Consider the following 115,343-nt stretch of genomic DNA (forward strand, 5'->3'; position numbering starts at 1 on the left):
GCCGGGCGCAGAAGTCCAGCAGCCCGGCGTGCGGCAGGAGCCCGCCGTCGTCGGCGATGTGGTAGCGGATCAGCGGGATGCCGCCGTCGGCCGTGAGGACCAGCGTGCCCTCGTGCACCTCGAAGAAGCGGCTCGCCGGGTCGTACTGCACCAGCGTCGGCAGCCGCGCGTCGCCGAAGACCTCGCGGGCCAGCTCCGGGCGGCCGGCGAAGAACCGGCGGATGCCCGCCGACAGCGGGGTTTCGGTGCCGAGCACGCCCGCGTCGGCCGTGCCGTACAGCGACGCGATGTCGCGCACCGGGTCGGCGATCCCCGCGCGCCGGCCCACCAGCTCGCGCCACTGCTCGCTGAACACCTCGCCCGCCAGCACCAGCTTGATCGCGTACGCCGGCCAGTCGACGCCCGCGGCCAGGCCGGTGTCGACGACGTCCTTGACGAACGGCGGGTAGCCCAGCAGCACGACCTGGTCGAAGTGCGGCGCGAGCTCGGGCAGCACGCGCAGGATCTCGGCCTTGTTGTTGCCCGGCGCCACGACGGTGATCGGGCAGCCCTTGGCGGCGAGGTGCCGCACGCACGCCGTGGTGAACAGGCCGCCGACCCAGGTGCCGAGCGGGAAGCAGACGACGGCGAGGGTGCTGCGGCGGCCGGCGTCGAAGGCGTCCACCAGCACCTGCTCGAACCGGCGGGCGACGTGCAGTTCGTCTTCGAGGGCCCGCGGCCAGACGGTGGGGTGGCCGCTGGAGCCCGAGGAGACGGCGATCATGTCGAGCCCGGCGAAGGTGCCGCCGCGGCACAGCTCGGGCAGCGGGTACCGGCGGTGGTACCCGGCCTTGTCGACCAGGGGCAGCCGCGAGAAGCCGGCCATCGTCGTGACGGCCGACGGCTCGATCCCGTGTTCTCGCAGGAACTTCCGGTACGCGGGCACGGTTTCCGCGGTGCGGCGGAAGAGCGCGAGGACTTCGTTTCCGGCCGGCGGCTGCGCGGTCTCGAAGAAGGAGTCGAACGCCTGCCGCACGCGGGTCTGCCGACCGAGGTCCATGATCGGAGCATAGCGGCGGGCGCGTGTCATGATGGGCGCCGTGAGCACCTCCGCCCAGGAGCACCCCGCCGGCCCGCCGTTGACTCTCTACCTGGTCAAACGGCTCGAGCTGGTGATCAGGGCCCTGCTCGACGACGCCCTGCGGCCGCTCGGGCTCACCACGTTGCAGTACACGGCGCTGACGGTGCTCGAAGCCAGCGGCGCGCTTTCTTCGGCGCAGCTGGCGCGCCGGTCGTTCCTGCGGCCGCAGACCATGCACGAAATGGTGCTGACGCTGGAAAAGCGCGGCCTGATCGCGCGGACGCCGAAGGCGGACAACAAGCGCGTCCTGCTGGCCGGCCTCACCGACGCCGGCCGCTCGTTGCTCGGGGAGTGCGCGCCGGCGGTCGCGGAGCTGGAGAACGCGCTCCTGGCCGACATGAGCCCGGGCCAGCGCGCGACGTTCCGCGAGGGGCTCCAGCACGGCGTCACGGCCCTCGGCACGCTCTCCGGCCACCGCCGCGCTCAGGAAGCCTGATTTCGCCGGAGGTATCCCGAGCCGGACACCCGGTCCAACGATCTCACCCGACTGGAGTCTTCAGTCAGGCATGCTGATACGGAAACACTAGGCCGGACGGGTGGAAGCGGCGGACGGCCCGTTGCGGGGGTGTGACCTGCGGCGTTGAAGGGTACGTCCCAGGCCTGCTCTGACTGTGGAGGTTCGCCGACGTGATCCGGGCTCGCGAGTCTGTCGCCGCCCACCGGCTGCCGGCCACCCGCCGGCTGCTGGTACTGGCGGGGGCGGTGGCGGGCCTCTGGCTGGTGTCATGGCTGACGTCCGGCAGCGCGGAAGCGGCGACGGGGCCGGAGCGCGGCCTGCCGGACGCGATCGGCGTGGTGGTGGGGGCGGTGACGCCGGCCGAGCCGCACGGGGCGGGCGGGGGTGCGGAGGTGGTCCCGGCGCCGAAGAAGGCGGCGCGGGCCGAGGCGGGTGCCGGGGTGGCTCGTCGTGGGGTGCCGGTGACCGAGGCGGGTGCCGGGGTGGCCCGTCGCACGGTGCCGATCACCGAGGCGGGTGCCGGGGTGGCCCGTCGCACGGTGCCGATCACCGAGGTGGCGGCGAGCGCGGCTGAGCCAACTTCGAAGGTGGCCCGCGCGGCTGAGCCGGGTTCGAAGGTGGCCCGCGCGGCTTCGCCAGTCTCGCACCTTGCTCAGACCGAGCCGCAGACCCAAGCCACCCACCCCACCGCACCGCCCACCACGCCCGCGGCGAAGCCGGCCGCTGCCGTGGTCGTCCCGCTCGCCCGGCTGATCGGTGCTACCGAGCCCGTGACCCGCGCCGCCGGGGCCGTCGCCGGACCGGCAAGCGCGGCTGCTGCCGCCGCCGTCGAGCCGGTCGCCCACACCGTCGGGTCAGCCCTTTCACCGGCTGCCGCGGTCGTCGGGCCGGTGGTCGGCTCCGTGCGGCCCGTCACGCACGCCGTCGGGACCGCCCTCTCGCCCCTGACCGCGATCACCGCGCCCGTCTCGCACCTCGTCGTCCCCGTGGTCCGGCCGATCACCACCGCCGTGCAGGTCGTGCTCGGCCCCCTGGCCACCGTCGTCAAGCCCGTCACCGAGGCCGTCGCGCGGCCAGTGGCCGGGCTGCTCGGTCCGGTGGTCCGCCTCGTCGACCCGGTGGCCTCGGAGCTCCTGCGTCCCGCCGCCCCGGTCGTGGGCGATCTCCTCACCCCGGTCGACGACACCGCCGGACCGCCCATCGTCGCGCCCGTCACCGACGACCTCCGGCCACCCCCGGCCCGCCCCGTGATCTCGCCCGAGCCCGCCCCCAGGGCGACGGGCGCGCTACGACCCGTCCCGACCCAAACGGAGACCGGCAGCGCCACCACCGCCACCTCCGGCACCATCGCGGCCGGGCCGCACCGCAGCGCTGCTCACCGCCCCGCCTCGCAAGGCCACCGCACCGCCGCGCAGGCCCGCGGCCACCGACCCGGCCCGATCCCGGCCCACCCCGGCACCCCCGTGTCGCCCGATGTCGCGGCCGGTACCGGCTCCACGATCCCGGCCGCCTTCCTCGCCGCCGGGTACGCGCCCCACGGCTTCCGCGCGTCCCCCCGGACGCACGGGGTCTTCGTGCCGCTGTGGCGGCCCTGCGAACCGGGCACCGGTCCCGGCTAGCCCGTCCCGATCTTCCGCCCGTCGTGTGCTCCGCGGCGCGTTCCGCGCTGCCCGCGACCTGCAGGACCCGAACCGAAACCATGCGTGGAAGAGGGATTGAGATGGAAGCGAGCGTGTTCGACCTCGGGAAGGTGCGAAGAGACGCGGTGGTCACCGTCCGCCTGGACGCGATGGCCAACGTCAGGCTGCTGACGGCGGTCAACTTCCAGGCCTACCGGCGCCGGCAGTACTACCGGATGCACGGCGGGGTGGCCACCGCACCGATGTTCAAGATCCACATCCCGGCGAACGCCCACTGGTTCCTGGTGATCGACGTCGAGGGCCTCGAAGCCCGGCCCCTGCGCCCCCGGGTGAGCGTCGAACCGGAAGCGGCCGTCGCCGCTCGCGGGCGCGGCGAACCGCGGTGAGACCTCCCTTCGACGGCCCCGGAGCGCCGGGGCCGTCGAAGGGGTGAGGAGACCGCCGCCGGGTACCCGCGGCGCATGCAGACGTTCCTGCCGTGTGCCGACTTCGCCGCCAGCGCCCGTGCGCTCGACCGCCGCCGCCTGGGCAAACAGCGGGTCGAGGCACTGCAGGTGCTGCGCGCGCTCGTCGTCCCCGGCTACGGCTGGCGCCACCACCCGGCGGCGAAGATGTGGACGGGGTACGAGGAGGCGTTGACGCGCTACGGCCTCGAGGTCTGCGCCGTGTGGTGTGAGCTGGGCGCGGCCGACACGTGCGCGGTGAAGCTGGCCGACGAGTTCACCCGGTCGGTCGGCACGGCCGAGGTCCGGACGCAGGCGGAGCTCACCGCCGCCGGGGACGTGCCGCCGTGGCTGGGCGACGACGCGGTGCACCGCAGCCACCGGTCGGCGCTGGTGCGCAAGGACCCGGACCACTACGGGACGCGGTTCCCGGACGTGCCCCCGGACCTGCCGTACGTGTGGCCGCCGTCGGACCGCCCGCCCCGGACCGCCTGACCCGGCCACCGGTGGCGGTTCGCCCGGCCGCCGTTTGCGACACTGGCGCCCGTGTGCGCCGACTTCACCCGGATCCGCCGCTTCCTCGACGAGCGCGACCCGCCGACGCCGTGCCTGGTCGTCGACACCGACGTCGTGGCGGCGCGGGCGCGGGAGTTCGGCGCGGCGTTCCCCGGCGCGCTGATCCGGTACGCGGTCAAGGCCAACCCGGCGCCGCCGGTGCTCGACGCGCTGGTGGCGGCCGGGATCGGCTTCGACGTCGCCGGGCCTGCCGAGCTGCGGCTGTGCCTCGAGCGCGGCGCCGGCCCGGCGGACATCGCCTACGGCAACCCGATCAAGAAACCACGGGACGTCGCCTTCGCGTTCGAGCACGGCGTCCGGGAGTTCACTTCGGACTCCCCGGCCGACGTCGACCACCTGGGCCGGCACGCGCCGGGCTCGGCCGTCTCGATCCGCGTCGTGCTCGACGCGCCGGACTCGGCGACGCCGTTCGGCCGCAAGTTCGGCTGCGCCCCGGCCGAAGCGCTCGACCTGGTGCTGCGCGCGGCCGAGCGGGGACTGCGGCCGGGCATCGCCTTCCACGTCGGCTCGCAGCAGCCGGCCGTCGCGGCCTGGGAGATCGGCATCGCCACGGCGGCGAAGCTGTTCGACGAGGCCGCGGCGCAGGGCGTCGCGATGACGCGGCTCAACCTCGGCGGCGGCTTCGCGACCGCCCACCGCACCCCGGTCCCGCCCTTGAGCGCGTACGCGGCGAGGATCGCCTCGGCGCTGGCGGAAAACTTCCCGGCCGGCCGGCCGGAGCTGCTGCTCGAGCCCGGCCGGGTGCTCGTCGCGGACGCCGGCCTGCTGCGCACCGAGGTCGTGCTGGTCGCGCAGCGGGACGAGCGGCGCTGGGTGTACCTCGACATCGGCCGCTACAACGGGCTCGCCGAGGCCGAGAACGAAGCCATCGCCTACCGGTTCGAACCGGTGGGCACCCCCGACGGCCCGGACGGCCCGGTCGTGCTCGCCGGGCCCACCTGCGACGGCGACGACGTGCTCTACCAGCGCACGCCGTACGCGCTGCCGCTGGCGCTGCGGACCGGCGACCGGCTCGACCTGCCGGGCACCGGGGCCTACACGGCGAGCTACGCGTCGGTGGGGTTCAACGGGATCGAGCCGCTGCGCACGTACTGCCTCGGGCGGTGGGGCGATGCCTGACGTCGGCCGGTTCACCGGGCGGCACGTGCTCGCCGAGCTGCACGGCGTCGACCCGGGCCTGCTCGACGACCCGGTGCGCCTCGGCGAGCTGCTGCGGGCCGCGGTGACGGAGGCGGGCGCGACGGTCCTCGACGTCGTGGCGCAGCGGTTCGCGCCGCAGGGTGCCACGGTGATCGCGCTGCTGGCCGAGTCGCACGCGTCCGTCCACACCTACCCGGAGCACGGGTCCCTCTTCGCCGACGTGTTCACCTGCGGGGAACGCGCCGATCCCGAACACGCGCTGCGGTTGCTGGCGACGTCGCTGCACGCCGCTTCGGTCCACCTGTCGGTCCTGCACCGGGGAGAACGCTGATGCCCCTGATCCACGAGCCGGTCGGCGACGGCCTCACCCGCGTCTGGGAGGTCGGCGACGTGCTCTTCCACGAGCGAACGCCGTACCAGGAGGTGCTGATCGGCACGACCGCGCAGGGGGTTTCGCTGTTCTGCGACGGCGAGCGCCAGAGCACCGAAGCCAGCCAGCTCGTGTACCACGAAGCGCTGATGGTGCCCGCGCTCCTGCTGGCCGAGCGGGTGCGGCGGGTGCTCGTCATCGGGTCGAGCGAAGGGGTCGCGAGCGAGCTGGCGGTCGCGGCGGGTGCGTCGCTGGTCGACCACGTGGACATCGACGCCCAGGCCGTCCGCGCCTGCGCCGAGCACCTGCCCTACGGCTACACCCCGGCGGACCTGGCGCGGGCCGAGCGGGGCGAAGGGCCGGTCCGGGTGTCCTATGCGGACGGCTGGGCCTTCCTCGCCGAAGCCGAGCGCCGGGGCGAGACCTACGACGTGGTCGTGATCGACCTCCCGGACGAGAACACCGAAGCGGACGCCCAGCACAACCGCTTGTACGGCACGGATTTCCTCGCCCGCTGCGCGCGGGTGCTGGCGCCCGGCGGGGTGGTGACGTGCCAGGCGGGCTGCCCGACGCTGTGGCGCAACGAGACGCTGCGCGCGGCGTGGCGGCGCTTCGGCGAGGTGTTCGCGTCGGTGCTGTACTTCGGCTCCGACGAGCACGAGTGGGCCTTCCTGTCCGGCCGCGCGGACCCGGTCGAGGACCCGGGCGCGCTGGTGGCCCGGCGGTTCGCGGAGCGGGGGAGCACGGCGGCGACGCTGGACGCCGAAGCGCTCCTCGGCGGCCGCACCCCGCCCCATTCCCTCCGCCGGGCGGACCCGCGGTCTTGACCTTCGATTCCTCGAATATTCAGCCCCGGCAAAGGTGAATTGGCGGGAAATGGATTTCCCGCGTGACTGCACGGTGCGTGTTACTCCGTTCAGTGGCCGTCGAAAAGGTTGCGATCGCGCTACGATCCTCTCCGCGCGCGATCATCATCACCACCTAGGCACCGTGGCCCATTTGGAGGAGCGTCATGCTCGGTATGTCGGTCGTAGCCGCAATGATTCTGTCCGCTCTCGCCGCTCCCGTCGATTCTCCGGCGACGTCGGTTCCGGCCGAAAAGATCACGCTCGACATCAAGACGATCAACGGCTCGGGCTGCCCGGCCGGCACCGCGGCCGCCTCGGCCGACGTCGCGTCCGACAACACCTCGTTCACGGTGCACTACACGAACTTCACCGCGAAGGCCGGCGGTGGCGCGTCCGCGCTCGAAGGCCGGAAGAACTGCCAGATCAACGTGCTCGTCCACGTGCCGCAAGGGTTCACGTACGCGATCGCCCAGGTGCACTACCGCGGCTTCGCGCACATCGAGAGCGGGGCGAGCGCGATCGAGCAGGCCAACTACTACTTCACCGGGACGGCCCCGACCGCCCGGGTGCGGCACACCTTCACCGGCCCGTTCCACGGCGTGTGGCGGGCCACCGACACCACCGAGGTGGCCGAGCTGGTGTTCGCCCCGTGCGGGGAGAACCGCAACCTGAACATCAATGCGGAACTGCGCGCGGACGCGGGTTCCTCGTCCGGTGCCAGTTACATCGAAATGGATTCCGAACACGCGAGCGTGGACACGATTTACCAGTTCGCGTGGAAGACCTGCTGAATTCCGGCGGTCATTGTCACGGCAAACCCGCGCACCGGCACCCCGTCCGGTGAGCGGGTTTGCCGTGTGGCGGAAATCGGCGCAAATCCGTTGAACGCCGATCAGGCGGGCGGAGTCAGCTCCGGACCGGCGGGCGTTCGGCTTCGGGCACCAGGCGGCATCGTCGCTCGAACCGCTCCATCAGGACGGTAGCGATCAGGACGGCCACTGGGGTGCTCACCGCGATCCACATGGAGGAGAGCTACCCAGCGCCGCGCGAGCTCAATCGCCCGCGGACAGCCGGGTGATCAGGTCCAGCAGGCCGGCGCGGAAGGCGGCGTCGTCGCCGAGCCCGCCGAGCAGGGCGGGCTCGGCGCGCACGGCCTGCTCGTGCACGGCCCGCCCGCGCTCGGTCAGCCGGGTCAGCTGCCGCCGTCCGTCGGCCGGGTCCGCGGCCCGGCTGACGAACCCGGCCCTGGCCAGGCGGTCGAGCGTGCGGCTCATCGTCTGGTCGGTCACCTGGCAGCGCTGGGCCAGCGCCCGCTGGGGGAGCGGCCCCTCGCGCAGGGTGTGCAGCGCGATGAGACCCGCGTGGGTGAGTCCCATGCCGTCCAGGGTGGCCACCCAGCGCTGCTCCAGCAGCCGCGCGGCCACGGCCAGCAACCGGCCGGTGGGCCACGTGCTCAGGCCGGGTTCGGGGGTCGGGCTCACCGTCACTGTGCTCGCTATCACTCGAGGGTTCGTCGGGCTCGTCGTGCAGAATGTTCAGCTTGCTGAACAATTGGGCGGGTTCGCCCTCGAAAGGACTCTAGCGACCATGAACGACAACCCGCGCCGCCTCCGCTGGCTGGTCCCGGCCCTCCTGGTGATCGCCTGGCTCGGGCTGGGCGGGTTCGGCGGCCCGTTCGCCGGCAAGCTCGGCGAAGTCGCGAAGAACGACAACGCCGCCTTCCTGCCGCGCTCGGCCGAAGCCACCGAAGTCGCCGACGAGCAGAAGGCGTTCAGCCCGCGCCAGGTGCTGCCCGCGACGGTCGTCGCCGAGCGCCCGAGCGGCCTGACCGGCGAAGACCGGCGGTTCCTCGAGGCCAAGGCGCGGGAGCTGGGCGGCGTCCCCGGCGTGGTCGGCCCGCTCGGCGAGCCCCAGCCGGCACCCCGGGACGACCAGGCGGTGCAGCTGTCCGTGCCGGTCGCCGCCGACGGCAACCCCGCCGACGTCGTCAAGGAGGTCCGGGCCCGCCTCGGCGGCGCCCCCGCCGGGCTGACCGTGCTCGTCACCGGGCCGGCCGGGCAGGTCGCCGACCTGGTCACGGCGTTCGGCGGCATCGACGGCATCCTGCTGCTGGTCGCCGGCGGCGTGGTCGCGCTGATCCTCGTCGCGGTCTACCGCAGCCCGCTGCTGCCGTTCCTGGTGCTGCTCTCGGCGGTGTTCGCGCTCGGGCTCGCCAGCCTCGTCGTCTACCTGCTGGCGAAGCACGACGTCCTCGCGCTCAACGGCCAGAGCCAGGGCATCCTCTCGATCCTCGTCTTCGGCGCGGCGACCGACTACGCGCTCCTGCTGGTCGCGCGGTTCCGCGAGCAGCTGCGCGACACCCCGAGCCGCTTCGACGCGCTCCGGCTCGCCTGGCGCGCGACGCTCGAACCGATCGCGGCGTCGGCGGGCACGGTCGTGCTCGGCGTGCTGTGCCTGCTGTTCAGCGACCTCAACTCGAACAAGGGCCTCGGCCCGGTCGCGGCGATCGGCATCGGCGCGGCGCTGCTGGCGTCGACCACGTTCCTGCCGGCCGCGCTGGCGCTGTGCGGCCGCGGCGCGTTCTGGCCGTTCAAGCCCGCGCTGGGGTCGCCGCACCCCGAGACGTCCGGGCTCTGGGGCCGGGTCGCGCGCCTGGTCGGCCGCCGCCCGCGCACGGTCTGGGTGGTGACGGCGCTGGTGCTCGGGCTCGGCGTCGCGTTCGTGCCGCAGCTCAAGGCGTCCGGCACCGCGCAGTCGGACGTGTTCCTCACCGAGGTCGAATCCGGGCGGGGCCAGGAGATCCTCGGCAGGCACTTCCCCGGCGGCCTCGGCGCGCCCGCGGTCACGATCGCCGACGCCGGCGCCCTGCCCGCGGTCCTGCAGGCGTCCACAATGGACGGCGTGGCGCAGTCGTTCCCGGTGCCGGGCCCCGACGGCGGCCCCAAGGTGGTCGGCGGCCGCGTCCAGGTCCTCTCGGTGCTGACGGACCCGGCGGACTCCGAGGCGGCGGTCGCGACCGTCGGCAGGCTGCGCGACGCCGTGCACGCGGTCCCGGACGCGAACGCGAAGGTCGGTGGCCCGACGGCGATCCAGCTGGACACGCAGCAGACGTCGAAGCGCGACCGCGCGCTGATCATCCCGATCGTGCTCCTGGTGATCTTCCTGGTGCTGGCCCTGCTGCTGCGGTCGTTGCTGGCCCCGCTGCTGCTGATCGCCACGGTGGTGCTCTCGTTCGCGGCGACGATGGGCGTGTCCGCGCTGGTGTTCAACCACATCCTGGGCTTCCCGGGTGCGGACCCGGTGGTGCCGCTGTTCGGGTTCGTGTTCCTGGTGGCACTGGGGATCGACTACAACATCTTCCTGATGACGCGCGTGCGGGAGGAGGCCCTGACCCGCGGCACGCGCGAAGGGACGTTGCGCGGGCTGACGTTGACGGGCGGGGTGATCACGTCGGCCGGGGTGGTGCTGGCGGCGACGTTCTCGGCGCTGGCGGTGATCCCGATCCTGTTCCTGGCGCAGATCGCGTTCATCGTGGCGTTCGGCGTCCTGCTGGACACGTTCCTGGTGCGGTCGCTGCTGGTGCCGGCCCTGACCATCGACGTCGGGCGGCGCGTCTGGTGGCCGTCGCGGCAGGCGCGCCGGGAGGCGTGAGACGCGCCGACGGGCGACAGCCCCAAGCGCCCCAATGTGGCGTTGGTTGCGTCCAACGCACCCAATGTGGCGTTCGGTGCGTCTGACGCACCGAACGCCACATTGGGGCGCATCGGGCCGGACGCCGGACCACTTGCGGGAACCCCGCTACAGCATCGGCACCCGGGGCCGGTACTGCTCGAGCAAGCCCTCGTTCGCGGCGTCGCCGCCGGGGAGGTTCGAGCTCTGCCACAGGGGGATGTCGCCGGCCAGTGCCGTCAGGCGGACGAGCAGGAGGTTCCACAGGTAGGTCGAGCAGAGGGTCGACAGCGCCGCCGTGGTGCCGCTGGGGGTGGGGACCACCGCGTCGCCCGGGGGGATGGCCGTGTCCAGGACGGCGTCGGCCAGCTCGCCGAGCTTGGCGAAGGAGCGGGCCGGGGCGCTTTCCATGTGGGGCCGGGACGAGAACGCGACGACGTAGGCCTCCCGCTTCCTGAACTCGCCGGCGAGTTCGACCGGGAAGGCGTTGACGCCGGAGTTGGAGAAGATGATCCCGACGTCGCCGGGCCGGACCTGGGCCTGCGCGACCAGGGTGGCGGCCAGGCCGGGCACCCGCTCCAGCTGGGTGCTGGCCTGGGCGCCGTGCAGGGGCAGCAGGCCGGGGTGGAACAGCGGGCGCACGCAAGCCAGCCCGCCGGCGCGGTAGAACGTCTCCAGCACGGCGGCCAGGCTGTGGCCCGCGGCCGCGGTGTGCACCAGCCGGCCGGCGCGGACGACGTCGAGGAGCCGGCCGGCCACCGCGTCGAGGGTGGCGGCGTTGTGCTCTTCGATCAGGCGGAGGTGCTCGCGTGCCGCGGCGCCGAAGTCGGTGGTGAAGTCCACGGGTTCTCCTAGCTGGGTGACGGTGACCCCTATGGTCTAGACCATTCCGGGAGGGTTGGCTAGTCTTGCGTTCGTGACCGATCCCGTGTTCCTGATCACCGGCGCCTCCCGGGGCATCGGCGCCGCCACCGCCCGGCTCGCCGCCGAAGCCGGCTACCGCCTGGTCCTCGTCGCCCGCGACGAAAGCCGCCTGACCGGCCTCGCCGCGGACCTGGGCGGCCCCGGCCGGGTCTGGCCGGTCGCCTGCGACGTGACCGACTGGGCCCGGCTCGACGGGCTCGTCACCCGGGTGCGGGAGCGGTGGGGCCGCCTCGACGTGGTCTTCGCGAACGCGGGCACCAGCGTGGTGACGTCGTTCCTCGGCCACCGGGGCGCGCCACCGGACGAGTGGCGGGACATGGTCCTGGCCAACGTGTACGGGCCGGCGCTGACCGCCCGCGCCACCCTGCCCGCCCTGGTCGAATCCGGCGGCCACCTGGTGCTGACCGGCTCCGCGGCGGGTCGCGGGGTGCGGCCGGGCAACCTGTATTCGGCCACCAAGTGGGCCGTCACCGGTCTGGCCCAGTCGATCCGCGCCGAGTGCGTCGGCACCGGCGTCCGGGTCACCCTGGTCCAGCCCGGCCTGGTGGACACCGGCGGGATCCCGCCCGGACGGGCCGGTGACCCCAAGCTCGACCCGGCCGACATCGCCCGCGCGGTGCTCTACGCGGTCGGCCAGCCGGCCACGGTGGACGTGAACGAGATCCTGGTCCGCCCGGTGGGGCAGGACCCGTACCGCTGACCCGCGCCGCTCAGGAATCGAGCCGGGCGCGGGAATCCCGGGCTTCGCCGGTCAGGTACGCGGCCGTGCCGGTGCGGGCGAGCAGCCGCTCCAGGGCCGGCCGCCGGTTGTCCAGGTGCAGCCGGGCACCCGCGCCGGTGACGACGCGGTGCCGCTTCATCAGCTCCGACAGCCCCGACGAGTCGCAGAAGCCGAGCTCGGCGCAGTCCAGCCGGACTTCGCGGACGTCCCGGGTGAGCCGGTCGGTGACCAGGCGCAGCAGCGTCCCGGTGGTGGCGAACTCGAGGTCGCCCGCGATCGTCACGCGGGCCGTGCCCATTTCGGCCGTCCAAGTGCAGGTGATCATGCCAGTTGCCCCTGTGCGGTGCGGAGCATGCCGGCGGCCCGCGGGAAGTCGCGCAGCTCGGTCTCGAGCAGTTCGAGGGCGGGCACGAGCGAGGCGGCCGGGACGCCGCGCGAGGTCAGGATCCCCGCGGTCCAGCCCAGGAACCCGGTGAACAGCTCGCCGTCGCCGACGTAGAGGGCGGCGGCCAGGAACTCGACGGTGTGCGCGAGGTCCTCGGCCGTGTACTGGCGCTGGAGGTCCGTGTACTCCCGCATGGCCGGGATCCGCTCCTCCAGGCCGGCCAGCACGGTCTTGACGAGCCGGCCCGCGCTGCGCGTGACCAGCGTGTACTCCTGGTCGGCCAGGTGCGGCAGGTCGTCGAGCGGCTGGTGGGCCGTGTGGGGCCGGGGGAGCGGCTCGGCCAGCCGGTCGGCGGCCGCCCGGGCGTCCGGAGCCCACGCTTCGGCGCCCAGCAGCCGCGCGTAGCGGCCGTCGGGCCCGAAGGCGGCGCCGCCCGCGATGACCGGGGTGGCCGCCGCCTGGCACGCGGTGATCGTCGCGTGCGCCGTCGGCAGCCGGGTCGCCAGCGAGCCGGACAGCGCCACCGCGTCCGGGCCGATCCGGTGCAGGTGGGCCACCAGGTGCGGGGCCGGCACCTGCGCGCCGAGGTAGTCGACGGCGAAGCCGCGCAGCCGCAGCACCTCGGCCAGCAGCCGGGCCGGCATCGCGTGCCACTCCCCGTCGACGCAGGCGACGGTGATCCGGCCGAGGTGCGGCTCCGGCCGCTTCAGCACGAAGCCGAAGGTGGCGATGACGCGGTCGTTGATCGCGGTCGCCGCGTGCTCCTGCGCGACCGTGAGGCGGTTCGCGGCCCACTCCAGGCCGACCCGCCGCTGCACCGCGCCGATCACGTCGAGCAGCACGCTCTCCGGGTCGGTCCCGTCGCCGAGCGCCTGGACGACGACGTCGCCCGCCGCGTACTCGTTCCCGGTCGTGACGGCGGCCCAGAGCCGTTCGGCGTGCTCGGCCACCCCGGTGCCGCGGGTCGTGGCGGTGCTCATGCGGTGTACCTCCCGCGCCCGTGGCCGCCGACGGCGGCGAGGTGCTGCCCGCGCGGCGCGGTGATCGCCAGCACGGCCATGTCGTCGTGGGTGCCGCGCCCGATCCACTGCGAGGCGAGCATCTGCACGCGCTCGACGACGGCGTCGGCCGGCATGTTCGCGCACTCGGCCAGTGCCTGCTTGAGCCGCTCTTCCCCGAACATGGCGTCCCCGAGCGGGCCACCCTTCGCCTCGACGATCCCGTCGGTGTAGAGCAGGCAGGTCTCCCCGGGGTGCAGCGTCAGCTCCGCGCCGACCGACTCGATCTCGGGCAGCACGCCGATCAGGCTGCCACGGGTCTCGGCCTCCTCGACCCGGCCGTCGGCGCGCACGACCAGCGGCGGCGGATGGCCCGCGCAGGTCACGCGCAGCCGGACGTCCGCGCCCTCGCGCCGCGCGGAGGCCAGCACGAGCGTGACGTACCGGGCGTCGGCGTTGTCGCCGAGCGTGCGGTTCAGCAGGTCGAGCAGCCGGTGGTGGTCGCCGGCCATCGGCAGCAGCGCCCGCAGCGTCGTGCGGATCTTGCCGGTCAGCACGGCCGCGTCGAGGCCCTTGCCGCAGACGTCGCCGAGCACGGCGAGGGACTCCTCGCCCTCGGCGGTGACGGCCGAGTGGACGTCGTAGAAGTCGCCGCCGATCCGCTCGCCGTCGCGGGCCGGGCGGTACCGGCCGGCGAACTCGACGCCGCCGAGCTGCTCGAGCGTCGGCGGCAGCAGCTCGCGCATGAGCGTGTCGGTGATCGAGGCCTGCAGCGCGAACACCCGCGCCGCCGACATCGCCGCGCCCGCTCGCGCCGCGAACAGCCGCGCGAAGAGCTCTTCGGACGCGGTGAACGACGCCCGGTCGCCGCGGCGCAGCAGGACCAGCGCGCCGGCGGGGACGCCGTGGCCGGGCAGCGGCGTCACGACGATCGAGCCGACCGTGCCGAAGCCCGGCGGCAGCACCCAGCGGGGCGCGGCGTCCGGGTCGAGCCAGCGCGAGGGCACCGGTGGGAAGCCCTGCAGCGCTTCGCCGAGGCCGGGCAGCTCGTCCGGGTCGACCGCCAGCCGGGCCCGGACCGGCTCGCCGCCGCGCACGCAGGACACGGCCGGGAAGGGCCCGCCCGCGGCCGGCGCCAGGACGAGCGCGGCGTCGGCGAGGTGCTGCGCGGCGAGCCGGGCGGCGACCTCCATGCAGCGGTCCAGGTTGAGCGAGCCCAGCAGCGCGGCGGAGGCGTCGCTGAGGAACGCCGTCCGCTCCTGCTCGCGGGCCAGCGCCTCGCGCGCCGAGCGGGCTTCGGTCTCGTCGAGCAGCCACCAGGTCACGGCCTCGCCGTGCGGGACCGGGTGCGCGGCGAAGGCGAGCTCACCGACCTCGCCGTGGACGACGTCGCCGACGCCGCCCTCGTGGGCGGCGACCAGCCAGTCCGCGACCGCGCCGGCGGCCGGGCGGCCCGGGCCGGCGGCGGGGAACAGCAGGCGGGCGGCGTCGTTGAGGGCGCGGATCGTCCCGGACCGGTCGACGACCAAGGCCGCGGCGGGTGCGGCCGACCAGCCCTCCGTGCCGTCGAGCGCGACGGCGGGCGCGGGGTGCGCCGGATCAGCCACGGGCACCGGCCGGGTCGGGGTCGGTGGCCAGCTCGGCCCACAGGGTTTTGCCGCTGGGCCGTCGCAGCTGGCCCCAGGCCGCGGCGCAGCGCTCGACGAGCAGGAGGCCGCGGCCGCCGTGGTCGGACGGCGCCCGGCGCCGGGCGGGCTCGCCCCCGCTGTCGTCGACCTCGATCCGCAGCTTGGCCGCGCCGGGCAGCAGCCGGACGTGGTAGGGCGCGCGGCCGTGGCGCAGCGCGTTCGACGTCAGCTCGTCCACCACCATGACCGCCGTGCCGACGAAGGCCGCCGGGAAGCCGCGCAGGACCGTCCGGACCCAGTGGCGGACCCGCGCCAGTTCGGAGAGCTCGGGGGAGATGCCGAGTTCGTGCCGGACAGATCGGAGTTTCACGTCGGCCTCCTTCGCCGTGCCGGCCCCCGCGGGGAGGCCCTCCCCTTCTTCATGCCCGGAACCGGGGTCGTCGACACGGGTGTCGGAGGACGTCACGCCGCACCCCACGAAGCTTCGGCCGCCTCGAGCGCGGCGTGCACGGGCATGACGTCGCCGAGGCCGAGCAGGGCGATGGGGCGGGTCACGGCCGGCGCGGCCGACACGACGGCGAACCGGCCGCCCGCCGCGCGCAGCCGGCGGGCCAGCCGCAGCAGGACCTGCAGGCAGCTGGAGTCGCAGTACGCCACCTCGGCCATGTCCACGACGACCCGCGCGGCGCCGGGCTCTTCGAGCAGCAGGTCCGCGAGCTTCGGGGACACCGCGAAGTCGAACTCCCCGCGCAGGGTGTGGACGCGCAGCCCCGCCGCGTCGTGCGTTTCGAGCGACCAGCCGTCACCGGTGAACCGCTGCCGGGGCCGCGCTGCGTCGGGGGTCATCCAAGCTCCAGGAGGGGACCGGTGGGCACGGGCTGGCGGCTCAACCCGTTCCGGACGCAATCTACCAGCGCCGCCCGCCCCGGGCAGCATGGTGTCCCGTCACCGTCCTTTAAGGACTTCCACCGGCGGGGCGGGCGCCGGCTCCGGTGCCGCGGCCGACGGCGGCACCACGGCGACGTTCACCGTGCGGGTCAGCCGTTCGTAGGGTGCCCGGTGCTCGTCGTCGAGCAGCACCGCCAGCGGCGTCCAGACACCCACCACGAACACCGACGCGGCCAGCGCGACGGGCAGGAGCAGCTGCTCGGGGTGGGTGCCGAGGTCCCAGCGGTCGAGGTCCAGCACCCACCACGCGAGCCACAGCGGCGAGAGCAGGACGCCGTTGCGGACCAGCAGCGCGACCGGTCCGGCCCGGCGGCCGCCGCGGCGGGCCACCCGCAGCAGCATCGCGCGCTTCCCGGGGGTCGAGCCGGTGACGGCGGGCAGCACCACGAACCACACGAGGGCGAGGATCACCACCGGCGTGTCGCGGTGGCGCAGGTCCTCGCCGAACAGCGTGAGCAGGCCGAAGAGGAACCCGAGCAGCGCGGCGAACCCGAGCAGATCGGTCGCCAGCGCGAAGAGCCGCCGGGTGAACGTCACCTTCGCGGCGTAGCGACGGCGGTCGTGCTCCGGTTCGAGGGCGGGCAGCAACCGGCCGAGCGGACCGGCCAGCAGCCAGCCGGCGACGACGCCCGCCGTGTTGAGGATGAGGTCGTCGACGCTGAACAGCCGGTACGGGCACGGGTAGACGAACCACAGGCCGGTCAGCTGCGTCAGCTCGAAGAACAGGGAGACGCCGAAGCCGATGAGGGCCGTGGGCACGAGCCGCATCCGCTGCGCGTACCGGACGTAGAAGCCGAGCGGGGCGAGCATCACGACGTTGAGCGCCGTGGTCCAGACCGCCGGGTTGTGCAGCAGCGCGCCGGGGCTCCAGTGCCCGCGGGCGCGCTGCGAGACGACTTCGACGAAGTAGAAAGGCCGCAACTGCGGAGAACTCGCGTAGGTGTGCCCCGCGCAGTAGGCCGGATCGGCGGGCAGCGGGAGCACCGTCTGCGTCGCGATCGCCAGCAGGTAGAAGAGGAACGTGTAGAAGACGAAGGTCGGCCAGCCGCCGGCGCGGCCGCGGCGGCGGTAGCTGACGAACGCGGCGGGCAGCATGACGGCCAGCACGAGCAGGGGGAACAGGAGCAGGGCGGTCCGGACGGGGACGAGGTAGGTGGCGACCACGGAGCCGGTGGTACCCAGCCGCGGGGGCGGCGAAGCGTGCTTCCCCCGGACGGCTGGGATTCACCGGCGACGGCTCACTGCGGCGGGGCGTCCTGCCCGCCGCCGCCCTGCCGGTGCAGGAACTCCTTCGCCTTCTCCGACCCCTGGTCGATCTTGTCGGCGTGCTGGCCGAAGCGCTGCTTGGCGGCTTCGGCGGCCTTGTCGACGCCCTGGTCGGCCTGGTCCGGGTGCTTCCCGAGCGCTTCCTTCGCCTTGTCGAAGAGATTCATCGCGGGCACTCCTTCCGTAGTTCGATCTTCGGGCTCTCCGAGGAGAACACCGGGGGCGGCGGCCCGCAACGCTCGTTCCCCTGCGTCGGGGATTTCGGGCGTTTCCCCGGGTGAAAGGCGGTGTGCCGGGGTTTGCGCGGGGCGGGCCGGGGTACCGCCGCGCCCCCGCGGGGGTGGGGCGCGTGAACCGCGGGCGGCCGTGGCCCGTATATCGGATGACGATCGCCGCCCGGCCGCACGGGACGGCGGTCACCCCGTGCACCACGACGTGAGGCTCGCCATGCTCGGAAACATCGGTCTGCCGCCGGCGCGGCGCGTCCGCCGTCGCACCCCGGGCGGAGGGATGGCTCTGCCCGACTTCGGGCTGCCCCGGCCGGGACGGCGGCGGCACGTCGTCGCGAACCGGGTCCTCACCGCGCTGGCGGCGCTGCTCGTGCTGTTCGCGCTCCTCGCGCCGGACGACCTCAGCTCGTTCTCCGCCGCGGCCCTCGTGCGCGTGCCGGTCGAAGGGCTGGTGATCGGCGCGTTCCTGCTGGTCCTGCCGCCGCGGCCGCGGCGCGTCGCGGCCGTGCTCGTCGGGCTGGGCCTGGGGCTGCTCATCCTGATGAAGGCGCTCGACACCGGCTTCTACGCCACCCTCGAGAAGCCGTTCGACCCGGTCTACGACTGGAGCTTCTTCCACGCCGGCGTCGAGTTCCTGGCCGGGCAGATCGGCAACGCGGCCACCGTCGCCGCGCTGGTCGTCGCCGGGCTGCTCGCGGTGGCCGTCGTGGTGGCCATGGTCCTGGCGGTGCTGCGGCTGAGCCGCGTGGCCGCCGGGCGGCGGACGGGCGCGACGCGGGTGGTGGCCGTCCTCTCGGTGGTCTGGATCGCCTCGTCGGTGTTCGGCGTCGAGCTCGCGCCGGGGCAGCCGGTCGCCGCGCAGAGCGCCGCCGCGCTGGCCTACGGCGACCTGCGCCAGGTCGGCGCCGACCTGCGCGACCAGCGGCCGTTCGGGGAGGTGGCCGCCGAGGACGCGTTCCGGGCCACCCCGGGCGCGCAGCTGCTCAACGGCCTGCGCGGCAAGAACGTCGTGCTGACGTTCGTGGAGAGCTACGGCCGGGTCGCGCTCGACGACCCGGTCATCGGCGCGAAGATCGGCCCGACGCTGGACGCGGGCACGGCCGAGCTGCGCGCGGCGGGCATCGGCGCGAAGAGCGCGTTCCTGTCGTCCTCGACGTTCGGCGGCGGCAGCTGGCTGGCGCACTCGACCGTGCAGTCGGGGATGTGGATCGACAACCAGCAGCGGTACAACGACCTGCTCGCCAGCGACCGGCTGACCCTCGGCGGGGCGTTCCAGCGGGCCGGCTGGCGAACGGTCTGGGACGTGCCCGCGCACACGAAGGACTGGCCGGAAGGGCAGAAGTTCTACCACCCGGACGCCTACTACGACGCCCGTTCCATCGGGTACCACGGGCCGGGCTTCGCCTACGCCACGATGCCCGACCAGTTCACGCTGTCGATGCTGCAGCGCAAGGAGCTGGCGAACACGGCCGGGCGGCCGGTGATGGCGGAGGTCGACCTGGTGTCGAGCCACGCCCCCTGGTCACCCCGCCCCTGGCTGGTGGACTGGAACCAGATCGGCGACGGCTCGGTGTTCAACCCCCAGCCCGCGGCGGGCGAAGCACCGGAGTCGGTCTGGAAGGACCCGGAGAAGATCCGCGAGGCCTACCGGGACGCGACGGACTACTCCCTGAAGACGGTGATTTCGTTCGTCAAGCAGTACGGAGACGACAACCTCGTGCTGGTGTTCCTCGGCGACCACCAGCCCCCGGTGGTGACCCCCCAGGGCGCGGTCCACGACGTGCCGGTCACGATCGTGGCGAAGGACCCGAAGGTCCTCGACCGGATCGCGGGCTGGGGCTGGGAGGACGGCCTGCACCCGGGCGCGAAGGCGCCGATCTGGAAGATGGACTCCTTCCGGGACCGGTTCCTGAACGCCTTTGCCCGGTGACCGTCCTGTTCGGACTGTGGTGACGCGGCTGGGGGAGTGGCCGGCCGGCAGTCCCCGCCCTCCCTGGCAGGGGCCCGGCAAAGTTGTTTGTGCTGGTCATGTGGGGATTCCGTAGAGGGTGAGGGGCCGGGTGGCGTGGCGGGCTGTGTGGCGTAGGGCGGCTGCGATGTTGGTGCGGCCTGCTGCGCGGTGGGCGCTGATGGCGAGGTTGCGGAGGGTGGCCATGGCGCGGGGTGCGGTGCCGGTGCGGACGCGGGAGGCGTCTTCGCCGTAGGTGGTGTCGCGGACGCGGTGCAGCCGGTTCTCGATGCTCCAGTGCCCGCGCAGGAGAGTGGCGATGGTGGCGGGGCCGGCTTGGTCGGGGGTGAGGGGGGTGATGCCGTAAACGGTGTGATTTTCCCGTTTTCCGCTCACGCGGTCGGTGCGGTAGCGGGTGGTCTGGAAGACCTGTGCGGCGTGCGGGAAGTCGAGGTCGTCGGGGGCGGGCAGGACTTCGGTGGTGCGTTGTTCGAGGCGTCCGTGCCCGATTCCGGTGCTGGTGTGGCGGGTGGCCTGGGGCCAGGGCAACGCCTGCAGCCGGGCGTGGAGGCGGTGCTGGTTTTCCTTGACGGTGAACACATAGTGCGCGTCGCGGTGGGTGAGGTAGCGGGCCAGGCCGCGGGTGGTGTGCAGTGCGTCGGCGGTGACCACGACGCCGGTGAGGTCGATGCCGTCGAGCAGGGGCTGCATCCAGGTGATCTCGCTTGTTCCCCTGGCCACGTTCTGCTGGGCCAGCACGATCGCGTCCTGGTGGGTCAGTGCGGAGAGCAGATGGACCCCCGCTCCGCCGGTGCGGGCGAAGGTGCCGCGCAGTGATTTGCCGTCCACCGCGATCGCTGTTGGCGTGCGTTCCGATGGGCTGCCTGCGGTGGTGGTCGCGGTGATCCAGGCGCTGATCGCGGTGTCGAGGTCGTCGCCGTCGATGCTGGAGAGCACCCGTCGCACGGTGGCCTCGCCCGGGGCGGCGTGCCGGTCACGGCAGGGGTCGAACCGGGTGCCCAGCCGGGCCAGCACACGCTGTGGTGCATCCGCGGCCCACTCGCCGATTGCGGTGAACGACTGGGCTCCCGCGGCGACCGCGGCGGCGGCCAGCGTCAGGATCGATTCCAGTGAATGCCGTATCCCGCGCCGCTTCGGTGGATCAGGCACCAGGACGAGATATTCCCGCAGGTCAGCGACCTGGTCAAGGTCAGCGGCGGTGGCCAGCTGAGCCACCGCGGCAGGAATGGGAGAAGATGCAACAGCAGGCACGGCTCTCTCACAGATCATGGGCTTCGACAACCACATGATCACCACCGAGAGCCGTGCCTGCCTGCAACGACACGACTTTGCCGGAACCCTGGCCCTCCCTGGGGGGCGTGCCCCTTGTCCAGCCTATCGGGGCCGCCCGACGAAAAGCCGGGTAAGCCGGCAGTGGTGGCCTGGTTGTCCACACCACGGCCCGGGTGGGGATAACCCGGTTCTGCGGGCGGCAGAGAATCCGCCATCCGTCCAGGGGCACCGGCTAGCCCGGATGGAGCAGCGCTGTGACTTTCCGCTGCGCGCCGATTCACTGGCCCGATGAATTGCCGGTAATTCTTGCGCACTTCTACGCTCGTGCTGTCGGGTTCTCGGCGCTGAGGAGTGCTCATGCGTAGGAAATGCACGGTTTTTGCGATCGCTGTGTTTTCCCTGTTCGGTCTGGCGGTCGGGCCTGCGGCCGCGGCCGGCGGTGATTTCGCGCCACCCGGCTGCTTCGGCCAGCGCTACGGGATCCTGTTCGGACAGGGCGTGTCGGTCAGCTGCTTTCCCGGTGAGGGCTACGGATACCGCGTCCTCGCGCACTGCTCGAACGGCTCCGCCTTCTGGCTGGTCGCCGGTCTTCCGGTGCCCTACGGATTCGGCCCGGCCGTCGCGGAGTGCTCCGGTGCGTTGCTGGTGCCCGCCCAGGTGATCACCTACCAGGTCGACGAAATCTGATATCGCGCACAGAACCGCCCGGCCGCCTTTTCCCACCCGGTGGCCGGGCGGTGGCGTGCCCGGAATTCGACGGCGAAACCCGCGCGAAGGGGCACGTCTGCTGCCCGGCAGACTCCGGTTCGCGCCGGCGCTGCCGAAGCCGTGCTGTACTGGTTCAGACCTTTGTCTGACGCCGCGGAGAAGGGGCTGTGACACGGCGCGGGACGAGCCGGTGGCCGTTCCGCGCCTCGGTCGTGCGCGGAAAACCCTTGGCATCAGAGGAAAGTACACTGTGGACCGAAAGGAAATCCGGACAGAAGACCGGACAAATCTGGACCGGCGCGCGCCTCGCCCGCACACTCGGCGGACGGTGTGTTTCTTTCCCCCGGCCCTGGAGGAGTCCCCATGCGTCGAAGAATCGCCCTGGCTCTCGGCGGCGCCACCGCCGTCCTCACCGCGACCCTGACCGCTCTCACGCCCGCCGCCGCCCAGGCCTCGCCCGGCCTGATCGCCGCCATGCAGCGGGATCTCGGGCTCACCGCCGCGCAGGCGTCGGTCCGGCTCACGCAGGAAATGTCCGCCGCCCGGGTGCTGCCCGCCGCGCAGCAGGCCGCCGGCACCGCGTTCGGCGGGGCGTGGTTCGACCCCGCGCGGGGCAAGCTCGTCGTCGGCGTCACCGACCCGGCCGCGGCCAAGGCCGTCCGGCAGGCCGGGGCCGAGCCCGTCGCGGCCCGGACCAGCGCCGCGAAACTCGACGCCGCCAAGGCCGCGATCGACGCGGCGGCCAAGGCGAAGCCCGCGCCGGCCGCCGTCAGCGGCTGGCGCACCGACCCGCGAGCCGGCAGCGTCGTGGTCACCCTGCAGCCGGGCGCGCGCGGTGCCGACGTCGACGCCTTCCTCGCGAAAGCCCGCGAAGCCGGCCCGATCACCGTCCAGACCGCGCCGGCCGCCGAGCCCTTCTCGGCCGGCACCGTCGGCGGCGACCCGTACTACATCAACGGCAACACCCGCTGCTCCATCGGGTTCTCCGTGCAGGGCGGCTTCGTCAGCGCCGGGCACTGCGGCGGCACGGGCAGCTCCGTCGTCGGCTGGGACGGCTCGTGGATGGGCACCTTCGCCGGCTCTTCCTTCCCCGGCAACGACTATTCGTTCATCCGCATCGGCGGCGGCTGGTGGACCGCGCCGGTCGTGCTCGGCTGGGGCACGGTGAGCGACGCGCTCGTCCGCGGGTCCTGGGTCGCGCCGGTCGGCACGTCGGTGTGCCGCTCGGGCTCGACCACGCACTGGCACTGCGGCACGGTGCTGGGCCAGAACGAGACCGTCAACTACGCCCAGGGCGCGGTCTACCAGATGACCCGCACCAACGTCTGCGCCGAGCCGGGCGACTCCGGCGGCTCGTTCATCACCGGTGACCAGGCCCAGGGCGTCACCTCCGGCGGCTGGGGCAACTGCGGCTCCGGCGGCGAGACCTGGTTCCAGCCGGTCAACGAGATCCTGCAGACCTACGGCCTGTCCCTGGTGACGGCGTAGGGAGTGCCGCGGCAGACGACCCGGCCTACGGCTGCTGACTCCGCAGCAGGCTCGCGAGCCAGCCGCCGAGCACCTGCTGGACCTCGGCACGGGTGCGGGCCGGGTCGTCCGCCGCGGCGATCATCCGCGCGGCCTCCATCACCGCGCTGAGCACCAGCTGGGCCAGGGCCCGGACGGGCAGCTCGACGATCAGCCCGTCCGCCCTGGCCTGCTCCAGCACGGTCACGATCAGGCCGAGGCCGTACTCCGCCTCGATTTCGCGCCAGACGTCCCAGCCGAGCACGGCGGGCGCGTCGGTGAGCGAAATGCGGCGGACCTCTTCGCGCAGGCACGCGTCGAGGAAGACGCCGAGGCCCTGCAGCATGCCGGCGAGGGGATCCCCGCCCGCGGCGAACGCGGCCCGGACCTCTTCGGTGAGCTCGCGTTCCAGCTCTTCGACGACGGCGCGGAACAGGCCCTGCTTGTCGGCGTAGTGGTGGTACAGCGCGCCGCGGGTGACGCCGGCGGCGCGGGTGATCTCGTCGGCCGGCACGGCCTGGTAGCCGCGGGCGGCGAACAGCTCCCGCGCGGCGGCGACCAGGGCGGCCTTCGTGCCGGCGGAACGGTCCTGCTGGGTACGTCGCACCCGCCTAATCTGCCATGACGCCCGCGAACTCGACGACGTGGCGGGCCAGCACGGCGGGCTGGTCCTCGGACAGGAAGGTGTAGGAGTCCGCGACCTCGACGAGTTTCGCGGCCGGCAGCAGGGCGGCGAGCCGGTGGGCCAGCCGGATCGGGAACAGCTTGTCCTCGGTCGCCCACGCGAGCAGCACGGGCCGGTCGAAGGTCCGCAGCTTCTCCGCGGCGGCCAGGGTGTGCCGCGGGTGCACCTCCCGCAGGAGCTTGCGCAGGTCGCGCCGCACGCCGGCGGACTTCCGCAGCGGCGCGAGGTAGTCCTGCGCGACGGCGTCCGGCAGCGGCCGCTTGGTCACCCAGCCGAAGAGGATCGGCAACGGGTGGAGCGCGCGGATCCGCAGCAGCTGCCCGAGCACGGCCATCGAGCCGGGGATCCGGGCGGCCGGCGGCAGGAACCTGAAGATCGGCGGGAAGAAGTACTCGAAGCAGTCCGACGGCGTGAGCACGACCCGCCCGACGCGCTCCGGACGGCGGCTGAGCAGGATCTGCGTCAGCGCGCCGCCGGTGTCGTTCGCGACGAGGGTGACGTCCCGCAGGTCGAGCGCGTCGAGGAAGTCCGCGATGACGTCGGCGTTGCCGGCGGGGGAGAGGTCGGCGCCGGTGCGCATCGGGAGGTCGTGCGCGCCCAGCGGCAGGTCGGGGGCGAGGCACCGGAACCCGGCGGCGGCGACGTCGGGCACGACCTTCCGCCACAGTTCGGCGTTCGTGAGCACCCCGTGGACGAACACCACCGGGGCTCCGGTGCCTCGCTCGCAGTACCGCACTTCGCCGGCGGGCAGCCGGACGCGGTGCTCCTGACCCAGTGATTCGCTGCGCTTCGTCATGCGGGCCAGGTTACATACATGGTGTATGTATGTAAATGACCGCGCAGGGCGGCGGCGAAGTCCTCCATCGAGAGGGGCAGGGGTGGGCTGGCGTAGGTCCAGTCGACGGCGGTGTCGCCCCGGTAGACCTCGTGCTGTCCCGGCAGGCGGCGGCGATCGGAGGGGTGCGGCGGGGGAAGCGGGGGCGAGGACCAGTGTCCCGTCGGGGGTGGTCGCTGATGCGGTGGTGCCCCGGGACTTGGCTTCGGGGAAAGGTCGGATCCGGGGGCACCACCGCCCGCGGGACAGCTGACACGGTGTCCTGCGGTGGACCCAACCTACGCACCGCCGTGGGTGCTGACCAGGGCCTCGATGCGGTGTCGAAGGTTTGTCGCCCGGTCGGTCACCGGCCTACCGAGAGTGGGTCCCGCCGAGCCGTTCGTCGGGTCCGGGTTCGTCCGGTGGGCGGTCGGCGTGGCGGTGGACGATCTTCCACTCGCCGTTCTCGCGGCGGTACACGTGGGTGGCCCGCAGGGTGTACGTCGTGGGCTTCCCGTTGACCGACACCGTGTTGTGCTCGAAGCCGATCGTGTACGCGAGGTCGCCGCTCGCGCCGGCCGCGATGACCTCGAAGCGGTATTCGCGGGAGTCGGAGAACTGGGCCGCGACCCGCTTGAACGCGTCGCTCACGTCGGCCCAGCCGGTGCGGATCGGCAGCCAGGCGCCGAACACGCTCACCGGGTCGGCCTGGGACCACAGGGCGACGCGGGGTTCGAGGTTCCCGTTGTGCATGGCGCGCTCGGCGGCGGTCTGCCGCGGCAGCATCTCGGCGAGGAACGCCTCGGTGGGTGATGGCATGATGACTCCAATACAGTCGTGCTGTTTTCAATACAGTGAGGATGTATCCGATGAGCGGGCCCGTCAAGCGCCAGTACGACTCGAGCCGGCGCCGGGAGCAGGCGCGGGAGAACCGGCGGCGGATCCTGGAGGCGGCGCACGACCTGTTCGTCACGCGCGGTTACGGCCGGACGACCATCGCGGACGTCGCCGAGCGGGCGGGGGTCGCGCCCGAGACCGTCTACGCGGCCTTCAAGAACAAGCCCACCCTGCTGCACCGCGCCTGGGACGTGACCGTGGGCGGCGACGACGAGGACGTGCCCCTGCTGGAGCGCCCGGAGCTGCGGGCCGTGCTCGCCGAACCCGACCTGCGGGCCCGGTTCGCCGCGCTGGCCGTCTTCAACACTGCGGCGATGCGGCGGACGGCCCGGCTGCACCTGGCCGTGCGCGGCGCGGCGGCGAGTGACGCCGCGGCGGCGGCGATGCTCGCCGAGATCGACCGCCAGCGCCTCGAGGGCATGGCCGAGCACGCGCGCGCCGCCGCGGCGACCGGGCAGCTGGCGGTGGCCGAGGACGAGTGCCGGGACGTGCTGTGGTCGACGACGGACGGCTCGCTGTGGCACCAGCTCGTCGAGGGCCGCGGGTGGACCGACGAGCGGTACGCGGCCTGGCTCGGCCGGCTCTGGGCCGCGACGCTGGCGGGTTGACCGGTCCGGGGCGCGCGCCTACCCTTAAGTTGAAACTTCAACCTGTTTGCGCGCCGCACGGACCCGTGGAGCCTCGATGTCGATCTTCCGCCTGAACCACGCCGTGCTCTACGTCCGGAAGCTGGCCGAAAGCGTGGCCTTCTACCGGGACGTGCTCGGCTTCGGGTACATCGACGGCGGTGACGCCCACCGCGGCGCGGCGTTCCTGCGGGCGCCGGGGTCGGTCAACGACCACGACCTCGGCCTCTTCGAAATCGGCGCGGACGCCGCGGATTCGGGTGCCGGGCTGACGTCGGTGGGCCTGTACCACCTGGCGTGGGAGGTCGACACCCTCGGGGACCTCGAGCGGCTCGCGGCCCGGCTCACCGAAGCGGGCGCGCTGGTCGGCTCGTCCGACCACGGAACCACGAAGTCCTTGTACGCCAAGGATCCCAACGGGCTGGAGCTCGAGATCGTCTGGATCATCCCCCAAGCGCTGCTGACCGACGAGGACCGGGCGAAGGGGGCGTCGACCGGTCCGCTCGACCTCGCGGCGGAGCTGGCGAAGTACGGTCCCGACGCGCGCAGCGGCGTCGGGATTTCCCGTTCCTCCTAGACCGTGGCCCGTGCCGGTTCCGAAGACCGCTGCCGGAGGGGCAGGTTCTCAAGGGCGAAGCGGCCCGGGCCGACGAACGCGATCAGCAGCAGCGACCAGCAGAACAGCGCGGACAGCTCGCCGCCGTTCTGGATCGGGAACAGCCCGGTCGGCAGGTGGACGACGAAGTAGGCGTAGGCCATCGAACCGGAGCCGAGCACGGCGGCGACCCGGGAGCCGAGGCCGACGCAGACGAGCGCGCCGCACACGAGCTGGATCACCGCGGCCCACCAGCCGGGCCAGGCCCCGACGGCGGCGGTGGACTTCGCGCCGAACAGGCCGAACAGCGTCTTGAGGCCGTGGCAGGCGAACAGGAAGCCGATGACGATGCGGTAGAGCCCGATGACGTGGTCACGGGCCGGGTCCAGGCGATGCATGGTGCCTCCGGGGAGCGGGAGAGGGCGGCATCGAACCGGCCGGCGGTGGATGTCGGCCATGTGCGAATTCCGATCACCCAGATATACCGGCAGTGGATCGTTGCCACAAGCGCCAAATGCCGGGTAAACGACTTTCGAAAATAGGGGTTCCGGTGGCGCGGCCGTCAGGGGCCTTGCGCGGCAAGGAAAAGCCGCCGTCCGGGTGATCTTTGCGCAATGGTCCAGACCGCCGGATAATCAGGTCCGCACTTTCGCGATTATTTTCGAGTCTTTCGATGCGGCTGCTTAACGGAGAACTTAACAAAATGGTGGATCCGAATGTCGTATGTCGTGCACCCGAATGGCCGGGAGTGCGCTTTCCGATGTGGAGGGACGCCGGGGTGGCGGCGCCGGTGGCCCGTGACGTTCGACTTGACCGGCGAGTTCCTCGAACCTGGTGATCCACGACCCCCTAAGGTGGCTCCATGGTGGACGAAGAAGTCGTCTCGGAGCGCATCCGGCAGATCGCCGCCACCCTCGAGGGCCGCGCGGGCGAACTCACCGGCACGCTGGTCCAGCTGTACGCCACCGACCTGCCGCAGCTGGTCAACGACGACGAGCGCATGGTGAGCCTGCTCTCGGCGAGCGTGTACCAGAACATCGAGACCGCGCTGCAGATCTTCCGGCACGGCATCGACCCGGCGACCGTCGAGCCGCCCGCCGCGGCGATGGAGTACGCCCGGCGGCTGGCGCAGCGCGGCACCCCGGTGTTCGACCTGATCCGCGCCTACGACCTCGGGCAGGCCGCGATGCTCGACTTCGGGTTCGAGGAGTGCACCCGGCTGGTCGACGACGCGGCGCTGCTCGGGGCCATGATGCGCCGGCTGCTGCGGGTCGCCTACGAGTTCATCACCCGGGTCGTCCGCCAGCTCGTCGGCGTCTACCAGGACGAACGCGACCGCTGGCTGCTCAACCGCAGCGCGGCCCGGGCGGCGAAGGTCGCGGACCTGCTCGACGGCAACGGCGGCCCGCCCGACGTCGACGCGGCCGAGGCGGTGATCGGCTACCGCCTGCGCGGCACCCACGTGGGCATGATCGTCTGGCACGCGTCGGAGGCCTTCGTCGACGACGCGCTGTCACTGCTCGAGTCGGTCGCGGGCGCGGTGTTCGAGCGCGTCCGCGGGCAGGGGCGGCCGCTGTTCGTGCCCCGCGACGAGGCCAGCGCCTGGGTGTGGCTCCCGCTCGCACCGGGCACGTCGGTCGGCCGCGAGCAGCTCGACGCGGCGCTCGCGGAAGCCGCGGCGGGCGTGCGGGTGACCGTCGGCGACCCGGGCACCGGCGTCGACGGCTTCCGCGACACCCACCAGCAGGCCCGCCGGGTGCACGCCCTGGCACTGGCGGCGGGGGAGCACTGCGACCGCGTGCTGACGTTCCGCGAGGTCGGCACGGTGGCGCTGATGACGAGCGACCTCAACGCGGCCCGCCTGTGGGTCGCGAGCACGCTCGGTCCCCTGGCGGCCGACGAGGAGAACTGCGGCCGGCTGCGCGAGACGCTCCGGGTGTTCCTGGCCACCGGCGCCAGCTACACCGCGGCGGCCGCCGAGCTGACGATGCACAAGAACTCGGTGCAGTACCGCGTCCGCAAGGCACAGGAGCTGCTGCCCCGCGGCCTGGCCGAGGGCAGGCTGGACATCGAGCTGGCGCTCGCCCTCTGCCGCCGCCTCGGCGCGGCGGTGCTCTCACCGGGGTGAGTTTGGTGCCCGGGACCACCGGGCCCCAAGATCGTTGGGTCCCGGACACGAAGTCGGGCCGCTGATCTTCCCTTACGGTCACCCTCATGGGTGAGAACGGTGGAATGCTCGCACTGGTGCGGCTACGCCGAGGCGTCGTCGGCGAAAGCAGACGCGTCTGCCACCTGATCCCCGTGCCCGCCGGCCCGGTGCCCGACCGGCTGATGGCGCTGTGCGGTGAGTCGATCTGTCCGGGGGATGCCGAGGTCCTCGACGGGTTGCGCGGGATGCCGTGTCACGTGTGCCTGGTGCGGAGTGCGCCGCCGGGGCAGGGGTTGCTGGCGAACGCCGGCTGAGCCGACCCGCCGACCCGGCACGACGACCGTCGTCGTGCCGGGTCTTCGTGTGCCCGGAACCTCGCCGTCCCCTGTGGACTCCCCAGCGCGCGGCCGCGGCTGAATCGATTTCGTGAATTGCACTCCCCGTGCAGCCGATACAAAGCGGGCGAAACGACTGTCGGTGAATATCCGACCAAATGTGCCAACTGAATTCCTGGGTGATGACCGTCGGTGATCAACCGATTGTCCACAGTGGTCTTCGGCACCGCTGCCGCTGTGGATGACGTGGGAAACTGGTGCTTGTGGCCCAGGATCGATAGGTCATTCGGCTGAACTCTGCGGATTACGTACCCGTGAATCGCGCCGGGACCCTTAACCTTGCGTGATTCTTCGTCAATCGCACTGGGGAGTGAGATGAAGTCGACGTCACCGCCGTGGTTTTCGTGCGCCCATTCACCGTCGGGGGCCGACCGCCGGCGATGACGCAAGCCGGTTTCTCAGACGTTTCGCGGAAATCGTCCGTACTGCGCCCGATCGGATCGCCGTCCTCGCCGATGGTGCGGTGGTGAGCTACGGGTCGCTGGCCGCGCTGGCCGGGGGGCAGGCCGCGCGGCTGCTCGATGCCGGCGTCCGGCCGGGCGAGTTCGTCGGCCTGGTCACCGGGCACGGCACGCGGGCCATCTCCGCCGTCCTCGGCACGCTGGCGGCGGGGTGCACCTACGTCCCGCTCGACCCGACGTTCCCGCGGGACCGCCTCGCCCACCAGGTCGCGGCCGCCCGGGTGACCGCCCTGCTGGCCGATCCCGAGCACCTCGAACTGGCGGAAGCCCTGTGCCGCACCGGGTCCGCTCGCGTCGTGCCCTCCGGAACGGACACCGGGGCGGACACCGCGCCGCTGCCGGTGCCCGATCCCGACCCGGACGCGCCGGCCTACGTGCTGTTCACCTCCGGCTCCACCGGGACGCCGAAGGCGGTCGCGCAGACCCACCGCAACCTGCTGCACGTCGTGGACAACCAGATCGCGACGCTCGGCATCACCGCCGCCGACCGGCTCAGCCTGCTGGCCTCCTTCGGCTTCGACGCGGCGATCCCCGACCTCTACCCGGCGCTGCTGACCGGCGCCGCCGTGGTGCCGGTCGACGTCCGCGCGCACGGCGTGGCCCACGCCGCCCGCGAACTCGCGCGGCACCGGGTCACCGTCTACCACTCGACGCCCACCGTCTACCGCTACCTGCTCGAGGCCCTCGATGGCGACCTGCCCTCGGTGCGGACCGTCCTGCTGGGCGGCGAGCAGGCCACCTACGCCGACGTCCGCCGCGGCCGGTTCGCGCCGGACTGCGTGTTCGTCAACGGCTACGGCGCCACCGAGGTCACCTTCGCCGCGCAGTACCGGTTGACCGCCGCGGACGTCGACGACAATGCCGCCGGCCCGCTGCCCATCGGGACCGCGCTGCCGGGCTACACGCTCACCGTGCTCGACGGCGGTGAACTCGAAGTCAGCGGCGAGTACCTGGTCGACGGCTACTTCGACCAGCCGAGCCCGGCCTTCGGGAGCAAGGACGGCGTCCGCACCTACCGCACCGGCGACCTCGGCAGGCTCCGCCCGGACGGCACCGTCGTCTGCCTCGGCCGCCTCGACCGGCAGGTCAAGGTGCGCGGGTTCCGGATCGAGCTGACCGAGGTCGAAGCCCGGCTCGGCGAGCAGCCCGAAGTGGCCGAAGCCCGCGCCATCGTGCGCGGCGGCGCACTGCTCGCCTACGTCGTCCCGGTGGCGGGCAGCCGTCCGGACGGTACGGCGCTGCGGGCCGCGCTGGCCGGGGTGCTGCCCGGGCACGCGGTGCCCACGGCCGTCACCGTGGTCCCGGTGTTCCCGCTCACCGTCAGCGGCAAGCTCGATGAGGAAGCGCTTCCGGACCCGCGGCCGGCGGAGGTGCCGGAGCCCGCCGCGCCGATGACGCCGGCGCAGCGCCGGGTGCACGCGATCTGGTGCGCGGTCCTCGGGCACGACCGGGTCGGCACCACGGACGCGTTCTTCGACGTCGGCGGCCATTCCCTGCTGCTGGGCACCGTCCAGCAGCGGCTGGCCGCGGAGTTCGGGGCCGAGGTCCCGCTGCTGGCCCTGCTGGAGCACCCGACGGTCGCCGCGCAGGCCGCCTACCTGGAACCGTCCACTTCGGACGCCGAGCCTGCTCTCGCGGACGAGGCGGGCGAGGACGAACCCGGCAGCGACCTGATCGCCGTCGTCGGGCTCGCCTGCCGGTTCCCCGGCGCGCCGGACGCCGACGCGTTCTGGTGGAACCTCTGCGCCGGAACCGACGCGATCCACGACTACACCGACGACGAGCTGGCCGCCCTCGGCATCGGCCCCGGCCTGCGGGCCGACCCGGCACACGTGCGCGCCGGGGGCAGGCTCGCGCACGTCGAGGACTTCGACGCCGGGTTCTTCGGGTTCGGCCCGGACGAAGCCGCGTTGACCGACCCGCAGCACCGGCTCTTCCTGGAGACGGCGTGGCACGCCCTCGAAGACGCGGGCCGGGACCCGGCCCGGGAACACGGCCCGGTCGGCGTGTTCACCTCCACGAGCGTGAACCGGTACTTCCTGTTCCACCTGTTCGGCAACCCGGCCGTCACCGGCGACGTCGACCCCGACGACTGGGAGGGCAGGCTGCCCGGGCGGCAGCTCGCCGACCACCTGCCCGGCCAGGTCGCCTACCGGCTCGGGCTGACCGGGCCCGCGGTGGCGGTCCAGAGTGCCTGCTCCAGCTCGCTCGCGGCGGTCGGGCTGGCCGCGCAGAGCCTCGCCGAATACCGTTGCGACCTGGCGATCGCCGGCGGGGTGAGCGTGACGTGGCCGCGGTACCGCGCCGGCGGGATGGCTTCGCCGGACGGCCGCTGCCGGTCGTTCGACGCCGCCGCCGACGGCGCCGGGTTCGGTTCGGGCGCCGGAGCCGTGGTGCTGCGGCGGCTGTCCGACGCGCTCGCCGACGCCGACCACATCCACGCCGTGCTGCCCGGCTGGGCGATGACCAACGACGGCGGCGACCGCGCCGGGTACGCCGTGCCGAGCCCGGCGGGCCAGGCGGCGGCGATCGCCGAGGCACTGGCCGTCGCCGAGGTCGACCCGGCCGAGGTCCGGCTGGTCGAGGCGCACGGCAGCGGCACCCCGCTGGGCGACGCCATCGAGGTGGCCGCGCTCAACCGGGTGTACCGGGACGTCCCGGCCGGCACCTGCGCGCTCGGCTCGGTCAAGACGAACATCGGGCACCTCGACGCGGCCGCCGGGGTGGCCGGGCTGATCAAGGCGGTGCTTTCCGTGCGGCACGGCGTCATCCCGCCGAACCTGCACTTCACCGCGCCGCACCCGGAGGTCGACCTGGCCGGCGGGCCGTGTTACGTGCCCGTCAAGGCCGCGGACTGGCCGGCCGTGCCGCGGCGGGTGGCCGGGGTCAGCGCGTTCGGCATGGGTGGGACGAACGTCCACGTGCTCGTCGAAGAGCCGCCGGTGCCCGTACCGCGGGTGACCGCGGACGGCCCGCACGTCCTGCCGGTGTCCGCGCGGGACGGGAAAGCCCTGCGCGAGGCGCTTTCGGGGTTGCGGGACCGGCTCGCGGCCGATCCGCCGGACCTCGCCGACGTCGCCTACACCCTCGCCGTCGGCCGCCGGGAGCTCGCCGTCCGGGCGGCGGTGGTCGCGACGACCGCGGCCGAGGCCGTCGCCGCCCTCGACACGCTGCTCGACGAGGGGACGGATCTGGCCGGGGCGCCCGGCGCGGCCCGGGAACTGGCCGCCCGCTGGGTCGGCGGCGCCGCGGTCGACTGGGTCGCGAGGCACGACGGCGCCCGCCCCGGCCGGGTGCCGCTGCCCGGTTATCCGTTCCAGCGCAGCAGGTTCTGGATCGATCCGCCGGCTCGGTGAACCACCGCTGAGCCGCACGCACGACAACACGGCCGCCACCGCGGCCGTGCCGAACTGGGGAGTTCACGTTGACCGACACGTTGCCCGGCACGGGCATCGACGGCCCGGCCCTGTCTTCGCCGACACTGTCCGATACGGACACCACGGTCGCCGCGTTGATCCTGGCCCAGGCGGGGCGGACGCCGGCCGCGCTCGCCGTGCGGCAGGGCACCGCCCGGCTCACCTACGCCGAGCTCGTCGCCGCGGCCTGGGGCGTGGCCGCCGCCCTGCGCGAACGCGGGGCCGGTCCGGAGACCCGGGTGGGGGTGTGCGCGCACCGGACGCCCGCCCTGGTGACCACCGTCCTCGGCGTCCTGTTCTCCGGCGCCTGCTACGTCCCGCTCGAGCCGGGCGGCCCGCGGGCCCGGCTGTCGGGGATCGTCGCCGACGCCGGGGTCTCGCTGGTCATCGGCGACGCCGCGGTCGCGGAATTCGGGCCCGAGCGCGGGATCGGCGTCCCGCCGCCCGCCGCGCCCGGGGTCTGCCCGGCCACGCCGGACAGCACCGCGCACGTGCTCTACACCTCCGGGTCGACCGGACGGCCGAAGGGCGTGCTCACCACCCACCGCAACATCGTCGCGTTCGCCGCCGGGTTCGCCGGGCGGCTGGGCGTCGGCCCGGGCACCCGCGCGCTCGGCATCGCCTCGCCCGGCTTCGACGCGTTCACCATGGACGTCTTCGTGCCGCTGATGACCGGCGGGTCGGTGCAGCTGGTGGGCTCGGCCGACCGCGCGGACCCGGAACGGCTGCGCCGGTTCATCGTCGAGCACGAGGTGAACTGGGGGTTCATCACCCCGACCCTGCTGTCGCTGCTCGACCCGGAAGACGTGCCCGGCTGGCGGACCATCGCCTGCGGCGGCGAGCCGGTGCCCGCCGCGCTGGCCGCCCGCTGGCTGCCCGGCCGCCGGTTCTTCAACGCCTACGGCCCGACCGAGACGACCGTCGTCGTGCTCACCGACGAGGTGACCGGCATCCCGGCCGACCCGCTGCCGCTGGGCACGCCGACGCCGAACCACCGCGCGCACGTCGTCGACGCCGACCTGCGGCCGGTCCCGCCGGGCGAGGTGGGCGAGCTGGTCATCGGCGGGCCCGGCCTGGCCGCGGGCTACCTGAACAGCCCGGAGCTGACCGCGCGGAAGTTCGTCGCGGACCCGTTCACGCCGGGGGAGCGGCTCTACCGCACCGGCGACCTGGCCCGGCTGCGCCCCGACGGCAGGCTGGAGTTCGCCGGCCGCGCCGACCGCCAGGTGAAGGTCCGCGGCCAGCGGATCGAGCTCGGCGAGGTCGAGGCCGCGCTCGGCGCCCACCCGGACGTCGACGCCGTCGCGGTCGAAGCCGTGCCGGGCCCCGGCGGCACCCGGCTGGTCGCCTTCCTCACCCCGGAAGCGGCCCCGGCCGACGAGGACATCCACGCGTACGCGGGGGACCGGCTGACCGAGGCGATGCGGCCGGCCGCGATCCGGCGCCTGGCCGAGCTGCCCGTCAACACCGTCACCGGCAAGATCGACCGGCCCGCCCTGCGGGCGCTGGCCGAGGCCGAGCCGGCGGACGCACCCGAGGCAGGATCGCCGGTGGAGGCCGTGTGGCGGCGGGTGCTCGGCCCGGGGGCGGGCACCGGCTTCCTGTTGTCCGGCGGGGACTCGATCGCCGCGATGCGGCTGGTCGCGGCGCTGCGGGCCGAGTTCGCCGCCGACGTCTCCGTCGAAGACGTCTTCGCCGGGGGCACTCTCGACGGGCTCGCGCGGCGGGTGGCCGAGGCCGCGCCGCTCACCGGCGCGAGCCTGACGACCGGGCACGCCCCGGCGTTGTCCCCGCCGCAGCGGCGGCTGTGGTTCCTCGACCAGCTCGCCCCGGACGCGGCGCCGTACAACATCGCGATGGCGTTCCGGCTGACCGGTCCCCTCGACGTCGAGGCGCTGCAGGCCGCGCTGCGGGCGGTCGCCGAGCGGCATGACGTGCTGCGCTGGCGCATCCGGCCGGTCGACGGCGTCCCGCGGGCCGAGTGCCTGCCCGCCGACGACGTCCCCTTGCCGGTCGTCCCGGTGGCCACCGCCGCCGTGGCCGCCCGGCTGGCCGCCGACGCGGCGACCCCGGTCCGGCTCGACCGCGAACCGCCGTGGCGGGTGCGGCTCTACGAGCTGGGGCCGGACGAGCACGTCCTCGGGATGACCCTGCACCACGCCGTGTTCGACGGCTGGTCGCAGGAGCTCCTCTGCGCCGACCTCACCGCGGCCTACCGCGGCGAGGCGTTGCCACCCCTGCCGGTGTCCTATGCGGACTACGCGGTCTGGCGCGCCGACCGCGACTGCCGCCGGGAAGCGGTCGACCTGGCCTGGTGGACGGACCACCTGGCGGGCATATCGTCCACAGTGGACTTGCCGCGGGACCGGCCGCGCCCGGCCGTGCAGACCTACCGCGGCGCCAGTCATCGCCAGGCGTTCCCCGGCGGTGTCGCCGAGGCCGTCGGCGAGCTGGCCCAGCGCACCGGGACCACCCGCGCCGGCGTGCTGCTGGCGGCGTTCGGGCAGCTGCTGCGCCGGCTCACCGGCGGGGCCGACCACCTGGTCGCCACCGTCGTCGCGGACCGGCAGCTGGCCGAAACCCAGGACGTCGCCGGGTTCTTCGTGGACATCGTCCCGGTGCGGCTGCGGGCCGGCGACGCGGACTTCACCACGCTCGTGCGCGCCGGCGGCGAGGAGCTCCTGGCCGCCACCGCCCACCCGGCAGCGCCGATCGACCGGCTCGTCGACGCGCTCGGCGTGCCACGCGACCCGTCCCGGGCGCCGCTCGTACAGGTGATGGTCAACGTCCTGAACTTCGCCGAACCGCGGCTCGGCCTGCCCGGGGTGCGCGCGGACTGGCTGCCGGTCGAGAAGCCCGGCTCGCCGTTCGACCTGACCGTCTACGTCCTCGAACACGGCATCGAGCTGCTCTACAACCCCGACCTGTTCGACGCGGCCCGGATGTCCGCGCTGGCCGAGGACTTCACGGCGTTGCTCGCCGCGCTCGTCGCCGAGCCGGAGCGCCCGGCGGCGGAGTGTGCACCGGAACTGCCCCGGGCCGCCGTCCGCACTGCCGCGCCGGGGGCCGCCGTCCGGGCCCCGGCCCGGGCGGATCCGGTCGTCCCGGTCGCCGATCCGGCCGCGCTGGCCGCCACCGAGGCCGTCATCGCGGCGGTCTGGCGGGAGGTGCTCGGCCGCGATCGCGTGGGCGTGACCGACAACTTCTTCGACATCGGCGGGCATTCGCTCGCATTGGCCCGCGTCCACGCCGAGGTCACCGCCCGGCTCGGCCGCCGCATCCCGATGGTGGACCTGTTCACCCACCCCACCGTCCGCGCCCTCGCCACCCACCTGCACGCGGGGGCCGCGCCCAGCCCGGAGCTCGCCCGCGCCGCCGAGCGGGTCGCCGCCCGCCGGGGGCGCACCCCGTCCAGAAGACCCCGCCGCAGTGCCGGCACGACCGGCCAGGAACAGGAGCGACCGCTGTGACCCACGACCTCGAACCCGACCCCGGCACCGAGCCGATCGCCATCGTCGGGATGGCCGCCCGCGTTCCCGGAGCCGGTGATCTCCGCCAGTTCTGGCGCAACCTCGTCGACGGCGTCGAGTCCATCAAGCCCGCCACGCGCGAGGAACTGCTCGCCCGCGGCGCGGATCCGGCCACTTTGGACGATCCCAGCTGGGTCAACGCCACCACGGTGGTCGAGGGCTTCGACGAGTTCGACGCCGACCTGTTCGGCATGACCAGCCGCGAAGCCGAGATCACCGACCCGCAGCACCGCGTGTTCCTCGAAGCCTGCCACTCGGCGCTCACCGACGGCGGCTACGACCCGGCCCGCTACCGCGGCGCGATCGGCGTCTACGGCGGCACCGGGCGGACCGGCTACCTGGTCGAGAACCTGCTGCGCAACGAGCGCGTGATGGCCTCGCAGCACGGCGGCATCGGGATGTCGACCGGCAACCAGCCCAGCTACCTGACGACGTCGGTGTCCTACAAGCTGAACCTGCGCGGGCCGAGCCTGGCCATCCACACCGCGTGCTCGACGTCGCTGGTCGCGGTGCACCTGGCCTGCGAGGCCCTGCGCAACGGCGAATGCGACATGGCGCTGGCCGGCGGCGTGAACCTGGAGATGCCGCACGGCATCGGGTACATGGGCGTCGACGGCTTCACCTCGCCGGACGGGCACGTCCGCGCGTTCGACGCCGGCGCCAACGGCACGGTCTGGAGCAGCGGCGTCGGCGTCGTCCTGGTCAAGCGGCTGTCGCAGGCACTGGCAGACGGCGACCACATCCGGGCGGTCGTGCTCGGCAACGCGATCAACAACGACGGCGCGACGAAGGTCGGCTTCTCCGCGCCGAGCGTCGCCGGCCAGACCGAGGCGATCGCGCAGGCGGTCGGCATGGCCGGGGTCGACCCGCGCACCATCGGCTACGTCGAGGCGCACGGCACCGGAACCGCGCTGGGCGACCCGATCGAGATCACCTCGCTGTCCACTGTGTACGGACACGGCGCCGCGGACACCGGCTGGTGCGCCATCGGCTCGGTGAAGTCGAACATCGGCCACCTGTCCCAGGCGGCCGGCGTGGTGGCGCTGATCAAGACCGTCCTCGCGATGGAGCACGGGCTGATCCCGCCGACCATCAACTACGAGGAGCCCAACCCGGGCATCGACTTCCCGCGCAGCCCGTTCTACCCCGTGCGGACGGTGACCAAGTGGGAGGCGGCCCCCACCCCGCGCCGGGCCGGCGTGAGCTCGTTCGGCGTCGGCGGCACGAACGCCCACCTGGTGCTGGAGGAGGCCCCGCCGTCCCGGCTGACGCGGCGGCCGCACCCTGCGCACCTGCTGCGGGTCTCCGCGAAGTCACCGGAAACCCTGGCCACCGCGGTCGAACGGCTCGCCGACCGGCTGGCCGGGGACGTCGACCTCGACCTCGCCGACGTCGCCCACACCCTCGCCGCCGGGCGCACCGAGTACCCGCACCGCGCGGTCGTCGTCGCCCGCGACCCCGAAGACGCGGTCGACGGCCTGCGCGACCCGCGGCGCCTGGTGACCGCGCAGGCGGCCGAGCTCAAGGTGGCGTTCCTGTTCAGCGGACAGGGATCGCAGTACGCGGGCATGGGCGCCGAGCTGTACCGCAGCGAGCCCGTGTTCGCCGCGGCCGTGGACGAGTGCTGCGAGCTGGCCGGCGTGGCGGGCCTGAAGGAGCTGATCTTCGACCGCGGCGGGGACGCGAAGCTGCGCGAGACCCGCTACACCCAGCCCGCGCTGTTCGTCGTCGAGTACGCGCTGGCGATGCTGTGGCACAGCTGGGGCGTGCGGCCCGGGGCGATGATCGGGCACTCCGTCGGCGAGTACGTCGCCGCGACCGTCGCGGGGGTGTTCACCCTGGCCGACGCGGTGGCGCTGGTCGTCCGGCGGGGCGAGCTGATGCAGTCGATGCCCGCGGGCGCGATGCTCGCCGTCCAGCTCGACGAAGAGGCCGTGACGCAGCGGCTGCCCGAGGGCCTCGCGATCGCCGGGGTCAACGGCCCGGGCACCTGCGTCGTCGCCGGGCCTTCGGAGGCGGTCGCGGACTTCGCCGCGCTGCTGCGCTCGAGTGACGTGCAGTGCCGCGAGCTGGTGACCTCGCACGCCTTCCACTCGCCGATGATGGACCCGATCCTGGCCGGGTTCACCGAGGCCGTCGCCGCGGTGCCGCGGTCGGCGCCGTCGCTGCCGTTCCTGTCGAACCTGGCCGGCGGCTGGATCACCGACGCCCAGGCCACCGATCCGGCCTACTGGGCCGCCCACCTGCGCCAGGCGGTCCGGTTCGGCGACTGCGTCCGGACGCTGTTCGACGGCGGCGACCGTTGGGCGCTCGTCGAATGCGGGCCGGGGCACCAGCTGGCCGGGCTCGCCCGCGGCCAGGTGCCGAAGGGCCTGCCCGCACCGCAGCCGAGCCTGCCCGGCCGCACCGACCGCGAAGGCGACGTCGAAACGCTCTACGCCGCGGCCGGTCTCCTGTGGACACACGGGGTCTCCGTCGAGTCGGCCGTTCCCGCGCAGCGCGTGCCCCTGCCGGGCTACCCCTACGCCCGCAAGCGCTACTGGATCGACCCCGACCCGGCCGGGACGGTCGCCGCCCCGGTGCGGCCGAGCGGGCCGCTGCCCCTCGACGAGTGGTTCGCCGTGCCCTCCTGGCGCCAGGCCGGCCCGGAGCTGCGGCGCGAGCCGTTCGCGTCGTGTCTCGCGTTCGTCGACGACGACGTCCTGCCGGGCCTGCTGCACGACGCCGGGGTCACCGTCACCGAAGTCCGGCCGGGCACCGAGTTCGCCGCCGTCGAGGGCGGCTTCACCGTGCGGCCCGGCGTCCGCGAGGACTACGACGCCCTCGTCGCCGCCCTCGGGACGCGCCCGGAGCGGGTCGTCCACGCGTGGGCGCTCGGCGGTGCGGAAACAACCGGGGCTTCGCCCCGGGCCGGGGGCTTCGCCACCCGGACCCCCGAAAAGCGAGCTGTGACCGGGATGGCCGCCCAGGACCGGGGTTTCTTCAGCGTCCTCAACCTGGTCCAGGCCTGGGGCGAGCCGGTGCGGCTCGACGTGCTGAGCACGGGCACCGCCGACGTCACCGGCACCGACCTGACCCGGCCCGAGCACGCGACCCTCGCCGGCATCGCGCGGGTCGTCCCCCTCGAAGTCCCGGGCACGGTCGTGCGGCGGATCGACATCGAGAGCCTGTCCGGCGAGGTCGTGGCCGAGCTGTTCGGACCGGCGGACCCGGCCGAGGTCGCGCTGCGCCGCGGCCGCCGCTGGGTCCAGGAGCACACGCAGCTCACGGTGCCCGAGGCGGCGCCGCGGGTGCTGCGCGAAGGCGGCCGGTACCTGATCACCGGCGGCACCGGCGGCATCGGCATCACCCTCGCCGAGGACTTCGCCCTGCGGGTCCGCGCGAAGCTGATCCTGCTGACCCGGGGTGGCTTGCCGCCCCGCGAGGAATGGGCCGCCCACCCCGGCGACGACCGGGTGGGCCGCGCGATCCGCGCGATCCGGCGGATGGAGGCGGCCGGGGCGGTGGTGCACGTGCTCGCCGCCGACGTCACCGACCCGGTCCGGCTGCGGGAGGTCCGCGAGCTGGCCGAACGCGAGTTCGGCGGGCTCGACGGCATCGTGCACGCGGCCGGGCTCCCCGGCGGCGGCGTCGCCGAGGTCAAGGAGCGGGCGGCCGCGGAGGCGGTCCTCGGTCCGAAGATCGGCGGCACCCTGGCCCTGGCCGAGGCGTTCGCCGACCTGCCGATGGACTTCGTCGCGCTGTGCTCGTCGGTCACCGCGGTCTCCGGCGACTTCGGGCAGGTCGACTACTGCGCGGCCAACACCTTCCTCGACGCTTACGCCCGCGGCGACCACGGCTGGCAGGCCCGCGTCGTCTCGCACAACTGGGGTGGCTGGGACGAGGTCGGCATGGCCGCCGAGGTGGCCGCGCCGACGACCATCCGCTCCACCCGCACCAGGGCGGACGGCCCGGTCGAGCACCCGGTGCTCACCACCCGCACCGGCGAGAGCTGCCACGGCCTCGTCTCGGCGGCCGGGCACTGGCTGCTCGACGAGCACCGGATCGCCGGCGTGCCGGTCGTCCCGGGCACCGGGCACCTGGAGACCGTGCGGGCCGCGGTCGAGGCGGCCCGGCCGTGCCCCGGCGACAACCACGTCGTCGAACTGCAGGACGTCGCCTTCCTGGAGCCGTTCTCGGTGCCGGACGGCACGGTCGCGGAGTACCGGGTCGGCTTCGACGGCGACGGCTTCACGGTGACCAGCCGCGCGGCCGGGGTGACGAAGGTGCACGTCCGCGGCTCCGCGAGCTGGGTGCCCGCGCCGGTCACGTCCACTGTGGACCTCGACGCGGTGCGCGGCCGGACCACCGTGCTCGACGACGGCAACGGCTTCGGCACCGGCCGGACCAGCATGGTCACCTTCGGCCCGCGGTGGGCCGCGCTGCGCACCCACCACGTCGGCGAGCACGAGGAACTGGCGTCGATCGTCGCGCCGGTGTTCGACGCGGGCTGGGGGCTGCACCCGGCGCTGCTCGACATCGCGACCGCGTTCGGCCGCGGCCGGGGGAGCGGCACCTACCTGCCGATGAGTTACGGGCGGGTGGTCGTGCACGCCCCGCTCCCGGCGAGCTTCCACAGCCACCTGCGGTACCGGAACTCCGGCGGCGACCAGGTGATCGCCGCCGACCTGGCGCTGTGCGACGACACCGGCCGCGTGCTGGTCGAGATCGAGGACTTCGTGCTGCGGCAGGTCGACGAGAACGCGGTCAGCAGCGGCCTGAGCGCCGTGCCGAAGTCCACTGTGGACTCGGCGGGCATCCGGCCGGTCGACGGTGCCGAGGCGTTCCTGCGGGCCCTGACGCCCGGCCTCGGCGGGCAGGTGGTGATCAGCACCCGCCCGGTGCGCGACCTGTTCGACCGCCGGGTGACCGCCGAACGCCTGGAAGAGACCGAAGAAGTCACCGAGCCGGTGGTTTCGCAGGCGCAGGACGACTACGTCGCCCCGCGCACCGACCTCGAGGCGGAGATCGCCCGGCAGTGGGCCGAAGTGCTCGGCGTCGAGCGCGTCGGCGTCCACGACGACTTCTTCGCCCTCGGCGGCAACTCGCTGGTCGCCATCCAGCTGATCGCCCAGGTCCGCAAGACCACCGGCGCCCGGCTGGCCATGAAGACGCTGTTCGAATCCTCCACGGTCGCCGCACTGGCCGAGCGGATCGAGGACCTGCGGAGTGGGGCACTTTCACGTGAAAGTGCCCCACCGGCGGCGACGGAACCGGCCGCGACCACCATCCCCAAGCTCGAGCGCTGAAGCAGGAGACATGACCGACACGAAGGAATGGACGTTCCCGGCCTCGTTCGGGCAGGAGCGGATCTGGCTGTCCAACCAGCTCGACCCGGCGTCCCCGGTGTACAACCTCCCCTGCCAGGTGCGGCAGGACCTGCCCCTGACCGAAGGCCAGTGGCGGGCCGCGCTCGGCGTGGTCGTCGGCCGCCACGAAGCCCTCCGGACGGCGTTCCGGATGGACGGCGGCGACCTCGTCCAGGTGGTGCACCAGGACGTCCCGATCGACCCCGAAGTGCACGACCTGCGCGAGCACCCCGACCGCGAGACGCGGGCGGCCGAGCTGGCCGAGGCGATCGCCCGCCGCCCGATTCCCCTGGAAACGGCGCCGCCGTGGCGGGCGCAGCTGTGCCGGCTCGGCGACGCGGACTGGCTGCTCACCTTCGTCGTGCACCACGCGGTGTTCGACGCCGGCTCCGTGCTGGTGCTGGCGAACGAACTGAACGAAGCCTGCAACGCGGTCGCCGAGGGACGGCTGCCGAAGCTGCCCGAGCTCGCCGTCCAGTACCCGGACTACTCGGCCTGGCAGCGCGGCCAGCTGCCCGCGGTCCGCGCGCAGCTGGACTACTGGCGCGAGCGGCTCGCCGGGCTCCCGCCCGTGCACAGCCTGCCCACCGACCGGCCGCGGCCCGCGGAGTTCGGGTTCGACGGCGACCAGGTCGACTTCGCCCTGCCGGACGGCCTCCTCGACCGCGTCGGCGAAGTCGGCCGCGAGCTGTCGGCGTCGCCGTTCATGGTGCTGCTGGCTGCCTACACCGCGCTGCTGTCGCGGCTGTCCGGTTCGGCCGACGTCGTGGTGGGCGTGCCGGTCGCCGGCCGGGACCTGCCCGAGCTGGCGCCGCTGATCGGGATGTTCGTCAACCAGCTCGCCATCCGCGTCGACTGCGGCGGCGACCTGCCGTTCGCCGAGCTGGTGGGCCGGGTCCGGACCGCGGTGCTGGACGCCATCGAGCACGGCCGGGTGCCGTTCCAGCTCGTCGCCGACGAGGTCCGCCCGGAGCGCGACCCGGCCGTGCAGGCGGTCTACCAGCTCGGCTTCAACTTCATCCCCGACTCGGGCATCGAGCCGGTCCGCTACGCGACCGCCAAGGACGACGTGGCGATCGACCTTACCGCGACCGGCGGCCGGCTGCTCTACCGCACCGACCTGTTCGACCGGGGCACCGCGGAGTCCATGGTGGAGCGGTACCTCCGGGTGCTGACGGCCGCGGTCGCGGACCCGGCCCTCGCGGTGGCGGACTTGCCGCTGCTCTCGGACGCCGAGCGCCACCGGGTCCTGGACGAGTGGAGTGGTTCGTCCACAGAGGACGCCCCGCTCGTCGTCGCCTGCTTCGAAGACCGGGTGCGGGCGACGCCGGACGCCGTCGCGGTCGACCTCGGCGGGGTCCGGCTGACCTACGCCGAGTTGAACACGCGGGCCAACCGCGTCGCGCACCGCCTCGGGGCCGGCGGGGTGGTCGGCGTGTGCGCCCCGAACTCGGCCGACCTCGTCGTCGGCATCCTCGGCGCGCTCAAGAGCGGCGCGGCCTACGTCCCGCTGGACCCGGCCAACCCGGCCCGGCGGCAGGCGCTGGTCCTGGCCGACGCCGGGGCGCGGGTCGTGCTCACCGCCGGGGACGTGTCCCTCGACGCGGACACCCTCGCGCTCGACGACCCGGCGCTGTGGGCGGAGTCGTCCGAGGAGAACCCCGCGCACCCGGGCCCGGACGACATCGCGTACGTCATCTACACCTCCGGCTCGACCGGGCGGCCGAAGGGCGTCCAGGTCGGGCACCGGGCGCTGGCCACCTACCTGGGCTTTGCGCGCGGGGCGTACCCGAGCCTGGCGGGCCGCGCGCTGCTGCACACGTCGGCGTCGTTCGACCTCACCGTGACGACGCTGCTCGGCCCGCTCACCGCCGGCGGGTCCATTGTGGACAGCGGGCGGCCCGACTTCGTCAAGGCCACCCCGACCCACCTCGCCGTGCTGCCTGAGGAGTCCCACCCGACGGGTGACCTGGTCGTCGGCGGCGAAGCGCTCATGGGCGAAGCCGTCCGGCCGTTCGCCGGGATCGCCGTCACCAACGAGTACGGCCCCACCGAGGCGACGGTCGGCTGCGTGGCCCACCGGCTCGACGGGCCCGTCACCGGGCCGGTGCCGATCGGCCGCCCGGTGCCCGGCACCCGCGGCTACGTCCTCGACGACCGGCTGCGGCCGGTGCCGCCGGGCGTCGCCGGGCAGCTTTTCCTCGCCGGCGCGCAGCTCGCCCACGGCTACCTCGGCCTGCCCGAGCTGACCGCGCAGCGGTTCCCGGACGGCCCCTTCGGGCGGATGTACGCCACCGGCGACCTCGTGCGCTGGCGCCGGGACGGCACCCTCGACTACCTCGGCCGGACCGATGACCAAGTCAAGCTGCGCGGGTTCCGGATCGAGCCGGGGGAGGTGGAGGCCGCCCTGCGGGCGCTGCCGGAGATCCGGGACGCGGCGGTCGCGGTCCGCGAAGGGACGCTCGTCGGGTACGTCGTCGGCAGCCCGGACGGCGCGGCCGACGCCCTGCGCGCCGCCCTGCCGGAGTACCTGGTGCCCACGGTGTTCGTCACCCTCGAGGCGCTGCCGGTCGCGGCGAGCGGCAAGCTCGACCGCGCCGCCCTGCCGGATCCGCAGCTCGGGGGCGACACGGAGTACGTGGCGCCGGGCACCGCGGCCGAGGAACTGGTCGCCGAGGTCCTCGGCGAGCTGCTGGGGGTGGAGAAGCTCGGCGTGCACGACGACTTCTTCGCCCACGGCGGCAACTCGCTGCTGGCGATCCGGGCGATGGTCCGGATCCGCAAGCAGGTCGGCGTCGACCTGCCGGTCCGCGGGCTGTTCTCGTTCACCACGGTGGCCGAGCTCGCCGCCGAGGTCGAACGCCGCCTGGAAGCCGACCTCGACCAGCTCAGCGACGAAGAGGTCCAGGCCCAGCTGGCCGAAGGCGGGCCGGCGTGACGACGATCGACGAAACCAGCAAGGCCGCGCGCCGCGCGTTGCTGGAACAGCGGCTGCGGCGGCGTGCCGAACCGGCCGCGACCATCACCCGGCGGCCGGACGGCGACCCCGTCCCGCTGTCCTACCAGCAGGAACGCGTCTGGTTCATGGAGCAGTTCGCGCCGGGCACGACGTCCTACAACATCCCGGTGCCGATCCGGCTCACCGGCCGCCTCGACACCGCCGTGCTGCAGACGGCACTCGACGCGCTCCCGGCGCGGCACGAGGCGCTGCGGATGCGGTTCCCGGCCGGGGACGACGGGCAGCCGTCCGTCCACGTCGAACCGGTCGTCTCCGTGCCGCTGTCCCTGGTGGACGCCGGCAGCGAGGACGCGGCCCGGGCGGCGGTGGACGCCGCCGCGGCCGAGCCGTTCGACCTGGCCGGCGGGCCGCTGCTGCGGGCCACCCTGGCCCGCATCTCCGATGACGAGCACCTCCTCGCGGTGTGCACGCACCACATCGTCGGCGACGGCTGGTCGGTCGACCTGCTGCTGCGCGACCTCGCGGCGCACTACCACGGCACGGCGGCCGCCCTGCCCGCGTTGCCGATCGGGTACGGCGACTTCGCGCACTGGCAGCGCCGGACGCTGACCGGCGCCGAGCTCGACCGGCAGCTCGACCACTGGCGGGCCGCGCTCGACGGCGTCGAACCCCTGGAGCTGCCGACCGACCACCCACGGCCGGCGACCCAGACGTTCGACGGCGCCATCCACGAGTTCTTCGTCGAGCAGGAACTCGCCCAGGCCCTCGGCGCGCTGAGCCGCGAGCACGGCGTCACGCTGTTCATGACGCTGCTGGCCGCCTACCAGGTCCTCCTCGCGCGGTACTCCGGGCAGGACGACTTCGCCGTCGGGTCGTCGTCGGCCGGGCGCGGGCTGCCCGAACTCGAAGGCGTCGTCGGCATGTTCATCAACATGCTCCCGCTGCGCGCCCAGCTGGACGGCGACCCGACCTTCGCCGAGCTGCTGGCCCGGACCCGCCGGCACGTGCTCGACGCGTTCGAGCACGCCGACGTTCCGTTCGAGCGCCTGGTCAACGCCCTCGGCGTGCCGCGGGACGTCAGCCGGTCGCCGGTGTTCCAGGCGATGTTCGTGCTGCAGAACTACGAAATGGGCCGGATGGGCGCGGCGGGCGAGTCCGCGGTGGACTTCCGCTGGCTGCCGATGGACCTGCCTTCGACCCGGTTCGACTTCGAGTTCCACGCCATCGAGGTCTCCACCGGGCTCATCGGCAAGTTCGTGCACAACACGGCGTTGTTCGGCACCGGAACCGTGGCCGGGATGGCCGAGCGCCTGGTGACGTTGCTGCGTTCGATCGTCGCCGATCCCACCCGGCCGGTGTCCGAACTGGACCTCCTGGGCGAACAGCGGGCGGTGGTGCTCGACCGGTGGAACGACACCGCGGGGGAGATCCCGCCGGGCACGCTCCACGCGCTCGTCGAGGCCCAGGTCGCCCGCACGCCGGACGCGCCCGCGCTCACCTTCCGCGGGGAGTCGCTGTCCTACCGGGAGCTGGACGAGCGAGCCAACCGGCTCGCCCACCGCCTGCGCGAACTCGGTGCCGGGCCGGGGACGCTGGTCGGTGTCTTCGCGCAGCGCTCGTTCGAACTGGTCGTCGCGCTGCTCGGGGTGCTCAAGGCCGGGGGCGCGTACGTGCCCCTGGATCCGGAGTACCCGGCCGACCGGCTGGCGTTCATGCTCGAGGACGCCGCCGCGCCGGTCGTCCTGACCCAGGCCGCGCTGCGCGAGACCCTCCCGCCGGGGACGGCCACGGTGGTCGTCCTGGACGACCTGACCGGACCGAGCACGCCGGTGGAACCCTTGGCGGGAGCGGACGATCCCGCCTACGTGATCTACACGTCCGGGTCGACCGGGCGGCCGAAGGGCGTCCCGAACGGGCACCGCGGCATCGTCAACCGCCTCGACTGGATGCAGCGCGCGTACGGCCTCGACGGCTCCGACGCGGTGCTGCAGAAGACCCCGGCGAGCTTCGACGTCTCGGTCTGGGAGTTCTTCTGGCCGCTGATGACCGGCGCCCGGCTGGTGCTGGCCGAGCCCGGCGGCCACAAGGACGCCGCCTACCTGCGGGAACTGCTCGTCGGCGAAGGGATCACGACGGCCCACTTCGTGCCGTCGATGCTGACGCTGTTCCTGGCCGAGCCGGGCATCGAGGCGGTGACGGCGCTGCGGCGGGTCGTCTGCAGCGGTGAGGAACTGCCCCTGGACACCGCCCGCGAGTTCGTCCGGCGGCTGCCGCACAGCGAACTGCACAACCTCTACGGCCCGACCGAAGCCGCGATCGACGTCACCGCCTGGCACTGCACGCCCGAAGCCCTCGCCGAGGTGGCGTCCGTGCCGATCGGGGCACCGATCCGCAACCTGCGGATCTACGTCCTCGACCGGCACGGCCACCCGTGCCCGGTGGGTGTCCCCGGCGAGCTGCACATCGCCGGCGTCGGCCTGGCGTTCGGCTACCACAACCGGCCGGAACTGACCGCCGAACGGTTCGTCACCGACCCGTTTCACGGCGGCAGGATGTACCGCACCGGCGACCTCGCGCACTGGCGCCCCGACGGCACGATCGCGTTCCTCGGCCGCCTCGACCACCAGGTCAAGCTGCGCGGCCTGCGCATCGAACTGGGCGAGATCGAGGCCCGGCTGCGGGAGCAACCCGGGGTGGCCGACGCGGTCGTGCTCGTCCGCGAAGACACGCCGGGGGACAAACGCCTGGTCGGGTACGTCGTCGGCGACGCGGACGCGGGCACCCTGCGGACCGCGTTGAAGGAGACGCTGCCGGACTACATGGTGCCGCCGTCGTTCGTCACCCTCGACGCGCTGCCGCTGACGCCGAACGGGAAGCTCGACCGCAAGGCCCTGCCCGCCCCGGTCGCGGCCCGCGACGCGACCACGGCCCTGGTCGAGCCCTCGACTCCCCTGGAGGTCCTGCTCGCCGGGATCTGGCGGGACGTGCTCAAGGTCGGCGAACTCGGCGTCGACGACGACTTCTTCGACCTCGGCGGCCACTCGATGCTCGCCACCCAGGTCGTCGCGCGGATCGCGAAGGCCGGGCACCAGGCGGGCGTGATGGACCTGTTCCAGCACCGCACGATCCGCGAGCTGGCGGTGTTCCTCGACGGTGACCGCGACGACTCGGGGCACCTGCTGTACGAGCTGACCAAGCCGGTCGCGAAGCCGACGCTGACGTACGTCTGCTTCCCCTACGGCGGGGGCAGCGCGATCGTCTACCAGCCCCTCGCGGACGCGCTGCCGAGCGGGTATTCGCTGTTCTCGGTGGCGATCCCCGGCCACGACGTCGGGCTCTCCGAGGAGGCCGTGCCGTTCGACGAGCTGGTCGAGCGGCTGGCGGACGAGGTCCTCGAGCGCATCGACGGTCCCCTGGCCATCTACGGCCACTGCGGGGTCGGCAACGCGCTCGCCGTCGGCGTCGCCCGGCGGCTGGAAGAACGCGGCCGTGCGCTGGAGGTCGTCCACATCGGGGCGATCTTCCCGTTCGCGCGGATCAAGGGCGCGGTCGGGACGCTGCGCACGCGGCTGGAGAAGCTGCGCAGCAACCGGTACTACGCGAACTGGCTCAAGGGCATGGGCGTCGACACCGACGACCTCGACCCGGCGCAGGCCGACCGGATCATCAGCAACATGCGCGCCGACAGCCGCGCCGCCGAGGAGTACTTCAGCGGCCTGCTCGACGCCCGCGTCGCCAAGCTGCGCGCGCCGATCGTCTCGGTCGTCGGCTCGGCGGACCCGGTCACCGACTACTACGCCGAGCGCTACCGCGAGTGGGAGTTCCTCACCGACCGCACCGGCCTGGTCGTCCTCGACCAGGCCGGGCACTTCTTCCTCCGCTACCGCGCGGAGGAGCTCGCGGAGATCCTCACCCGGGTGTACCCGGCGCTCGACGAGCCCGGTGACCTGCACGTTTCGGCGCGCGGCGAGGACGCGGGCTGGGCGGTGCACGACACCCACACGTCCACAGTGGACGAGAAACCCGCGGTGCAGCCGAGCATGGCCCGGTTCGTCACGGTCACCGTCGGCCAGCTCGTCTCCTCGACCGGCTCCGCGCTGACGTCGTTCGCGGTGCCCATCTGGCTCTACACCAAAACCGGCTCGGTCACCGACCTCGGCCTGCTCTGGGCCTTGGCCCTGCTGTGCGGGGTGCTGGTCCTGCCGGTGGCGGGCGCGCTCGTCGACCGCGGCGACCGGCGCCGGATCATGATCGCGGCCAGCGTCATCGCCGGGACCATCCAGCTCGCGCTGGCCCTGCTGCTGACGGCGGGGAACCTGCAGCTGTGGTTCCTCTACGTGCTGATCCCGCTCGGGTCGGTCGCCGGGTCGATCCAGCGGATCGCCTACCAGTCGTCGGTGGCGCAGCTGGTGCCGAAGCAGTACCTCGGCCACGCGATGGGCCTCGCGCAGCTGTCCAACGGCTTCGCGCAGCTGCTGATGCCGGTGATCGCGGCCGGGCTCCTGGCCGCGATCGAGCTGTCCGGGATCCTGGTCCTCGACATGGCGAGCTACGTGTTCGCCGTCGTCAGCCTGCTGTTCGTCCGGTTCCCCGACCTGCTCGGCTGGCGCCCGCGCGAACCGCTGCTCACGGCGATCGCGGGCGGGCTGAAGTACTCGTGGAACCACCGCGGCTTCCGCACCATGCTGCTGTACTTCGCGCTGGCCAACGTCTTCCTGGCGCCCGCGCTGGTGCTCGTCTCCCCGCTGGTGCTCTCCTTCGGCACCGTCACCGACGTCGCCCAGGTCGCCCTGGCCGAGGCGATCGGCGCGGTGGCCGGCGGCATCGGCATGGCGCTGTGGGGCGGCCCGCGCAACCGGCGGATGGTCGGCGTCCTCGTCGGCAACGTCGGCATCGCGCTCGGCAGCCTCGTGATGGGCCTGCGGCCGTCGCTGGTCGTCGTCGCGGCCGGGGTGTTCCTGCTCGCTGCCGCGATGGCCGTGTCCCAGGGCATCTACGCCACATTGGTGCAGGTCAAGGTGCCGCAGCGCTACCACGGCCGGGTGTTCGCGATCAACCAGACGATCACCTGGTCCACCCTGCCGATCGGGTTCGCCGTGCTGGCGCCGCTGGCGGTCGGCTGGTTCTCGCCGCTGCTCGCCCCCGGCGGTCCGCTGTCCGGTTCGGTCGGCGCGGTGCTCGGCACCGGCGAAGGCCGGGGCGTCGGGCTCGCCTACGTCGTCTACGCGCTGGTCCTGCTGCTGATCAACGCGGGCGGGTTCAGCGTGCGGCTGCTGCGCCGGTTCGACACCGAAGTGCCCGACTCGCTGCCGGACGACCTCGTCGGCGCGCAGGAACGGGAACGCAAGCTCGCCGGGAAGGAGGCCGCATGAGTTTCCTAAGTCAACCCTTCCACTGTGTTGATCTTGGTGGTGGTGTGGTGGATGGCAGGGTCGTAGCAGGTTCTGTCGCGCCAGCAGGCCCAGATGACGCGCAGCCAGGCGCGGGCCAGGATCCGCACCGCGTGGGGGTGGCGTTTGCCTCGGGAACGCGCGTTGTTGTAGATCGTGGCGGCCCAGTTGCTGTCGTGCCGGCTGTTGTCGGCGAAGGTCATCAGGGCTTGCCGGGCTCGGCGGTTGACCGCGTGCCGGAAGTTGACCTGGCGGTGTTTCCCGGATTCCTTGGTGACCGGTGCCGCACCGGTCTCGGCGGCCAGTTGCGCGCAGCCGTTGGCGCGTTCGAGCATGGGGCCGATCTCACCGATGACTTGACCGAGGTTGACGGAGCCGATCCGGGGCAGTCCGGCGATCAGTTCGGCCCAGGGATGCGTCTTGACTGCCTCGGCGATGGCGGCATCCAGTTCGCGGATGGTGACACGCAGGGACCGCACCAGCTGCACTTGGACACCGACCAGCCGGGTGATCACAGTCCGGCCCAGCCGGGAGGCCGCCGCGGGGGCGGTGCGCAGCCGCTCGATCAGCGCACTGCCGGGTCGTTTGCCGGAGTAGCCGTGGCGTTTGCAGAACGCTTCCAGCCGGCCGGCGGTCAAGCGGGCCGCGTCCGCGGGCGTGGGGTAGCGGTCCAGGAAGGCCAGGGCGATGTCACTGTCCAGGCTTGCGAACACGGCTTTCCCGCCGGGCCAGTGCTCATCCAGCAGCGCAGCGAGCTGGTTGACCGCCGCGACGCGCGCTTCGACGTGGTCGGCGCGTTGCCGGGTCAGCGCTTGCAGCTCCAGTGTCTCGGGCAGCGTGGGTGTCAAGGTCCGCAGCTGGTGGCCGTCGGTGCGCAGGTAGTCCGCGAGTTTGAACGAGTCGCCGGGGTCGCTTTTGGCCCGGGCTGCGCCCCAGCGGGGCCGGACGGCGCTGAAGGCGTTGGGGTGTATGGGAATCACGGGGTGCCCAGCAGCCAGCAGCCGGTCCACGACCAGTCCCCGGGTGGTCTCGATCGCTACCGGCAGCCCGGCCGGATCGCCGTGGCGGCGCAGCCTGGCCAGGGTGCCGGCAATTCCGGTTTCGGCGTGGGCCAGCGCCCATCGGTCGGTCCTCGTCCCGGCCTGGTCGATCACGGTCACATCGTGCGAGCCGCTGGCCCAGTCCCATCCCGCGAACACGCGCGCGGTGCTCCTTCTCTGACGGTGAAGGACCCGCTCGGTGGTGAGGACGCTGTCCGGAAGCTCATTAATCGGCCCTCGGCCAGGTCGGGGCATGTTCCTAAGGCCGGTAAAGCGGCCTCGGCCCGGCGGGGCTGGCAGTACTCATGCTGGCCGTCAAGCGGCACGCACGCTAGGCCATGCACCCACCGGGACCGAGTGGTCACAACCCTATCGGTTCGGGCTGCAGAAGGGATGGTGGCCTAATGAGCACCGTGGTGCTGATCAGGGAGGCCCGCGGGCACTGGGTCGGCGAAGTCGCCGCCGCGGTGCACGCGGCCGGCCACCGCGCGGTACTGCTCGCCCCGCCGGTCGACGCGGCGGAGCGCATGTCGCTCGCCGCCGTGGTGGACGAAGTGGTCGCCGTCGACGACGTCTACGACGCCGAAGCCGTCGCCTCGCAGATCCGCTCGGCCTACGGGACGCCCGCCGCCGTGCTGACCGGCTCGGACGGGGCCATCGCGAGCACCGCCCGGGTCGCCGAACTGCTCGGCGTCGCCCGCTGCCCGGCGTCGGTGTTCGAGGTGTGCGCGAACAAGTTCGCGGTCCGGGAGGTGCTGGGCGGGACCGCGTTCGCGCTGATCTCCTCGGCTTCCGAAGCGGCTTCGGTGGCGGAGCGGGTCGGGCTGCCGGCGATCGTCAAACCGGTCAACGGGGCCGGGAGCAACCTCGTCCGCACGGTGTCCACAGTGGACGAACTTGCGGCGGCGTACGAGCTGCTGGCCGCGCGGCTGCCCGAGTCGGCGGACCCGCGCTACCACCGGCCGCTGGGGACGCTCGACCCGGCGGCGACCTTCCTGGTCGAGGGCTTCCTCGACGGGCCCGAGTACGCGGTGGACGTGCTGATCCGCGACGGCGTCGTCGAACCGGTCGAGATCCTCGACAAGCCGCTGATCGACGAGCGCAAGTTCGAGCTGGCGCTGTCCTGCCCGCCGGCGGATCTCTCGGCCGAGCGGGCGGCGCTCGTCACGGCGGCGGCCTCCTCGGCGGTGCTCGCGCTGGGACTGGACAACACGGTCGCGCACGTCGAGGTGATCGACGACCTGCGGCGCGGCCCGACGATCGTCGAGGTCAACGCGGGCCGCCCGGCCGGCTCGATCATGCCGCTGCTGGCCAAGCTGCGCACCGGCATCGACGTGTTCGCCGAGCTGACCGCGCTCGCCCTGGGCGCGCCGCCGCCCGCGCGGGAACCGGCCAAACTGCCGATTCCGCTGGCGATGCTGATCCTCTACGCGTCCGGATCGGGCACCTTGCGGAGCGTCGGCGGGCTCGACGAGGTCGCCGCGCTGCCCGAGGTCGTCGACGTCGTCACGACGGTTTCGCCCGGCCAGGTGCTCACCGACGAGCAGGAGACGTACGCGGTGAACCTCGTCGTCGCCGGCTTCGCCGACCACGAAGACCTCGCCGCCCTGCACGCCGAAGCGAGCAAGCTGATCCGCCTGGAGGTCGCGTGAAGACCGCGTTCATCGTGCGGGAGACGCACGGGCAGTGGATCGGGGACTTCGCGGCCGCGGTCCGGGCGTCCGGGTGGCGGGCCGAACTCGTCACCGAACCCCTGGCCGACGCCGAACGGGCCGCGCTGGGCCCGCTCGTGGACGGGTTCGTCGTCGTCGAGGACGTCCGGGACGTGGCCGCCGTCGCCGACGCACTCCGGGACCGGGCACCCGACGCGGTGCTGACCGCGGCGGAGGGGATCATCGCGACCACCGCCCAGGTGGCCGAGCGGCTCGGCGTCGCACGCTGCCCGGCAGCGGTGTTCACGCTGGCGCACAACAAGTTCGCGGTCCGGGAGAAGCTCGCCGAAGCGGGGCTGCCGGGGCCGCGCGCCGCGTTGTTCGCCGACCCGGCCGAGGCCGCGGCGATCGCCGAACGGGTCGGGCTGCCGGCGATCGTCAAGCCGGTCAACGGTGCCGCCAGCACCCTGGTCCGCACCGTGTCCACAGTGGACGAGCTGGTCGCGGCCCACGAGCTGCTGGCCACCCGGCTGCCGGAGAACGCGGACGCGCGCTACCACCGTCCGCTGCCTGGCGGCCTCGACCCCCGGCGCGTGTTCCTCGTCGAAAGCCTGCTCGACGGGCCCGAGTACGCGGTCGACGTGCTGGTCCGCGACGGCGGCGCGGAGACCGTCACCGTGGTTGGCAAACCGCTGATCGACGAGCGGAAGTTCGAGCTCGGCATGGTCTGCCCGCCGTTCGGGCTGTCCGGGGAGCGGGCGGCGGCGATCCGGGCCGCCGCGGCCGACGCCGTGCTCGCCCTCGGCCTGGACAACACCGTCGCCCACGTCGAGGTGATCGACGACGTCTCGCGGGGGCCGGTGGTCGTCGAGGTCAACGCCGGCCGGCCCGCCGGGGGCGCGCAGCCCGCGCTGCTGAAGCTCGCCACCGGCATCGACGTCACCGCCGAAGCCGTGGCGCTCGCCCTCGGTGCGCCGCCGCCCGCGCGGGGCACCGGGCTGCCGGTGCCGGTCGGGTACCTGATCGTCTACGCCGAGGGCACCGGGCGGCTGGTGCGCGTCGAAGGCACCGGCGAGGTCGCCGGCCTGCCCGAGGTCCTCGACGTCGTCACCATCGTTTCGCCCGGCCAGGTGCTCTCCGACGACCAGGAGATCTACGCGGTCAACGTCCTCGTCGCCGGCTTCGCCGACCTCGACGACCTGGCCGCGCTGCACGCCGAGGCCACCAAACTCGTCCGTTTCGAACTGGAGGAAGCATGACCGCCGTACTCGCGGAGCTGCAGGGCAACGAGCACACCAAGATCGCCGTCTTCCCGGCCGCGGACTTCGCGGCCGTGGAAGCCCAGCTGCCGCAGCTGCAGGACCACCTGCGCGACCACGGCGCGGTCCTGCTGCGCGGGCTGACCGCAGACCTCGGGGAGTTCAACCGCGTCACCGAGACGATCGGCGGCGCGCTGCTCACCTACACCGAGCGGTCGACGCCGCGGTCGAACGTAGCCGGCAACATCTACACCTCGACCGAGTACCCGCCCGCCGAGTCGATCCCGATGCACAACGAGAACTCCTACTCGGCGAGCTGGCCGGCGCGGCTGTTCTTCCTGTGCGACACCGCCGCGGAAACCGGCGGGGCGACGCCGATCGCGGACAGCCGGGCGATGTTCCGGCTGCTGCCCGAAGACCTGCGGGAGCGCTTCGCGGGCGGCGTCACCTACACCCGCGCGTTCCGCGAAGGGCTCGGGCTGACCTGGCAGGAAGCGTTCCAGACCGAGGACCGCGCGGTCGTCGAGGAGTACTGCGCGAGCCACGGGCAGACCTTCGAATGGACCGAGGAGGGGTTGCGCACCCGGCACATCCGGCCGTCCTTCGTGGCCGAGCCGCACACCGGGGACACCGTCTGGTTCAACCAGGCCAACCTCTTCCACGTCTCCAGCCTCGGCGAGGAGGTCAGCGAGGCGCTGCTGGAGCTTTATCCGGAGGAGGACCTCCCGCGCAACGCCTACTTCGCCGACGGCAGCCCGATCCCGGCCGCGGACGTCGAGAAGATCCGCGAGGTCTACGACGAAGTCAGCTACGCGTTCCCGTGGCAGGCCGGCGACATCATGGTGATCAGCAACATGCTGATGGCCCACGGCCGCGAGCCGTTCACCGGCAAGCGGCGCATCCTGGTGGCGATGACGGGATGACCGCACCGGTGGTGGTGCTGCTGGCCCACCCGCGGTCCGGCAGCTTCAACCACGCGCTCGCCGCGCGGGTGGTCGGCACGCTGACCCGGGTGGGCAGGCCCGTGCGGTTCCACGACCTGTACGCCGAAGGGTTCGACCCGGTCCTGACCGCGGAAGAGGCCTACACCAGCGGGGCACGGGCGGAGGAGTTCCTCGCCGCCGAACCGGACCCGCTGGTGCGGCGGCACCGCGCGGAACTGCGCGAGGCCGGCGGCCTCGTCGCGATCCACCCGAACTGGTGGGGCAAGCCGCCGGCGATCCTCGGCGGCTGGCTCGACCGGATCCTCGTCCCCGGCGTGGCCTACCGGCTCGACGACGCCGGCGGCGCCCCCGAGTCGCTGCTGTCCCTGCGGCGGCTGCTGGTGGTCAACACCTCCGACACGACCGAGGAACGCGAGCGGACGCTGTTCGGCGACCCCCTCGACGCGATCTGGCGGCGCTGCCTGGCGCCCTACCTGGGGGAACCGGAGGTGGGCCGGCTGGTGCTACGGGTGGTGGCCGACGCCGACGCGGCGCAGCGGGCCGCGTGGCTCGACGACGTTTCGGCGGAGGTGGAGCGGCTCTTCGGCTAGTTCTTCCGGAAGGCGTCGAAGACGAGTTTCGCCGCCTGCGCGATGAGCCGGTCGTCGTGCTCGGCGTCCTCGGCCTGGCGGCTGGACATGACCGCGAGGACGATCGGGGCCCGCCCCGGCGGCCAGACGACCGCGATGTCGTTGCGCATGGCGTATTCGCCGGTGCCGGTCTTGTCGGCGACGGCCCAGCCGGCCGGCGTGCCCGCCCGGATCACGGTCGCGCCGGTCTGGTTGGCGCGCATCATGTCCGTGTAGACGGTCCGCTTCTCCGGCGGCAGCGCGTCGCCGAGGGCGAAGGTGCGCAGGGTGCCGGCCATCGCGCGCGGGGTGCTCGTGTCGCGGACGTCGCCGGGCGCGAGGTCGTTGAGCTCGGGTTCGATCCGGTCGACGTGGGTGGTGGTGTCGCCGATCCCGCGCAGCGCGGCGGCGAGTCCCGGCGGCCCGCCGAGCTCCCGGAACAGCAGGTTCGCGGCCGTGTTGTCGCTGTAGCGCAGGGCCGCGTCGATCGCGTCGCGCAGCGAGATCCCGGTGGCGACGCGCTTTTCGGTGACGGGCGAGTTCGCCCGCAGGTCGGCGCGGGTGTAGGTGAGGTGTTTCGCGAGCCCGTCGAGGCTGGTGCGCTGGAGGACGGCCGCGGCGGATAACGCCTTGTGCGCCGAGGCGTACCCGAAGCGTTCGTCGGCGCGGTGGGCGATCTCGCGGCCGGAGCCGGTGTCGAGCGCGTACACGCCGAGGCGGGCGTCGAAGCTGCGTTCGAGCGGGGCGAAGTCCGGTGCTGTTACTGGTGCTGTCTTTGTCGTCGTCGGGGCCGGTTTCGGCGCCTCCGCCGCGCAACCGGTCAACGGAACGAGGAGCAGCGCGGCGAGCGCGGCCCACCGGGCTCGGGGGTACGGCACGGGAGTCCCTTTCGGTTTCTTGATCGTCCTCCGCAGTCTCGCGAGACTCGTTCATGCTGTCCAAGACGGAACCGGCCGGTTCGATGCGGATCTGGCATAAGCTGAGGTGGTGGACCTGGTCGGCGGTTGCAGGGCGTTCGTGAGCGTGAGCGAGACGGGCAGTTTCACGGCGGGGGCGGCGCTGGCACGCATCCCGCAGCCGGTCGCGAGCCGGCGCATCGCGGCGCTCGAGCGGCACGTCGGGGAGCGCCTGTTCGACCGCACGACCCGCCGGGCCCGGCTCACCCCGTTCGGCCGGGACGTGCTCCCGTCGGCCCGCAGGCTGGTGCAGCTGGCCGACGCAATGGAGCACGACGCCCGCCGGGCCCGGCTGCGCCCGGTACGGGTGGCGGTCCCGGCGACCTGCGGCGTCCGCGACCTCGCCGCGCTGGCGGCCTCCGCCCGGGAGCGGTCGGTCCGCCTGGAGTTCCGCGCGGCAGAGCCGGCGGAGCGGGCCTCGCTGGTCCGCACGGGCGAGGTCCGTGCGGCGCTCACGGCGGTCCCGTCGGAGGAGGGTGTGTGGTCGGTACCGCTGGGTGTGGCCGGGACGGAGCTGGGCCGGGTGGTGTACCTGGAGACGTTGCGCCCGGGCCGCTCCGCAACCCCGAGACGGCGGGTGTGGATCCAGCCGGAGGACGACGTTCCGCACGTCCGCGACCGCGTGCTGCGGGTCCGCGACGCGGTGGGCCTGTCACCGGCCCAGGTGGCGGTGGCGGAGTCACTGACCTCGGCGGTGGCGGAGGTGCTGGCGGGCGACCTGTTGTTGTGTTCGCTCGCGCAGGCGGAGGAGCTGGGCCTGCCGTGGCGCCCGATCGGCGAGCTGCAGGTGGCCCGCGGCTACGGTGTATCGGCGCCGTTGCCCGAGGACGCGGACCGGCTGTGCTCGGCGTGGGGCGAGGCTGTGGGCCGCTGCCTCGGGGTGGAGCGGTGACGGCGGCGGGGGTGTGGTGGCGGCTGCCGGCTGGTGGTGGGGGCGGTGCCTTGGCTGTGGTCGGTGTTGCGCGTTGTCCGGTGGCCGGGGGCGGTTCCGGGCGCCGTCCGGTGGGCGATGGGCGGGCCGGGGCGTCGGTGGTCGTTCGATGACCGCCGAAGGGCTGGTTCGCGACCTGCGCGCGGAGCTGGACGATGCCGGCCTGCGCGGCTCGTTCCTGGTCCGCGACCTGCGCACGGGCGCCGAGATCGGGATCGACCCGGACCGCGAGTACCCGATGGCATCCCTGGTCAAGGTCCCCCTGGCGGCGGCCACCCTGGAGCGCATCCGCCGCGGCGAGCTCGACGCGGCTACCCGCCTGGAGGTCGCCCCGGGCGGCGTCACCACCCCCGGCCCGATCGGGCTCACGCGCTTCCGCCACCCGGCGAGCGTCGCCGTCGCGGACTTGCTGTACCTGAGCACGTCGCTGAGCGATGGAACAGCCGCCGACGTGCTGTTCGGGTTGACACCGCCGTCCGAAGTCACGCGGATGCTGGGGGAGTGGGGCCTGGGCGGGATCGCGGTGCGGCACGTCATGCAGGACCTCGTCGAGACGCCGGCCGAGCGCTTCGACGCGGCCGAGGTGGACTTGGCCCACGCCCTGGCCATCGGCGCGGCGACGGCCGGCCAGGGTCACCGCCTGCGGCAGCTGGACGTCACGCGCGCGAACGCCGCCTCGGCGCGGGCGCTGATCGAGCTGTTGCAGGCGTTGTGGACACCGTCGAAGGTCGAGGCCTCGGTGGCCGCGGGCGTGCGGGAGCTGATGGCGAACAACGTGATCCGCCACCGCCTCACACCCGACTTCGCCTCCGACGCGGCCCGCTGGTCATCGAAAACGGGAACACTGCTGAACCTCCGACACGAGGCGGGCGTGGTCGAGCACGCGGACGGCGGAGTGTTCGCCGTGGTGGCGCTGACGGAGTCCCGCGTCCCGGCGGTCCTGCAGCCGGAGGCGGAGGTCCGGATGGCCCGGGTGGCCCGGGCGTTGCGCGACCACCTGCGCGGAGGCTGAGGCACGGCGGCGGCCGGAGCGCGCGGCTTGGGTCGGGTGCGCGGGGTGGCTCGCGCGGTCGCGGGTGGACCGCACGCGTCCGGGGGCGCCGCCGGCGGTAGTGCTTGGGCCGGGGCAGCCGCGGGGAGCGCGCGGCTTGGGTCGGGCGCGCGGGTGGCTCGCGCGGTCGCGGGTGGACCGCACGCGTCCGGGGGCGCCGCCGGCGGTAGTGCTTGGGCCGGGGCAGCCGCGGGGAGCGCGCGGCTTGGGGCAGGCGCGCGGGTGGCTCGCGCGGTCGCGAGTGGACCGCACGCGTGCGGTGGGCGCCGCCGGTGGTGGGGGCGGGCGGTTGGGGCAGCCGCCGGAGGGCGCGGCGGCTGCGGTTCGGGCGCGGGTGCAGCCGAGCAGCTCGCGCGAGTCCCGAATGGACCCACCCCACCCACAACCCAACCCCCACGCCGAACCCACCTCAGCCTCAAGCCGGCGCAGTCACCCCGAACTCCACCTCCGCCGTCTCCACGGTCCCTGCCGTCCGGCCCGGTGCCGTCTGGTACTTCCAATACAAATTCGTGTGGGCGATCACATGCGCCGGTGGTGGTGCTCCATACGCCGACAGGTCCTCCGTCGTGTGCGCGTCGGACACCAGTGTTGCGTCGTACCCCCGAACCAGCGCTCCGTGCAGTGTCGACCGGATGCACGCGTCCGTCTGCGCTCCGGCCACCACCAGGGATCCGATCCCGCGGCTCGCCAGGACCTCCTCGAGATCCGTCTCCTCGAACGAGTCCCCGTACCTCTTGTGCACCACCGGTTCCGCCTCGCGGCGCACCAGCTCCGGCACGTACTCCCAGGTCTGGCTGCCGTGGGGCAGCTCGTCGCTGCTGTGCTGGACCCAGACCACCTCGGTGCCCGCCGCGCGGGCTTTGTCCACCAGGGTCACCAGGTTGGCCAGGACGGATGCGCGTTCGTGCGCCGTCTCCATCACGCCGTTCTGCACGTCGACGACGAGCAGCGCGGTGTGCGGACGGTCGGTCAGTGTGGTCATGGCGTCACCATAACCACCGGCACCGACAATTTCCGGAAGTGGCGCCGGAGCGGCTCGCCTAGACGAGTAATGCGTAACTTGGTCAGTGGTCGTAGGCGGTCAGTGATCGGGTGACGGGTTGGCCGGTGGCGCGGTTGTGCCAGATGGCGGCGGTGAGGGCGAGGAGGCGTTGGGCGATGCGGACTCCGACGCCTTCGATGGTGCGGCCGCCGTGCTGTTCGAGGTTGAGCTGGCCTTTGAGGGTGTCGTTGACCGACTCGATGAGCTGGCGGATGGACTTCAGCAGCGGTTCGCCGGGGTGGGGCTTGCGTTGCGGTAGGACGGGCGGATCAGCCGGATCCCGCGTTCGGTGAGGTAGTGGTCGAGCTCGCGGGAGACGTAGCCCTTGTCGGCGATGATCAGCAGGCCGGGACGCTCGGTGAGCAGGTGGGGTTCGTGGTCGCAGATGGCCATGAGCACCTGCCGCTCGTCGACCTTCGGGTCGGCCAGGGCCCAGGCGACCGGGAGTCCGGCCGGGGTGCAGACCAGATGCAGCCGCAGTCCCCAGAACCAGCGCGAGTGTGAGCGGCAGAAGCCGTACTTGGCCCACCCGGCCAGCTCCGAACGCTGGACCGTCGGCCGGGATCGGCCGCACTCGACCGGGGTGGAGTCGACGATCCAGGTGGTGTCGGTCCACAAGTCCGTGTCCGCCGCCAGCCAGCGCATCACGTGCTTGATCAGCGGTAACGCGGCACGCAGGCGGCGGTTGTAGCCGGATTGGCCGGGTAGGTAGCGGAACGCGTCGGGCATCCGGGCGGGCAGGAACCGCAGCCAGCGGGCCTCGGAGGTGAATCCCAGCAGTGCCTGGGCCACGGCCAGGGTCACCAGTTCTGCGTCGGTCAGCTTCGGTGGTCTGCCCGTTCGGCGCCGGCCTGCGAGGTGGTCGTCGATCTTGACGTAGAGTGCGGTGAGAAGGGTGTTCAGGTCTGTCGTCACAAACGGATCTTGGACACCCTTCGTCCGTCTCCGGTCACCGCCCGGACTTACGCATTACTCGTCTAGGGCGCCCCGCCGATGTGCTTGGCGTTCACCGCTTCCCACACCGCATCGAAGTTGTCATAGCGGTCGGTGTCCGGCAGGCCGCCGAGCGAGCCCAGCACCGAGTCGCCGCCGCCGGCTGCCGCGGCTCGGCGCAGGAGCTCCTCGCGGCCGCAGGGGTACTCGGTCTCGGACAGGTGCTGCTCGAGGCTGGTCCGGTCCGGCGCGGGCATCGCACACCTCCTGATCGTTCTCCCCACCCGCGTACCCGGGGCCGCCGCGAAGGAAACGTCCACCAGCGACTGCGTCCCGACGACGCCCAGGAGCGCCAGCCGGTCGGCGTCTTCGGTGCCGGGCTCGGCCGAGTACACCATCAGGCGCAGGTCGCTGCCCGCGACGCTCAGGACGTCGCAGTCCAGGGTCAGCGCGCCGACGTCCGGGTGGTCGATGGTCTTGCGGGCCGCCTCGTGGTGGCCGACGGCCCCCGACTCCCACAGGCCGGCGAACCGCGGGCTGCGGCGCCGGAGCTCCGCGACGAGCGACCGGAGGTCCCGGTCGTCGGGGTAGCGGCCGGCGGTCCACCGCAGGTCGGCGACCAGCGCCGACTGCAGCGCAGCCCGGGACTCCGGCGTGTCGCGCACCCGGGTGTTCGGGTTCAGGAAGGTGCGCCGGACGCCGTTGAGGTCCTCGCCGTGCCACTCGCCCATGAGCGCCGTGTACAGCGGATTCGCCAGCAGCTGGTGCCAGGCCGCGTCGAACACGGCGACCGGCGTCCCGGCGAGCCGGTCGAGCATGCGGTGGACGCCGGGGGTGATGTGCCGCGGGACCGTGCCGGGGCCCGGGGGAGCGAGGCCGGCCAGGCGGAACAGGTGCGTCCGCTCGTCGCCGGTGAGGCGCAGGGCACGGGCCAGCGCCTCGACGACCTGGGCCGACGGGGTCGTCGCGCGGCCCTGTTCGAGCCGGATGACGTAGTCGGCGGAGATCCCGGCCAGCTGGGCGAGTTCCTCGCGGCGCAGCCCGGCCGCGCGGCGGCGGCCGCCCGCGGGCAGGCCCGCGGCCTGGGGCGTGACGCGGTCGCGCCAGTGGCGCAGGGCCGTGCCGAGTCCGGTGTTCGCCATGCCGTCGATTGTGCAAGCCGGACAGCGGGTTGTCCTGGTACCGCCGGTCCCAGGAAAACCCGGCCACTTCCCGGCCCCGCCGGGCAAGCCGATCGTGGTGGCGGATTCCCCGAAGGAGCGCAACCATGAACCAGCTCGCCCTCGTCACCGGCGCCACCTCCGGCATCGGCCGGGCCTTCGCCGAGCGCCTCGCCGCCGACGGCTACGACCTGATCGTCACCGGCCGCCGCGAAGACCGCCTCGCCGAGTTCGCCGCCGCCCACCCCGACATCGACGTCCGCACGGTGGCCGCCGACCTGGCCACCGACGACGGCGTCGGCACCGTCGCCGCACTGTGCGCCGCCGAGCCGCTGACCATGCTCGTCAACAACGCCGGCGTCGCCCACTACATGCCACTGGCCCAGCTGTCCGCCGGCAAGGCTCACGAACTCGTGCACGTCAAGGTCGCCGCGCCCACCATGCTCACCCGCGCCGCCGTCGCGGGCATGCAGGACCGCGGCGTGGGGAAGATCGTCACCGTGGCCGGGATGATCGCGTTCAGCGGCCCCGCCGACTCCTCGGTGCTGCCGCGCCGGGCCGTCTACGCCGGCTCCCTGGCCTACCTCGTCGCCCTCTCCCAGACGCTGCACGCCGAGCTGGCGGGCACCGGCGTGCAGGTGCAGGTCCTCTGCCCGGGGGTGGTCGCGACCGAGTTCCACGAGCGGCAGGGCCTCGACCTGAGCGCGGTGCCGCGGATGTCCGCCGCCGACGTCGTCACCGCGTCCCTGCGCGGCTTCGAACTCGGGGAAGTGGTGACGGCGCCCGGTGTCGAGGACGCCGGCCTGCTCGACGCCGTGTTCCGGGCGGACCTCGCCGCCTTCGGCGGGCAGCGGCCGGAACTCGCCTCCCGCTACCGCTGAAGGCCGCCGAAGAACGCGCCCGGCGCGGCGGCGAGGTCGACGCCCAGGCGCGCGCGGTAGTCCTCGAGCATCGCGGTGACCGTGGCCGGGTCGTGGATCGCGCGGTGGAAGTCGGCGAAGTTGCCTGCCCCGAGCCGGTCGGGGGTATTCCGCGTGCCGACGTCGTACCAGGCGTCGGGGCCGGCGGTGATCACCCGCTCGGGTTTTTCCGGCAGGGCGAAGAAGAACCAGTGGTACCACTCCCGCGCGACTCGACGCGGTCCAGCGTGAAGCCCTCGAACACCGGCAGCCCCAGACATGAGCCCGCTGCCGCACCCCGGCGTCCGGGGCGCGGCAGCGGAGAACGGGTCACTTCTTGTCCGTGACGCCCTTCACGGCGTCCTTGATCTTCTCGCCGGCCTGCTTGAGCGAGCCCTTGGCCTGCTCGGACTTGCCCTCGGCCTGCCACTGCTCGTTGTCGGTGGCGTCGCCGACGGCTTCCTTGGCCCGGCCCTTGAGCTCTTCGCCCTTGTTTTCCAGCTTGTCGTTCATCAGGGTGCACCTTCCGTCGCGGCGACATTTCCGGATCGGCCAGTCGCCAAAAGGGCCTTGACTTCGGGTTACCCACTGGTTCGGAAGCTACACATCGGCAGGCAGGTGCCCGCCCCGCCGCTCGATCCGCTGGATCGCGGGCTCCGCGAGGACGCCGTGCACGACGACCGACACCGCGATGGCGATCGCGCCGACCCGCCACAGCACGTCCTGCTGCGGCACCGGGAGCCGGGTGAGCGCGTAGGCGAGGTAGAAGATCGTGCCGATGCCGCGCACGCCGAAGAACGCGATCGCCGCCGTGGCCCGCCGTCCCGGTGACGGCGCGCCCAGCAGGGACAGCCACCCGACCACCGGCCGGACCACCAGCACGGCGATGACGGCGAGCAGCACCTCGAGGGGCCGCAGCCCGCGCAGCAGGCCGTCGCCGATCGCCAGGCCCAGTCCGAGCAGGGCGAGCGGGACGAACAGCCGTTCCAGCTGGTGGCCGAACGCGTGCAGGACGCCGTGGTACTCGTGCTCGCGCTCCTGGGTGCGCACCGCGACCGCCGCGACGAACACGGCGACGAACCCGTTGCCGTGGGTGGCTTCCGCGAGCGCGTACGGCACGAACGCCAGCGCGAGCAGGACCAGGCCGTCGGCGTACTCGGCCAGCCGCAGCCGGTCCGACGGCGCCCGGAAGATCGCCCAGCCGAGCAGCCGCCCGGTGAGCAGGCCGGCCACGACGCCGACGGCCAGCGGCAGCAGCAGGTCTGCCAGCACCCACGACAGGTCCAGCCGCGGCTGCCCGCCGGCCAGTGCCAGGCCGAGGATGACGAACGGCATGGTGAGGCCGTCGTTGAGCCCGGCTTCCGTCGTCAGCGTGAAGCGGATTTCGTTGTTCCTGGCCAGTTCCGGTTCGACGTCGGGGTGCGGGACGCCGATGTCGCCCGCCAGCACCGGGTCCGTCGGCGCCAGCGCCGCGGCCAGCAGCAGCGCGACGCCGGGGGCGAGCGCGAGCCACCAGTGGCCGAGCAGGGCGATCGCCAGGATCGACACCGGCATCGTGATGGCGAGCAGCCGCCAGGTCGAGCCCCAGCGCTTCAGGCCGAACTTGCGGTCGACGGACAGGCCCGCTCCGGCGAGCGCCACGAGAATGCCCAGCTGGGCGAAGGATTCCACGCCGTGCAGGTGGGCGGCCGGGTCGCTCCAGCCGTTGCCGTAGGGGGCGGGCAGCGGCAGCAGCCCGAGCACGATGCCGGCGAGGAGCATCACCAGCGGCACCGAGAACGGCCGGTCGGCCACCAGCTTCGGCACGATCGCCGCGGCGAGCGCCAGCAGGCCGGCCACCCCGAACAAGATGGTCAACGACGACAACGATTTCCTCCTGCGCGCTCGTCCGGGACGCACCGCGACCGGCCCGCCACCCCGGAAGCGGGAGTAGCGTGGCGGGAAGAGGCGCGCCGCGGCCCGGATTCCCGGCGTGCGAGCGGCGAAACCGAGGAGGCCGCGGTGACGGCGACGAACGGGACAGGCGGGCCGTGCCGGTTCTGCGGCAGGCGGCGCGACCCCCGGGCACCCGGCCGGAACGGGCCGATCTGCGTGGACTGCGTCCGCGCCGGCCTGCGGGTGGTGCGCGACGGCGCCGACCGGGAGAGCGGCGCGGGCGACGTGCTGGCGGCGGTGACGTCGCCGCTGGCCGCGGTGTGCGACTTCTGCGGCCGCCGCGAACGCCGGACGTTCCTGGGGCTGCGGCGCCCCCTGCTGCGGGTGGACTGCGCGGCGCGGGACGCGGTGATCTGCGTCGACTGCCTGGACCACGCCGGCGACGTGCTGAACGTCGCCCTGCGCGGCTGAGCGGCGTTTCCCGGCCGGTGCCCGCGGGTAGCCGGGCGGCATGACGTCCACTCGGGAACAGCGCACGCGACCGGAGACCGCCTCGGTCGCCGAAACCCTGCGGGTCGCGGTCGAGGTGGCCCTGCCCACGCTGGCCGGCGGCGTCATCAAGCGCCGCCCGAAGGCGATGGCGGTGGCCGGGAAGCTGCAGTTCGACCGCCCGGCCGTGCGGCTGCTGCGCCGGCTGCACGATCGCCACTACGGGCACCCGCTGAAGCTGCGCGTGCCCGGCCGTTCGGTCGGCCTTGCCCTGTCCGGCGCCGACGTGCAGCGGGTGCTGGCCGGTGCGCCGACGCCGTTCAGTCCGTCCACAGTGGAGAAACGGGCCGCGCTCGGGGACTTCCAGCCGCACGGCGTGCTGATCTCGGCCGCGGCCGACCGCCCGGCCCGCCGCCGGTTCACCGAGGCCGTGCTCGAACCCGGCCGTCCGCTGCACGAGCTCGCGACGCCGTTCGCGCGGGCCGTCGCCGAGGAGGCCGCTAGCCTGCGGGACTCGGTGCTGGACTGGGACACCTTCAACGTGACCTGGTGGCGCCTGGTCCGGCGGGTCGTGCTGGGCTCCGGTGCTCGTGACGACACGAAACTCACCGACCAGCTCGAACGCCTGCGGCTGGACGCGAACTGGGCGTACGCGCACCCGAAGCGCAAGCAGCTCCGTGAACAGTTCCGCGAGCGGCTCGTCGCCCACCTCGGCCGCGCCGAGCCCGGCAGCCTCGCCGCGATGATCGCCGAAACGGGCGAGGACACCGCGCCCGACCAGGTGGCGCACTGGCTGTTCGCCTTCGACGCGGCCGGCATGGCGACCTACCGGACGCTGGCGCTGCTGGCAAGCCACCCGGCGGCCATGGACCGCGCCCGCGAGGAGCTCGACGGCGCCGATCTCGGGCAGCCGCACCAGCTGAGCTACCTGCGCGCGTGCGTGCTGGACGCCGTCCGGCTGTGGCCGACCACCCCGATGATCCTGCGCGAAACGACCGAAGAGACGTCCTGGGGCCCGGCGGGAACGACGGTGCTGATCTTCACGCCGTTCTTCCACCGGGACCCGGACCTGCCCTACGCCGACCGGTTCGACCCGGACCTCTGGCTCGACGGCCGCGCGGCCGAGAACCCGGCCCTCGTCCCGTTCAGCGCGGGCCCGGCGATCTGCCCGGGCCGCGACCTGGTCCTGTTCTGCGCGAGCACGATGCTGGCGAACCTGGTGCGCGACCACCGGTACGAGCAGGCGTCAGGACCGGTCCTGTCTCCCGAACGCCCGCTCCCGGCGACCCTGGACAACTTCCACCTGAAGCTCACGCCGGCGCCGTGAAGACGTACGAACCCGCAGGCAGGTAGTACGTCCCGGGCGCCGACGGCACGGCCTCGGCCGGCGCGGTGACCCCCGACGGCCGGGACGTCGGCACCACGACCGTCGCCGACGAACCGGCCGGGACCGTCACCCGCAGCGTCAGCTTCCCGGCCGCGATCGACCAGTCGCTGACCGCGTTCCCGTACGGCGTCTCGTACGCCGACCTCGCCGACGTCAGGCCGCCGCCCGGCACCGGCGCGATCCGCAGCGCCGCGTAGCCCGGGGCCGCCGGGGCCAGGCCGCCGACCGAGCGGTACAGGAAGTCGCCCACCGAGCCCAGGCCGTAGTGGTTGAACGAGTTCATCCCGGGGTCGTTGAACGAGCCGTCCGGCCTGATGCCGTCCCAGCGCTCCCAGATCGTCGTGGCGCCGCGGCCGATCATGTAGCCCCAGCCGGGGAAGCCCGGCTGCAGCAGCACGCGGTAGGCGATGTCGGCGTGGCCGTGCGCCGCCAGCACCGGCAGCAGGTTCTCCACGCCGAGGAACCCGACGCTCAGGTGCCCGCCCGCCGCGTCGACGCGGGCCGCCAGCTTGTCCGCCGCCGGCTGGGCCAGCGACGGCGGCAGCAGCCCGAACGCCAGCGCCAGGACGTACCCGGTCTGGGAGTTCGACCCGATCGTGCCGTCGGCCGCCACGAACCGCCGGGTGAACGCCGCCGCGACCTGGTCGGCGAGCGTCCCGTACCGCGCCGCCTCGGCGCCGTGGCCGGTCGCCGCCGCCATCCGCGACACCAGCCGGGACGACCACGCGAAGAACGCCGTCGAAATCAGGTCCTGGGCGGTGTTGTCGTTGACGTTGAGCCAGTCGCCATACGTCTGGTGGTCGCGGATCAGGTCGGCGCCGGACGTCGAGCGCAGGTACTCGACCCACCGGACCATCGCGGCGAAGTGCTCCTGGATCACGCCGGTGTCGCCGTAGCGCTGCCACAGCGTGTACGGCACGATGACGCCCGCGTCGCCCCAGCCCGCCGTGCCCGAACCGCCGAGCACGCCCGGGGCGACGTCGGTGAACGACCCGTCGTCGTGCTGGGCGTCCACGAGGTCGTCGCTGAACTTGCCGAGGAAGTTGGCGACGTCGAGGTTGAACGTCGACGTCCCGGCGAAGATCGCGATGTCGCCGGTCCAGCCGAGCCGCTCGTCGCGCTGCGGGCAGTCGCTCGGCACCGACAGCATGTTCGAGCGCTCACCCCACAGGATGTTGTGCTGCAGCTGGTTCACCAGCGCGTCCGACGTCGTGAACGTCCCGGTCTGCGCACCGGAGGTCCACATCGCCCGGCCGGTCAGGGTCGCGGCGGTCGGCGCGGAGGGCAGGCCGGTCAGCTCGACGTACCGGTAGCCGTGCACGGTGAACCGCGGCTCGTACGTCTCGGGCCCGCCGGTACCCGCCAGGGTGAACCGGTCGGTGGCCTGGGCCGCGCGGAGGTTCGTGGTGTAGATCGTGCCGTCGGGGTTCAGCACCTCCGCGTGCCGCATGGTGACCGTGGTACCGGCCGGGCCGGCCACGGTCAGCCGGTTCCAGCCGCCGAAGTTCTGGCCGAGGTCGGCCACCCACACCCCGGGCTTCGGCTGGGTCCAGGCGACCGGCTTGAACTCTTGCTGCACGGTCACGCCGTTGTCCACTTGGGACACCAGGTTCGGCTTCGCGTCGCCGCGGACGCGGGGCGCCGCCCAGCCGCGGTCGTCGAAGCCGGGCCGGTCCCAGCCGGTCGCGAGCCGGGCGTCGTAGGTTTCGCCCTGGTACAGGTCGTCGGCGCGGATCGGGCCGTCGGCGGTCTTCCAGGTGCCGTCGGTCGCGATCGTGGTGCTCGTGCCGTCGGTGAACGTCAGCCGAAGCTGCGCGGAGTACCACGGTTCGGTGCCGTACTTCCGGCTCCCGGCGATACCGACGCTGCCGGAGTACCAGCCGTTGCCCACCAGCGCGCCGAGGACGTTCTCCCCGGTGCGGAGCTGCCCGGTGACGTCGGAAACCCGGTACTGCACCCGTTTCGCGTAGTCGGTCCAGCCGGGTGCGAGCACCTGCGCGCCGACCTTGACGCCGTTGAGGTGGGTCTCCTGCAGCCCGAGCGCGGTCGTCAGCAGCCGCGCGCTCGCGACCGGCTTCGTCACGGTGAAGCTCTTGCGCAGCAGGGGAGCGGGCGCGCTGACGGCGACATTTGCGCCCCAGGGACCGCTGCCGTACGCGGTCAGCGCCCGCGCCGCGGGCCAGGAACCGTCGTCGAAGGTGCCCTGCTGCCAGCCGTCCGGGCCGCTCCGGCTCGCCTTCCACGTCCCGTCCGTGACCACTGTCGGTCCACCTTGGACGGTCAGCTTCGCGATCGTCCCGGCCGGGCTCTGGGTGGTGTTCTCGGTGCTGATCGCGATCGTGTTCGTCCCGGCGGTCAGCAGGCTGCCGACCTCGGCGACCGCGGCCGTCTGCCACGAATCGGGGACCCGCGGCGAGTCGCTGACGCGGGTGCCGTTCACCCACAGGGTCGCGGTGTCGTCCCCGGTCACGACGATCGTGGCCTTCGCCGGAGCCGCCGTCAGGGCGAAGGTCTTGCGGAAGAAACGGGTCGACGGCGGCACGCCGGCGACCGGATCGCCTTCGGGGTACCAGATCCAGCTCGCGCCGGCGAGATCCGGGCCGGCCGTGGCGCGGCCGAGGAAGGCGCCGGTCCACTCGGTCGCCGGGGCCCGCAGGGCGGTTTCGAAGCGCTGCACCGCGCTCCAGCCGCTCGTCCGGCCCAGGCCGTCCCAGACCCGCACCCGCCAGGTGTAGTCGGTCAGCGAGGCGAGCGCCGGGCCGCCGTAGGCGACGTCGGCCTGCTGCGCGGAGGCGACCCGGCCGCTGTCCCAGACGTCCTTCCCGCCCGCGGACACCACGACCTGGTAGGCCGACTGCCGCTGCCCGGCCGCCGGGGACGCCAGCTTCCAGCCGAACCGAGGCTGGTCGACGCCGATCGGGTTCACCCGGTTGCCGACGGTCGCGCTCGCGACCGCCAGCGGCGAGGCGTCGGCAGGGCCCGGAGTCGTGACGCCGGTGCCCCAGGGCGCGGTGCCGTACGCGCCGAGGTCGGCGGCGGCGGCCCAGCTCCCGTCGGCGAAACCGGGTTGTTCCCAGCCTGCCGGGGCGGTCGTCGCGCTCTTCCAGGCGGAACCGGTGGTCAGGTCGGTGGTGCCCGCCGCGGTCACGACCCGCAGCCGGCCCAGCAGCCCGGCCGGGCCGCCCGCGTTGCGGACGGCGACGGCGAGGGTGTTGCCGCCGGGGGTGAGCGCGGGCCGCAGGTCCACCGGCAGCGCCGTCCGCCACGAGTCCGCGGTCCGGGCCGAAGAGGCGAGCGGGCTGCCGTTGAGCCACACGTCGGCGGTGTCGTCCCCGGTCAGGACGAGCCGGGCGTCGGTGACGGCGCCGGCCGGGACGGTGAACGTCGTGCGGAAGTACCGGGTCGCGGCCGGCGCGGCGACCCGGGCGTCGCCCTCCGGGTACCAGATCCAGTGCGCGCCGGCGAGGTCCGGGGGCGGCGCGGCACCGGCCGGGGGCACCGCGGCCGCCGACAGGGCCAGGACCGCGGCGAGGGTCGTGGTGGTGGCGCGCCAGAGCTTCGAGGGCAGCATGCAGGCTCCCTTGCGGCGGGGACGGGCGCCGGACTTAGAACGTTTCAAGTCCGGCGTGCCTGGTGACTGTAATCAGAAGCTCACGCGGGGGCAATACTCCACTGGTACCCCGGACCACCAGGCCTCGTGGTTCCCTAAATCGTTTCAGGGCGCCGGTTCCGCCGCAGCCGCACGACCACGAAGACCGCCGCGGAACCCAGCAGCACCAACACGATCGGCACCGCCGTCGGCAGCCAGGGCCAGGCGTCGCCTTCGAAGACGATCCCGTCGGTGGGCAGCTCGAGGACCTTCGCCGTCCACTGCGCGGTCGCCACGTCGGTGTGGCGGGACAGCCCGCTCACCGCGGTGTCGTAGGGAAAGCCCGGCCGGTCGTGGACGTACTCGGGAGCCGGTCCGCCCGGCGACGTGACCCCGCGGGTCGCGCCGGGCACGAGCAGCCGGTCGAGCTGCGCCGCACCGAGTGCCGCCCGGGGCAGGAACGTCAGCCCGTGCCGGGACCGGATCGGGCCGCCGTCGGTGCTCACGGCGAGCGTGCGCGAGGACAGCGACTGGCCTTCGGTGTCGAACACCGACGCGAGCTCGACCTCGCCGACGCCGTTCGCGAGCAGGACGCCGATCGTGTCGGGGTTCCAGCGGAACCCGGCGTTGACGATCGCGGCCGCGTCCGGCATCCCGGCCGGCGGGTGCACCGGGACCGCGGTGCCGTACCGGCTCCAGCCGATGGCCCGTGCCGCTTCCGCCGCGACCGGCGGGCCGGCCAGCCGCTCGACCCAGTGCAGCGTGCCGTCGATGCCGGAGAGGATCCCGGCCGTGGTGACGACGGTGCCGTCGTCGACGAACCGTTCCCCGCGCACCCACCGCACCGCCGGGTACTCGACGGCCCAGTCGTCGACCTTCAGCCAGTGCGCGGTGGCCGGCCGCCCGTCGAGCAGCCCGGCGGAGGCCAGGACCGCGCCGCCGTTGCAGACGCTCAGCAGCTTCGAGCCGTGCCCGGCCTGGGCCCGCAGCCAGGCGAGGACCGGTTCGGTGCTCGGCTCGCCGACGTCCGGGAACGCGGGCACGACGACGAGGGCGGGCGCCGCCCCGCCGAGCCGGGCGGCGAGACCGGCGAAATCGAGGTCGGGCACCAGGTCGAGGCCGCCGGTCAGCGGCTTCGGGTCGCGGTGCGGCGCGACGGTGTAGACGTTGAACCGGCCGGTGGCGGCCAGGATTTCGTAGGGGGCGAGTGCGTCCGAGACGACGGCACCGTGGTCGCCGACCACGACCACCGCGGTCGGCTTGGCCGGGTCGTGGGCGACCGGTGCCGCGGCGGGGACGGGCCGCGGCGGGCCGGCGGCGTAGAGGGCGTCGAACGCTCCGAGCGCGGAGACGGTCGCGCCCACGGCGGGGACCACCAGCACGGCGGCCACCGCGGCGAGGACGAAGGCGAGGCGCTTGAGCATGATCAGTGCCAGTACTCGGCGCGGCGCCACACCATGGCGGCGAGCATCAGCGGGAACATGATCACGTGACCGGCGGTCATCAGTGCGCCGCCGGAGATCGCCCCAAGCCAGTACGGCACGAGCAGCGCCACGAACGGCAGGTACATCACCGCGGCCATCTCGGCGATCCGCGGCCACGAGTGCCGGCGCAGCACCATGGCCAGGACCATGGCGACGGTCATGTTCGTCGCCATCACGAGGGCGTCGACGTCGGGGCGTTCGAGCCACGCGGACGGCCACAGCGGGCCGAGGGCCACCATGCCGATCAGCATGGCGACAACCATTTCGACGTAGTGGCCGGTGAACCGGGCGAGCTTGCGGCCGGTGGTGCGCGGGGTTTCGGTGGTGGTCATGGTTTCCCTCCAGGTTCGTTCCTGGAAGGAGAATCCCGCCTGGGCGCCGTGCTGCCAGGTGCCGGAAGTCATGACCGGAGGTCATGGTTCAGAGCAGGCCGAGGTCCCTCGCCCGCAGGGCGGCCTGGGTGCGGTCACGCGCCCCGAGCTTGCCCAGCACGTTCGTGACGTGGTTCTTGACCGTGCCTTCGGCCAGGAACAACGCCGTGGCGATCTCGCGGTTGCTGCGCCCGTCGGCGAGCAGCCGCAGCACGTCGAGCTCGCGCTCCGACAGCGGCACCACCAGCGGCTGGGGCCGTGGTTCCGGCGCGTCCGGCAGCTGCGCGAACCGCGCGACGACCTTCGCCGCGACCGACGGCTGCAGCACGGACTCCCCGCGGGCCGCGGCGAGCACCGCCTCGACCAGGCGCGCCGACGAGACGTCCTTCAGCAGGTAGCCGACGGCGCCCGCGCGCAGGGCGGCGAAGACGTCTTCGTCGTCGTCGAAGGTGGTCAGCGCGATGACCCGGGTGCCGGGCCGCTCCACCCGCAGCCGCCGGGTCGCGGCCACGCCGTCGAGGACCGGCATGCGCAGGTCCATCAGGACGACGTCCGGGGCCAGCGAAGCGGCTTCGCGCAGGGCCTCGTCGCCGTTGCCCGCCTCGCCGACGACGTCGATGCCGTCGTGCGTGGCGAGCAGGGTGGCGAGGGCTTCGCGGAACAGGGCCTGGTCGTCGACGAGCAGGACGCGGACCGGCGTCATCCGGGGATCTCCATGGTCAGGGCGCTGCCGCCGCCGGGGGTCGAGGTGAAGGCGAACTCGCCGCCGAGGTGGGCCGCCCGCTCGCGGAGCCCGACCAGGCCGAAGCCGGCCGACGCGCCGCCGTCGGTGCCGCGGCCGTCGTCGCGGACCTCGACCCGGACCGCCGCCTCGGCGTAGTCGAGCACCACGTCCGCCGTAGCGGCACCGGCGTGCTTGCGGACGTTCGTCAGGCCCTCCTGCGCGGCCCGGTAGAGGGCTTCGCGCTGCTCGTCCGGGAGCGGGCGTTCGGTGCCGGTCACCGTGAGCCGGGCCGTGACGCCGGTCGCCGACGTCTCTTCGGCGAGGGCTTTCAGCGCCTCCGGCAGCGGCGGGACCGGCCGCGGTTCGCGCAGCGTCCGCACCGAGCGGCGCACCTCCGCGAGCGCGGCTTCGGCCTGGTCCTGGGCCTTGGCCAGCACCTCGTCGGCCTTGCCGGGATCGGTCGGCAGCACCGCCCGCGCGGCCTTCACCTGCATCTGGACGACGGTCAGCGAATGCCCGAGCCCGTCGTGGATGTCGCGCGCGACCCGGTTGCGCTCCTGGGCGGTCGCGAGCCGCTCCGCCTGGGCGGCGTAGTCGCGGAGTTTCGCGTGCGCCTCGGCGAGTTCGCGGCGCGAACGCTGTTCCCGCAGCAGCAGTTCGGTGATGATCGCGGCGAACAGCACCGAGATGAGCGTCCCGATGCCTTCCCGCAGACCTTCGCCCAGCGACATCCCGAGGTGCACCAGCGGGACCACCGCGATGACGAGCGCGATCGCCGGCCGCGGCAGGCGCAGCAGCACGCACTGGCTGACGAGCACGACGAGGAACAGCGTCGTCCCGACCCCGGCGTCGATCGTGAAGAGCACGAAGGCCAGCGGCAGCTGGACCGCGACGTAGGCCGCGCTCCACGCCAGGTGTTCGCGGGCCCGCACCCAGCCGAACCCCGCCGTCGCGAGGGCGGCGAAGACCGCGCCGAGCGCGAGCGCGAGCCGGGGTTCCCCGGAGCCGAGGACCCCGAGCACGATCGAGAGGAGGGCGCCGCAGGTCAGCACCCCGAGGGCCCGGTTCATGCGGTCACTCTGGAGGGTGCCGCGGCCCGCGGTCAACCACGAACGCGTTCACACGGCCGTTCGACATCCCGGCGCTTACGCTGGGATCGACGGCCAAGCCGATTCGGGGGTTTGACATCGATGTCAGTGCTCTGGGGCGTGTCCTTCGACGCCACTCCGCTGTCCGGGGTCGTGGTCGAGTTCCTCAAGACGGCGCACCGCTTCGCCGCTCGCGGGCACCGCGTCCACCTGGACCTCGGCTACGACATCAAGGCCGACAAGGGGGCGTTCTTCCGCCCCTACCGCGACGAGGCCCAGCTGTTCCCGGAGTGGGTGAGCCTCGACCGCGTCGACGGCGTCGAGGGGATCCGCGGGTATGACCGCGAGTTCGTCGAGCGGGTCCTCCGCGACGTCGTGCAGGGGGGCGACGAGACACTGCGGCCCGAGATCGACCGGGTCGCCGGCGAACTGGCGGACCGGATCGTGGCCACCTGGGAGCGCCTCGGCGTCACTGTGGTGATGGTGGAAAACGGGACCCTGCCGGAAAACCTCGCCTACACCGAGGCGCTGTACACCGCGATCGACCGCTACGGCGCCCGCCACCGGCTCGGCCGGTTCGTGTTCTGGCGCGACCACGACCTGATGTGGCAGAGCGAGCCCGGCATCGCCAAGTACGGCACGTTCCCGTACCCCGGTGTCCCCGCGCCGCGGAACTCGCCGCACATCCACTACTTCGCCCTGCACGAGCAGGCGAAGGCGCGGACCCTCGACTGGGTGCCGGGGCTGGCGAACATCGACGTCCTGCCCAACTCCTTCGCCATCGCCCCGGCGCGGGTCGACGAGCGCAACGCGGCCTTCCGGCGTGACCACGGCATCCCCGAGGACGTCCCGCTGCTGGCGCGGATCACCCGGATCATCCCGCAGAAGCGCATCGACCGGGACCTCCACCTGCTCGCCCTGCTGCCGGACGCGTGGCTGTTCGTCGCCGGCGACGTCGACGAGACGCCCACCGAGCACGCGCGGCTCGTCGAGCTGGCCGAAGACCTCGGCGTGCGCGAGCGCGTGGTGTTCGGCGGCTGGCTGACCCCGTACGACACCGCCGTCCCCGGCCGGTACTCCGTGCGCGACCTGCTCGCGCACGCGACGGTCGTGTCGTTCCTGACCTCCTACGACTACGAGAGCTACGGCAACCCGGTCAGCGAGGCGATCGCCTCCGGGACGCCGTACATCACCAGCGGCTACGAGCTCTACGACGTCGTCTACGGCCGCTTCCTGGCCCCGGTGCTGGACATCCGGGTCCGCGACCTGCCGGACGCGGCGTTCGCGCGCGAAGTCGCCGAGCTGATCACCGACGAAGGGAAACGGGCGGAAGTGGTGCGGGTGAACTCGGAACTCGGGCAGGCGCGGTTCGGCGCACGGGTGGTCGACGACCTGGTCGACCGGCTGTACCCGCCGCCGATGGGCGCGGCGACGCGGCTGAGCGTCGTGCTGCCGGTCTACAACGAAGCCGCGAACCTGCCGGAGGTGCTGCGGACGCTGCACGACCAGCGCGACGGCGACGCGCCCCTGGACAAGAGCCGCTACGAGGTCGTGCTCGTCGACAACAACTCCACCGACGACACCGTGGCCATCGCGCAGGCCTTCGCGGCCGCGCACCCGGACCTGGCGCTGCACGTCATCCACGAACCCGAGCAGGGCGTTTCGTGCGCGCGGCGGGCCGGGATGGACTTCGCGGCGGCCCGCAGCCGCAACCGGCCCGACGGCGACCCGGGGGAGCGGTTCTACCTGGTCTCCGCCGACGCGGACTGCCGGGTCGACCCGCACTGGCTGAGCGAGCTCCTGGACGCGATGGAGACGTCCAAGGCCGCCATCGGCGTCTGCGACTACTACTACAACGCCGAGCACTTCACCGGCCGGCCGCGGCTGTGGGACGCGATCCAGAAGACCCTGCGGTGCCGCGCTGTCACCTTCGCGCTCTTCGGCGGCTTCCCCGACGGCAAGGGCTTCGCCGTCGAGCGCGACGCTTACGAGCGCGCGGGCGGCATCGAGATCTTCTACCAGCTGCAGGACGGCAAGTTCGTCAACCACCTCTCCGACGACTGGGACTTCGGGATCAAGGTCGCCAACGGCGGCGACCCGATCACCTACGCGCCGCGCTCGCGCGTCGAGATCAACCCGCGGCGCGTCGACCACGCCATCGACGAGGTCATCGCCGGCCGCGCGTACGGCTCGGACGGGATCATCGTCATGCGGGACATTCGGCCGTCGGCGCCTTCGGAGCCCACCGACCTCACCGAGGCGGAGGCGCAGCAGGCGTGGGAGTTCTCGATCAAGGACTTCACGCCGAAGAACACCATCCTGCCGGTGCTGCTGACCCCCGCGCTGCTGGAGGACGACGCCGTCATCGCCTTCTTCGGGCCCGACCTCGCCGCGCGGCTGGCCCGGCGGATCGCCGAGATCCGGCACGAGATGCGCGTCGTCGACTTCACCCCGATCCACGCCTACAAGACGCCGTCGTACCGGCTGTACTTCGAGTTCGCCGACGACCTGTTCGCGTGCCTGCGCCGGCACGTCGGCGAAGACATCGGGTATCCGCCGCCGCTGCCGCCGTGCCTGGCGGAGGTGCCGGCCGAGCGGTTCGCGGAGTTCGTCCGCTACTACTGCGAAGACCGCGAGTCGGGCGAAGCCCACAACTACTTCGGCAACGGAGGGGTGTTCTGATGAGCCTGGGCTACGAAGCGGCGATCGGCTCGCTGCACACGATCGACCCGGCGTGGCCGCGGCCGGCCGTGCTCGACGTCCTCGAAGCACCCGAGAACCGGCACCTGCTGGACTTCGTGCAGGAGGACCCGTTCGGCGCGCACGTGTTCCCCGGCAACGTCCCCGGCACGCCGGCGGAGTTCCTGGCCGACCTGGACGCGCAGCTCGCGTCCAGCGGCCCGATCCACCTGTGGTCCTACATCCCGACCTGCGCCTACCGCTGCCGGTTCTGCCAGTACCCGGTCGTGCTGGTCAAAGGGAAGATGGAGAAGGCGGCGGACTGGGTCGACCTCAACATCGCCGAAGCACAGCTGTGGCTCGACGCCGTGCCGAACCTGCGCGGCGCCGAGGTGGGGGAGTTCAACGTCTTCGGCGGCACGCCGTCGCTGCTGCCGGAGCCCGAGATCCGCCGCCTGCTGGAGTTCTACCGGGCGAACTTCGGGTTCACCCCGGACACGACGATCCGGTTCGAGGGCGACCCCAGCACGTTCACCCCGGCCAAGCTCGAGCTGCTGCGGGAACTGGGCTGCACCAAGCTGTCCAGCGGCGTCCAGTCGTTCGACGACCACGTCCTGCGGCTGTGCGGCCGTGAGCACACCGCGCAGATGTGCGTCGACTTCGTTCGCAACGCTCGTTCGCTGGGCTTCGAGTGGGTCAGCATCGACCTCATGTACGGCCTGCTGGACCAGAGCCTCGACAGCGTTCGCCGCGACCTCGACGTCGTGCTGGAGAACGAAGTCACGGCGGTGGTGTGCACGAAGCTGCACCTGGCGTCCTACAGCGACACCCGCACCGGCGTCACCGGCGAAAAACCGGCGGCCTGGCAGCTGCCGTCCTACCGGGACAAGCTGGTGCGCGACGGCCACCGCTGGCCCACGCTCGGCGAGCAGTACCAGATGCGGGAGCTGCTCACCGACGGCCTGCGCGCGGCCGGGTACACCGAGCACCCGACGATGTACTTCGCCCGCGACGGCCTCGGGCCGGAGAAGTGGAAGTCCATCATGGTCGACCAGGACAAGCAGGAGGCCGAGGTGGCGATCGGGCTCGGCGGGAGCTCGAGCTGCCGGGCGTCCGAGGCGATCACCGACGTCAACTCCCGCCGCTACACCGAAACCGTGCTGTCCGGCGGGATCCCGCTGGGCTCGGCGACGCGGTTCACGCCCGAGGCGCAGGAGGCGCGCGCGGTCAAGATGGCGCTGACGACGTTGCAGCCGCTGCGGGACTCCCTGCACCGCGAGCGCTTTCCGGGACGCTCGCTGTTCGCGGAACCGTGGCTGGGCAAATTCCGTTCGCTGGCTTCGCGAGGCCTCGTCCGGCTCGGCCCGGACGTCGTCGAGCTGACCCCGGCCGGGGAAGTGCTCGTGGAGGCGATCATCACGACCGAACTCTGAAGATCACTGCATCGGGTGACACATGCGCGCGGGGAACGCGCGAAGCGGGCAGCATGGGCTCCGGATCTGCTCATCCCGAGATCGGAGCCCGGATGAACCGAACCGTGGCGAGCGCGGCCGTACTGGCGGTGTTCGCGGCCGTGGTGCTGGCGCCGCCTGCCCGAGCCGACTACTCGATGGCGGGCGAGAACTACGCGGGCACGCAGATCGCGCGCCACGAAGGCGTCCAAGGCACACCCCGCGCCGAAGCCGTCGGGCAGACGCTCGGGCACGACGTCAGCGGGCACCAGGGCCCGGTCGACTGGGCCGCCGCGGCCGGCGCCGGGGCGAAGTTCAGCTACGTCAAGGCGACCGAGGGCACCGGGTTCGTCAACCCGCAGTTCGGCCAGCAGTACGACGGCGCCCACGCGGCCGGCATCATCCGCGGCGCCTACCACTTCGCCCGCCCCGACATCTCGGGCGGCGCGGCGCAGGCCGAGTACTTCATCGCCCACGGCGGCGGCTGGCGCGCGGACGGCACCACGCTGCCCGGCGCCCTCGACGTCGAGTACAACCCGTACGGCGACGCCTGCTACGGCAAGAGCCCGGCGGACATGACGGCGTGGATCACCGACTTCACCCGCACCTACCTGGCGAAGGTCAAGCGCAGCGCGCTGATCTACACGAGCACGACGTGGTGGAAACGCTGCACGGGCAACACGAACCGGTTCGGCGACACGAACCCGCTGTGGCTGGCGCGGTACGCCCCGCAGATCGGCGAGCTGCCGGCGGGCTGGGCGAAGCAGAGCATCTGGCAGTTCGCCCGCGGCGGCGGCCTGCCGGGCGACCAGAACTACTACAACGGCCCGATCGGCCGGGTACAGGCGCTGGCGAAGGGCTGACGCCGGCCGGCCTCGAGCAGACCGGCCTCGAGCACCCCGAGGTCCCGGACCGCGTACCGGTGGTGCTCGGCCTCTTCCTTCAGCACCACCTTGAGGCAGCGGCGCACGACGTACTCCTGTTCGGGATACGGGTCGGCCGGCTTGCGGCCGCACACCCGGTCGAGCGCGTCCTCGGTGAGACCGTCGACGACTCGCCGCATCGCGGCCATCCGGGCGAGCCGCGGCGCGAGCACCTCGTCGAGCGTCGGCTTGGCTCCGACGGTGAGGCCGAGCTTCGCCGACTCCTCCGGCGGCATTCCCCCGGCGGGGAAGCCCAGCGGGTGGTACGGCGCTGCCTCCTCGAGCACGGCGTTGCCGAGCCAGGCATCGGCGGCGAACAGCAGGTGCCGGTGCGTCTCGACGAACGACCACTCGCCGTCGACCCGTTCGTGCAGGGCGGCCTCGGGCAGCCGCCTCGCCCGCTCGAGCGTCGCGCTCCACAGCGTCTCGACGGCGTCCCAGGCTGCCCGGTACTCCCCGGGAGAAGCCGCATTCCGCGCCAGCACCCGCACGGGGTGCCGTCGATCCAGCTCGGCTTCGACGTAGGCCGTCACGTCGACGTCGTTGACCACGACGCGCTCGAAGTCACCGCCGAGGGAGACCTCGCCGCCGTAGCAGTCGACGATCTTCAGGCCGCTCACCTCGCAGTCGCGGATCTCGAGACCCGTGAGGTCGCACAGGTGGACACGGGCGCCGCGGAACTGGTCGCTCCCGGCGTACTCGGAAACCATCGGAGCAGTCTCTCCCCTCGTCTCGACCGGCTTGCGTCAGCGCCGGCCGCGCAGGTCCGGCCACGGCGGCCGGTGCACCATCGCGATCCCGGTGAGGGCCGCGGCGACCAGCCCGACGCCCACGCCCAGCAGCGCGACGCGCGTGGCGTCCACCGCGGGCTCCCACTTCGCCTGGCCGTCGCGGACGGCGAACACCCCGACCGGCCGGTGGACCGGGATCACCGTGGTCCCGTCCGGGGTCTCGTACGGATCGCCGAAGATGCGGGGTGCGGTCATGTCCGCCATCGAACCGAAAACCGCCGTCGCTGACAAGAACGGACAAATCCTTGTCGCCTCCGTGATCGCCTGCCTACCATCGGCGGGGGAGTCTTCGTCGGCTGTCCTTTGTGGACTCGGGAGGCGTCGTGCGCAGGATCGCCTTGCTCGCCGTGGTGTGCGTCGCCGCGGCCGTCGTCGGCTCCGCGCCGGGCGCCGTCGGGGCCGGGCGCTCGTGGTTCACGTCGTGGGCGCAGTCGCAGGACGGCCGCGCCGAAACCGCGGTGACCGGGCAGACGCTGCGGATGATCACCCACCTCGGCCAGGGCGGCGACGCCGTGCGCGTCCGGTTCCAGAACACCTTCGGCACCGGGCCGCTGACCATCGGGCACGCCACCGCCGGGCCGAGCGCGGGCGGCGCCGCCGTCACGGGTGCTCGTGACCTCAGCTTCGGCGGCCGCCGGGCCGTCACGATTCCCGCGGGCGCCGAGATCTGGAGCGACGAGACCAGGCTCGTGACGCGCCCGGACTCCGACCTCGCGGTGAGCATGGCGGTCGAGGGCACCGCCGTGCCCGGCCGCCACGGCGCGGCCCTGCGCGACAACTACCTCACGCCGCCGGGCTCGGGCGACCACACCGGCGATCTCGCGGGCGCCGCCTTCACCGCCACGGTGGGGTCCACCTACGTTGTCAGCGCCGTCGACGTGCACAACACGGCTTTGCGCGGTGTCGTCGTCCCGTTCGGCAGCTCGGTCGTCGACGGCATCGGCAGCCCGCCCGGCGCGAACCGGCGGTGGACCGACGACCTGGCCCGGCGGATCGTCGCCGCGGGCACGCCGCTCGCCGTCGCCAACGCCGGTGTGTCCGGCACGACGAGCGCCCCGGCGTGTCCCGGGCTGCCGCCGCAGGTCGCGGGCCTGGACGCGGCGAGCAGGCTGGACCGGGACGTCCTGGCCCTGCACGGCGTCACGGCCGTCATCTACTACTACGGCACCAACGACCTGGCCTACGGCTGCGGCGCGACGGCGATCCTCGACAGCTACCGCGCGGTGTTCGCGCGGCTGCGGGCGGCCGGGATCCCGGTGTACGTCACGCCGATCACGCCCCGGCCGGGCTACGGCGACCCGGCGAACCTGGCCCGGCACGAGGTCGCGCTGTTCGTCAAGCGCTGGAACACCTGCGGCGGCACGTGTTCCGGTGTGGTGGACTTCGACACGGTGCTGGCCGATCCGCTGCGGCCCAACAGCATCCTCCCGGCCTACGACAACGGCGACGGCATCCACGCCAACGCCGCCGGTCAGCAGGCCCTCGCCGACTTCGTCTCGCTGCCGATGCTCACCCGATCCGGGCCGGAATTCCACACGATGAGGTGACTCGGCGAGTCGGACCGGCGGGACTGTGCGTGCCGGTCACCAGAGTACGTCCGGTGATGAACGACTCGATGGACGACGCCGGGTGCTGCCTGCTGTCGGTGGCCTGGAACGTCGCCCCGCTCGCCGAGGGGCAGCCCGGCTCCCGGCGCGGCGATCTCCGGCGCACGGTGGTGGCCGTGTGCCGGACCGCGGGCCACGGCGCCCGCGACTGGGCCGCCCGGCACGGGACGGGCACCGAAGCGGAGTACCGGCCGTTCCTGCAGCTCGCCGACGTCGGCTACGAAATCGCGACGCTCCTGCTGCTGGTGGAGGACTCGCTGGTGCCCGACCTGGAACGGGAACACCGCCGCTGGGCGGAGATCGAGGAGCTGACCGTCCGGCTGACGGAGCTCGCCGAGTGGACCGCGGCCTTCCTCTTGTCAGGTGCTCCCTTACGTCTGTAAGGTCAGGCCTGACAGGGAGGTCTGGTGCGAGGAGGTCTGGCATGAGTACTGCGGTGATCGCCCGGTGTTCCTTCTGCGCCAAGCCGAACACGGACGTGGAGGTGCTGGTCGGCGGCCCCGGCGTGTTCATCTGCGACGGCTGCGTCCGGCTGTGCGTGACGGTGATCGAAGGCAAGCCGGCGGACGCGCCGATGATCGCCCCGTGGGAGCACGACATCCCCCTCGAACAGGTGCTGCAGAACCTCGCCCCGGTGTCGGCGGCGAGCAGCCAGGTGCAGGAGAACCTGGCTGCCTGGGTGGGCAAGGCCCGCGCGCTGGGCGGCACGTGGTCCCAGATCGGCGAGGCGCTCGGCATGACCCGCCAGTCGGCCTGGGAGCGGTTCGCCTAGCGCTTGGCGCCCACCCCGGCGTAGAGACCGTCCTCTTCGGGATCGACGACCGCGGCCAGCCGGTCCGGCCGCCAGTTGGCCGACGTCGTCAGCCCCGGCTCGACCAGCTCGAACCCCTCGAACAACGCCAGCACTTCGTCGCGGGTGCGCGGGTGGATGTGGTCCTGCGTGCCGCGCATCGTCTCGGCCACGCGCGGATCGCTCAACACGGCGAAGTCGTTGGTCAAGTGGGTCAGCGCGAGGTAACTGCCGGGCACGAGCGCGGCCCGGTAGCCGGCGAACACCCCGCGGACCTCCGGCAGGTAGTGCCCGAGGGTGATCGCGAGCAGCCCGACCGGCCGGCGCAGGTCCAGCAGGCGCGTCACCTCCGCGGACGCCAGGACGCCTTCGACGTCGGTGGCGTCGGCTTCCAGGGCCGCCGCGTTCGGGTTGTCCTTGAGCAGCATGCGGCTGTGCGCCACGGCCACCGGCTCGTAGTCGACGTACACCACCCTGGCGCCCGGATCGACGGCCTGGGCGACCTCGTGCACGTTGCCGACGGTCGGGATCCCGGAACCGAGGTCGAGGAACTGCCGGACGCCCTGCTCGAGCAGGAACCGCACGGCCCGCCGCAGGAACGCCCGGTTCCGGCGGGCCACGCTCGCCACCTGCGGCTGGATCGCCTGCAGCTGCTGCGCCACCGCCCGATCGGGCGCGAGGTTGTGCGCCCCGCCGAGGAGGTAGTCGTAGATGCGCGCGGCGCTGGGCCGGGACAGGTCCGCGCCGGGCGGGATCCAGTCCGCTCCTTCCTGGTCGCTCACCCTCGTCCCCTCGTCTATTGCCGTGACCGCAACCACTTTAGCGGCGCCGGACCGGCGTGCCGCGTTCCGCCTTTTGCCAGCCGCGGGTGAACCGGACGGCGCACCCGCGCTCCGGCGAACCGGTGATGTGCGCGGATGGGACGAAGATCGACGGTGTGCCGCTGGTGCGCTCCGTCGCCGCTGCGCTACTTTCCGCCGACATCGACGAACCACCCCGGAGGTGACGCGGCTTGATCGGGACCACAGGTCCGAACCACTGCCGACCGGACTGCCGTGCGGGGGACGGCGGGTCGTGATCCGTGTCCTGCTGGTCCTGTCCTGCCCGGGCCGCATCGGCCGTCAGCTCGCCGGGGAGGCGGACATCGAGGTGCGGCACCGGACGCCGGAGACCTGGGGTGACGTCGTCACCGCGCTCGACGAGTTCGCACCGTCGGTGGTGGTCCTCGACCGGGACGTGCTCGGCACCGGGGACGTCACAGCCGTCACCGGCGCCGCCCGCCCGCCCGCCGTCGTGCTGCTGGCCGGTGCCTACCACCCCGGTGACGTGGTGCTCGCGGCGAAGGCGGGGGTGCGCGGCTATGTCGTGGACAGCGGCGGCTCCCCGTGGGTGGCGGTGGTCCGCGCGGTCGCGGCCGGCGGCGGCTGGCTGGCCCCGGTCGCGGTCGGCGAGCTGCTCGACGAAGTCCGCACCCGGGAACCGCACCGGCTGCGGGAGCCGCCGCGGATCCCGCTGACCGAGCGGGAACTGAGTGTGGTCCGGCTCGTCGCGCAGGGCTGCTCGAACCTCGAGGTGGCGGCGGAACTCGGGCTGAGCCAGTCGACGGTCAAGACCCACGTGTCCCGGATGCTGGCCCGGCTGGACCTGCGCAGCCGCACCCAGCTGGCCGCCTTCGCCCGCGATCTCGGCATCGTGTGAAATCGTCGAAATTCGTTCTTTCGACCGATGCGGCCGCCGCGGCCGCGGCCATACGATGTGCGCCGGTCGGTGCGGTCCCGCTTTCGCGGCCCCGGCCGTGGCGCCCGGAGTACCGGGGAGGCGCGACGAAGCGGCCGAAGCGGCTGCAGTGTCTTCGGGGTCCGGAAGAATTCGCTGAATAGGGACGGAGGTCGGTGTTGTCCAGGGAAGACGGCTCCGCGTCGGGATTGCCGCTCGCGCGTTACGAGCTCTTCCGTTCTTGTGACCCGAATCATGTGCGCGACGAAGTGAGCCGGGTTTGGGCACCGCACACCCTCCGGGTGCTCGGTGGCGACCCGCGGCTGAACGCGCGAATGCACTACGCGCGGTTGCGCGATTTGTCGGTCAGCGCCCTCACCTACGGCGGAACGGTGTGGTTCACGTCGAGGCCCGCCGAATCGTTCTTCACCGTGTTCGTCCCGCTGGCGGGCGAAGCGGAGGCGCGCTGCGGCGCCGACCGGGTGGCGCTGAGCACCGCGACGGCCGCGGTGCTCTCGCCGGGCGACCCGGTGGCGCTGCGCTGGCCGGGGGACTGCGCGCAACTGGTCGTGCGGCTGGAGCGCACCGGGCTGGAGGCCCGGCTGAGCGACCTGCTCGGCGCGCCGCTGCGCCGGCCGCTGCGGTTCGCGCCGGCGATGGCCGTGGGCTCGGGCAACGGCCTGAGCTGGCTGCGCGGCCTGCGGATGCTGGTCACCGAGCTCGAGCGGCCCGGCTCGCTGCTCGAGCGGCGGGCGGTCGCGGAGATGTTCGAGCGCACGCTGGTCACCGCGCTGTTGCTGGGGCAGCCCAGCAACTACACCAGGATGCTCGACGGCGAGGTGCCCGCGGCGCCGACCCGCGCGGTGAGCATCGCACTGGAGTGGATCGACAACCACCCCAAGTGGCAGCACACGACAGCCAGCCTGGCGCGGGAGGCCGACGTCACCGAGCGGTCCCTGCAGCTGGGCTTCCGCAAGCACCTCAAGATGGGGCCGATGGAGTACCTGCGCGAGATCCGCCTCCGCGGGGTGCGCGACCAGTTGCGGGCGGCCCAGTCGGACGCCGTCACGGTGACCGAGATCGCGGCGGAATGGGGTTTCCTGCACGCGGGGCACTTCGCCGCGCGCTACCAGCAGCGGTTCGGGGAACGGCCGTCGCAAACGCTGCGCCGCTGAATTCCGGCCGGAAAACGGGCCGGGCACCTTCGGGTGCCCGGCCTTTTTCGTGCCCTTCCCAGGCTGGGGAGAATCGTTCGGTTTTCGGATGTCGGCGATGCCAGCGGCCGCGGAATCATGGACTCCGGGCGGGAAATTCGCCCCGGCAGGAAAAAGAGAGTACGCGAAGGAGGGAAAGTGCCGCCGATGATCCGCGTGGAGAACCTGGTCAAACGGTTCGGGCGGACCACAGCGCTCGACCGGGTCGGGTTCGCCGTCGAGGCGGGCACGGTGGTCGGCGTGCTCGGGCCGAACGGCGCCGGGAAGACGACCATGGTCCGGGTACTGGCCACGCTCCTGCGGCCGGACGAGGGCCTGGTCCGGGTCGGGGGCCTCGACGTGACGCGCGAACCGGCGCGGGTTCGCGCGCTGCTCGGCCTCACCGGCCAGTACGCGTCCGTCGACGGGGACCTGACGGGCACGGAGAACCTGGTGCTGTTCGGCCGCCTGCTGGGGCTGTCCCGCTCCGCGGCGCGGGACCGGGCGGCGGACCTGCTCGAGCGCTTCGAGCTCGGACCGGCCGCCGCCCGGCCCGCGTCGACGTACTCCGGCGGCATGCGCCGCCGGCTCGACCTGGCCGCCGGCCTGGTCGGTGCGCCGCGGGTGCTCTGCCTCGACGAACCGACCACCGGCCTGGACCCGCACGTGCGGCGCGAACTGTGGCAGGTGGTCCGGGAGCTGGTGACCGACGGCGTCACGGTGCTGCTCACCACGCAGTACCTGGAGGAGGCCGACCGGCTCGCCGACCGCGTGACGGTGTTCGACGCCGGCCGCGTCGTGGCCGACGGCACCCCCGCCGAGCTCAAGCGGCGCATCGGCGGCCGTACGGTCCAGGTCCGGCCGGCGCTGGCCGCGGACCTGGACGCAACGGCCCGAGTCCTGGGCCGGGTGACCGGCACCACCCCGGCCCGCGACGTCGCCGGCGGCCTGCTCACCGCGCCCGCCCCCGACCCGATGGTGCTGTCGGCGCTGGTCCGCAAGCTGGACCAGGCGGGGTTGGCGGTGGCCGAGCTGGGCCTGCGGCTGCCCAGCCTGGACGAGGTCTTCCTGGCGCTGACCGGAAAACCGGCGGAGGTCCCCGCGGCGCGCGCCGGGAGCGCGGGATGAGCGGCCGGGTGCGGGATGCGGGTGGGTTCCCGGCGCCGGGGGCGGAGTTTCCGATGAGCGGCCGGGTGTCGCCCACCAAACCGGTGCGGCGCGCGCACGAGCCGCCGCCGGAGAGGAGTTCCCGATGAACAGCCGGGTCGCACCCACCCAGGCCCTCCGCCACGGGCTGATCCTCGCCGGCCGGGGCGTGCGCAAGATCCGCCGCAACCCCGAGCACCTGGTCGACGTGACCGTGCAGCCGCTGCTGTTCCTCGTCATGTTCGGCTACCTCTTCGGCGGCGCGATCGCCGGCAGCCCGGACGCCTACCTGCGGGACCTCGTCCCCGGGCTGATGGTGCCGAGCGTGCTGATGGCCACCCTCTCGGCCGGGGTCGGGCTGAACGCCGACGCGGGCAGCGGCGTGTTCGACCGGTTCCGCAGCATGCCCATCGCCCGCTCGGCGCCGCTGACCGGCGTGGTCCTGGCCGGCGCGGTCCGCTACCTGGTCGCCATCGCCGTGCTGCTCGCGGCGGGTGCCGTCCTCGGCTACCGCGTCGGGACCGGGCCGCTCGGGGTCCTGGCCGCGACGGCGATCCTGGTGGCCGCCGGGCTGTGCTTCTGCTGGGTCACCGTGTTCCTCGGCATGGTGCTGCGCGACCGGGACGCGGTGCAGGGCACGGCCGTCGCGCTGTTCATGCCGATGGTGTTCGCGAGCACCGTCTTCGTGCCCGCCGCGACCATGCCGGGCTGGCTGCGGGCCTGGTCCGGCGTCAACCCGGTGAGCCTGCTCGCGGACGTCGTGCGCGGCCTGCTGGGCGGCGGCCCGGTCGCGGGCCCGCTCACCGGCGCGCTGGCCTGGTCCGCCGGAGTGCTGCTCGTGTTCTTCCCCCTGGCGATCCGCGCCTACCACCGGCGCGTCGGATGACGGAGAGGTGAAACCGGCCATGGGCTCAGCCGAGCCGACCGTGGAAGTGACCTTGAAGGGAGCACCCGACGGAATGCCCGAAACCGTGCTCGTCCGCCGCGCCGAGCTGGCCGCGGACCGGCTGAAGATCCCGTACCTGGCGGGATACGAGCACTTCGTCCCCTTGGAAGACCTCAGCGGAGTACCGGAAGACGGCGCCGTCTTCGTCTGGTGCGACCGGACGAAATTCGCGGAATAGAAGGGCGCCCATGAACACCGCCATCCTCGGAACCGGCTCCTACCTGCCGGAGACCGTCCTCACCAGCGCCGAGCTCGGCCGCCGCCTCGGCCTCGGCGAACAGTGGATCTTCGACAAGACCCGGATCGCCGAGCGCCGGGTCGCGGCGCCGGACGAAGCGACGTCCGACCTGGCCACCCGGGCCGCCGAACACGCCCTGCGCGCGGCGAACCTCGCCGCCACGGACATCGACCTGCTGATCGTCGCCACCTCGACGCCCGACCAGCCGATCCCGGCCACCGCCTGCGCGGTCCAGGCCAACCTCGGCGCGATGCGCGCGGCGGCCTTCGACGTCGACTCGGTGTGCAGCGGGTTCGTCTACGCCCTGGTCACCGCGCACGCGCTGCTCGAGGCGGATCCCTTGCCCCGCAATGCCCTCGTCATCGGCGCGGACACCTACTCGCGCATCCTGAACTACGAGGACCGCCGCACCTGCGTGCTCTTCGGCGACGGGGCGGGCGCGGTCGTGCTCGGCAAGCGCGGCGGCGGCCGCGGGCTGCTGTCGAGCGCGCTGGGCTCGGACGGGACGACGGCCGACTACGTCACCGTGCCCGGTGGCGGCAGCCGCCGCCCGGCGAGCGCGGCCACCATCGCCGCGGGCGAGCACTACTTCGCCATGCGCGGCAGGCAGGTCCGCGACCTCGCCTCCCGGGTGCTGCCCGAGCTCGTCGTCGACGTCGCGAAGGCGGCGGAGCTCGAGGTGTCGGAGATCGACCTCATCGTGCCGCACCAGGCGAACGGCCGGATGCTGGAGGAACTCGCCGGCACCCTCGACCTGCGCCCGGAGCAGATGCACCTGACCGTCGGGCGCTACGGCAACACCGGCGCGGCCTCGGTCCCGATCACCCTCGACGACGCCGTCCGCTCCGGGCGGCTGTTCGACGACGACGTCGTCCTGCTCGTGGCCTTCGGCGGCGGGATGAGCTGGGGCGGGGCCACACTGCGGTGGACGCGGCCGCGCAAGCCCGCGGAGGCCCGGTGAACCGGCCCCCGGTGCGGGTGCCGCGCTCGCGCCCGCCGCGTCACGACGTCGAGTTCCGCGGCGACGTCCGGATCCCGTCCAGCGAGCCGGGGCTCACCCTCGGTGCCGACCTCTACCTGCCGAAGACGGCCCACCGCGTGCCGGTGCTGGTGACCCTCCACACCGGACGCAAGGACGGCCTCGGCGGCATCGCGGCGAGCCGCTACCTGCGGTACTTCGCCGAACGCGGCTACGCGGTGCTCTACGTGGACTGCTTCGGCATCGGGACGTCCGAGGGGACGCCGCGGCCGCTGCTGAGCCCGGGGGAGGTCGCCGACGGCGTGTCGGTGGTCGAGTGGGCCGCCGCGCAGCCGTGGTGCACCGGCCGGGCCGGGATGTGGGGCCTGTCCCACGGCGGGATGACGACGCTCGCCGTCGCGGCCGAGCGCCCGCCCGCGCTGAAGGCGATCTTCCCGGTGATGGGCTGGACCGACGTCGAACGCGACCTGGTGCACCCGGCCGGGTTGCGCGGCGGGATCGGGATGTTCGGGCACCTGAGCTTGTACCACATCTTCTGCGCGCTGCTGCCCCCGCTGCGCGACGGCGACCGCGAGAACTACGAGCGCGTGTGGAAGGAACGGCTGGAGAAGTTCGAGCCGTGGTTCGCCGACGCGTGGGAGCACCCGCCCGGGCACGAGGTGTGGGCGCAGCGGCGGATCGACGCGCGGCGGATCACCGTGCCGTCGTTGTGCGTCGCGGGCTGGCGTGACTTGTTCTGCGAGGGGATGATTGCCGCCTACCAGCAGATCCGGGCACCCAAACAGCTGATCGCCGGCCCGTGGCTGCACACGTTCCCCGACGTGGCCGCGGTCGCGCCGTTTCCGTCGGCCGTGCTCGCCTGCGCGTGGTGGGACCGCTGGCTGCACGGCCGGGCGCCGCGGGCGGGCACTCGCGAGCGGACCGCGACGTTCTTCGTCCAGGGTGCGGGTTCCCGGTGGGTCCGGGCCGCGCAGTGGCCGCCGGAGAAGAAGGCCGACCACGTCTTCGTCGCCTCCCGCTCGGGGCACCTCTACCGGTCCGCGCCGGGCGGCCGTCCGTCGGCGGCCGCCACGGTCACCGGCCGGGGCGACCCGACCGTCGGCGCGCTGAGCGGCCTCACCAAGCACCCGACGGACCGCTTCGGCTACCCGCTGGACCAGCACGACGACGACGCCCGGACACTCGCGTTCACCAGCGCGCCGCTGCCGGAGCCGCTGCTGATCGCCGGCCGTCCTTCCGTGCGGCTGCTGCTCGGTCCCGGCACCACCGCGACCCGGTGCGTGCTCAAGGTGACCGACGTCGACGAACAGGACCGCTCGCTGCTGATCGCCTCGGGCACGGTGGACCTGGCCCGCCGCGAAGACGTTGTCCTGGTGCAGCTCGACCCGACGTGCTACCAGGTCGCCACCGGCCATCGGGTGCGGCTGGTCGTGGCCGAGGCCGACATCCCGCGGCTGTGGCCGGCCGGGGAGCCCGGGGTGCTGGGCGTCCGCGTGATCCGCGGGCCCGGCGACTACGTCGGCCTCGCCGCCGAAGAGTACGAAGGCCACCACGCCACGACGGTGAGCTTGCCCGCCGCCGACCCCGGCGCGCTCACCGACGTCGTGGTCCCGCCGCCGGCCCGGCGCGGCCCGGCGGGTCCGGTCGACGACCGCTGGGAGATCGCCCGCGACCACCTCCGTGCGGCGGTCCGGCTGACCGTGGAGAAGCGCGACCGGATTCGGGTGCCCGGCGACGACCGGGACTTCCTCGCGATGACCACGCAGGTGGCCCTCGGCGTGCCCGAACACCACCCGGCGGGCGCGCGCATGACGGCGACGGGGGAGAAGACCGCCGAAACCGCCGGCGGCGACCGGGTCGTCGTCCGCGCCGGCATCGACATGGGGTCGGCGGACGCCGCCGTCACGGCCGAGGTGCTCGTCAACGGCACGCAGTTCTTCACGCGGGAGTGGAAATGGACCTGACCGGGCTCGAACGTCCGCTGAACTACCTGGAGCTGGCCCACCTCGACCGGGTGGTGATCATGGCCGCGGAGTACGAAGGCGAGCTGGACGCCGCCGTGCTGGCCCGCGCGTTCCGGCACCTGTGCCTGGCGCACCCGGTGCTGCGGGGGCGGATCCGCGGGACCTCGCCCGAAGCCGTGCTGGCGGTGTCCCCCGAGCACGAACCGGAGCTGATCGTCCTGCCGGACGGCCCGGACGCGCTCGCGCGGATCACCGGGCTGCCGTGGGACGCCACGGCCGGGGTCGCCGACCTCGTGCTCGTCCAGGGGGACGGGCACAGGTACGTCGCCCTGCGCACGGACCACTCGATCACCGACGCGAACGCGTGGCTCGGCACCTTCCGCGAGCTGCTGCGGGTGTTCACGGCGTTGGCGTCGGGGGACGAACCGGTCAGCGAGCCGGGCACGGCCCTGCCCGCGCCGCCTGCCGCGCTCTTCCACGAGCGGCTCGGGCTGATCCCGTACGACCGGCGGCTGTTCCACTCCGCGGTCCCGCCCGAGCCGTCGGGTCCGGCGGCGGGCCTGTTCAGCGGCTACCTCCGGCTTTCGGCCGAGGAGACGCAGTGGCTCAAGCGGGCGGCCCGCCGGTACGAGACGACGGTGCACGGCCTGGTGGCCGGCGCGATCCTGCTCGCCCAGCGCGTGCTGGCGGGCGGCCGGGAGGCCGTGCCGATGTACTGCGTGTCGCCGGTGGACTTCCGCCGCCGCGTCGACCCGCCGGTGGGCGAGCTGGAGACGACCAACTTCATGATGTCGTACGTGGCCGAGACGGGCGTGTCGCCGCGGCTGAGCCCGGTCCTCGTCGGCCGCGAGGTGAAGGCCCGGATGGACGAGGTCCTCGCCGGCGGAGAAGGCGTCCGGGAGGCGGCGCCGATGGCGGACACGTTGGGCCGCAACCTGTCCTACGCGCTGATCAGCAACCTCGGCGTGGTGGCGGAGTTCCCGGCGCCGCCCGGGCTGGAGTTCACCGAGCTGCACATCCTCGACACCGTCGGCGACACGTTCTTCCCCGGCTACTACGTCTCGACCTACCGCGACCGGCTGACGGTGCTGCACATCTTCACCGACCGCTTCTTCACCCGCGGCGACGTCGACCGGATCGTCCGCGAGCTCCACGAACAGCTGCTGATCATCGGCGCTTCGGCCTGAGCACGGGCCTCGCCAAGCGCCCCAATGTGGCGTTCGGTGCGTCAGATGCACCCAATGTGGCGTTCGGTGCGTTGGACGCACCCAATGCCACATTGGGGCGCTGGCGCCGCGTCGTACCAGGAAAGGAGATCCGTGAAGGTACTGCTGCTGACCCACGGCAGCCGCGGCGACGTCCAGCCGTTCGCCGCGCTCGCCGCCGCGTTGACCGGCGCCGGCCACGAGGTGGTGCTGGCCGCGCCCGCGTCGTCGGCCGCGGTCGCCGAGCCGTTCTGCGCGCGGGTGTTCCCGCTCGACGACGGGACGAACAAGCTCGTCGCCGACCGGGCGGCGTGGGAGGCGGTCGAACGCAACTTCCGCGGCCTGCGCGGGAAACGCCTCGGGCTGCGGCTGCTGCGCCGCAACCGCGCGGCGATGACGCGGGTGTTCGGCGACCTCGCGGCGCTGGCCAGGGAGCCGCTCGACGCCGATCTCGTCGTGCACCAGGTCAACGTCCCCGGCCACGCGATCGCCGAGGTGCTCGGCGTCCCGGCGGTCCCGGTGTGCCTGCAGCCGTTCTGGGTGCCGACGCCGTCGTTCCCCGACCCGCTGTTCCCGTACCGGCTGCCGGCCGCGCTCAACCGGGCGTCGTACGCGTCGACCAGGACGTTCGTCCGCGCCCTGACCGGAAATCCGGGACGGTTCCGCCGAGCGGGGCTCGGCCTGCCCCGCCGCCGCCACGCCCACGACCCGCTCCGGCGGCCCGACGGCACCCCGGCGCCGGTGCTGCAGGCGTTCAGCAGGCACGTGCTGCCGCCGCGCGCGTGGTACCCGGAACCGGTGCACACGCCCGGGTTCTTCTTCCTGCCCCCGGCCCCGTGGACACCACCGGCGGACCTGGCGGCCTTCCTCGCGGCCGGCGAGCCGCCGGTCTACCTGGGCTTCGGCAGCATGGTCGGCAGCGAACCGGCCCGGACGGGCCACCTCGTAGCGGCGGCCCTCCGCGAAACGGGTGTCCGCGCGATCGTCGCGGTGGGCCGTGGTGGCATCCGCCCGGAAGGCTTGGGCGGCAACGTGTTCTGCTTGCCGGAGGCCCCGCACGACTGGCTTTTCCCCCGCACGGCAGCGGTGGTCCACCACGGCGGAGCGGGCACAACGGCGGCGGCCCTCGCCGCGGGCAGGCCCCAGGTGGTCTGCCCGTTCATGTTCGACCAGCCGTTCTTCGGACGGCGGCTGTTCGCGTTGGGCGTGGCCCCGCCGCCGCAGCCGTTGCGGGAGTTGACGGCGGCGGGGCTGGCCCGAGCGATCACGGACGCCGTGACGGGGACGCTCCCGGCCCGGGCGCAGGAGCTGGGTGAGCTGATCCGTGCGGAGGACGGTGTCGGGCACGCGGTCAAGATCCTGGAAGCGATGTCATGAACGACTCTTTCCTGACACCAGACGCCATGAAAGAGTCGTTCATGACGTTCGGCGCGCCGTAGGCACCTGCTCGGCGACCCGGCCACCACGCAGCACCACCACCCGGTGGCAGAAGAACCGCACCACGTCGATGTCGTGCGAAATGAACAGGTAACTCAGCCCCAGCTGCTGCTGCAGGTCCAGCAGCAGGTTCAGGACCTGCGCCTGCACCGACAGGTCGAGCGCGCTGGTCGGCTCGTCGCAGACCACCAGCTCCGGCTCCAGCACCAGCGCGCGGGCGATGGCGATCCGCTGCAGCTGCCCACCGGAGAACGCGCCGGGGTGGCGGGTCGCCGCCGCCGGGGGCAGGCCGACCCGGTCGAGGACCGCGGCCACCCGCTGCTCCGCCGCCCGGCGGGGGAGGCGGGCGACCACCCGCAGCGGCTCGGCGAGGGTGCTGCCGACCGTGCGGGACGGGTTCAGCGAGCCGTGCGGGTCCTGGAACACGATCTGCAGGTGCCTGCTCAGCTCGCGCCGCCGGGTCCCGGCGATGTCCTCGCCGCGGAACAGGATCCGGCCGCCCGAAGGCCGGACCAGGCCGACGATCGCGTGCCCGATCGTCGACTTCCCCGAGCCCGACTCGCCGAGCAGCCCGAGCGTTTCGCCGCGCCGGACGGTGAGGCTCACGCCGTCCACCACCGGGCGGTGCGGCCGGTAGCCGACGCTCAGGTCCTGGAGCTCAAGCAGAGGCACGTTCCCCTCCCGGCAGCAGCTTGGCGTGGTGGAGACACCGGGTGCGGTGCCCGGCGGCGGGTTCGGCCACCGGGATCGGTGCGGCCTCGCAGTCCGCGGTCGCGAGGGTGCACCGCGGGGCGAAGTGACAGCCTCGCGGCCACTGCCCCGGCTCCGGCACCGACCCGGGGATCGCCGTCAGCCGCGTGCCCGGCCGCGCGCGGCGGGGCAGCGCGCCGAGCAGGCCCTCGGTGTAGGGGTGCCGCGGCTGCGTCAGCAGGTCCTCGACCGGGCCGGACTCCACGATGTGCCCCGCGTACATGACGTACGCCCGTCGGCAGAACGACGAAACCACCGACCAGTCGTGCGTGATCAGCAGGATCGCCATCCCGCGCTCGGCCTGCAGCGTGCCGAGCAGGCCCAGCACCTCCGCCTGCACGCCCGCGTCCAGCGCGGTCGTCGGTTCGTCGGCGACGAGCAGGCTCGGTTCCCCCGCCAGGGCCATCGCGATCGCGACGCGCTGGGCCATGCCGCCGGACAGCTCGTGCGGGTAGCGGCGGGCCACGGCGTCCGGCAGGTTGACGTCGCGCAGCAGGTCCAGGGTCCGCGCCCGGACCGACGCGCGGGATCCGCCGTGGCGCAGCCGGACCAGCTCGGCCACCTGGCGGCCGACCGTGCACACCGGGTCGAGCGCCGCCACCGGGTCCTGCGAGATCAGCGCGATCCGCGTGCCGCGCAGGGCGCGCGGCACGGCCGGCGCGAGATCCACGCCGTCGAAGCGGAAGCTCCCGGCGGTGACCGCGCCGCCCGCCGGGAGCAGGTCGAGCAGGGCGCGCCCGGTGATCGACTTGCCGCAGCCGGACTCGCCGACCAGCGCGACGGTTTCGCCGCGGCCGATGTCCAGGCTCAAGTCCTCCACCACGATCCGCCCGGGCAAGGTGATCTCGACGTCCCGCAGCGAAAGCAGCGCCGTCGTCGGCTCGTCCCGCGGGGTCAGCGACGGCGTGACCACTTCGCCGGGCGACGGCGGGTGGTCGGCGGTCGCGTCCCGGACGACGTCGCCGAGCAGGCCGAACGCCAGGATCGCCAGGCCGAGCACGACCCCCGGCGGGACCAGCAGCCACGGCTGCCGGTCGATCACCGCCGCCGCCTGCGCGATCATGTCGCCCCACGTCGGGTCCGGCGGCGGGGCGCCGAACCCGAGGTAGCTGAGCCCGGCGTCGATGAGCAGCGCGCCGCCGGCCAGCAGCGACACCTGCACGACGACCGGGCCGGCGATCCGCGGCAGGACGTGCGCGGCGACGATCCGGTGGTGCGGCAGCCCGCACACCCGCGCGGCGGCGACGTAGAGCTCCTTGCGCACCGCCAAAGTCGCCCCGCGGACCACCCGCGCGAGGCCCGGCGAAACGAGCACGCCGAGCGCGATCATCACGACCGTCTGGTGCTCGCCCACCACGGCCAGCACCACCAGCAGCGTCATCAGGACCGGGATCGCCAGCAGCACGTCGACGACCCAGGTGAACACCCGGTCGAACCAGCCGCCGAGGTAGCCGGCGACGACGCCGCTGGTGACGCCCACCGCGATCACGGTGGCGACGACGATCGCGGCGTGCAGCAGGCTGATCTGCCCGCCGTACAGCAGCCTCGTCAGCACGTCCCGGCCGAGCGCGTCGGTGCCGAGCGGGTGCGCGGGACCCGGCCCGGCGAGCACGTGGTCCAGGTCGGTCGCGACCGGGCTGTGGGGCGCGAGGACCGGCGCGAGCACCGACCCGGCGACCAGCAGCACGAGGTACCCGAGGGGTGCCCACGCGAGCGGGCGGCGGAAGGCGGCGAGCCACCGTCGCCCGGGGTGGACGCGCCGGGCGACGAACTCCTCGATGCCGGCCGTCACCGGACCCGCGCCTTCGGGTTGAGCCAGCCGTAGGCGAGGTCGACCACGAGGTTGACCACGACGACGATCACCGTGAACACCACCACCACGCCTTGGATCATCCGGATGTCGTGCAGGGACGTGGCCTGGACGGCGAGCCCGCCCAGGCCGGGCATGGCGAACACCGACTCGACGAACACCGTGCCGCTCAGCAGCCCGATGAACGTCAGCCCCACCAGCGTCACCACCGGGATCGCCGCGTTGCGTAGTGCGTGGCGCAGCACCACCGACGTCTCGGGGACGCCGTGGGCCCGCAGGGCCGTCACGTAGTCGCGGGAGAGCGCCGCCAGCATCGCGTCGCGGGTCTGCTTGGCGAACACCGCGATCCCGGGCAGCGCCAGCGTCGCGACCGGCAGCACGAGGCTGCGCGCCCACCCCGCGGGCGACGCGCCCAGTGCCACGTACCCGGTGGCGGGCAGCAGCTGCACGGTGACCGCGAAGAGCGTCACCATCGTGAGCGCGAACCAGAAGCTCGGCAGCGCGTAGCCGATCAGGGAAAGGACGTCGACGACCCGGCCGATCCGGCCGCCGTGGACGGCGCTGACCACGCCGAGCGCGACGCCGACGAACGCGGTCACCGCCGTGGCGCAGCCGATCAGCGACAGCGTCACCGGCAGCCGGCCGGTGATCTCGTCCGCCACCGAGAGCCCGCTGATCGGCGACGCGCCGAGGTCGCCCCGCAGCGCGTCCCGCAGCCACCGCCCGTACTGCGCCAGCAGGGGCTGGTCGAGGCCGAGCTGGTGCCGCAGCTGTTCGTGGGCCTGGACGCTGAAGTTCTGCCCGAGGATGGCGCGGGCGAGGTCGCCGGGGGCGGCGGACTGCAGCAGGAAGGCCGCCAGCGAAACGACGAACACGAGCGCCACCGACACGACGAGGCGGTGCGCGATCAGCCGGAGCACGGCGAACCGTCCTTCCGGGTGGTGACGAGCTGCGTGTACCACCGGTAGGACGCCTTGGGCGTGCGGGCGAGCGTCGCGTAGTCGACGTGCACCAGGCCGAAGCGCGGGCGGTAGCCGTGGTCCCATTCGAGGTTGTCCAGCAGCGACCAGACGTGGTAGCCGCGGATGTCCGAGCCCGCGTCGAGGGCGGCGCGGACCTGGCTCAGGCAGGTGCGCAGGTAGGAGACGCGCCGCAGGTCCTGCACCGAGCCCGTGGCGTCGAGCTCGTCGACGCCGGGGTAGCCGTTCTCGGTGATCTCGATCGGGGGCAGCTCCGGGTAGGTCTCCCGCAGCCAGGCCAGCAGCGCGCCGAAGTCCTCCGGCACCACCGGCCAGCCGAGCACGTTCGTGTCCGCGCCGGGCACCGGCACCCGGGTGTAGCCGAACACCCCCGTCGCCGACGCGGCGATCCGGGCCGGCGCGTACCAGTTGACGCCGACGAAATCCAACGGCGCCGCGATGAGCAGGCGGTCGGCGTCGCCGGCCTCGATCACCGGCGTGCCGTCGAGGTGCGGGTAGTCCCCGCGCAGCAGGGGATCCAGGAACAACCGGTCTTCGTACGCCTCCGCCCGCGCCGCCGCGGCGACGTCGTCCGGCCGGTCGCTCGCCGGGGTCATCCCGGCCAGGTTGAGGCTGATCCCGACGTCCGCGCCGGGCACGTGGGCCCGCAGCCGGGGGACGGCGAGGCCGTGCCCGAGCAGCTGGTGGTGGGCGACGCGCAGCCCGTGCTCCCGCGACGACGGCCCCGGCGGGCCGCTCATTTCCGCGTGCATCACCGAAAGCGGCTCGTTGAGCGTGAGCCAGCGCCGGACGCGGTCGCCGAGGCGGACCGCGAGCCCTTCGGCGTAGTCGGCGAACCGGGCCGCGGTGTCGCGCACGGCCCACCCGCCGGCGTCCTCGACCGGCTGCGGGTGGTCCCAGTGGTAGATCGTGAGCAGCGGCTCGATGTTCCGCGTCAGCAGGCCGTCGACCAGCCGGTCGTAGAAGGCCAGCCCGCGGCCGTTCCAGCGGCCGCGCCCGGTGGGCTGGACCCGCGGCCAGGACACCGAGAACCGGTAGCTGCCGATGCCGAGCCCGGCCATCAGGTCGAGGTCCTCGGTCAGCCGGTGGTAGTGGTCGCAGGCGACGTCCCCGGTGGCGCCGCCGGCCAGCCCGCCCGGGCGGTGGGCGCGGGTGTCCCAGGTGGACGGTCCCTTGCCGTCGGCGTTCCAGGCGCCTTCGATCTGGAACGCGGCGGTGGCGACGCCCCACCGGAACGCGAGCGGGAACAGCGGGTCAGGGTCGGTCATGCCCGGGCCGCCGGGTGCCAGGAGGCGACGCTCGGGAACGGCTGCCCGGGCACCGGGTCCACGCCCACCGTGTCGCGGTAGAACAGCAGGCCCGGGCTCAGGCACACCGGCAGGAACCAGCCCAGCTCGACAACGCGCCGGATGATCTGCCGGTCGAGGGCGGGGCGGGCGGCGTCGTCGGCCGCCGCGGCGCGCCGGTCGAGGCTTTCCAGCTCGGGATCGCTGCTGCGGAAGGGGTTCATCCCGATCGCGTCCTTCAGCCAGAGCCCGCGGCCCATGAAGTAGGCGGGCAGCACGCCCCAGCCCATGCTGGAGGCCGGGAACCGGGTGAGCTCGGTGTTGGCGGACGCGGGGTCCTTGGCCGTGATCCGCAGCGTGACGCCGACCTGCTGCAGGTCCGACGCGATCGCCTGGGCCAGGTCGCCGGGGAAGGCGGGGGTCGACGGGATCACCACCGGCAGGGCGAACCCGCCGGCGTGCCCGGCCGCGGCCAGCAGCTGCCGGGCCTTACCGGGATCGTGGCCGTAGAAGGGCTGTTCGAGGAAGCCGTCTTCGCCGGGCGCCGAGGGCTGGTCGACCGGGATGCCGTACTCGCCGAGCAGGGCGGTGGTGATCTTGGCCCGGTCGACCGCGAAGTTCAGTGCCTGGCGCACCCGCACGTCGGCCAGCGGCGGGCACAGGGTGCCGGCCCGGTCGTTGAGCTGCAGGCCCATCACGATCGCCGGACTGGACGCGATGGCGAACCCGGCGGCTCTCGCGCCGCCCGCGATGGCGTAGCTGCCGGCCACGACGTCGACCTGGCCGGTCTTGAGCGCGGCGAGCGCGGTGTTCTCGTTGGGGAGCACCTTGACGGTGATCTTGTCGTAGAACCGGCCCGCCGGGTTCCAGTACTTCGGGTTGGGGCCGTAGGTGTAGTGGTCGTTCGCGACGGTCTCACCGGGCAGCAGGACGTACGGCCCCGCACCCGCGGTGCCGGTCGCCAGCCCGGCCGGTGACGCGGCACCGGCCGGGCTGATCACGTCGCCGGCCAGGAAGTCCTGGGTGAACAGCGACGGCAGCAGCGGGTGGGGCTGGTGCAGCGCCAGCCGCAGCACCAGCGGTCCCGGCACGGTCATCGTCGCGATCGGGGCGAGGAAGGCGGCGGCCTGCCCCGCGGACCGGCGGAAGTGCTCGATGCTCGCCTTGAGCCCCTCGGCGGTCAGCGGGGTGCCGTCGCTGAAGGTCACGCCGTCGCGCAAGGTGATCTCGAAGGCGGTGTTGCCGGTGCCCAGGTAGCGCCACGCCGTGGCGAGCCGCGGCTGGTAGCTGCCGTCGGCCGCCCGGTAGATCAGCGGGTCGTAGGCGGGTTGCAGGAAGAACTGCGACTCCCCGCCCGCTTTCGCCGGGTCGAGGCTGGTCGGGGGCCAGTACTGGCCGATGCGCAGGGTGCGGTCCGCGGCGGGGGAACCCGGCGGCCCGCCGCACGCGGCGGCGGCCAGCCCGGCGGCGAGCAGCAGGCCGCCGACGGTGAAGTCGCGGCGGGAAAGGACGGCAGGGGAGGACATGGGGGACCTTTCGCTGGGGCTGGGGGCGGGTCAGCCGCGCCAGTGGCGGTCGAGCAGGAAAACGCCGTCCTGGACGACTTTTCCGTGGGCGTCGAGGGTGTTCGCGGTCGCGGTGACCGTGACGTCGACGGTGACGTGGGCGCCGGTCGCGGTGTCGACGGTGCCGGTGATGTGGCCGGTGACGGTGGACGCGGCGGGGTCGAGCCGGTGCGCGGTGGCGGTGAGTTCCTGGTCCACCGCCAGGGTGTGCCGCCCGCCGGGCACGTCCTCCGGGCGGATCCGGTGACGGCCGGCCAGGCGCAGGGAAACCGTGTCGCGCAACAGGTCTTCGGTGATCTCCCAGGACGCGGCCTGCTCGCCGTCCAGTTGCTGTTCCAGGCCCGCGAGCGCGGGCTCGGCCGGCTCCGGCAGCGCGCACGCGCGGCCGCAGGCGGCGTCGGCGACCGGCAGGGTGAGCGTCCGTGCCACCGGCCAGCCCTCGGGCGGCTCCTGCGGCCAGACCCGCGGGAAGTCGCCGGGCGCGACGACGACGCGGAGCCGGTGTCCTGCGGCGACTTCGTAGGCCGTCGGCGTGAGCGGCACGGTGAGCTCGTCCTCGGTCCCGCAGGCGAGGCCGGCGCAGATCAGCACCGACCGCCCGGCCGGGTCGACGTCGGTGAGCTTCACCGACACGCGCGGCCACGGCCGGGTCAGCGTCACCGACGGCCGTCCGCCGATCAGCCAGGGCCGGGGCAGCGGCGGCGAGGTGTAGCCGAGGCTGCGGCTGTCGTCGCCGTGCTGGTCCAGCGGCAGCCCGAACTGCCCGGCGGGGGTCGCCCACAGCCCGGACTGCAGGCCGGTGGCCGGATCCGGGGCGGGGGGCGCGGACCGCTGCCAGCCGGCGAGGTCCTCGGTCCGGACGGTGCCTGCCGGCGGCCAGGAATCGAAGGCGAGCCAGCGGGGCCGGTCGCCCTGGACGTGGATGCGAACGTCGGGGGCGTCGTTGTCGGCGTCGACGCCGAGCAGCCAGCGGTCCCACCAGGACTTGGCGATCTCGAGGAAGTCGATCGGCGTGACCGGGCACTCCTGCGGCATGACGTGCATCCACGGCCCGGCGAGCAACGCCTTGGTGCCCCGCAGTTCTTCGTACGCGCGGACGGCACCGTCCACGAACAGGTCCCGCCAGCCCGCGACGCACAGCGCGGGCACTTCGACGGCCGGGACGTCGATCCGCCGCCGCGGCCACACCGGGGAACCGGGGCCGTTGCGGAACAGGTCGAGCACGTACGGCGCGAACGTCAGGCGCCGGTGCCAGCGGGCCTGCTCGTTCGGGTCGGCGAAGTCGTCCACCGGCGGCAGCAGCTGGTTGAACAGCGTGCTCACCGACCACGAAGCGAGCGGGGAGAACGCGCCCCGCGCCCCGCCGGGGTGGACGAATTCGCGGCCGGGGTCGGTCGGGCCTTCGAGCGCGATGATCGCCTTGAGGGCTTCGGGCCGCCGGGCGGCGGTGCGCAGGGTCGTGATGGCTCCGTAGGACCCGCCCCACATGCCGACCGCGCCGCTGCACCAGGACTGGCCGGCGCCCCAGCGGATGGCGTCGAGCGCGTCGTCGGCCTCGCCGGGGTCGAACGGCGGCCGCGGAACGCCGTCGGAGGAGCCGGTGCCGAGCAGGTCGACGAGCAGCGACGCGTAACCGCGCTCGGCGAACCAGCGCTCGGTGGGCGAACCGTTCAGCGCCGCGATGTCCCGCCGGTACGGCAGGACGGTGACCAGCAACGGGAACGGCCCCGGTCCGTCGGGGCGGAACAGGTTGGCCGAAAGCGTGACTCCCGGCTCGGGGGTCGGGATCCGGACGTCGCGCCGCAGCACGACTTCGTGGCGCCGGTCAGTGTCCGTGCGTGCAGGCATCGCCGCCTCCGCTGTCGCCGGTGGGTACTAGATCGAATACTTCAGTACCGGATTCCGTACGTTAGACACAGACGCCGCGACGACGCAAGCCCTCGCGAAGACGAGAAGTGCTACTGAACGCCCTGGTTGGTCAGCGCGGCGAGCACCAGCGCCCCGAGTTCGGTGTACGCGTCGGCCATCGACAGCCCCGACCGGTCGAGCAGCTCGCCGTGCTGGATACCGTCGATGAGCAAGCTGACCGCGGCGCCGACGAAGTCCGCGTTGACCGCGCGGAACGCGCCGGAGGCGACACCGTCCTGAATGGACTCGCGGACGCGGTGCGCGGCGGCGAGCGAATGGCGGGCGTAAAGCTCGGCGGTCGCCTCGAAGGTGAGCAGGTCCGCGTAGCACTCCGGCGACATCCGCCGCAGCTCCGAGCCGAGGCCGGCGAGGTATTCGGCGATGCGCTGCGGGGGATCGGTGATCGGCCCGACCTTCTCCTCGACCCGGGCGGCCGCCTCCTGGAAGAAGTGCCGGACGGCGACCACGACGAGCTGTTCCTTGCTGCCGGCCACCGCGTACAGCGTCGACTTCGAGCACTGCAGCCTGCTGGCCAGGTCGTCGACGGTGAGCCGCGCGAAGCCTTCGTCCAGGAAAAGCCGTTCCAGGCGCAGGATCAGCTCCTCGCGCTTGGCGTCGGACATGCGCCGGCTTCGTGCCGTACGCGCTCCCGGTGGCGTCATCCAAGGTGGCTTCGCGGTCATGGTTCCGTAGCCTCGCACACGCCCGGGGTCGAGGCGGCGCGCGGTACTACCGTACCGCATCTGGTACCCTCATGGGAGAAGACCGAAGCGGCGAGCGGTGACCACGGCTTCCATCCGGCTGCGGGCGACGAGCTTGCGCATCGCGCTGCGCAGGTAGCTCTTCACGGTTTCGGTGGTGATCCCGAGATCCTCCGCGATCTGGTGGTTGGTCCAGCCGAGCGCGGCGCAGGCGAGCACGTCGAGCTCCCGCGCCGACAGCGCCGGGCCGGTGCCGGTCCGCCCCGGCCGCCCGGCAACGGCGGCGAGCGTCTCGCACACCGTGCCGACGCGGCCGCGCAGCACGGGGTCGGTGACGTCTTGGGCGAGGATCCGCAGCTCGGCGTAGGCGGCGCGAACCAGTTCCCAGTGCGGCCGGTGGCAGTCGGTGGCGTCGTAGCGGTCGAGCCAGGCCAGCCGCCGGGTCACCTCGTCGCGCACGGCCAGGCTCTGCTCGAGCTCCCGCGCGGCCTCCACGACGGACTGGACCACCCGGTCGCCCAGCGGCATCGAGCTCCGCAGGGCCCCGTAGAGCACGCCGCGCACGGTCCGCGTCACCACGACCGGCACGGCCACCATCGCGTGCAGCCCTTCGGCGACGATGATGTGGTCGTAGTGGTGGCTGATCCCGGGCGAGCGCACGTAGTCGTCGACGACGACCGGCCGCCGCTGCGCCACCGCCTTCCCGCCGAGCCCGCGCCCGTACTCGAGGCGGACACCGCGGAGCGCGCCGGTGTTCGGGCCCGCGATCTGGCTCAGCTTCACCTGCCGCCCGCCGCCGACCTCGCCGCCGAAGGTGATCGGCAGGCCGGTCGCGTCGCGCATCCGGGCGAGTGCGCGGTAGATCTCCGGGCGGTCGTCGGCCGTGGCGTTCGGGTTCACGCCTGCCTCCTCGCACAACGTCGCGAACGCCGGCCCGCTCCCCTCAGGCGGGGGTAGCCGGTACTCCGGCGCGATGGGACATTTTTGCCACGGTACGGCACTTTGGCGGTATCGCGTAGGTCCGGGAGGTCGCCATGACGAGCATCCACCGCCATGTCGAGGGGGCCGACCGTCCCCGGGCCCGCACCGTCGTCGAGCCTTGGCACGACGGGACTTCCGGCGCACGGCAGGACCGGCCGGCCTCGCCCCGGATGGCCGCCGAGCGGTTCACTGCGCATCGCCGCACCGGACCGTCCGAAGAGGAACCGGCGCTCCTGGTGGACCGGTTAACGCCGGAGCTGCCGCAGCGGCGTTCCCGGTAGCCGTGCCCTGACGGCGGCCCGGGCACCTGACTTCCCTCTGCCCGCGCGCGGCTCCCGTCGCGCAGGCTCCCTCCCTCCCGGCCGCGTCCGGGAGCCCGTCTCCCGCGCCGGTCCACGCCCGGCACGGGGCAGGAGAGCGGTCGGCTCTCCTGCGCACACCTGGCGTCCCCGAGCCGGTCGCACCGGCGCGTCCGCGCACGCCCGGGGACGCCAGGACCTCGCACCCCACACCCCTGGAGGCAACGATGCCCAGGCCCGTCGAAGACCGGCAGACCCAGAACCGCCCGCCGTCCCGGGTGTCCCGGCGGAAGTTCGTCCTCGGCGCGGCCGCGGGGCTGTCCGCGCTCGCCGTCGCCGCACCCCGGACCGCGAGCGCGGCGGACACCGGGGCGCGCGTGCTCGCCGAACGGCGGTTGAGCCCCACCATGCTCGACCTGACCGTCGAGTCGCCGGCATTGGCGGCCACGGCGATGGTGCGGCTGCTGCACCCGGCGGACTGGACGCCGGGCGCCACCCGGACGTGGCCCGTCCTGTACCTGCTCCACGGCGCGGGCGACGACTATACGTCGTGGACGCGCTCGACCGACGTCGCCACCTTCACCCGCGGCGCCGACATGCTGGTGGTGATGCCCACGGGCGGCCGGGACGGGTTCTATTCGGACTGGTTCAACCGGGGCGCGGGCGGCCCGCCGCGCTGGGAGACGTTCCATCTGACCGAACTGCGCCAGATCCTCGAGCGCGGCTACGGCGCGGGCCCGGTCCGGTCGATCGCGGGCCTGTCGATGGGCGGCCTCGGCGCGCTGGCGTACGCGGGACGACACCCGGGCATGTTCGCCGCGGCGGCGTCCTACAGCGGCGTGGTGCACACGACCTACCAGGGCGCCCGCGGCCCGAGCCTGATCCAGGGCGTCCTCGTCAAGGACGGCTACGACCCGACGGCGTTGTGGGGCGACCCGAACCTCAACGCGGGGGTGTGGGCGGCGCACAACCCGTACGACCTGGCCCGCGAGCTGACCGGAATCCCGCTGTACCTGGCGTGCGGCAACGGCACGCCCGGCGTCCTCGACCCGCCGGGCACGCCGCCGGACCTGTTCATCGAGCCGTTGTGCGCGGAGATGAACACGGCACTGGCCCGCAGGCTGCGCGAGGCAGGCGCCACGGTGACGACGGACTTCTACGGCCCGGGCACGCACAACTGGCCGTGGTGGCAGCGTTCCCTGCACCTGTCGTTCCCCCTGCTGACCGAACCCCTCCGGCTCGGCGGCTGATTCCCCCTTACCCCCGGCTGAGGGGATTCCCGCGTTCCGGGGGGCGACTGATCGGATGGTCCCCTTCGCCGCACGGATTGCTTGTGCGGCAACGGGTCCAGCACGATCAAGGCCCGCCCCTCGAGCACGGGAGAACGCCATGAAAGCCCTGACCGCGGCGGTTTCGCTCTGCGCCCTGTTCCCGGCAGCCGCAGCCGCGACCCCGCCGCCGGCACGCACCGACGTGTCGGCGGAGGACCGCGAGTACCTGAACCGGGCCCACCAGAACAACTTGTTCGAGATCATCACGAGCCACCTGACCGACCGCGCGAGCTGCGCGGAGGTACGCCGCCTCGCCCCCGAGTTCGCGGCCCACCACACGGCCCTGGACGCAGACCTGGTGAGCGTGGCGACACGCGAGGGGGTGACGTTGTATTCGGTACCCGAGCCGCTGCCCCGGATAGCCGACCTGGCCGCCCGATCCGGCCCGGACTTCGACAAAGCCTGGCTGAACGCCCAACAGGAGGCACACATCTCGGCGATCGCCACGATAGAGCGAGAAGCGCGGCAGGGGTGGTCACCGGAGGTGAAGGACCTGGCGGCCCGTGCGGCGCCGGTGCTGCATCACCACCTGGAGGAGGTGCTTGCGGCGACGGACGCTTGCCGGTGACGCCCCGGATACGACGAAAGCCACGTTCACCTGCGTGAACGTGGCTTGTCCGTCGGGCTGACAGGATTTGAACCTGCGACCCCTTGACCCCCAGTCAAGTGCGCTACCAAACTGCGCCACAGCCCGGACCCGCACTCCCTGAGTGCGTGAGAAGTACTCTAGCGTGCCCGCCAAACGGCCCTGCAAGCAGGGTCCCCCGTCCGCCTGACCTGCGGAAACAGGTCAGAGGGACGGGGAGTCAAGATCACGCCGGGTTCGCTGCGTGCGTCAGGGTCTGCCACGCCACGAACAGGTTGTTCGAGCCCGCCGGGCGCTGGCGTTCCGTCAGTGTCTGCGTGTTCGTCATCGCGATGCCCATGCGGGTGTTCAGCGCGTTGAAGCCCACCTCCGTCACCGGGCCGAGGCCCAGGTTCAGGTGGCCGCCGCACAGCCATGACGGGGCCGCCGTGCCCAGCTGGTACTTCGACTGGAAGCCCAGGGCCTGGCGCAGGCGGGTGCCGATGTCCGTGGCGTACACGTCCTCGCCCTGGATGCGGAGTGTCTCCGCCACGTCCGCTATGGCCGCTATGCCGTAGCCCGTGTGGGTGAAGTCGCGGCAGGTCTCCTGGGTCAGGCCGTCCACGAACGTCGACTGGCCCTGCCAGTAGCTCACGATCTGGTCCCGCGAGGAGAGGCCGCTGCCCGGCACCGTCTTGGGCAGGGCGCCGTCGGAAGACAAGTACACGTACGCCGCGACGCGGTTGCGGTAGCGCGTCAGCGCCTTGTCGTAGCTCGCCTTGTCCTCCAGGAACACCGAGATGCCGACCGCGGCCTCCATCATGGACAGTTCCCAGTTGCCGTTGCTGTTGCTGCCGTTGATGACCTTGCTCAAATACACGTTGCGCAGCATTGTCGCGAACCGGCCCGCATTCGGCCAGCTCGAATACGTGTACTTGATGATCTCCGCCGCGCGCGGCCACGACGAGCCCGCCCAGCCCGTCTGCAGCGGTGCGTTGCTGTTGGTGTGGCTCGTGATCACCGCCGACCACGCGTCCATCAGCGCGATCGCCTTCTGCGCGTACCGCGCGTCGCCCGTGATGTACCAGATCAGGGCGTCCGTGTACGCCGCGATCGCGTCTTCGCGCTCGTCCGTGCAGCCGTAGTTCGGGTTCGAGTACGAGCCGCATTCGACCACCGCGCGCGGTTTCGGCGTCCGCGAAAGGGACGCGTACGAACTGGCCAGCGCCTGGTCGTACGCCGCTTTCCACGGCTGGGCGCCGGCGTTCACCTTGGCCTTGACGAAGTCCAGCTGCGGGCGGCTCACCAGCACGCCCGGGTGGGTGAACGTCGCCGGCGCCGCCGGGGCCGGGGTGGCGAACAGCCCCAGGAGCAGGGGGACCAACGCGAGGACCGTGCGGAAGCGGGACATGGCTCTCCTCGAGACGACGGTGTCCAGGGGTGCGCGCCGGCTCAGTGTCATGGTCCAGACCACCATTGGTCAAGCTTTTCTCTGCGCTCCAAAGAAAGCGTTCAGCCCGCTGAACAGGTGCGTTCAGCGGGCTGAACAAAATCGCTCAGCCGAGACCGGCGCTCACCGCGTTCATCAGGACGCCGGTGTCGCCCGACATCTCCCACGCCATCACGCCGAGCAGCCCGCGCGCCTTGAGCCACGTGGTCTTCTGCCCGATCGACCAGGCGTCGTCGAACGTCCACCACTGCCCGCCGTTGCCGGTATAGCACGACGTCGCGACGGCGGCCGTGTCGTGGCGGACCGTGCAGCCCGGCACGCTCGCCACCAGGTTCGCGTACCCGCGCGTGCCGGCTTCCTCGGCGAACTGGCCCGGCGCCGCGCCGGTCGCCGACTGCCATTCGCCGCTCTTCCCGCCGTCGGCGACGCCCTGCCAGCCGCGGCCGTAGAACGCCAGGCCGAGCGTCAGCCGCCGCGGGTCGACGCCGGCGTTCGTGTACGCATTGATCGCGCTTTCCGCACTGAAGTGGAAGTTGTACGGGTCGTCCGCGTCGGCGTACAGATTGCCCTGGTGACCGGTGCGGTTGGGCTCCCACGAATTGTCACTGCCTGCCCCGTGGAAGTCGTAGCCCTGCACGTTCGCGACGTCGAGGTAGTCGAAGATCTTGGGCACGTCCCAGCCCGAAGCGACTTTCGCCGGGTCTGCCGGGGTGAACGCGTGCAGCTGGTACCGCTTGCCGGTGGTCGCCCCGTAGGCGTCCAGCTGCGCGCGGAACTCGGCGAGCAGCGCCGTCAGGTTGGCCTTGTCGTTCGGGCTCCAGTGGTTGCCGGGGTGGCCGTCGGGACTGCCGGGCCACTCCCAGTCGACGTCGATGCCGTCGAAGATGCCGGCCGCGGTACCCGGCCCGCCGGCGCCGCCGTAGGGCGCGATGTTGCCCTTCAACCAGGTGTCCACACAGGACGCGACGAACTTCTTGCGCGACGCGTCGGTCGCGGCGACGTCGGAGAAGTACTTCGAGTACGTCCAGCCACCGAGCGACACCAGCACCTTCAGGTTCGGGTGCTTCGCCTTGAGCTTCTTGAGCTGGTTGAAGTTGCCGCGCAGCGACTCCCAGCCGGTGTCGGCCACGCCGTCCACCGACTGCGCCGCGGAGAACGGCCGCGAGTAGTCGGCCTCGGCGTCACCGGCGCCGTCGCCCTGGTTCGGGTCCTGCGGGTTGGCCGTCGTGCCCTTCGTGACCCCGGACAGGCACGTCAGGTTCACCGGATCGATGTTCTCGAACGCGTACAGCAGGTGGGTCAGCTTCGCCGCCGCGCCGGACGTCTCGAGGTTCTTGACGAAGAACTGGCGCCCGTAGATGCCCCACTGTACGAAGTACCCGACCTTCGCGTAACCCGGGACGATGTCGCCGGTCTTGGCCGTCACAGCGGCACTCGGCGCCGACACGTTGTCGTAGCCGTCGCGGGCGCGGACGGTGAACGTGTACGAAGTGGACGGTGCCAGCCCGGTCACGACCGCCGACGTCGTCGTCACCGTCGTGGCCAAAGTGGACCCGCGGTAGACGTCGTAGCCGACGACGCCGGTGTTGTCCGTCGACGCCGTCCAGGCCAGGGAAACGCTGCCGGAGTCGGCGCCCGTCGACCGCACCCCGCTCGGCGCGGACGGCGGCGTCGTGTCATCGGCCGGGTTGTTCGTCGTCACGGCCAGGGCGGCGCTCGCCGGAGAGGTGGTGCCCTTGCCGTCGCGCGCTTTGACCGTGAACGAGTACGCCGTGCCCGGTGCGAGCCCGGAAACGGTGGCGCTCGTCCCGGTGACCGAAACGGCCAGGGAAGCGCCTTGGTAGACGTCGTACCCGGTCACCGGGAGCGAACCGGCGGCCGAGGGGTTCCAAGCCAGCGCAACGGTCTTGGTCGTCTTCGCGACCAGCCGCAGGTTCGCCGGCGCGCCCGGTGGCGTGTCCGGTGAACCGTCGCAGTTCGCGTTGTCGACGCGGCACTGCGTCGGCGTCGCGGCGGTGCTGAGCCGGAAAGTCGGGCTGTACGGGTAGGTGGTGCGGCCCGGCGCCAGCGTCGCGATGTAGTACGCGGGCGTCAGCGTGACCTGGGTGCCGTTCTGGGTCACCGTGCCGTTTTCGCCGGTCGACGCGGTGACGCCGGCGGGCAGCGTGAACGTGATCGCCCAGTTGCTCACCGACGCCGTCCCGGTGTTGGCGACCGTGTACGTACCGGTGGTGCCGCTCATGGCCAGGGTGGCGGTCAGCGAACCGGCCGCGGCGGCCGTGGGCGCGAGCGCCGCGGTGCCGCCCAGCGCGACGAGCAGGGCGGCGAGAGCGGAGCGTAGTCGTGCGGGAGTGCGTCTCATGGCGGTTCTCCAAGCGGCACGAGGGAATCCGATGTGGTCTAGACCACATCGAATGTAACCCGGCGCGGGGAGAACCGCGCACGCCCGAACGGCGGCTAGCGGTGTCCGAACGGAGTGTTAACGCCCCGAGAAGGTCGCCTTCCCCGGACCGTCGGCGAGGAACGACTTCACGGCGTTGCGCAGGTCCTCGGTCTCGAACAGCTCGGCCGCGATCGTCGTGATGTGGGCGTTCGCCTCGGGGACGCCACCGGCGGAGAAGTGGTCGAGGACGCGCTTGGTCGCCGCGTGGGCGCGGGTCGGCCCCTCGGCCAGCCGCCGGGCGAAGGCGCGCGCGGCGTCGTCGAAGCCTTCGCTCGGCAGGACGCGGTTGACGACGTTCCAGCGCTCCAGCGTCGCAGCGTCGTAGGTGTCGCCGGTCATGACGAACTCCTTGGCGCGCCCGACACCGGCCCGCGCGGCCAGCCGCTGGGTGCCGCCCATGGTCGGCGTCAGCCCGACGACCTTCTCGACCAGGCCGAACTTCGCGCGCTCGGCGGCGAGGATGACGTCGCAGGCCACGGCCACCTCGAATGCCCAGGTCAGGCACAGGCCGTGCGCGGCGAACACCGTGGGGAACGGCAGCGCGGCGATCCGGTCCGGCACCGCGAGCATCTCGTCGAACAGGACCTTCGCCTCGGCGGGCGAACCCTGGGCGTCGAACAGCGAGACGTCGACGCCGCCGCTGACGATCTTGCCTTCGGCGCGGATCAGCAGCGCCCGCGCGGGTTCGGCTTCCAGCTCGCCGATCGCGGAAGCCAGCGAGGACTGCAGCGAAGCCGTGTAGAGGTTCAACGGCGGAGCGTCGACGGTCAGGACGGCGAGCCCGCCGTCACGATCGAGGCGGACCTGCTGAGTCATAGTCACCCTGCTTCTTCGGCTTCGACGATGTCGTCCCAATACTGCTGGGCCTCCGGGCGCCAGTCGACGTGTTTGTGATGGAACAGTTCCGCCGCCTTCGTCCCGCTCCACTTCGCCGGCAACAGTTCGGCGGGCAGCTGCGGGTCGAGGAACGGGAACCGCCGCCACTCGTGGACCAGCTCGGTCTGCGCGCGCAGCACCGCGCGGCCGCCGGTCGGGTGCAGGCCGGTGAAGCGGTCGATGAAGTCCTCGTAGCGATCCTTGAGGTCGGTCAGGTCCCAGGACCGGGCGACCATGGACTCCTGCTCGCCGACCTCGCCGTACGCGGCGGTGAACGACATCGCCTGCGCCTCGAGGCCGAGCTCGGTGACGATCTGCTGGGCCTCCCGCTGCCGGGTCAGGTCCGGGCTGACCCACACGCCCGCCACGGGCGAGCCGAAGCCCGCCCAGGTCAGCCGGGTGCGCAGCCGGTGCCGCAGGTCGCGCTTGGCCTCGGGGACGGAGACGATCAGCATCAGCCACTGGCCGTTCCAGGCGCGTTCCTCGCGGCCGAAGGCGTAGATCCGGTCGGCGCCCTCGGTCAGCAGGCGGCGCCCCGGCGGGGTCAGCGACCAGCGCACGCGGCGCCCGACGCGCTCGGAGACCACCCAGCCTTCGGCGGCGGAGCGGGCCAGCGCCTGCCGCGCCGACTTCTCCTCGATGTCGAGGATGCCGAGGACCTCGACGAGCATCGAGGTCCAGACCGGCTTGTCGCGGGGGAGGGCGTATTCGCCGAGGACGGTCATCAGCAGCGACCGCGCGCTGGCGTGACTGACCTCGCGGCGGCGGCTCACCGTGGGCCGCGGCGCGGACGGGCGGCCTTCCCTCGGCTTCGGCCTGCGGCCGAGGATGACCGGGGGAGCGGGCTCGCCCATGCTGTTCACCGACCTCACTGTGTTGCGGCACTGACGGGCTGCGGGACTGACAACCTAACAGGGTACCCACAGTGAGTGATCAAAGCGCCACAGGACACACACTGTCGGTGGTTTTGACCTTGATCTGACAGTTCACCACGGGGTCGTAGACTCGGCTACCTCATGAGCGCAACTCTCGTCGCGAAGGACCTGGCCGCGGGCCACGGTGACCGCATCCTCTTCTCCGGCCTCGATCTCGTGGTGGCACCCGGCGACGTCGTCGGCCTGGTCGGCGTCAACGGCGCCGGCAAGTCCACCCTGCTGCGGACCCTCGCCGGCCTCGCGAAGCCGGACAGCGGCGAGGTCCGCCTGAACCCGCCGTCGGCGACGGTCGGGCACCTGCCGCAGGAGCCGGAGCGGCGGGAGGGCGAGTCGGTACGGGCCTTCCTGGCGCGGCGCACCGGCGTTTCGGCGGCGCAGGCCGAGCTCGATGCGGCGACCGCGGCGCTGACCGACGGCGCCGCGGGCGCGGACGACCTGTACGCGGCGGCCCTGGACCGCTGGCTCGCCCTCGGCGGCGCCGACCTCGACGACCGGGCCGCCGAAGTGGCCGCCGACCTGGGCTTGGCGGTGGACCTCGACCAGCCGATGACGTCGCTGTCGGGCGGCCAGGCGGCGCGGGCGGGGCTGGCGTCGCTGCTGCTGAGCCGCTACGACGTCTTCCTGCTCGACGAGCCGACGAACGACCTCGACCTGGACGGCCTGGCCCGCCTGGAGCGGTTCGTGTCGGGTCTCCGCGCGGCGACGGTGCTGGTGAGCCACGACCGCGAGTTCCTGGCCCGCACGGTGGACCGCGTCGTCGAGCTGGACCTGGCCCAGCAGCAGGTGAACGTCTACGGCGGCGGTTACGAGTCCTACCTCGAGGAGCGCGAGGTCGCGCGCCGGCACGCGCGGGAGGAGTACGAGGAGTACGCCGACACGAAGGCCTCGCTGGAGGCGCGCGGGCGGATGCAGCGGGCGTGGATGGAGAAGGGCGTGAAGAACGCCCGCCGGAAGCAGCCGGACAACGACAAGGCGGCCCGCAAGTTCCGCACGGAGGCGACGGAGAAGCAGGCGTCGAAGGCGCGGCAGACGGACCGCATGATCGAGCGGCTGGAGGTGGTCGAGGAGCCGCGCAAGGAGTGGGAGCTGCGGATGGAGATCGCCGCGGCCCCACGGGCGGGCGCGGTGGTGGCGACCCTGCGCGGCGCGGTGGTCCGCCGCGGCGAGTTCACGCTCGGGCCGGTCGACCTGCAGATCGACTGGGCGGACAAGGTCGCGATCACGGGCGCGAACGGCTCCGGCAAGTCGACCCTCCTGGCGGCACTGCTGGGCCGGGCCCCGCTGTCGGAGGGCGCGGCCGCGCTGGGCCCGGGCGTCGTGGTCGGCGAGGTCGACCAGGCGCGCCGGTTGTTCCTGGACGACGTGCCGCTCGCCGTGGCGTTCGCGCGGGAGGTGCCGGAGTTCGCGGACGCGGAGGTCAGGACCCTGCTGGCCAAGTTCGGCCTGAAGGCGGCCCACGTGCTTCGCTCGGCGGCGACGCTCTCGCCGGGGGAGCGGACGCGTGCTGCGCTGGCGTTGTTGCAGGCGCGTGGGGTGAATTTGCTTGTCTTGGATGAGCCGACCAACCATCTGGACCTGCCGGCTATCGAGCAGCTGGAGGCGGCGTTGGACAAGTATCCGGGGACGCTGCTGTTGGTGACCCATGATCGCCGGATGCTGGATGCCGTGCAGGTGACTCGGCGGTTGGTTGTTGAGGGCGGGAAGGTGAGTGAGCTGTGATCGCACGGCTCTCTGGTGCCTTGCTCGATTTGTGAGCAGTGCTCTCGAAATTGATCGCTGCTCCCTGCTCCCTGCTCCCTGCTCCCTGCTCCCTGCTCCCTGATGTGCTGTGAGCGGTGCTCTCGCTTTGGAGCGCTGCGCTCGAGGCGGCGTGAGCGGTGCACTTTTCAGTGAGCGGCGCTCTCGGTGTGGCTTCGTGTTGCCTGGCGCGAGCAGTGCTCTTTGTTGTGAGGCATGCGCTGTCGGGTGAGAGCAGTGCTCTCTGATGAGAGCGACGCTCCAGGGCGGACCAGGGTGGCCGGGGCGGGGCGGTGCTCTCGGTGGCGCGCTCGATTCGATCGCCACGCGCGCCAGCGTGAGGGCGTGCTTCCGGTTGTGGATCATGAGAGCAGTGCTCTCTGTTGTGAATACCGTTATGAGCGAAGGGAGAGCGGTGCTCTCGGTTGTGAGCAGTGCCTGCTGTTACTCGCGAGCGGTGCTCTCGATTCAGTGACTCCTGCTCTGAAGCGAGAGCGGTGCTCTCGAAGTGGAGCGGTCGCCGCTGTTGGGGGGATGAGCGGTGTTCTCTACGTGAGCACTGCTCTCTAGGGTGAGCGGTGCTCGCGGACGTCTGCGGAGGATTTGTGAGCGGTGCTCTCGAATGTGAGCACCGCTCCGTCTGTGCGCGAGCAGTGATCTCCCGAGAGAGCACTGCTCACCCTTTGGTCGCCCCGCCGGTCAGGCCCTTCACGAACTGCTTCTGCAACGCCAGATAAAAGATCAACACCGGCAGCGTCGCCAGGAACATCAGGGCGAACACGCTCCCGAAGTCCGCCTGGTACTGGCCGATCGAGCGATAGATGCCCGTCGTGATCGTTGTTCCCTGGCTGGGGCCCAAGATGATCAACGGGTCGATGAAGTCGTTCCAGATCCAGACGCCCAGGAAGATCAGGACCGACGCCGTGGCCGGGCGGAGCAATGGGAAGACCACTCGCCAGAAAGCCTGCATCCGGCTTGCTCCGTCGAGCAGGGCCGCTTCCTCCAGCTCCACCGGCACGCCCCGGATGAACCCCGTGAACACGAACACCCCGAACGGCACGTAATACCCCACGTTGAACAGGATCAGCCCCTGCAACGTCGCCATGAGGTGGGTGACGCGGAGGACGTCCGTGATCGGGATCAGGATCACCTGCGGAGGGATCATCAGCCCGGCCAGCAGGACCAGTGTCAGGACCTTCGTCCACCGCCGCGTCGAGCGGGCCAGGTAGTGGCCGAGCATGGCCGACAGGACCGTCAGTGCCAGGATCGACAGCACCGTCACCACGATGCTGTTCGTCAAGCTCACCCAGAACAACCCGTCCGGGCGGGTCAGCACCGCCTGGATGTTCGCCAGCGTCGGCGGGGCCGGCAGCGACGCCGGTGACGGGGCGATCCGCTCGCCCCGCTTGAACACGTTGGCCAGCACCAAATACAACGGCACGAAGAACACCGCGCCGGCCAGCAACGCGAACGTGGGCCGGACCAGCGAACGAGGACCGGAACGGGCCGTGCTCACAGGTCCACCTCCCGGCGGCGCAGGAAGTTCAACACCACCGACGTCACCACGGCCACGATCACCAGCATCACCACGGCCATCGCCGACGCGTAACCGACGTGGTTGGAGTCGAACCCCGTCTGCAGCACGTTGAACGCGATCGTCGCCGTGGCGCCGGAACCGGGGCCGCCGTTGGTGATCACCTTCACGTAGTCGTACGTCTTGAACGCCGAGATCAACAGCACCACCGTGTTGATCGTCAGCGACGGCGCCAGCAGCGGCCACGTCACCGCCCGGAACCGGCGCGCCGGGCCCGCGCCGTCGATCTCCGCCGCCTCCAGCAGCTCCGGTGGCACCCCCTGCAACCCCGCCAGGTACACCACCACGCAGAACCCCAGCATCTGCCAGCACACGATCGACGCCACCGAATACAGCGCCACGTCCGGATCGGACAGCCAGCCCGGCGGGTCCGAAACCCCGAGCGAACGCAGCAGAGTGTTCACCGGCCCGCGGTCGTCGAGCAACCGGGACCACACGATCGACACCACCACCGAACTGAGGATCACCGGCGTGAAGAACACGCTCCGCAAAGCGTTGTACAGCCAGCCCTTGCGGTCCAGCAGCAACGCCACCCCGAGACCCAGCACGTTCGGCACGACCACGACGATCACCGTCAGGATCGTCGTCACCTGCAGGGCCGTCAGGAACTGCGCGTCGGTGAACAGCAGGCGGTAATTGGCGAGGCCGACGAACTTCACCGGTGGCTTGAACGGGTTGTAGTTCGTCAGGCTGTAGCCGACACTGATCAGGATCGGCGCCATCACGAAGCACAGATACACGAGCACGCCCGGTGCGCCGAACGACGCGAAATGCGTCAGCCGCGGCAAGAACGGCCGGCGGCGGGCGGCCGGGCGGGGCGGGGACGGCGGTGCGATGACGGCGGTCAAGGACGTCAGCCCGCCTTCGCCCACTCGGTGTCCAGGAACGCGCACGCCTCCGCGACCGACTTGCGGCCGGTGATGACGTCCTGGGCGGCCTGGTCCACCTTGTCCTTCATTCCCGGCAGCAACCCGTCGTCGGCGGTCTCCCACCGGAACGCGTGCACCACCGCGTTCTGCCGCACGGCCTGCGCATACAGCTCGTAGCCCGCCTTGAAGGTCGCGCCGACGCCGGGCGGCGGCGTGTAGCCCTTGATCGCCGGGAACAGGCCGTCCGCCTTGACCGACGCGTCCAGCTGGTCCTTGTCGAGCTGGAAACCCAGTGCGAACTTCCGGGCCGCGTCGAGGTTCGCGGCCTTGGCGTTCACGATCATGCCGCCACCGGTGTACGCCGGGACGACGAGCCTGCCGTCCTCGGTGGGGAAGTTGAACACGCCCACCTCGAAGTCGTGCTTCTTCGAGTCGGCGTTGGCGGCGAACCAGTTGCCCATCGGGTACATCGCGCCCTGGCCGTCGAGGAACGCCTGCTCGGTCGCCGCGTAGTCGCGCGACACGCTCGTCTTGTCCACGTACCCCTTCGCCGCGAGGTCCGCGAGCTTCGAGAACGCGTGCTGGAACGCGGGATCGGCGAACTTCACCTTGTCCTGACGGCGTTGCGTCAGC

At 72.9% G+C, this 115,343-nt stretch carries 95 protein-coding genes, 1 tRNA gene and 2 pseudogenes (2 of these 98 running past the window's edge); 50 read left to right on the top strand and 48 right to left on the bottom strand.

Annotated features, from left to right (window positions below; all coding sequences use genetic code 11):
• Window positions 1-1,039, bottom strand: the 5' portion of a protein-coding gene (locus tag BLW76_RS23615) for a phenylacetate--CoA ligase family protein (protein WP_244170278.1). Its footprint begins 410 nt before the window's first position; the window shows 1,039 of its 1,449 coding nt (coding positions 1-1,039); the start codon lies at window positions 1,037-1,039; its stop codon lies off the left edge, out of view.
• Window positions 1,040-1,067: 28 nt separating this feature from the next.
• On the opposite strand from BLW76_RS23615, the gene BLW76_RS23620 reads away from it, so the two are divergent.
• From BLW76_RS23620 to BLW76_RS23655, 8 genes are all read left to right on the top strand, one after another.
• The gene (locus BLW76_RS23620) at window positions 1,068-1,556 is read left to right on the top strand and encodes a MarR family winged helix-turn-helix transcriptional regulator (protein ID WP_091311034.1); all 489 of its coding nucleotides are present in this window, start codon (window positions 1,068-1,070) and stop codon (window positions 1,554-1,556) included.
• A 191-nt stretch (window positions 1,557-1,747) separates the two neighbouring features.
• Window positions 1,748-3,196: a hypothetical protein gene (locus BLW76_RS50480; protein ID WP_091311035.1), complete on the top strand. Its 1,449-nt coding sequence runs from the start codon at window positions 1,748-1,750 to the stop codon at window positions 3,194-3,196.
• A gap of 101 nt (window positions 3,197-3,297) precedes the next feature.
• A complete protein-coding gene (locus BLW76_RS23630; protein WP_091311038.1) occupies window positions 3,298-3,603 on the top strand; it encodes a DUF1883 domain-containing protein in 306 nt (101 codons plus the stop codon).
• Window positions 3,604-3,678: 75 nt separating this feature from the next.
• Window positions 3,679-4,155, top strand: a complete 477-nt coding sequence (locus tag BLW76_RS23635) for an MSMEG_6728 family protein (RefSeq protein ID WP_091311041.1) — start codon at window positions 3,679-3,681, stop codon at window positions 4,153-4,155.
• 51 nt (window positions 4,156-4,206) lie between these two features.
• On the top strand, window positions 4,207-5,355 hold the full coding sequence (locus BLW76_RS23640) for a type III PLP-dependent enzyme (RefSeq protein WP_091311044.1): 1,149 nt from the start codon (window positions 4,207-4,209) through the stop codon (window positions 5,353-5,355).
• Window positions 5,348-5,707 carry an adenosylmethionine decarboxylase gene (speD, locus tag BLW76_RS23645; protein WP_091311046.1) on the top strand — a complete coding sequence of 120 codons (360 nt, stop codon included), beginning with the start codon at window positions 5,348-5,350 and terminating at the stop codon, window positions 5,705-5,707. The genes BLW76_RS23640 and speD overlap by 8 nt, the downstream gene beginning before the upstream one ends.
• Window positions 5,707-6,573: a spermine/spermidine synthase domain-containing protein gene (locus BLW76_RS23650; protein ID WP_091311048.1), complete on the top strand. Its 867-nt coding sequence runs from the start codon at window positions 5,707-5,709 to the stop codon at window positions 6,571-6,573. The genes speD and BLW76_RS23650 overlap by 1 nt, the downstream gene beginning before the upstream one ends.
• A gap of 185 nt (window positions 6,574-6,758) precedes the next feature.
• Window positions 6,759-7,385, top strand: a complete 627-nt coding sequence (locus BLW76_RS23655; protein WP_091311051.1) for a DUF4360 domain-containing protein — start codon at window positions 6,759-6,761, stop codon at window positions 7,383-7,385.
• Between the two features lie 261 nt (window positions 7,386-7,646).
• Here the strand turns inward: BLW76_RS23655 and BLW76_RS23660 are convergent, their stop codons facing one another.
• The gene (locus BLW76_RS23660) at window positions 7,647-8,081 is read right to left on the bottom strand and encodes a MarR family winged helix-turn-helix transcriptional regulator (protein ID WP_167384701.1); all 435 of its coding nucleotides are present in this window, start codon (window positions 8,079-8,081) and stop codon (window positions 7,647-7,649) included.
• A 100-nt stretch (window positions 8,082-8,181) separates the two neighbouring features.
• Here BLW76_RS23660 and BLW76_RS23665 point away from each other — a divergent pair, with 100 nt between their 5' ends.
• Complete coding sequence (locus BLW76_RS23665; protein WP_091311053.1) at window positions 8,182-10,245, top strand: MMPL family transporter; 2,064 nt, start codon at window positions 8,182-8,184, stop codon at window positions 10,243-10,245.
• 147 nt (window positions 10,246-10,392) lie between these two features.
• Here BLW76_RS23665 and BLW76_RS23670 read toward each other — a convergent pair whose 3' ends face one another.
• Window positions 10,393-11,106: a sugar isomerase domain-containing protein gene (locus tag BLW76_RS23670; protein ID WP_091311056.1), complete on the bottom strand. Its 714-nt coding sequence runs from the start codon at window positions 11,104-11,106 to the stop codon at window positions 10,393-10,395.
• A 73-nt stretch (window positions 11,107-11,179) separates the two neighbouring features.
• Between BLW76_RS23670 and BLW76_RS23675 the strand changes: the two genes are divergently transcribed.
• Entirely contained in the window at window positions 11,180-11,887 is a 708-nt protein-coding gene (locus tag BLW76_RS23675; protein ID WP_091311058.1) for an SDR family oxidoreductase, read from the top strand.
• Between the two features lie 10 nt (window positions 11,888-11,897).
• Here the strand turns inward: BLW76_RS23675 and BLW76_RS23680 are convergent, their stop codons facing one another.
• The 7 genes from BLW76_RS23680 to BLW76_RS23710 form a co-directional block, all read right to left on the bottom strand.
• Window positions 11,898-12,233 (bottom strand): STAS domain-containing protein, encoded by a 336-nt coding sequence (locus tag BLW76_RS23680; RefSeq protein WP_091311060.1) that lies wholly within the window; start codon window positions 12,231-12,233, stop codon window positions 11,898-11,900.
• Window positions 12,230-13,273, bottom strand: coding sequence for a cobalamin B12-binding domain-containing protein (locus tag BLW76_RS23685; protein WP_091311063.1), 1,044 nt, complete (start codon window positions 13,271-13,273; stop codon window positions 12,230-12,232). Before BLW76_RS23685 ends, BLW76_RS23680 begins: the two co-directional genes overlap by 4 nt.
• On the bottom strand, window positions 13,270-14,898 hold the full coding sequence (locus tag BLW76_RS23690) for a PP2C family protein-serine/threonine phosphatase (protein ID WP_091319762.1): 1,629 nt from the start codon (window positions 14,896-14,898) through the stop codon (window positions 13,270-13,272). The genes BLW76_RS23685 and BLW76_RS23690 overlap by 4 nt, the downstream gene beginning before the upstream one ends.
• Entirely contained in the window at window positions 14,891-15,289 is a 399-nt protein-coding gene (locus BLW76_RS23695; protein ID WP_091319764.1) for an ATP-binding protein, read from the bottom strand. The genes BLW76_RS23690 and BLW76_RS23695 overlap by 8 nt, the downstream gene beginning before the upstream one ends.
• Before the next feature lie 92 nt (window positions 15,290-15,381).
• The gene (locus BLW76_RS23700; protein ID WP_091311067.1) at window positions 15,382-15,765 is read right to left on the bottom strand and encodes an STAS domain-containing protein; all 384 of its coding nucleotides are present in this window, start codon (window positions 15,763-15,765) and stop codon (window positions 15,382-15,384) included.
• A gap of 99 nt (window positions 15,766-15,864) precedes the next feature.
• Complete coding sequence (locus BLW76_RS23705) at window positions 15,865-17,031, bottom strand: VanZ family protein (protein ID WP_091311068.1); 1,167 nt, start codon at window positions 17,029-17,031, stop codon at window positions 15,865-15,867.
• A 74-nt stretch (window positions 17,032-17,105) separates the two neighbouring features.
• The gene (locus BLW76_RS23710; protein WP_091311071.1) at window positions 17,106-17,300 is read right to left on the bottom strand and encodes an antitoxin; all 195 of its coding nucleotides are present in this window, start codon (window positions 17,298-17,300) and stop codon (window positions 17,106-17,108) included.
• Window positions 17,301-17,580: 280 nt separating this feature from the next.
• Here BLW76_RS23710 and BLW76_RS23715 point away from each other — a divergent pair, with 280 nt between their 5' ends.
• On the top strand, window positions 17,581-19,293 hold the full coding sequence (locus tag BLW76_RS23715) for an alkaline phosphatase family protein (RefSeq protein WP_091319767.1): 1,713 nt from the start codon (window positions 17,581-17,583) through the stop codon (window positions 19,291-19,293).
• A gap of 96 nt (window positions 19,294-19,389) precedes the next feature.
• Here BLW76_RS23715 and BLW76_RS23720 read toward each other — a convergent pair whose 3' ends face one another.
• Window positions 19,390-20,619, bottom strand: a complete 1,230-nt coding sequence (locus BLW76_RS23720; RefSeq protein WP_425266016.1) for an ISAs1 family transposase — start codon at window positions 20,617-20,619, stop codon at window positions 19,390-19,392.
• A gap of 375 nt (window positions 20,620-20,994) precedes the next feature.
• Here BLW76_RS23720 and BLW76_RS23725 point away from each other — a divergent pair, with 375 nt between their 5' ends.
• Entirely contained in the window at window positions 20,995-21,291 is a 297-nt protein-coding gene (locus BLW76_RS23725) for a hypothetical protein (protein ID WP_091311075.1), read from the top strand.
• Window positions 21,292-21,675: 384 nt separating this feature from the next.
• Window positions 21,676-22,800: a S1 family peptidase gene (locus BLW76_RS23730; RefSeq protein ID WP_091311078.1), complete on the top strand. Its 1,125-nt coding sequence runs from the start codon at window positions 21,676-21,678 to the stop codon at window positions 22,798-22,800.
• A 25-nt stretch (window positions 22,801-22,825) separates the two neighbouring features.
• On the opposite strand, the gene BLW76_RS23735 is transcribed toward BLW76_RS23730, so the two are convergent.
• The 3 genes from BLW76_RS23735 to BLW76_RS23745 all read right to left on the bottom strand — a co-directional run bounded on the left by BLW76_RS23735 (window position 22,826) and on the right by BLW76_RS23745 (window position 25,136).
• Window positions 22,826-23,425, bottom strand: a complete 600-nt coding sequence (locus tag BLW76_RS23735; protein ID WP_091311079.1) for a TetR/AcrR family transcriptional regulator — start codon at window positions 23,423-23,425, stop codon at window positions 22,826-22,828.
• Window positions 23,426-23,429: 4 nt separating this feature from the next.
• On the bottom strand, window positions 23,430-24,299 hold the full coding sequence (locus BLW76_RS23740; RefSeq protein WP_091311082.1) for an alpha/beta fold hydrolase: 870 nt from the start codon (window positions 24,297-24,299) through the stop codon (window positions 23,430-23,432).
• Window positions 24,300-24,689: 390 nt separating this feature from the next.
• A complete protein-coding gene (locus tag BLW76_RS23745; protein WP_091311083.1) occupies window positions 24,690-25,136 on the bottom strand; it encodes a YybH family protein in 447 nt (148 codons plus the stop codon).
• 50 nt (window positions 25,137-25,186) lie between these two features.
• Here BLW76_RS23745 and BLW76_RS23750 point away from each other — a divergent pair, with 50 nt between their 5' ends.
• Together BLW76_RS23750 and BLW76_RS23755 are read left to right on the top strand one after the other, a co-directional pair.
• Window positions 25,187-25,822, top strand: coding sequence for a TetR/AcrR family transcriptional regulator (locus BLW76_RS23750; RefSeq protein WP_091311086.1), 636 nt, complete (start codon window positions 25,187-25,189; stop codon window positions 25,820-25,822).
• A gap of 76 nt (window positions 25,823-25,898) precedes the next feature.
• The gene (locus BLW76_RS23755) at window positions 25,899-26,417 is read left to right on the top strand and encodes a VOC family protein (RefSeq protein WP_091311089.1); all 519 of its coding nucleotides are present in this window, start codon (window positions 25,899-25,901) and stop codon (window positions 26,415-26,417) included.
• Here the strand turns inward: BLW76_RS23755 and BLW76_RS23760 are convergent.
• Window positions 26,414-26,833, bottom strand: a complete 420-nt coding sequence (locus tag BLW76_RS23760) for a DoxX family protein (RefSeq protein ID WP_091311091.1) — start codon at window positions 26,831-26,833, stop codon at window positions 26,414-26,416. The genes BLW76_RS23755 and BLW76_RS23760 overlap by 4 nt on opposite strands.
• Before the next feature lie 464 nt (window positions 26,834-27,297).
• Here BLW76_RS23760 and BLW76_RS23765 point away from each other — a divergent pair, with 464 nt between their 5' ends.
• From BLW76_RS23765 to BLW76_RS23795, 7 genes are all read left to right on the top strand, one after another.
• Window positions 27,298-28,563, top strand: coding sequence for a PucR family transcriptional regulator (locus tag BLW76_RS23765; RefSeq protein ID WP_091311093.1), 1,266 nt, complete (start codon window positions 27,298-27,300; stop codon window positions 28,561-28,563).
• Window positions 28,564-28,667: 104 nt separating this feature from the next.
• Entirely contained in the window at window positions 28,668-28,898 is a 231-nt protein-coding gene (locus tag BLW76_RS23770; protein ID WP_167385006.1) for a hypothetical protein, read from the top strand.
• 547 nt (window positions 28,899-29,445) lie between these two features.
• Complete coding sequence (locus tag BLW76_RS23775) at window positions 29,446-32,796, top strand: beta-ketoacyl synthase N-terminal-like domain-containing protein (RefSeq protein WP_244170281.1); 3,351 nt, start codon at window positions 29,446-29,448, stop codon at window positions 32,794-32,796.
• Between the two features lie 68 nt (window positions 32,797-32,864).
• Window positions 32,865-36,326 carry a non-ribosomal peptide synthetase gene (locus tag BLW76_RS23780; protein WP_091311097.1) on the top strand — a complete coding sequence of 1,154 codons (3,462 nt, stop codon included), beginning with the start codon at window positions 32,865-32,867 and terminating at the stop codon, window positions 36,324-36,326.
• Complete coding sequence (locus tag BLW76_RS23785; protein WP_091311100.1) at window positions 36,323-41,674, top strand: type I polyketide synthase; 5,352 nt, start codon at window positions 36,323-36,325, stop codon at window positions 41,672-41,674. The genes BLW76_RS23780 and BLW76_RS23785 overlap by 4 nt, the downstream gene beginning before the upstream one ends.
• Before the next feature lie 10 nt (window positions 41,675-41,684).
• A complete protein-coding gene (locus tag BLW76_RS23790) occupies window positions 41,685-44,672 on the top strand; it encodes a non-ribosomal peptide synthetase (protein ID WP_091311103.1) in 2,988 nt (995 codons plus the stop codon).
• Window positions 44,669-50,065 carry a non-ribosomal peptide synthetase/MFS transporter gene (locus tag BLW76_RS23795; RefSeq protein ID WP_091311105.1) on the top strand — a complete coding sequence of 1,799 codons (5,397 nt, stop codon included), beginning with the start codon at window positions 44,669-44,671 and terminating at the stop codon, window positions 50,063-50,065. The genes BLW76_RS23790 and BLW76_RS23795 overlap by 4 nt, the downstream gene beginning before the upstream one ends.
• Before the next feature lie 5 nt (window positions 50,066-50,070).
• On the opposite strand, the gene BLW76_RS23800 is transcribed toward BLW76_RS23795, so the two are convergent.
• The gene (locus tag BLW76_RS23800; protein ID WP_091311107.1) at window positions 50,071-51,282 is read right to left on the bottom strand and encodes an IS110 family RNA-guided transposase; all 1,212 of its coding nucleotides are present in this window, start codon (window positions 51,280-51,282) and stop codon (window positions 50,071-50,073) included.
• A gap of 245 nt (window positions 51,283-51,527) precedes the next feature.
• Here BLW76_RS23800 and BLW76_RS23805 point away from each other — a divergent pair, with 245 nt between their 5' ends.
• The 4 genes from BLW76_RS23805 to BLW76_RS23820 are packed head-to-tail and all read left to right on the top strand — an operon-like array spanning window position 51,528 to window position 55,568.
• Window positions 51,528-52,775: an ATP-grasp domain-containing protein gene (locus BLW76_RS23805; protein ID WP_091311110.1), complete on the top strand. Its 1,248-nt coding sequence runs from the start codon at window positions 51,528-51,530 to the stop codon at window positions 52,773-52,775.
• Complete coding sequence (locus BLW76_RS23810; protein WP_091311112.1) at window positions 52,772-54,034, top strand: ATP-grasp domain-containing protein; 1,263 nt, start codon at window positions 52,772-52,774, stop codon at window positions 54,032-54,034. Before BLW76_RS23805 ends, BLW76_RS23810 begins: the two co-directional genes overlap by 4 nt.
• On the top strand, window positions 54,031-54,957 hold the full coding sequence (locus BLW76_RS23815; protein ID WP_091311114.1) for a TauD/TfdA family dioxygenase: 927 nt from the start codon (window positions 54,031-54,033) through the stop codon (window positions 54,955-54,957). The genes BLW76_RS23810 and BLW76_RS23815 overlap by 4 nt, the downstream gene beginning before the upstream one ends.
• The gene (locus tag BLW76_RS23820; RefSeq protein WP_091311116.1) at window positions 54,954-55,568 is read left to right on the top strand and encodes an NAD(P)H-dependent oxidoreductase; all 615 of its coding nucleotides are present in this window, start codon (window positions 54,954-54,956) and stop codon (window positions 55,566-55,568) included. The genes BLW76_RS23815 and BLW76_RS23820 overlap by 4 nt, the downstream gene beginning before the upstream one ends.
• Here the strand turns inward: BLW76_RS23820 and bla are convergent.
• On the bottom strand, window positions 55,565-56,464 hold the full coding sequence (bla, locus tag BLW76_RS23825) for a class A beta-lactamase (protein WP_091311118.1): 900 nt from the start codon (window positions 56,462-56,464) through the stop codon (window positions 55,565-55,567). The two genes, BLW76_RS23820 and bla, sit on opposite strands and share 4 nt — an antisense overlap.
• Window positions 56,465-56,573: 109 nt before the next feature.
• On the opposite strand from bla, the gene BLW76_RS23830 reads away from it, so the two are divergent.
• Both BLW76_RS23830 and BLW76_RS23835 read left to right on the top strand, forming a co-directional pair.
• A complete protein-coding gene (locus BLW76_RS23830) occupies window positions 56,574-57,434 on the top strand; it encodes a LysR family transcriptional regulator (RefSeq protein WP_091319772.1) in 861 nt (286 codons plus the stop codon).
• Window positions 57,435-57,582: 148 nt separating this feature from the next.
• Window positions 57,583-58,485 (top strand): serine hydrolase, encoded by a 903-nt coding sequence (locus tag BLW76_RS23835; protein ID WP_091311120.1) that lies wholly within the window; start codon window positions 57,583-57,585, stop codon window positions 58,483-58,485.
• 454 nt (window positions 58,486-58,939) lie between these two features.
• On the opposite strand, the gene BLW76_RS23840 is transcribed toward BLW76_RS23835, so the two are convergent.
• From BLW76_RS23840 to BLW76_RS23855, 4 genes and pseudogenes are all read right to left on the bottom strand, one after another.
• Window positions 58,940-59,506: a cysteine hydrolase family protein gene (locus tag BLW76_RS23840; protein ID WP_091311122.1), complete on the bottom strand. Its 567-nt coding sequence runs from the start codon at window positions 59,504-59,506 to the stop codon at window positions 58,940-58,942.
• A gap of 82 nt (window positions 59,507-59,588) precedes the next feature.
• Window positions 59,589-60,481 (bottom strand): annotated as a pseudogene (locus BLW76_RS23845) (IS982 family transposase).
• A 62-nt stretch (window positions 60,482-60,543) separates the two neighbouring features.
• Window positions 60,544-60,756 carry a DUF2795 domain-containing protein gene (locus BLW76_RS49805; protein WP_091319774.1) on the bottom strand — a complete coding sequence of 71 codons (213 nt, stop codon included), beginning with the start codon at window positions 60,754-60,756 and terminating at the stop codon, window positions 60,544-60,546.
• Window positions 60,757-60,819: 63 nt separating this feature from the next.
• Window positions 60,820-61,641: pseudogene (locus BLW76_RS23855) on the bottom strand (helix-turn-helix transcriptional regulator); the annotation flags it as partial.
• Window positions 61,642-61,766: 125 nt separating this feature from the next.
• Here BLW76_RS23855 and BLW76_RS23860 point away from each other — a divergent pair.
• The gene (locus tag BLW76_RS23860) at window positions 61,767-62,540 is read left to right on the top strand and encodes an SDR family NAD(P)-dependent oxidoreductase (protein WP_091311124.1); all 774 of its coding nucleotides are present in this window, start codon (window positions 61,767-61,769) and stop codon (window positions 62,538-62,540) included.
• On the opposite strand, the gene BLW76_RS23865 is transcribed toward BLW76_RS23860, so the two are convergent.
• From BLW76_RS23865 to BLW76_RS23875, 3 genes are all read right to left on the bottom strand, one after another.
• On the bottom strand, window positions 62,531-62,734 hold the full coding sequence (locus BLW76_RS23865; RefSeq protein ID WP_208613364.1) for a hypothetical protein: 204 nt from the start codon (window positions 62,732-62,734) through the stop codon (window positions 62,531-62,533). The genes BLW76_RS23860 and BLW76_RS23865 overlap by 10 nt on opposite strands.
• 154 nt (window positions 62,735-62,888) lie before the next feature.
• The gene (locus BLW76_RS23870; protein ID WP_013226939.1) at window positions 62,889-63,071 is read right to left on the bottom strand and encodes a CsbD family protein; all 183 of its coding nucleotides are present in this window, start codon (window positions 63,069-63,071) and stop codon (window positions 62,889-62,891) included.
• An 87-nt stretch (window positions 63,072-63,158) separates the two neighbouring features.
• Window positions 63,159-64,424, bottom strand: coding sequence for a cation:proton antiporter domain-containing protein (locus BLW76_RS23875; RefSeq protein ID WP_091311126.1), 1,266 nt, complete (start codon window positions 64,422-64,424; stop codon window positions 63,159-63,161).
• Window positions 64,425-64,559: 135 nt separating this feature from the next.
• Between BLW76_RS23875 and BLW76_RS23880 the strand changes: the two genes are divergently transcribed.
• Window positions 64,560-64,904, top strand: coding sequence for a hypothetical protein (locus BLW76_RS23880; RefSeq protein WP_091311128.1), 345 nt, complete (start codon window positions 64,560-64,562; stop codon window positions 64,902-64,904).
• A gap of 40 nt (window positions 64,905-64,944) precedes the next feature.
• Window positions 64,945-66,249 (top strand): cytochrome P450, encoded by a 1,305-nt coding sequence (locus BLW76_RS23885; protein ID WP_091311130.1) that lies wholly within the window; start codon window positions 64,945-64,947, stop codon window positions 66,247-66,249.
• Here BLW76_RS23885 and BLW76_RS23890 read toward each other — a convergent pair.
• The 5 genes from BLW76_RS23890 to BLW76_RS23910 all read right to left on the bottom strand — a co-directional run bounded on the left by BLW76_RS23890 (window position 66,233) and on the right by BLW76_RS23910 (window position 73,547).
• Window positions 66,233-69,880, bottom strand: coding sequence for a family 78 glycoside hydrolase catalytic domain (locus BLW76_RS23890; protein WP_091311133.1), 3,648 nt, complete (start codon window positions 69,878-69,880; stop codon window positions 66,233-66,235). The two genes, BLW76_RS23885 and BLW76_RS23890, sit on opposite strands and share 17 nt — an antisense overlap.
• 134 nt (window positions 69,881-70,014) lie before the next feature.
• Window positions 70,015-71,322 carry a DJ-1/PfpI family protein gene (locus BLW76_RS23895; RefSeq protein ID WP_091311134.1) on the bottom strand — a complete coding sequence of 436 codons (1,308 nt, stop codon included), beginning with the start codon at window positions 71,320-71,322 and terminating at the stop codon, window positions 70,015-70,017.
• Window positions 71,323-71,324: 2 nt separating this feature from the next.
• The gene (locus BLW76_RS23900; RefSeq protein ID WP_091311137.1) at window positions 71,325-71,714 is read right to left on the bottom strand and encodes a hypothetical protein; all 390 of its coding nucleotides are present in this window, start codon (window positions 71,712-71,714) and stop codon (window positions 71,325-71,327) included.
• A gap of 88 nt (window positions 71,715-71,802) precedes the next feature.
• The gene (locus BLW76_RS23905; protein ID WP_091311138.1) at window positions 71,803-72,456 is read right to left on the bottom strand and encodes a response regulator; all 654 of its coding nucleotides are present in this window, start codon (window positions 72,454-72,456) and stop codon (window positions 71,803-71,805) included.
• Window positions 72,453-73,547, bottom strand: a complete 1,095-nt coding sequence (locus tag BLW76_RS23910; RefSeq protein ID WP_091319776.1) for a sensor histidine kinase — start codon at window positions 73,545-73,547, stop codon at window positions 72,453-72,455. The genes BLW76_RS23905 and BLW76_RS23910 overlap by 4 nt, the downstream gene beginning before the upstream one ends.
• A gap of 120 nt (window positions 73,548-73,667) precedes the next feature.
• Here BLW76_RS23910 and BLW76_RS23915 point away from each other — a divergent pair, with 120 nt between their 5' ends.
• From BLW76_RS23915 to BLW76_RS23925, 3 genes are all read left to right on the top strand, one after another.
• Window positions 73,668-76,247 carry a glycosyltransferase gene (locus BLW76_RS23915; protein WP_244170283.1) on the top strand — a complete coding sequence of 860 codons (2,580 nt, stop codon included), beginning with the start codon at window positions 73,668-73,670 and terminating at the stop codon, window positions 76,245-76,247.
• A complete protein-coding gene (locus tag BLW76_RS23920; RefSeq protein ID WP_091311142.1) occupies window positions 76,247-77,677 on the top strand; it encodes a radical SAM protein in 1,431 nt (476 codons plus the stop codon). Before BLW76_RS23915 ends, BLW76_RS23920 begins: the two co-directional genes overlap by 1 nt.
• A gap of 92 nt (window positions 77,678-77,769) precedes the next feature.
• On the top strand, window positions 77,770-78,558 hold the full coding sequence (locus tag BLW76_RS23925; protein WP_091311144.1) for a GH25 family lysozyme: 789 nt from the start codon (window positions 77,770-77,772) through the stop codon (window positions 78,556-78,558).
• Here BLW76_RS23925 and BLW76_RS23930 read toward each other — a convergent pair.
• A complete protein-coding gene (locus BLW76_RS23930) occupies window positions 78,513-79,328 on the bottom strand; it encodes a DinB family protein (RefSeq protein ID WP_091311146.1) in 816 nt (271 codons plus the stop codon). The two genes, BLW76_RS23925 and BLW76_RS23930, sit on opposite strands and share 46 nt — an antisense overlap.
• Window positions 79,329-79,364: 36 nt before the next feature.
• On the bottom strand, window positions 79,365-79,604 hold the full coding sequence (locus BLW76_RS23935; RefSeq protein ID WP_091319778.1) for a hypothetical protein: 240 nt from the start codon (window positions 79,602-79,604) through the stop codon (window positions 79,365-79,367).
• Between the two features lie 128 nt (window positions 79,605-79,732).
• On the opposite strand from BLW76_RS23935, the gene BLW76_RS23940 reads away from it, so the two are divergent.
• From BLW76_RS23940 to BLW76_RS23950, 3 genes are read left to right on the top strand one after another with little or no spacing between them, the layout of a single operon-like run.
• Window positions 79,733-80,956, top strand: coding sequence for a GDSL-type esterase/lipase family protein (locus BLW76_RS23940; protein ID WP_167384703.1), 1,224 nt, complete (start codon window positions 79,733-79,735; stop codon window positions 80,954-80,956).
• 56 nt (window positions 80,957-81,012) lie between these two features.
• On the top strand, window positions 81,013-81,399 hold the full coding sequence (locus BLW76_RS23945) for a hypothetical protein (protein ID WP_167384704.1): 387 nt from the start codon (window positions 81,013-81,015) through the stop codon (window positions 81,397-81,399).
• 41 nt (window positions 81,400-81,440) lie between these two features.
• A complete protein-coding gene (locus BLW76_RS23950; RefSeq protein ID WP_091311152.1) occupies window positions 81,441-81,788 on the top strand; it encodes a ClpX C4-type zinc finger protein in 348 nt (115 codons plus the stop codon).
• On the opposite strand, the gene BLW76_RS23955 is transcribed toward BLW76_RS23950, so the two are convergent.
• A complete protein-coding gene (locus BLW76_RS23955; protein ID WP_091311154.1) occupies window positions 81,785-82,588 on the bottom strand; it encodes an SAM-dependent methyltransferase in 804 nt (267 codons plus the stop codon). The genes BLW76_RS23950 and BLW76_RS23955 overlap by 4 nt on opposite strands.
• Before the next feature lie 292 nt (window positions 82,589-82,880).
• Between BLW76_RS23955 and BLW76_RS48685 the strand changes: the two genes are divergently transcribed.
• The 9 genes from BLW76_RS48685 to BLW76_RS23995 all read left to right on the top strand — a co-directional run bounded on the left by BLW76_RS48685 (window position 82,881) and on the right by BLW76_RS23995 (window position 92,570).
• On the top strand, window positions 82,881-83,504 hold the full coding sequence (locus tag BLW76_RS48685) for a helix-turn-helix transcriptional regulator (protein WP_167384705.1): 624 nt from the start codon (window positions 82,881-82,883) through the stop codon (window positions 83,502-83,504).
• Window positions 83,505-83,779: 275 nt separating this feature from the next.
• Window positions 83,780-84,697: an AraC family transcriptional regulator gene (locus BLW76_RS23965; protein ID WP_167384706.1), complete on the top strand. Its 918-nt coding sequence runs from the start codon at window positions 83,780-83,782 to the stop codon at window positions 84,695-84,697.
• Window positions 84,698-84,883: 186 nt separating this feature from the next.
• Window positions 84,884-85,843, top strand: a complete 960-nt coding sequence (locus BLW76_RS23970) for an ATP-binding cassette domain-containing protein (RefSeq protein ID WP_208613557.1) — start codon at window positions 84,884-84,886, stop codon at window positions 85,841-85,843.
• A gap of 124 nt (window positions 85,844-85,967) precedes the next feature.
• Window positions 85,968-86,747: an ABC transporter permease gene (locus tag BLW76_RS23975; protein WP_091311160.1), complete on the top strand. Its 780-nt coding sequence runs from the start codon at window positions 85,968-85,970 to the stop codon at window positions 86,745-86,747.
• A gap of 19 nt (window positions 86,748-86,766) precedes the next feature.
• The gene (locus BLW76_RS48690) at window positions 86,767-86,985 is read left to right on the top strand and encodes a DUF5988 family protein (RefSeq protein WP_279627694.1); all 219 of its coding nucleotides are present in this window, start codon (window positions 86,767-86,769) and stop codon (window positions 86,983-86,985) included.
• Window positions 86,986-86,995: 10 nt separating this feature from the next.
• Window positions 86,996-88,006, top strand: a complete 1,011-nt coding sequence (locus tag BLW76_RS23980) for a 3-oxoacyl-ACP synthase III family protein (protein ID WP_091311163.1) — start codon at window positions 86,996-86,998, stop codon at window positions 88,004-88,006.
• Complete coding sequence (locus BLW76_RS23985) at window positions 88,003-89,988, top strand: CocE/NonD family hydrolase (RefSeq protein WP_167384708.1); 1,986 nt, start codon at window positions 88,003-88,005, stop codon at window positions 89,986-89,988. Before BLW76_RS23980 ends, BLW76_RS23985 begins: the two co-directional genes overlap by 4 nt.
• Window positions 89,979-91,175, top strand: a complete 1,197-nt coding sequence (locus BLW76_RS23990) for a phthiocerol/phthiodiolone dimycocerosyl transferase family protein (protein ID WP_091311165.1) — start codon at window positions 89,979-89,981, stop codon at window positions 91,173-91,175. Before BLW76_RS23985 ends, BLW76_RS23990 begins: the two co-directional genes overlap by 10 nt.
• A gap of 132 nt (window positions 91,176-91,307) precedes the next feature.
• Window positions 91,308-92,570: a glycosyltransferase gene (locus tag BLW76_RS23995; protein WP_208613365.1), complete on the top strand. Its 1,263-nt coding sequence runs from the start codon at window positions 91,308-91,310 to the stop codon at window positions 92,568-92,570.
• A 39-nt stretch (window positions 92,571-92,609) separates the two neighbouring features.
• On the opposite strand, the gene BLW76_RS24000 is transcribed toward BLW76_RS23995, so the two are convergent.
• The 8 genes from BLW76_RS24000 to BLW76_RS24035 form a co-directional block, all read right to left on the bottom strand.
• Window positions 92,610-93,302: an ABC transporter ATP-binding protein gene (locus BLW76_RS24000; RefSeq protein WP_208613366.1), complete on the bottom strand. Its 693-nt coding sequence runs from the start codon at window positions 93,300-93,302 to the stop codon at window positions 92,610-92,612.
• The gene (locus BLW76_RS24005; protein WP_208613367.1) at window positions 93,289-95,172 is read right to left on the bottom strand and encodes a dipeptide/oligopeptide/nickel ABC transporter permease/ATP-binding protein; all 1,884 of its coding nucleotides are present in this window, start codon (window positions 95,170-95,172) and stop codon (window positions 93,289-93,291) included. Before BLW76_RS24005 ends, BLW76_RS24000 begins: the two co-directional genes overlap by 14 nt.
• Entirely contained in the window at window positions 95,169-96,110 is a 942-nt protein-coding gene (locus tag BLW76_RS24010) for an ABC transporter permease (RefSeq protein WP_091311170.1), read from the bottom strand. The genes BLW76_RS24005 and BLW76_RS24010 overlap by 4 nt, the downstream gene beginning before the upstream one ends.
• Window positions 96,098-97,438 carry a GH1 family beta-glucosidase gene (locus BLW76_RS24015; protein ID WP_091311172.1) on the bottom strand — a complete coding sequence of 447 codons (1,341 nt, stop codon included), beginning with the start codon at window positions 97,436-97,438 and terminating at the stop codon, window positions 96,098-96,100. Before BLW76_RS24015 ends, BLW76_RS24010 begins: the two co-directional genes overlap by 13 nt.
• Window positions 97,435-98,982 carry an ABC transporter substrate-binding protein gene (locus BLW76_RS24020; RefSeq protein ID WP_091311175.1) on the bottom strand — a complete coding sequence of 516 codons (1,548 nt, stop codon included), beginning with the start codon at window positions 98,980-98,982 and terminating at the stop codon, window positions 97,435-97,437. The genes BLW76_RS24015 and BLW76_RS24020 overlap by 4 nt, the downstream gene beginning before the upstream one ends.
• A 30-nt stretch (window positions 98,983-99,012) precedes the next feature.
• Window positions 99,013-100,869 (bottom strand): CocE/NonD family hydrolase, encoded by a 1,857-nt coding sequence (locus BLW76_RS24025; RefSeq protein WP_091311177.1) that lies wholly within the window; start codon window positions 100,867-100,869, stop codon window positions 99,013-99,015.
• 110 nt (window positions 100,870-100,979) lie between these two features.
• Window positions 100,980-101,552: a TetR/AcrR family transcriptional regulator gene (locus BLW76_RS24030; protein WP_167384709.1), complete on the bottom strand. Its 573-nt coding sequence runs from the start codon at window positions 101,550-101,552 to the stop codon at window positions 100,980-100,982.
• 129 nt (window positions 101,553-101,681) lie between these two features.
• Window positions 101,682-102,530, bottom strand: a complete 849-nt coding sequence (locus tag BLW76_RS24035) for a helix-turn-helix domain-containing protein (protein ID WP_208613368.1) — start codon at window positions 102,528-102,530, stop codon at window positions 101,682-101,684.
• A 134-nt stretch (window positions 102,531-102,664) separates the two neighbouring features.
• On the opposite strand from BLW76_RS24035, the gene BLW76_RS24040 reads away from it, so the two are divergent.
• From BLW76_RS24040 to BLW76_RS24050, 3 genes are all read left to right on the top strand, one after another.
• Window positions 102,665-102,892, top strand: a complete 228-nt coding sequence (locus BLW76_RS24040; protein ID WP_091311182.1) for a hypothetical protein — start codon at window positions 102,665-102,667, stop codon at window positions 102,890-102,892.
• 245 nt (window positions 102,893-103,137) lie between these two features.
• Window positions 103,138-104,160 carry an alpha/beta hydrolase gene (locus BLW76_RS24045; protein WP_091311185.1) on the top strand — a complete coding sequence of 341 codons (1,023 nt, stop codon included), beginning with the start codon at window positions 103,138-103,140 and terminating at the stop codon, window positions 104,158-104,160.
• Between the two features lie 139 nt (window positions 104,161-104,299).
• Window positions 104,300-104,809, top strand: a complete 510-nt coding sequence (locus tag BLW76_RS24050; RefSeq protein ID WP_167384710.1) for a DUF4142 domain-containing protein — start codon at window positions 104,300-104,302, stop codon at window positions 104,807-104,809.
• Between the two features lie 52 nt (window positions 104,810-104,861).
• On the opposite strand, the gene BLW76_RS24055 is transcribed toward BLW76_RS24050, so the two are convergent.
• The 5 genes from BLW76_RS24055 to BLW76_RS24075 form a co-directional block, all read right to left on the bottom strand.
• A tRNA-Pro gene (locus BLW76_RS24055) sits at window positions 104,862-104,935 on the bottom strand.
• Between the two features lie 118 nt (window positions 104,936-105,053).
• Entirely contained in the window at window positions 105,054-106,217 is a 1,164-nt protein-coding gene (locus tag BLW76_RS24060; RefSeq protein ID WP_091311189.1) for an alginate lyase family protein, read from the bottom strand.
• A 145-nt stretch (window positions 106,218-106,362) separates the two neighbouring features.
• On the bottom strand, window positions 106,363-108,576 hold the full coding sequence (locus BLW76_RS24065) for a glycosyl hydrolase family 18 protein (RefSeq protein ID WP_091319793.1): 2,214 nt from the start codon (window positions 108,574-108,576) through the stop codon (window positions 106,363-106,365).
• Between the two features lie 159 nt (window positions 108,577-108,735).
• The gene (locus tag BLW76_RS24070; protein WP_167384711.1) at window positions 108,736-109,515 is read right to left on the bottom strand and encodes an enoyl-CoA hydratase/isomerase family protein; all 780 of its coding nucleotides are present in this window, start codon (window positions 109,513-109,515) and stop codon (window positions 108,736-108,738) included.
• Window positions 109,516-109,517: 2 nt separating this feature from the next.
• Complete coding sequence (locus BLW76_RS24075; RefSeq protein ID WP_279627738.1) at window positions 109,518-110,429, bottom strand: PaaX family transcriptional regulator; 912 nt, start codon at window positions 110,427-110,429, stop codon at window positions 109,518-109,520.
• A gap of 162 nt (window positions 110,430-110,591) precedes the next feature.
• On the opposite strand from BLW76_RS24075, the gene BLW76_RS24080 reads away from it, so the two are divergent.
• Window positions 110,592-112,229 (top strand): ABC-F family ATP-binding cassette domain-containing protein, encoded by a 1,638-nt coding sequence (locus BLW76_RS24080; protein WP_091311194.1) that lies wholly within the window; start codon window positions 110,592-110,594, stop codon window positions 112,227-112,229.
• 694 nt (window positions 112,230-112,923) lie between these two features.
• Here BLW76_RS24080 and BLW76_RS24085 read toward each other — a convergent pair.
• The 3 genes in view from BLW76_RS24085 to BLW76_RS24095 are tightly spaced (each overlapping or abutting the next) and all read right to left on the bottom strand, a layout consistent with a single transcriptional unit that may run on beyond the window.
• Window positions 112,924-113,763: a carbohydrate ABC transporter permease gene (locus tag BLW76_RS24085; protein WP_167384712.1), complete on the bottom strand. Its 840-nt coding sequence runs from the start codon at window positions 113,761-113,763 to the stop codon at window positions 112,924-112,926.
• On the bottom strand, window positions 113,760-114,713 hold the full coding sequence (locus tag BLW76_RS24090) for a carbohydrate ABC transporter permease (protein WP_091311197.1): 954 nt from the start codon (window positions 114,711-114,713) through the stop codon (window positions 113,760-113,762). The genes BLW76_RS24085 and BLW76_RS24090 overlap by 4 nt, the downstream gene beginning before the upstream one ends.
• Window positions 114,695-115,343, bottom strand: the 3' portion of a protein-coding gene (locus BLW76_RS24095) for an extracellular solute-binding protein (protein WP_091311200.1). Its footprint extends 620 nt past the window's final position; 649 of the gene's 1,269 nt are visible here — the last part of the coding sequence; the start codon falls outside the window, past its right edge; it ends in the stop codon at window positions 114,695-114,697. The genes BLW76_RS24090 and BLW76_RS24095 overlap by 19 nt, the downstream gene beginning before the upstream one ends.

The organism is Amycolatopsis tolypomycina, from assembly GCF_900105945.1.
GTDB lineage: Bacteria > Actinomycetota > Actinomycetes > Mycobacteriales > Pseudonocardiaceae > Amycolatopsis > Amycolatopsis tolypomycina.

Coding starts and splice junctions, on each gene's coding strand:
- BLW76_RS23630 (WP_091311038.1), top strand. CDS start 3,298: ATGGAAGCGAGCGTGTTCGACCTCGGGAAGGTGCGAAGAGACGCGGTG.
- BLW76_RS24015 (WP_091311172.1), bottom strand. CDS start 97,438: ATGACCGACCCTGACCCGCTGTTCCCGCTCGCGTTCCGGTGGGGCGTC.
- BLW76_RS23970 (WP_208613557.1), top strand. CDS start 84,884: ATGATCCGCGTGGAGAACCTGGTCAAACGGTTCGGGCGGACCACAGCG.
- BLW76_RS23815 (WP_091311114.1), top strand. CDS start 54,031: ATGACCGCCGTACTCGCGGAGCTGCAGGGCAACGAGCACACCAAGATC.
- BLW76_RS23915 (WP_244170283.1), top strand. CDS start 73,668: ATGTCAGTGCTCTGGGGCGTGTCCTTCGACGCCACTCCGCTGTCCGGG.
- BLW76_RS24025 (WP_091311177.1), bottom strand. CDS start 100,869: ATGCCTGCACGCACGGACACTGACCGGCGCCACGAAGTCGTGCTGCGG.
- BLW76_RS23700 (WP_091311067.1), bottom strand. CDS start 15,765: ATGACCCCCGACGCAGCGCGGCCCCGGCAGCGGTTCACCGGTGACGGC.
- BLW76_RS23945 (WP_167384704.1), top strand. CDS start 81,013: ATGAACGACTCGATGGACGACGCCGGGTGCTGCCTGCTGTCGGTGGCC.
- BLW76_RS23740 (WP_091311082.1), bottom strand. CDS start 24,299: ATGACGAAGCGCAGCGAATCACTGGGTCAGGAGCACCGCGTCCGGCTG.
- BLW76_RS23840 (WP_091311122.1), bottom strand. CDS start 59,506: ATGACCACACTGACCGACCGTCCGCACACCGCGCTGCTCGTCGTCGAC.
- BLW76_RS24075 (WP_279627738.1), bottom strand. CDS start 110,429: ATGGGCGAGCCCGCTCCCCCGGTCATCCTCGGCCGCAGGCCGAAGCCG.
- BLW76_RS23820 (WP_091311116.1), top strand. CDS start 54,954: ATGACCGCACCGGTGGTGGTGCTGCTGGCCCACCCGCGGTCCGGCAGC.
- BLW76_RS23950 (WP_091311152.1), top strand. CDS start 81,441: ATGAGTACTGCGGTGATCGCCCGGTGTTCCTTCTGCGCCAAGCCGAAC.
- BLW76_RS24040 (WP_091311182.1), top strand. CDS start 102,665: ATGACGAGCATCCACCGCCATGTCGAGGGGGCCGACCGTCCCCGGGCC.
- BLW76_RS49805 (WP_091319774.1), bottom strand. CDS start 60,756: ATGCCCGCGCCGGACCGGACCAGCCTCGAGCAGCACCTGTCCGAGACC.
- BLW76_RS23900 (WP_091311137.1), bottom strand. CDS start 71,714: ATGACCACCACCGAAACCCCGCGCACCACCGGCCGCAAGCTCGCCCGG.
- BLW76_RS23655 (WP_091311051.1), top strand. CDS start 6,759: ATGCTCGGTATGTCGGTCGTAGCCGCAATGATTCTGTCCGCTCTCGCC.
- BLW76_RS23750 (WP_091311086.1), top strand. CDS start 25,187: ATGAGCGGGCCCGTCAAGCGCCAGTACGACTCGAGCCGGCGCCGGGAG.
- BLW76_RS23905 (WP_091311138.1), bottom strand. CDS start 72,456: ATGACGCCGGTCCGCGTCCTGCTCGTCGACGACCAGGCCCTGTTCCGC.
- BLW76_RS23885 (WP_091311130.1), top strand. CDS start 64,945: ATGACGTCCACTCGGGAACAGCGCACGCGACCGGAGACCGCCTCGGTC.
- BLW76_RS23920 (WP_091311142.1), top strand. CDS start 76,247: ATGAGCCTGGGCTACGAAGCGGCGATCGGCTCGCTGCACACGATCGAC.
- BLW76_RS23650 (WP_091311048.1), top strand. CDS start 5,707: ATGCCCCTGATCCACGAGCCGGTCGGCGACGGCCTCACCCGCGTCTGG.
- speD (WP_091311046.1), top strand. CDS start 5,348: ATGCCTGACGTCGGCCGGTTCACCGGGCGGCACGTGCTCGCCGAGCTG.
- BLW76_RS23870 (WP_013226939.1), bottom strand. CDS start 63,071: ATGAACGACAAGCTGGAAAACAAGGGCGAAGAGCTCAAGGGCCGGGCC.
- BLW76_RS24050 (WP_167384710.1), top strand. CDS start 104,300: ATGAAAGCCCTGACCGCGGCGGTTTCGCTCTGCGCCCTGTTCCCGGCA.
- BLW76_RS23990 (WP_091311165.1), top strand. CDS start 89,979: ATGGACCTGACCGGGCTCGAACGTCCGCTGAACTACCTGGAGCTGGCC.
- BLW76_RS24080 (WP_091311194.1), top strand. CDS start 110,592: ATGAGCGCAACTCTCGTCGCGAAGGACCTGGCCGCGGGCCACGGTGAC.
- BLW76_RS24030 (WP_167384709.1), bottom strand. CDS start 101,552: ATGTCCGACGCCAAGCGCGAGGAGCTGATCCTGCGCCTGGAACGGCTT.
- BLW76_RS23805 (WP_091311110.1), top strand. CDS start 51,528: ATGAGCACCGTGGTGCTGATCAGGGAGGCCCGCGGGCACTGGGTCGGC.
- BLW76_RS23895 (WP_091311134.1), bottom strand. CDS start 71,322: ATGCTCAAGCGCCTCGCCTTCGTCCTCGCCGCGGTGGCCGCCGTGCTG.
- BLW76_RS23910 (WP_091319776.1), bottom strand. CDS start 73,547: ATGAACCGGGCCCTCGGGGTGCTGACCTGCGGCGCCCTCCTCTCGATC.
- BLW76_RS24060 (WP_091311189.1), bottom strand. CDS start 106,217: ATGTCCCGCTTCCGCACGGTCCTCGCGTTGGTCCCCCTGCTCCTGGGG.
- BLW76_RS23890 (WP_091311133.1), bottom strand. CDS start 69,880: ATGCTGCCCTCGAAGCTCTGGCGCGCCACCACCACGACCCTCGCCGCG.
- BLW76_RS23665 (WP_091311053.1), top strand. CDS start 8,182: ATGAACGACAACCCGCGCCGCCTCCGCTGGCTGGTCCCGGCCCTCCTG.
- BLW76_RS23765 (WP_091311093.1), top strand. CDS start 27,298: ATGGTGGACGAAGAAGTCGTCTCGGAGCGCATCCGGCAGATCGCCGCC.
- BLW76_RS48690 (WP_279627694.1), top strand. CDS start 86,767: ATGGGCTCAGCCGAGCCGACCGTGGAAGTGACCTTGAAGGGAGCACCC.
- BLW76_RS24020 (WP_091311175.1), bottom strand. CDS start 98,982: ATGTCCTCCCCTGCCGTCCTTTCCCGCCGCGACTTCACCGTCGGCGGC.
- BLW76_RS23755 (WP_091311089.1), top strand. CDS start 25,899: ATGTCGATCTTCCGCCTGAACCACGCCGTGCTCTACGTCCGGAAGCTG.
- BLW76_RS23835 (WP_091311120.1), top strand. CDS start 57,583: ATGACCGCCGAAGGGCTGGTTCGCGACCTGCGCGCGGAGCTGGACGAT.
- BLW76_RS23760 (WP_091311091.1), bottom strand. CDS start 26,833: ATGCATCGCCTGGACCCGGCCCGTGACCACGTCATCGGGCTCTACCGC.
- BLW76_RS23745 (WP_091311083.1), bottom strand. CDS start 25,136: ATGCCATCACCCACCGAGGCGTTCCTCGCCGAGATGCTGCCGCGGCAG.
- BLW76_RS23710 (WP_091311071.1), bottom strand. CDS start 17,300: ATGAATCTCTTCGACAAGGCGAAGGAAGCGCTCGGGAAGCACCCGGAC.
- BLW76_RS23770 (WP_167385006.1), top strand. CDS start 28,668: ATGCTCGCACTGGTGCGGCTACGCCGAGGCGTCGTCGGCGAAAGCAGA.
- BLW76_RS23790 (WP_091311103.1), top strand. CDS start 41,685: ATGACCGACACGAAGGAATGGACGTTCCCGGCCTCGTTCGGGCAGGAG.
- BLW76_RS23980 (WP_091311163.1), top strand. CDS start 86,996: ATGAACACCGCCATCCTCGGAACCGGCTCCTACCTGCCGGAGACCGTC.
- BLW76_RS23935 (WP_091319778.1), bottom strand. CDS start 79,604: ATGACCGCACCCCGCATCTTCGGCGATCCGTACGAGACCCCGGACGGG.
- BLW76_RS23860 (WP_091311124.1), top strand. CDS start 61,767: ATGAACCAGCTCGCCCTCGTCACCGGCGCCACCTCCGGCATCGGCCGG.
- BLW76_RS23930 (WP_091311146.1), bottom strand. CDS start 79,328: ATGGTTTCCGAGTACGCCGGGAGCGACCAGTTCCGCGGCGCCCGTGTC.
- BLW76_RS23685 (WP_091311063.1), bottom strand. CDS start 13,273: ATGAGCACCGCCACGACCCGCGGCACCGGGGTGGCCGAGCACGCCGAA.
- BLW76_RS24070 (WP_167384711.1), bottom strand. CDS start 109,515: ATGACTCAGCAGGTCCGCCTCGATCGTGACGGCGGGCTCGCCGTCCTG.
- BLW76_RS23730 (WP_091311078.1), top strand. CDS start 21,676: ATGCGTCGAAGAATCGCCCTGGCTCTCGGCGGCGCCACCGCCGTCCTC.
- BLW76_RS23720 (WP_425266016.1), bottom strand. CDS start 20,619: ATGTGGTTGTCGAAGCCCATGATCTGTGAGAGAGCCGTGCCTGCTGTT.
- BLW76_RS23975 (WP_091311160.1), top strand. CDS start 85,968: ATGAACAGCCGGGTCGCACCCACCCAGGCCCTCCGCCACGGGCTGATC.
- BLW76_RS23680 (WP_091311060.1), bottom strand. CDS start 12,233: ATGATCACCTGCACTTGGACGGCCGAAATGGGCACGGCCCGCGTGACG.
- BLW76_RS23620 (WP_091311034.1), top strand. CDS start 1,068: ATGATGGGCGCCGTGAGCACCTCCGCCCAGGAGCACCCCGCCGGCCCG.
- BLW76_RS23635 (WP_091311041.1), top strand. CDS start 3,679: ATGCAGACGTTCCTGCCGTGTGCCGACTTCGCCGCCAGCGCCCGTGCG.
- BLW76_RS24045 (WP_091311185.1), top strand. CDS start 103,138: ATGCCCAGGCCCGTCGAAGACCGGCAGACCCAGAACCGCCCGCCGTCC.
- BLW76_RS23925 (WP_091311144.1), top strand. CDS start 77,770: ATGAACCGAACCGTGGCGAGCGCGGCCGTACTGGCGGTGTTCGCGGCC.
- BLW76_RS23715 (WP_091319767.1), top strand. CDS start 17,581: ATGCTCGGAAACATCGGTCTGCCGCCGGCGCGGCGCGTCCGCCGTCGC.